The 114,109-nt window shown below is 71.5% G+C and carries 103 protein-coding genes (2 of these 103 only partly in view); 42 read left to right on the forward strand and 61 right to left on the reverse strand.

Annotated features, from left to right (window positions below):
- The 3 genes from ABEB12_RS17440 to ABEB12_RS17450 all read left to right on the forward strand — a co-directional run.
- Window positions 1-657: the 3' portion of a pentapeptide repeat-containing protein gene (locus ABEB12_RS17440; protein ID WP_221497567.1), read on the forward strand. The gene continues 360 nt to the left of window position 1, outside the view; only the last 657 of its 1,017 coding nucleotides appear in the window; its start codon lies beyond the left edge, outside the window; its stop codon occupies window positions 655-657.
- Window positions 658-767: 110 nt separating this feature from the next.
- On the forward strand, window positions 768-2,096 hold the full coding sequence (locus tag ABEB12_RS17445; RefSeq protein WP_221497566.1) for an MFS transporter: 1,329 nt from the start codon (window positions 768-770) through the stop codon (window positions 2,094-2,096).
- Window positions 2,097-2,156: 60 nt separating this feature from the next.
- On the forward strand, window positions 2,157-3,779 hold the full coding sequence (locus ABEB12_RS17450; protein WP_185059373.1) for an AMP-binding protein: 1,623 nt from the start codon (window positions 2,157-2,159) through the stop codon (window positions 3,777-3,779).
- Window positions 3,780-4,257: 478 nt separating this feature from the next.
- Here the strand turns inward: ABEB12_RS17450 and ABEB12_RS17455 are convergent, their stop codons facing one another.
- From ABEB12_RS17455 to glgP, 3 genes are all read right to left on the reverse strand, one after another.
- Complete coding sequence (locus ABEB12_RS17455) at window positions 4,258-5,502, reverse strand: FUSC family protein (protein WP_345702902.1); 1,245 nt, start codon at window positions 5,500-5,502, stop codon at window positions 4,258-4,260.
- 81 nt (window positions 5,503-5,583) lie between these two features.
- A complete protein-coding gene (locus tag ABEB12_RS17460; RefSeq protein WP_185059372.1) occupies window positions 5,584-6,357 on the reverse strand; it encodes an SAM-dependent methyltransferase in 774 nt (257 codons plus the stop codon).
- An 89-nt stretch (window positions 6,358-6,446) separates the two neighbouring features.
- Window positions 6,447-8,996 (reverse strand): alpha-glucan family phosphorylase, encoded by a 2,550-nt coding sequence (glgP, locus tag ABEB12_RS17465; RefSeq protein WP_185059371.1) that lies wholly within the window; start codon window positions 8,994-8,996, stop codon window positions 6,447-6,449.
- Window positions 8,997-9,156: 160 nt separating this feature from the next.
- Between glgP and ABEB12_RS17470 the strand changes: the two genes are divergently transcribed.
- Together ABEB12_RS17470 and ABEB12_RS17475 are read left to right on the forward strand one after the other, a co-directional pair.
- The gene (locus ABEB12_RS17470) at window positions 9,157-11,139 is read left to right on the forward strand and encodes a maltotransferase domain-containing protein (RefSeq protein WP_185059370.1); all 1,983 of its coding nucleotides are present in this window, start codon (window positions 9,157-9,159) and stop codon (window positions 11,137-11,139) included.
- 776 nt (window positions 11,140-11,915) lie between these two features.
- Window positions 11,916-12,962, forward strand: coding sequence for a right-handed parallel beta-helix repeat-containing protein (locus ABEB12_RS17475; RefSeq protein WP_185059369.1), 1,047 nt, complete (start codon window positions 11,916-11,918; stop codon window positions 12,960-12,962).
- A 22-nt stretch (window positions 12,963-12,984) separates the two neighbouring features.
- Here ABEB12_RS17475 and ABEB12_RS17480 read toward each other — a convergent pair whose 3' ends face one another.
- The 3 genes from ABEB12_RS17480 to ABEB12_RS17490 all read right to left on the reverse strand — a co-directional run bounded on the left by ABEB12_RS17480 (window position 12,985) and on the right by ABEB12_RS17490 (window position 16,123).
- Window positions 12,985-13,557 carry a TetR family transcriptional regulator gene (locus ABEB12_RS17480; RefSeq protein ID WP_185059368.1) on the reverse strand — a complete coding sequence of 191 codons (573 nt, stop codon included), beginning with the start codon at window positions 13,555-13,557 and terminating at the stop codon, window positions 12,985-12,987.
- Window positions 13,558-13,634: 77 nt separating this feature from the next.
- On the reverse strand, window positions 13,635-13,988 hold the full coding sequence (locus tag ABEB12_RS17485; protein ID WP_185059367.1) for an SPW repeat domain-containing protein: 354 nt from the start codon (window positions 13,986-13,988) through the stop codon (window positions 13,635-13,637).
- A 101-nt stretch (window positions 13,989-14,089) separates the two neighbouring features.
- Entirely contained in the window at window positions 14,090-16,123 is a 2,034-nt protein-coding gene (locus ABEB12_RS17490; protein WP_185059366.1) for an ATP-binding domain-containing protein, read from the reverse strand.
- A gap of 150 nt (window positions 16,124-16,273) precedes the next feature.
- On the opposite strand from ABEB12_RS17490, the gene treS reads away from it, so the two are divergent.
- From treS to ABEB12_RS17520, 6 genes are all read left to right on the forward strand, one after another.
- Window positions 16,274-18,025, forward strand: coding sequence for a maltose alpha-D-glucosyltransferase (treS, locus tag ABEB12_RS17495; protein ID WP_185059365.1), 1,752 nt, complete (start codon window positions 16,274-16,276; stop codon window positions 18,023-18,025).
- The gene (locus tag ABEB12_RS17500) at window positions 18,022-19,392 is read left to right on the forward strand and encodes a maltokinase N-terminal cap-like domain-containing protein (protein WP_345702903.1); all 1,371 of its coding nucleotides are present in this window, start codon (window positions 18,022-18,024) and stop codon (window positions 19,390-19,392) included. Before treS ends, ABEB12_RS17500 begins: the two co-directional genes overlap by 4 nt.
- On the forward strand, window positions 19,389-20,291 hold the full coding sequence (gene bla, locus ABEB12_RS17505; RefSeq protein WP_185059364.1) for a class A beta-lactamase: 903 nt from the start codon (window positions 19,389-19,391) through the stop codon (window positions 20,289-20,291). Before ABEB12_RS17500 ends, bla begins: the two co-directional genes overlap by 4 nt.
- 191 nt (window positions 20,292-20,482) lie before the next feature.
- On the forward strand, window positions 20,483-20,722 hold the full coding sequence (locus ABEB12_RS17510) for a hypothetical protein (RefSeq protein WP_185059363.1): 240 nt from the start codon (window positions 20,483-20,485) through the stop codon (window positions 20,720-20,722).
- Window positions 20,719-21,096, forward strand: coding sequence for a PIN domain-containing protein (locus ABEB12_RS17515; RefSeq protein ID WP_185059362.1), 378 nt, complete (start codon window positions 20,719-20,721; stop codon window positions 21,094-21,096). Before ABEB12_RS17510 ends, ABEB12_RS17515 begins: the two co-directional genes overlap by 4 nt.
- 118 nt (window positions 21,097-21,214) lie before the next feature.
- Window positions 21,215-21,406, forward strand: a complete 192-nt coding sequence (locus ABEB12_RS17520) for a hypothetical protein (RefSeq protein ID WP_185059361.1) — start codon at window positions 21,215-21,217, stop codon at window positions 21,404-21,406.
- 6 nt (window positions 21,407-21,412) lie between these two features.
- Here ABEB12_RS17520 and ABEB12_RS17525 read toward each other — a convergent pair whose 3' ends face one another.
- The 3 genes from ABEB12_RS17525 to ABEB12_RS17535 form a co-directional block, all read right to left on the reverse strand.
- Complete coding sequence (locus ABEB12_RS17525) at window positions 21,413-22,261, reverse strand: SWIM zinc finger family protein (protein WP_185059360.1); 849 nt, start codon at window positions 22,259-22,261, stop codon at window positions 21,413-21,415.
- On the reverse strand, window positions 22,254-25,361 hold the full coding sequence (locus ABEB12_RS17530) for an SNF2-related protein (RefSeq protein ID WP_185059359.1): 3,108 nt from the start codon (window positions 25,359-25,361) through the stop codon (window positions 22,254-22,256). The genes ABEB12_RS17525 and ABEB12_RS17530 overlap by 8 nt, the downstream gene beginning before the upstream one ends.
- Before the next feature lie 524 nt (window positions 25,362-25,885).
- Window positions 25,886-26,122, reverse strand: coding sequence for a hypothetical protein (locus ABEB12_RS17535; RefSeq protein WP_185059358.1), 237 nt, complete (start codon window positions 26,120-26,122; stop codon window positions 25,886-25,888).
- 153 nt (window positions 26,123-26,275) lie between these two features.
- Between ABEB12_RS17535 and glgB the strand changes: the two genes are divergently transcribed.
- Window positions 26,276-28,555, forward strand: coding sequence for a 1,4-alpha-glucan branching protein GlgB (gene glgB / locus ABEB12_RS17540; RefSeq protein ID WP_185059357.1), 2,280 nt, complete (start codon window positions 26,276-26,278; stop codon window positions 28,553-28,555).
- Here glgB and ABEB12_RS17545 read toward each other — a convergent pair whose 3' ends face one another.
- Window positions 28,556-29,419: an alpha/beta fold hydrolase gene (locus ABEB12_RS17545; RefSeq protein WP_185059356.1), complete on the reverse strand. Its 864-nt coding sequence runs from the start codon at window positions 29,417-29,419 to the stop codon at window positions 28,556-28,558.
- 81 nt (window positions 29,420-29,500) lie between these two features.
- Between ABEB12_RS17545 and ABEB12_RS17550 the strand changes: the two genes are divergently transcribed.
- Entirely contained in the window at window positions 29,501-30,145 is a 645-nt protein-coding gene (locus ABEB12_RS17550; protein WP_185059355.1) for a winged helix-turn-helix transcriptional regulator, read from the forward strand.
- 18 nt (window positions 30,146-30,163) lie between these two features.
- Here ABEB12_RS17550 and ABEB12_RS17555 read toward each other — a convergent pair whose 3' ends face one another.
- Both ABEB12_RS17555 and ABEB12_RS17560 read right to left on the reverse strand, forming a co-directional pair.
- Window positions 30,164-31,432: a glycosyltransferase 87 family protein gene (locus ABEB12_RS17555; protein WP_185059354.1), complete on the reverse strand. Its 1,269-nt coding sequence runs from the start codon at window positions 31,430-31,432 to the stop codon at window positions 30,164-30,166.
- Window positions 31,381-32,577, reverse strand: a complete 1,197-nt coding sequence (locus ABEB12_RS17560) for a glycosyltransferase 87 family protein (RefSeq protein WP_185059353.1) — start codon at window positions 32,575-32,577, stop codon at window positions 31,381-31,383. Before ABEB12_RS17560 ends, ABEB12_RS17555 begins: the two co-directional genes overlap by 52 nt.
- 69 nt (window positions 32,578-32,646) lie before the next feature.
- Here ABEB12_RS17560 and ABEB12_RS17565 point away from each other — a divergent pair, with 69 nt between their 5' ends.
- Complete coding sequence (locus ABEB12_RS17565; RefSeq protein WP_185059352.1) at window positions 32,647-34,059, forward strand: neutral zinc metallopeptidase; 1,413 nt, start codon at window positions 32,647-32,649, stop codon at window positions 34,057-34,059.
- Window positions 34,060-34,163: 104 nt separating this feature from the next.
- On the opposite strand, the gene ABEB12_RS17570 is transcribed toward ABEB12_RS17565, so the two are convergent.
- The 4 genes from ABEB12_RS17570 to ABEB12_RS17585 form a co-directional block, all read right to left on the reverse strand.
- Window positions 34,164-35,096 carry a tetratricopeptide repeat protein gene (locus ABEB12_RS17570; RefSeq protein WP_185059351.1) on the reverse strand — a complete coding sequence of 311 codons (933 nt, stop codon included), beginning with the start codon at window positions 35,094-35,096 and terminating at the stop codon, window positions 34,164-34,166.
- Between the two features lie 167 nt (window positions 35,097-35,263).
- On the reverse strand, window positions 35,264-36,514 hold the full coding sequence (locus ABEB12_RS17575; protein WP_185059350.1) for a DUF4190 domain-containing protein: 1,251 nt from the start codon (window positions 36,512-36,514) through the stop codon (window positions 35,264-35,266).
- Between the two features lie 322 nt (window positions 36,515-36,836).
- Entirely contained in the window at window positions 36,837-37,745 is a 909-nt protein-coding gene (locus ABEB12_RS17580; protein ID WP_185059349.1) for an SCO6745 family protein, read from the reverse strand.
- A gap of 25 nt (window positions 37,746-37,770) precedes the next feature.
- Window positions 37,771-39,483, reverse strand: a complete 1,713-nt coding sequence (locus tag ABEB12_RS17585; RefSeq protein WP_185059348.1) for a methylmalonyl-CoA mutase family protein — start codon at window positions 39,481-39,483, stop codon at window positions 37,771-37,773.
- Between the two features lie 289 nt (window positions 39,484-39,772).
- Between ABEB12_RS17585 and ABEB12_RS17590 the strand changes: the two genes are divergently transcribed.
- On the forward strand, window positions 39,773-40,069 hold the full coding sequence (locus tag ABEB12_RS17590) for a hypothetical protein (protein ID WP_185059347.1): 297 nt from the start codon (window positions 39,773-39,775) through the stop codon (window positions 40,067-40,069).
- Window positions 40,070-40,127: 58 nt separating this feature from the next.
- On the opposite strand, the gene ABEB12_RS17595 is transcribed toward ABEB12_RS17590, so the two are convergent.
- Complete coding sequence (locus ABEB12_RS17595; protein ID WP_185059346.1) at window positions 40,128-40,427, reverse strand: thiamine-binding protein; 300 nt, start codon at window positions 40,425-40,427, stop codon at window positions 40,128-40,130.
- Between the two features lie 90 nt (window positions 40,428-40,517).
- Between ABEB12_RS17595 and ABEB12_RS17600 the strand changes: the two genes are divergently transcribed.
- Window positions 40,518-41,018: a MarR family transcriptional regulator gene (locus ABEB12_RS17600; protein WP_185061151.1), complete on the forward strand. Its 501-nt coding sequence runs from the start codon at window positions 40,518-40,520 to the stop codon at window positions 41,016-41,018.
- 310 nt (window positions 41,019-41,328) lie between these two features.
- Here the strand turns inward: ABEB12_RS17600 and meaB are convergent, their stop codons facing one another.
- Window positions 41,329-42,300, reverse strand: coding sequence for a methylmalonyl Co-A mutase-associated GTPase MeaB (gene meaB, locus ABEB12_RS17605; protein ID WP_185059345.1), 972 nt, complete (start codon window positions 42,298-42,300; stop codon window positions 41,329-41,331).
- A gap of 3 nt (window positions 42,301-42,303) precedes the next feature.
- Window positions 42,304-43,494 carry an acetyl-CoA C-acyltransferase gene (locus tag ABEB12_RS17610; RefSeq protein WP_185059344.1) on the reverse strand — a complete coding sequence of 397 codons (1,191 nt, stop codon included), beginning with the start codon at window positions 43,492-43,494 and terminating at the stop codon, window positions 42,304-42,306.
- 122 nt (window positions 43,495-43,616) lie between these two features.
- Between ABEB12_RS17610 and mce the strand changes: the two genes are divergently transcribed.
- From mce to ABEB12_RS17625, 3 genes are all read left to right on the forward strand, one after another.
- On the forward strand, window positions 43,617-44,060 hold the full coding sequence (mce, locus tag ABEB12_RS17615) for a methylmalonyl-CoA epimerase (RefSeq protein ID WP_185059343.1): 444 nt from the start codon (window positions 43,617-43,619) through the stop codon (window positions 44,058-44,060).
- 127 nt (window positions 44,061-44,187) lie between these two features.
- Window positions 44,188-45,519, forward strand: coding sequence for a crotonyl-CoA carboxylase/reductase (ccrA, locus tag ABEB12_RS17620; protein ID WP_185059342.1), 1,332 nt, complete (start codon window positions 44,188-44,190; stop codon window positions 45,517-45,519).
- 82 nt (window positions 45,520-45,601) lie between these two features.
- On the forward strand, window positions 45,602-46,918 hold the full coding sequence (locus ABEB12_RS17625; protein ID WP_185059341.1) for a DivIVA domain-containing protein: 1,317 nt from the start codon (window positions 45,602-45,604) through the stop codon (window positions 46,916-46,918).
- Window positions 46,919-47,356: 438 nt separating this feature from the next.
- Here ABEB12_RS17625 and ABEB12_RS17630 read toward each other — a convergent pair whose 3' ends face one another.
- The 3 genes from ABEB12_RS17630 to nucS all read right to left on the reverse strand — a co-directional run bounded on the left by ABEB12_RS17630 (window position 47,357) and on the right by nucS (window position 51,675).
- Window positions 47,357-49,141, reverse strand: coding sequence for a 3-hydroxybutyryl-CoA dehydrogenase (locus tag ABEB12_RS17630; RefSeq protein WP_185059340.1), 1,785 nt, complete (start codon window positions 49,139-49,141; stop codon window positions 47,357-47,359).
- Window positions 49,142-49,198: 57 nt separating this feature from the next.
- Complete coding sequence (locus ABEB12_RS17635) at window positions 49,199-50,692, reverse strand: aldehyde dehydrogenase family protein (RefSeq protein ID WP_185059339.1); 1,494 nt, start codon at window positions 50,690-50,692, stop codon at window positions 49,199-49,201.
- A 323-nt stretch (window positions 50,693-51,015) separates the two neighbouring features.
- Entirely contained in the window at window positions 51,016-51,675 is a 660-nt protein-coding gene (gene nucS / locus ABEB12_RS17640; protein ID WP_345702905.1) for an endonuclease NucS, read from the reverse strand.
- A 26-nt stretch (window positions 51,676-51,701) separates the two neighbouring features.
- On the opposite strand from nucS, the gene ABEB12_RS17645 reads away from it, so the two are divergent.
- The 8 genes from ABEB12_RS17645 to ABEB12_RS17680 all read left to right on the forward strand — a co-directional run bounded on the left by ABEB12_RS17645 (window position 51,702) and on the right by ABEB12_RS17680 (window position 57,406).
- Window positions 51,702-52,229: an NUDIX hydrolase gene (locus ABEB12_RS17645; RefSeq protein ID WP_345702906.1), complete on the forward strand. Its 528-nt coding sequence runs from the start codon at window positions 51,702-51,704 to the stop codon at window positions 52,227-52,229.
- A 52-nt stretch (window positions 52,230-52,281) separates the two neighbouring features.
- Window positions 52,282-53,436 (forward strand): acyl-CoA dehydrogenase family protein, encoded by a 1,155-nt coding sequence (locus ABEB12_RS17650; protein ID WP_185059337.1) that lies wholly within the window; start codon window positions 52,282-52,284, stop codon window positions 53,434-53,436.
- A gap of 54 nt (window positions 53,437-53,490) precedes the next feature.
- Window positions 53,491-54,318 carry an alpha/beta fold hydrolase gene (locus ABEB12_RS17655; RefSeq protein ID WP_185059336.1) on the forward strand — a complete coding sequence of 276 codons (828 nt, stop codon included), beginning with the start codon at window positions 53,491-53,493 and terminating at the stop codon, window positions 54,316-54,318.
- Window positions 54,318-54,899, forward strand: coding sequence for a TetR family transcriptional regulator (locus ABEB12_RS17660; RefSeq protein WP_185059335.1), 582 nt, complete (start codon window positions 54,318-54,320; stop codon window positions 54,897-54,899). The genes ABEB12_RS17655 and ABEB12_RS17660 overlap by 1 nt, the downstream gene beginning before the upstream one ends.
- Window positions 54,900-55,006: 107 nt before the next feature.
- The gene (locus ABEB12_RS17665) at window positions 55,007-55,780 is read left to right on the forward strand and encodes an enoyl-CoA hydratase-related protein (protein WP_185059334.1); all 774 of its coding nucleotides are present in this window, start codon (window positions 55,007-55,009) and stop codon (window positions 55,778-55,780) included.
- A 36-nt stretch (window positions 55,781-55,816) separates the two neighbouring features.
- Complete coding sequence (locus tag ABEB12_RS17670; RefSeq protein ID WP_185059333.1) at window positions 55,817-56,074, forward strand: CopG family transcriptional regulator; 258 nt, start codon at window positions 55,817-55,819, stop codon at window positions 56,072-56,074.
- A gap of 1 nt (window position 56,075) precedes the next feature.
- A complete protein-coding gene (locus tag ABEB12_RS17675) occupies window positions 56,076-56,507 on the forward strand; it encodes a TA system VapC family ribonuclease toxin (protein WP_185059332.1) in 432 nt (143 codons plus the stop codon).
- A gap of 38 nt (window positions 56,508-56,545) precedes the next feature.
- Entirely contained in the window at window positions 56,546-57,406 is an 861-nt protein-coding gene (locus ABEB12_RS17680; protein WP_185059331.1) for a transporter substrate-binding domain-containing protein, read from the forward strand.
- On the opposite strand, the gene ehuA is transcribed toward ABEB12_RS17680, so the two are convergent.
- From ehuA to ehuB, 4 genes are read right to left on the reverse strand one after another with little or no spacing between them, the layout of a single operon-like run.
- Window positions 57,390-58,154: an ectoine/hydroxyectoine ABC transporter ATP-binding protein EhuA gene (gene ehuA, locus ABEB12_RS17685; RefSeq protein WP_185059330.1), complete on the reverse strand. Its 765-nt coding sequence runs from the start codon at window positions 58,152-58,154 to the stop codon at window positions 57,390-57,392. The two genes, ABEB12_RS17680 and ehuA, sit on opposite strands and share 17 nt — an antisense overlap.
- A 4-nt stretch (window positions 58,155-58,158) precedes the next feature.
- Complete coding sequence (ehuD, locus tag ABEB12_RS17690) at window positions 58,159-58,815, reverse strand: ectoine/hydroxyectoine ABC transporter permease subunit EhuD (RefSeq protein ID WP_425572254.1); 657 nt, start codon at window positions 58,813-58,815, stop codon at window positions 58,159-58,161.
- Window positions 58,815-59,516 carry an ectoine/hydroxyectoine ABC transporter permease subunit EhuC gene (gene ehuC / locus ABEB12_RS17695; RefSeq protein WP_185061148.1) on the reverse strand — a complete coding sequence of 234 codons (702 nt, stop codon included), beginning with the start codon at window positions 59,514-59,516 and terminating at the stop codon, window positions 58,815-58,817. Before ehuC ends, ehuD begins: the two co-directional genes overlap by 1 nt.
- Before the next feature lie 2 nt (window positions 59,517-59,518).
- Complete coding sequence (ehuB, locus tag ABEB12_RS17700; RefSeq protein ID WP_185059329.1) at window positions 59,519-60,367, reverse strand: ectoine/hydroxyectoine ABC transporter substrate-binding protein EhuB; 849 nt, start codon at window positions 60,365-60,367, stop codon at window positions 59,519-59,521.
- Window positions 60,368-60,533: 166 nt separating this feature from the next.
- Here ehuB and ABEB12_RS17705 point away from each other — a divergent pair, with 166 nt between their 5' ends.
- Window positions 60,534-61,226 carry a methyl-accepting chemotaxis protein gene (locus ABEB12_RS17705; protein ID WP_185059328.1) on the forward strand — a complete coding sequence of 231 codons (693 nt, stop codon included), beginning with the start codon at window positions 60,534-60,536 and terminating at the stop codon, window positions 61,224-61,226.
- A gap of 528 nt (window positions 61,227-61,754) precedes the next feature.
- Here the strand turns inward: ABEB12_RS17705 and ABEB12_RS17710 are convergent.
- The 5 genes from ABEB12_RS17710 to ABEB12_RS17730 all read right to left on the reverse strand — a co-directional run bounded on the left by ABEB12_RS17710 (window position 61,755) and on the right by ABEB12_RS17730 (window position 68,589).
- Entirely contained in the window at window positions 61,755-63,752 is a 1,998-nt protein-coding gene (locus ABEB12_RS17710) for a methylmalonyl-CoA mutase family protein (protein ID WP_185059327.1), read from the reverse strand.
- A gap of 98 nt (window positions 63,753-63,850) precedes the next feature.
- On the reverse strand, window positions 63,851-65,665 hold the full coding sequence (locus tag ABEB12_RS17715) for an ATP-binding cassette domain-containing protein (protein ID WP_185059326.1): 1,815 nt from the start codon (window positions 65,663-65,665) through the stop codon (window positions 63,851-63,853).
- Between the two features lie 214 nt (window positions 65,666-65,879).
- Window positions 65,880-66,665, reverse strand: coding sequence for a DUF1206 domain-containing protein (locus tag ABEB12_RS17720; protein WP_185059325.1), 786 nt, complete (start codon window positions 66,663-66,665; stop codon window positions 65,880-65,882).
- A gap of 35 nt (window positions 66,666-66,700) precedes the next feature.
- The gene (gene murA / locus ABEB12_RS17725) at window positions 66,701-67,969 is read right to left on the reverse strand and encodes a UDP-N-acetylglucosamine 1-carboxyvinyltransferase (protein ID WP_185059324.1); all 1,269 of its coding nucleotides are present in this window, start codon (window positions 67,967-67,969) and stop codon (window positions 66,701-66,703) included.
- 11 nt (window positions 67,970-67,980) lie between these two features.
- On the reverse strand, window positions 67,981-68,589 hold the full coding sequence (locus tag ABEB12_RS17730) for a TetR family transcriptional regulator (protein WP_185059323.1): 609 nt from the start codon (window positions 68,587-68,589) through the stop codon (window positions 67,981-67,983).
- Window positions 68,590-68,695: 106 nt separating this feature from the next.
- Here ABEB12_RS17730 and ABEB12_RS17735 point away from each other — a divergent pair, with 106 nt between their 5' ends.
- Window positions 68,696-69,436, forward strand: a complete 741-nt coding sequence (locus tag ABEB12_RS17735; RefSeq protein WP_185059322.1) for an SDR family oxidoreductase — start codon at window positions 68,696-68,698, stop codon at window positions 69,434-69,436.
- A 99-nt stretch (window positions 69,437-69,535) separates the two neighbouring features.
- On the opposite strand, the gene ABEB12_RS17740 is transcribed toward ABEB12_RS17735, so the two are convergent.
- Both ABEB12_RS17740 and ABEB12_RS17745 read right to left on the reverse strand, forming a co-directional pair.
- The gene (locus ABEB12_RS17740) at window positions 69,536-70,396 is read right to left on the reverse strand and encodes a DUF559 domain-containing protein (RefSeq protein WP_185059321.1); all 861 of its coding nucleotides are present in this window, start codon (window positions 70,394-70,396) and stop codon (window positions 69,536-69,538) included.
- 156 nt (window positions 70,397-70,552) lie between these two features.
- The gene (locus ABEB12_RS17745; RefSeq protein WP_345702907.1) at window positions 70,553-71,224 is read right to left on the reverse strand and encodes a flavin reductase family protein; all 672 of its coding nucleotides are present in this window, start codon (window positions 71,222-71,224) and stop codon (window positions 70,553-70,555) included.
- Window positions 71,225-71,293: 69 nt separating this feature from the next.
- Between ABEB12_RS17745 and ABEB12_RS17750 the strand changes: the two genes are divergently transcribed.
- Together ABEB12_RS17750 and ABEB12_RS17755 are read left to right on the forward strand one after the other, a co-directional pair.
- Window positions 71,294-71,878 (forward strand): cob(I)yrinic acid a,c-diamide adenosyltransferase, encoded by a 585-nt coding sequence (locus ABEB12_RS17750; RefSeq protein ID WP_185059319.1) that lies wholly within the window; start codon window positions 71,294-71,296, stop codon window positions 71,876-71,878.
- Window positions 71,854-73,395: a GDSL-type esterase/lipase family protein gene (locus ABEB12_RS17755; RefSeq protein WP_221497564.1), complete on the forward strand. Its 1,542-nt coding sequence runs from the start codon at window positions 71,854-71,856 to the stop codon at window positions 73,393-73,395. The genes ABEB12_RS17750 and ABEB12_RS17755 overlap by 25 nt, the downstream gene beginning before the upstream one ends.
- Here the strand turns inward: ABEB12_RS17755 and ABEB12_RS17760 are convergent.
- The 18 genes from ABEB12_RS17760 to ABEB12_RS17845 all read right to left on the reverse strand — a co-directional run bounded on the left by ABEB12_RS17760 (window position 73,392) and on the right by ABEB12_RS17845 (window position 89,692).
- Entirely contained in the window at window positions 73,392-73,838 is a 447-nt protein-coding gene (locus ABEB12_RS17760) for a DUF2550 family protein (protein WP_185059318.1), read from the reverse strand. The genes ABEB12_RS17755 and ABEB12_RS17760 overlap by 4 nt on opposite strands.
- Window positions 73,839-73,865: 27 nt before the next feature.
- Window positions 73,866-74,249 (reverse strand): F0F1 ATP synthase subunit epsilon, encoded by a 384-nt coding sequence (locus ABEB12_RS17765; protein WP_185059317.1) that lies wholly within the window; start codon window positions 74,247-74,249, stop codon window positions 73,866-73,868.
- Window positions 74,250-74,416: 167 nt separating this feature from the next.
- Window positions 74,417-75,859 (reverse strand): F0F1 ATP synthase subunit beta, encoded by a 1,443-nt coding sequence (gene atpD / locus ABEB12_RS17770; protein ID WP_185059316.1) that lies wholly within the window; start codon window positions 75,857-75,859, stop codon window positions 74,417-74,419.
- 2 nt (window positions 75,860-75,861) lie between these two features.
- Window positions 75,862-76,824 carry a F0F1 ATP synthase subunit gamma gene (locus ABEB12_RS17775; protein WP_185059315.1) on the reverse strand — a complete coding sequence of 321 codons (963 nt, stop codon included), beginning with the start codon at window positions 76,822-76,824 and terminating at the stop codon, window positions 75,862-75,864.
- 12 nt (window positions 76,825-76,836) lie between these two features.
- Complete coding sequence (gene atpA, locus ABEB12_RS17780; RefSeq protein ID WP_185059314.1) at window positions 76,837-78,486, reverse strand: F0F1 ATP synthase subunit alpha; 1,650 nt, start codon at window positions 78,484-78,486, stop codon at window positions 76,837-76,839.
- A 62-nt stretch (window positions 78,487-78,548) separates the two neighbouring features.
- Window positions 78,549-79,379 (reverse strand): F0F1 ATP synthase subunit delta, encoded by an 831-nt coding sequence (locus tag ABEB12_RS17785; protein ID WP_185059313.1) that lies wholly within the window; start codon window positions 79,377-79,379, stop codon window positions 78,549-78,551.
- Window positions 79,379-79,969 (reverse strand): F0F1 ATP synthase subunit B, encoded by a 591-nt coding sequence (locus ABEB12_RS17790; RefSeq protein WP_185059312.1) that lies wholly within the window; start codon window positions 79,967-79,969, stop codon window positions 79,379-79,381. The genes ABEB12_RS17785 and ABEB12_RS17790 overlap by 1 nt, the downstream gene beginning before the upstream one ends.
- Window positions 79,970-79,974: 5 nt before the next feature.
- The gene (gene atpE, locus ABEB12_RS17795; RefSeq protein ID WP_185059311.1) at window positions 79,975-80,259 is read right to left on the reverse strand and encodes an ATP synthase F0 subunit C; all 285 of its coding nucleotides are present in this window, start codon (window positions 80,257-80,259) and stop codon (window positions 79,975-79,977) included.
- 54 nt (window positions 80,260-80,313) lie between these two features.
- Window positions 80,314-81,072, reverse strand: coding sequence for a F0F1 ATP synthase subunit A (atpB, locus tag ABEB12_RS17800; protein ID WP_185059310.1), 759 nt, complete (start codon window positions 81,070-81,072; stop codon window positions 80,314-80,316).
- Entirely contained in the window at window positions 81,069-81,479 is a 411-nt protein-coding gene (locus ABEB12_RS17805) for a hypothetical protein (protein ID WP_185059309.1), read from the reverse strand. The genes atpB and ABEB12_RS17805 overlap by 4 nt, the downstream gene beginning before the upstream one ends.
- A gap of 34 nt (window positions 81,480-81,513) precedes the next feature.
- Complete coding sequence (locus ABEB12_RS17810; RefSeq protein ID WP_221497563.1) at window positions 81,514-81,714, reverse strand: AtpZ/AtpI family protein; 201 nt, start codon at window positions 81,712-81,714, stop codon at window positions 81,514-81,516.
- Between the two features lie 948 nt (window positions 81,715-82,662).
- Window positions 82,663-83,868, reverse strand: a complete 1,206-nt coding sequence (locus tag ABEB12_RS17815; RefSeq protein WP_185059308.1) for an MraY family glycosyltransferase — start codon at window positions 83,866-83,868, stop codon at window positions 82,663-82,665.
- Between the two features lie 4 nt (window positions 83,869-83,872).
- The gene (locus ABEB12_RS17820; protein ID WP_185059307.1) at window positions 83,873-85,153 is read right to left on the reverse strand and encodes a serine hydroxymethyltransferase; all 1,281 of its coding nucleotides are present in this window, start codon (window positions 85,151-85,153) and stop codon (window positions 83,873-83,875) included.
- A gap of 243 nt (window positions 85,154-85,396) precedes the next feature.
- Window positions 85,397-85,636, reverse strand: coding sequence for an AbrB/MazE/SpoVT family DNA-binding domain-containing protein (locus tag ABEB12_RS17825; RefSeq protein WP_185059306.1), 240 nt, complete (start codon window positions 85,634-85,636; stop codon window positions 85,397-85,399).
- Window positions 85,637-85,797: 161 nt separating this feature from the next.
- On the reverse strand, window positions 85,798-86,445 hold the full coding sequence (locus ABEB12_RS17830; protein WP_185059305.1) for an L-threonylcarbamoyladenylate synthase: 648 nt from the start codon (window positions 86,443-86,445) through the stop codon (window positions 85,798-85,800).
- Between the two features lie 97 nt (window positions 86,446-86,542).
- A complete protein-coding gene (gene prmC, locus ABEB12_RS17835; protein WP_185059304.1) occupies window positions 86,543-87,385 on the reverse strand; it encodes a peptide chain release factor N(5)-glutamine methyltransferase in 843 nt (280 codons plus the stop codon).
- A 39-nt stretch (window positions 87,386-87,424) separates the two neighbouring features.
- Entirely contained in the window at window positions 87,425-88,582 is a 1,158-nt protein-coding gene (locus ABEB12_RS17840; RefSeq protein WP_185059303.1) for a peptidoglycan bridge formation glycyltransferase FemA/FemB family protein, read from the reverse strand.
- Between the two features lie 9 nt (window positions 88,583-88,591).
- Window positions 88,592-89,692 (reverse strand): isocitrate/isopropylmalate family dehydrogenase, encoded by a 1,101-nt coding sequence (locus ABEB12_RS17845; RefSeq protein WP_185059302.1) that lies wholly within the window; start codon window positions 89,690-89,692, stop codon window positions 88,592-88,594.
- A 138-nt stretch (window positions 89,693-89,830) separates the two neighbouring features.
- Here ABEB12_RS17845 and murJ point away from each other — a divergent pair, with 138 nt between their 5' ends.
- Window positions 89,831-91,546, forward strand: a complete 1,716-nt coding sequence (murJ, locus tag ABEB12_RS17850; RefSeq protein ID WP_185059301.1) for a lipid II flippase MurJ — start codon at window positions 89,831-89,833, stop codon at window positions 91,544-91,546.
- A 31-nt stretch (window positions 91,547-91,577) separates the two neighbouring features.
- On the opposite strand, the gene ABEB12_RS17855 is transcribed toward murJ, so the two are convergent.
- Genes ABEB12_RS17855 through ABEB12_RS17865 form a run of 3 tightly spaced genes read right to left on the reverse strand, consistent with a single transcriptional unit; the run spans window position 91,578 to window position 94,672 of the window.
- Window positions 91,578-92,759: an ATP-grasp domain-containing protein gene (locus tag ABEB12_RS17855; protein ID WP_185059300.1), complete on the reverse strand. Its 1,182-nt coding sequence runs from the start codon at window positions 92,757-92,759 to the stop codon at window positions 91,578-91,580.
- Window positions 92,756-93,514 carry an RraA family protein gene (locus tag ABEB12_RS17860; RefSeq protein WP_185059299.1) on the reverse strand — a complete coding sequence of 253 codons (759 nt, stop codon included), beginning with the start codon at window positions 93,512-93,514 and terminating at the stop codon, window positions 92,756-92,758. Before ABEB12_RS17860 ends, ABEB12_RS17855 begins: the two co-directional genes overlap by 4 nt.
- Before the next feature lie 45 nt (window positions 93,515-93,559).
- Window positions 93,560-94,672 carry an Ldh family oxidoreductase gene (locus tag ABEB12_RS17865; protein WP_185059298.1) on the reverse strand — a complete coding sequence of 371 codons (1,113 nt, stop codon included), beginning with the start codon at window positions 94,670-94,672 and terminating at the stop codon, window positions 93,560-93,562.
- 103 nt (window positions 94,673-94,775) lie between these two features.
- Between ABEB12_RS17865 and ABEB12_RS17870 the strand changes: the two genes are divergently transcribed.
- From ABEB12_RS17870 to ABEB12_RS17880, 3 genes are read left to right on the forward strand one after another with little or no spacing between them, the layout of a single operon-like run.
- On the forward strand, window positions 94,776-95,687 hold the full coding sequence (locus tag ABEB12_RS17870; RefSeq protein ID WP_185059297.1) for a cupin-like domain-containing protein: 912 nt from the start codon (window positions 94,776-94,778) through the stop codon (window positions 95,685-95,687).
- A gap of 39 nt (window positions 95,688-95,726) precedes the next feature.
- Window positions 95,727-96,665 (forward strand): DcrB/PsbP domain-containing protein, encoded by a 939-nt coding sequence (locus ABEB12_RS17875; RefSeq protein WP_185059296.1) that lies wholly within the window; start codon window positions 95,727-95,729, stop codon window positions 96,663-96,665.
- Window positions 96,666-96,702: 37 nt separating this feature from the next.
- Complete coding sequence (locus tag ABEB12_RS17880; protein WP_185059295.1) at window positions 96,703-97,164, forward strand: SRPBCC family protein; 462 nt, start codon at window positions 96,703-96,705, stop codon at window positions 97,162-97,164.
- A 98-nt stretch (window positions 97,165-97,262) separates the two neighbouring features.
- Here ABEB12_RS17880 and ABEB12_RS17885 read toward each other — a convergent pair whose 3' ends face one another.
- On the reverse strand, window positions 97,263-97,802 hold the full coding sequence (locus ABEB12_RS17885) for a molybdopterin-binding protein (protein WP_185059294.1): 540 nt from the start codon (window positions 97,800-97,802) through the stop codon (window positions 97,263-97,265).
- A gap of 228 nt (window positions 97,803-98,030) precedes the next feature.
- Here ABEB12_RS17885 and ABEB12_RS17890 point away from each other — a divergent pair, with 228 nt between their 5' ends.
- Together ABEB12_RS17890 and ABEB12_RS17895 are read left to right on the forward strand one after the other, a co-directional pair.
- Window positions 98,031-98,606 carry an rRNA adenine N-6-methyltransferase family protein gene (locus tag ABEB12_RS17890; protein WP_185059293.1) on the forward strand — a complete coding sequence of 192 codons (576 nt, stop codon included), beginning with the start codon at window positions 98,031-98,033 and terminating at the stop codon, window positions 98,604-98,606.
- Between the two features lie 18 nt (window positions 98,607-98,624).
- Window positions 98,625-99,482 carry an SIP domain-containing protein gene (locus ABEB12_RS17895; RefSeq protein WP_185059292.1) on the forward strand — a complete coding sequence of 286 codons (858 nt, stop codon included), beginning with the start codon at window positions 98,625-98,627 and terminating at the stop codon, window positions 99,480-99,482.
- Here ABEB12_RS17895 and ABEB12_RS17900 read toward each other — a convergent pair.
- The 4 genes from ABEB12_RS17900 to ABEB12_RS17915 all read right to left on the reverse strand — a co-directional run bounded on the left by ABEB12_RS17900 (window position 99,472) and on the right by ABEB12_RS17915 (window position 104,788).
- Window positions 99,472-100,575, reverse strand: coding sequence for an alcohol dehydrogenase catalytic domain-containing protein (locus ABEB12_RS17900; RefSeq protein WP_185059291.1), 1,104 nt, complete (start codon window positions 100,573-100,575; stop codon window positions 99,472-99,474). The two genes, ABEB12_RS17895 and ABEB12_RS17900, sit on opposite strands and share 11 nt — an antisense overlap.
- A gap of 77 nt (window positions 100,576-100,652) precedes the next feature.
- Window positions 100,653-101,468: a crotonase/enoyl-CoA hydratase family protein gene (locus ABEB12_RS17905; protein ID WP_185059290.1), complete on the reverse strand. Its 816-nt coding sequence runs from the start codon at window positions 101,466-101,468 to the stop codon at window positions 100,653-100,655.
- Between the two features lie 21 nt (window positions 101,469-101,489).
- Window positions 101,490-102,386 carry a zinc-binding dehydrogenase gene (locus ABEB12_RS17910; protein ID WP_185059289.1) on the reverse strand — a complete coding sequence of 299 codons (897 nt, stop codon included), beginning with the start codon at window positions 102,384-102,386 and terminating at the stop codon, window positions 101,490-101,492.
- Window positions 102,387-103,144: 758 nt separating this feature from the next.
- The gene (locus ABEB12_RS17915; RefSeq protein ID WP_185059288.1) at window positions 103,145-104,788 is read right to left on the reverse strand and encodes an FAD-dependent oxidoreductase; all 1,644 of its coding nucleotides are present in this window, start codon (window positions 104,786-104,788) and stop codon (window positions 103,145-103,147) included.
- A gap of 85 nt (window positions 104,789-104,873) precedes the next feature.
- Here ABEB12_RS17915 and ABEB12_RS17920 point away from each other — a divergent pair, with 85 nt between their 5' ends.
- The 4 genes from ABEB12_RS17920 (at window position 104,874) to ABEB12_RS17935 (ending at window position 110,811) form a co-directional block, all read left to right on the forward strand.
- A complete protein-coding gene (locus ABEB12_RS17920) occupies window positions 104,874-105,398 on the forward strand; it encodes a DUF309 domain-containing protein (RefSeq protein ID WP_185059287.1) in 525 nt (174 codons plus the stop codon).
- 27 nt (window positions 105,399-105,425) lie between these two features.
- Window positions 105,426-105,764 carry an MmcQ/YjbR family DNA-binding protein gene (locus ABEB12_RS17925; RefSeq protein ID WP_185059286.1) on the forward strand — a complete coding sequence of 113 codons (339 nt, stop codon included), beginning with the start codon at window positions 105,426-105,428 and terminating at the stop codon, window positions 105,762-105,764.
- A gap of 951 nt (window positions 105,765-106,715) precedes the next feature.
- On the forward strand, window positions 106,716-109,748 hold the full coding sequence (locus tag ABEB12_RS17930; protein ID WP_185059285.1) for a BTAD domain-containing putative transcriptional regulator: 3,033 nt from the start codon (window positions 106,716-106,718) through the stop codon (window positions 109,746-109,748).
- Window positions 109,749-110,331: 583 nt separating this feature from the next.
- Entirely contained in the window at window positions 110,332-110,811 is a 480-nt protein-coding gene (locus ABEB12_RS17935; RefSeq protein ID WP_185059284.1) for a hypothetical protein, read from the forward strand.
- A gap of 48 nt (window positions 110,812-110,859) precedes the next feature.
- Here the strand turns inward: ABEB12_RS17935 and ABEB12_RS17940 are convergent, their stop codons facing one another.
- On the reverse strand, window positions 110,860-111,540 hold the full coding sequence (locus tag ABEB12_RS17940; RefSeq protein ID WP_185059283.1) for an FCD domain-containing protein: 681 nt from the start codon (window positions 111,538-111,540) through the stop codon (window positions 110,860-110,862).
- An 11-nt stretch (window positions 111,541-111,551) separates the two neighbouring features.
- Entirely contained in the window at window positions 111,552-112,850 is a 1,299-nt protein-coding gene (locus tag ABEB12_RS17945) for an enolase C-terminal domain-like protein (RefSeq protein ID WP_185059282.1), read from the reverse strand.
- A gap of 114 nt (window positions 112,851-112,964) precedes the next feature.
- Here ABEB12_RS17945 and ABEB12_RS17950 point away from each other — a divergent pair, with 114 nt between their 5' ends.
- Window positions 112,965-114,109, forward strand: partial view of an MFS transporter gene (locus ABEB12_RS17950; RefSeq protein ID WP_185059281.1) — the 5' portion only. Its footprint extends 121 nt past the window's final position; only the first 1,145 of its 1,266 coding nucleotides appear in the window; the start codon lies at window positions 112,965-112,967; its stop codon lies off the right edge, out of view.

The raw sequence follows: 114,109 nt of genomic DNA on the forward strand, positions 1-114,109 counted from the left end.
ACCGTGCTCGACGTGCTGTGCGCCTACCTGCGGCAGCCGTTCGGCCACCCCAGCTTCGCGGTGCTGCCGGCCGATCCGCACCAGGCGGAGCTCGCTCCGGAGGCGCCGTCTCCGGAGCTGGACATCGCTCGCGTAGACGGGCGGCGCGAGGTGCGCCGCACCGCGCAGAGGCTGATCACCGACCTGCTGCCGTCGGCGTCCGATCCCGATGCACCGAACTACGACCTGGACCTCAGCGGCGCGCGCCTGGAGTACCTCAACCTGATCGACCGACGGGTCGGCCGGCTCACCGCCCGGCGCGCGCGGCTGTACGGCATCACCCGCATGTCCGGCGCGCGGTTCACCGATCCGGTGCTGTTCTCCTGGGCCCATTTCCACGGGCGTACGGAGCTGCGCGGTACCCGGTTCGACAGCGGGATCTCGCTGCGGCACGTGGAGATCGCCGACGCCTGGGAGACCGCCGACACGACCACGCGGGTGTTCGCGGATCTGCGGGACGCCGCACCCGTGCCCGTTTCGGGGGCGCCGTACCGGACGATCACGGTAACCCCCGGCACCACGGTCAAGCTCGGCGAACCCGCCACCTGGACGGTCCGGGTCGAGGGGGCGCCCGAGCCGGTGACCGACCGGCCCCGGCACGCCGCCGACTTCCACTGAGCGGCGTCCGACACCACTTAGGTTAAGGGTGCACTAGTTGAGCTTCCTCTCAGGGTGTGATGCGGGTTACTTTGTGCCTTAATTTTTGCACCGGCCCCTGGGAGGGACCCGTGAGTAGCCCCAGCCTGGACGAACGCTCCATCCGAAAGGTCGCCTCGCTCAGCCTGGTTGGCGCCAGCGTCGAGTGGTTCGACTTCTTCCTCTACGGCACCGCCGCCGCCCTGGTGTTCCCCAAGCTGTTCTTCCCCAACGCCGACCCCGCGACCGGCGTGCTGCTCTCCTTCGCCACGTTCGGCGTCGGTTTCGTGGCCCGGCCGGTCGGCGGGATCATCTGGGGCCACTTCGGCGACCGGGCCGGCCGCAAGAAGGCCTTCCTGGCCGCGCTGCTCACCATGGCGGCGGCCAGCGTGCTGATCGGCCTGTTGCCCAGCTACGCCGCGATCGGCGTCGCCGCGCCGATCATCCTCACCGTGCTGCGGTTCGTGCAGGGTCTCGCGGTCGGCGGCCAGTGGGGCGGCGCGGTGCTGCTGGCCACCGAGTTCGCGCCCAAGCACAAGCGCGGGCTGTACGGGAGCTTCGCGCAGATCGGTGTCCCGATCGGTGTGCTGCTGGGCAACGTGGCGTTCTTCTTCGTCAGCCAGGCGGTGAGCCCACAGGCGTTCCTGGACTGGGGGTGGCGCATCCCGTTCATCGGCAGCGTGCTGCTGGTCCTGGTCGCCCTGTACGCGCACCGCAAGCTCGAGGAGACGCCCGCCTTCACCACGCTGCAGAAGCTCGCGGCCGAGGGCGAGACCACGGTCAGCCGGTCGCCGGTGGTCGAGGTGCTGCGCTCGTCGTGGCAGCGGGTGCTGCTGGCCGGCGGGGCGTTCACCGTGATCAACACCGTGTTCTACCTGTACATCACGTTCAGCCAGCACTACGGCAAGAACATCCTCAAGATGGACCAGGGCGACGTGCTGCTGGCCATTGCGATCGCCTCGCTGGTGCAGATCCCGGCACTGGCCGGCTTCGCCGCACTGTCCGACCGGATCGGCCGGCGCAAGATCTACCTCACCGGCGCTGTCCTCACCGGCCTCTGGGGCTTCCCGCTGTTCTGGCTGCTGGACACCGGCACCGTGTGGGGCATGACCATCGGGCTGACCGTGGGCCTGACCGTCATGTCCATCATGTACGGCCCGCTGGCCGCGTTCTTCGCCGAGCTGTTCAACGCCCGGATGCGCTACAGCGGCGCCTCGCTGGGTTACCAGCTCGGCGCACTGTTCGGCGGGGCGATCTCGTCGCTGCTGGCCACGTGGCTGCTGCAGACCTACGGCAGCACCACGCCGATCTCGCTCTACATCATCCTGGTGTCGGCGATCGCCGTGGTCTGCACGTACCTGCTCACCGAGACCTACCAACACGACCTGGACGACGCCGAGGAGTCCGTCGCCACCACCTGACCACGATCGGGCAGCAAATCCGGACACCCGCCCCCGGGGTGCGGCATGCTCGGGGGCGTGATGTCTGACGTGGCTGGCACGGTACGCAAGGCGGCGGAGCTGACCTGGAGCCTGGCCCTGCTCGCCCGGTCCGGGGTGCTGGCGCCGATGCGCCCGGACCGCGCGTTCGGGGTGGCGGGCGGTTACCTGCGCTGGGGGCTGTCCATGGCCACCGGGTACGCGGCCGGCGCGGCCCGGCACCCGGACCGGCCGGCGGTGATCGACGACCGGGGCGCGCTGAGCTACGCCGAGGTCCACCGGCGCACCGACCGGCTGGCCCGGGCGCTGGCCGACCGGGGCATCGGGCAGCGCAGCTCGGTCGCGGTGCTGTGCCGCAACCACCGGGGTCCGGTGGAGGTGGCGGCGGCCGCCGCCAAGCTGGGCGCCGACGTGATCCTGCTGAACACCTCGCTGTCCGCGCACACCATCGGCGAGGTGCTGCGCGAGCAGCGCTGCCAGATGCTGGTGGCCGACCAGGAGTTCGGCGGCGCGGAGACGCCGGAGCGCTGCCGGGTGGTCACCGCGTGGGTGGACGACCCGGAGAAGCTGGAAGCCGAGACGCTGGACGAGCTGATCGAGGAGGACGGCGCGGCCACGCTGCCGCTGCATCCGGCGCCCGGCCGGCTGATCGTGCTCACCTCCGGCACCACCGGCACGCCCAAGGGCGCCGAGCGGCCGAGGCCGAAGAGCTGGGCCCCGGCCGGCGCGATCCTGTCCCGGATCCCGCTGCGGGCCGGCGAGCCGATGTTCATCGCGCCGCCGCTGTTCCACACCTGGGGGTTCGCCGCGCTCCAACTGGCCATGCTGCTCGGCGCGCCCGCCGTGCTGCGCCGCCGGTTCGACCCGGCGGAGACGCTGCGCTCCATCGCCGAGCACCGGTGCGGAACCCTGATCGCGGTGCCGGTGATGCTGGCCCGGGTGCTGGAGCTGCCGGAGGCCGAGCTGGCCCGGTACGACGCCCGGCCCCGGGTGGTCGCGGTGAGCGGCTCCGCGCTGCCGGGCGAGCTGGCCACCCGGTTCATGGACCGGTTCGGTGAGGTGCTCTACAACCTGTACGGCTCCACCGAGGTCTCCTGGGTGAGCATCGCCGACCCTGAGGACATGCGCGCGGACCCGCACACCTCCGGCCGCGCGCCGTGGGGCACCCGGCTGGAGATCCTGGACGACGACGGGCGGCCGGTGGCGCCGGGCGAGATCGGCCGGGTGTTCGTCGGCAACGACATGATGTTCGCCGGGTACACCAGGGCCGGCGCCGAGGTGGAGACCCGGGACGGCCTGATGTCCACCGGCGACCTGGGCCGGATCGACGAGGACGGCCGCCTCGCGCTGGCCGGCCGGGCCGACTCGATGATCGTCTCCGGCGGGGAGAACGTGTACCCGGGTCCGGTGGAGGACCTGCTCGCCGCCCAGGACGAGGTCCGCGAGGTGGCGGTGATCGGCGTGGACGACACCGATTTCGGCCAGCGGCTGGCCGCCTACGTGGTACTTGCCGAGGGCGCCGAGTTGGACGCGGACCGGGTGCGCGCGCTGGTCCGCGACCGCCTGTCCCGCTTCTCCGTCCCCCGCGACGTCGTCTTCCTGGACGAGCTGCCCCGCAACCCCACCGGCAAGGTGATCCCCCGCGAGCTGCCCAAACCCGACTAACCGCAATGACGTTCAGATAAACGGTCGTCTTCACGCCCGCCGGTTCGGTGGGGGGTCGGGTTCGAAAGATCGGCCTGGACGGCCCGGGCTGGTCGGTCTGCCGCGGCTCGAGTCCCGCCTGGCGCCTTTCGCCCGCGGCCCGTGCCAATGGCGAGCGACCGGTGTGTGGCGGCCGCCGTCACACAGCGTTTCCAACCATCGAGCCCGCGCGAACGAATCCGCCGCGGCACCGCGTCGAGTGCGACACCAGTCTGGTTGGACCTCGACCAAACCAGAATGGTGTCGACTTCGATGAACCGGGCGGACCGAACCCGGCCAATACCGGTCACGCTCCGTAGCAAGGCCGGCGGCCGGGAGCGGAAAACTCGGCAGGGCAGCCACCCGGCCGCCGTCCAGGCCGTCCTTCGAATCCGACCCGCACCGAACCGGCGGCCGGCCGGCTGGCCGGCTGGCCGGCTGGCCGAAGACCCGAACCGGGTTAGCGGCGGACGCGGAAGCGGCGGATCACCGCGCGCGGGCTGGGGATCAGCGGCTCCGGGCGCCAGGGGCTCTGGGGCGGGCGGACGGCGGCGCGCACCTCGACCCGCAGGCGGTCCACGGCGGCCAGCAGCGCGCCGTGTTGCTCCCAGGCGGCGGCGTCCACGGTCGGGTCGACCACGAGCAGCTCGGCCAGGCGGTCGCGGTGCGCGTCCAGCCGGGTGAACTGCTCGGCCACCAGGGTCCGGGACTCCGCCACCCTCGGGGCGTCCGAGGTGGCGATCGGGTCCACCGTGTCCATCGCCTCGGCGAACGCGTCCAGCACGTCGGCCAGCGCGTGCCGGACCTCCTCCCGGTAGGCCGAGCCGGACTCCTCCTCCGGCACGAAGTAGGTGCGGTCCAGGATGGCCCGGCACAGGTTGCGCAGCGACACGTAGCAGATCTCCAGGCCGGTCAGCGCGGTGCGCAGCCGGGGCTGCGCATCCCGGGCCAGCTTGCCGCGCGGGTTCAGCCGGGCGCTCTCCTCGGTGCGCGCCAACTGCGTGTCGGCCCGGTCCACCTCCTTGCCCAGCTTGCGGGCCTGGGTGAGATAGCGGTCGGCCTGCTCGCGTGACCAGTCACCGCGCAGCGCACCGGACAGCCGCCGGGAGAACCCGGACAGCTTGCCGACCAGCTCGCCGATCGCGTCGTCGGCCGGCTGGATGTAGAGCGGCGGCGCGATCAGCAGGTTGACCGCGATGCCGATCACCGCGCCGATCAGGGTCTCCACCACCCGGCCGGTGGCGGCGAGCTCCGCGCCCGCGCCGCCGGGGAGCACCCCGGTGCCGGCCGCGGCCAGCACCAGCATCGCGCTGATCGGCACCTCCAGCAGGTGCGGCCCGAGCCGCAGCAGCCGCCCGGCCACCAGGGACAGCCCGACGACCAGGCCGAGGCTCCACCAGGTGAGCCCGGTCAGGCTGGCCACACTGACCGCGACCAGCACTCCGGTGATCACGCTGGCGATCCGGTCCAGGCCGTGGGTGAACGTGCCGTACAGGGTCAGCTGCACCACCAGCAGGGCGGTCAGCGGGGCCAGGATCGGCTGGTCGGTGGTGTGCAGCAGGTCGGCGACGACGAACGAGAGCACCGCCGCACCGGTGGTCTTGGCGGTGCGCAGGCCGGGGGTGCGGCCACGCCGGAAGCACCCGCGCCAGCTGACGCGGAGGGAGTCGGGAAGCAGTTCGGTGAATCGGTCGAGATAACGCACCGTGAGGTGTCGACACCCACCCTCGGAACGTTGCGGAAAACGGCCCCGAACGTGGCCGGGATAACGTTCTCCCGCCGGTCGCTACGGCTTGCGGGCTACGCCTCCGTAGGCGGTGAGCGCGGGGGGCGCGCCCTCGTCGGGGCGCCAGGCGGGGAAGGGGACCACGCCGGGCGGGACCAGTTCGAGCCCCGTGAAGCATTCGGTGATCTGGTCGACGGTGCGCAGGTGGTACGGCACGGTGCCGGTGGCCGCGAAGACCCGCTCGGCCCGGCGTATCTCCGGTCCGGTGTCCGCCGTGTCCCCCAGCACCAGGTAGCTGCCGGAGGTCACCGGCGACATCACCTTGGCCAGGATCGAGCGGATCTCCGCGAGCGAGGCCACGTGGCCGAGCACCTCGAGGAAGATCACCGCGACCGGTCGCTCCAGGTCCAGCACCCCGGCCACGTCGTCCATCAGCACGCCGGGCCGGCGCAGGTCGCCCTCCAGGTAGTGGACCCCTTGGGTCTGCCCGTCGGCCAGCCAGGCGCGGGCGTAGGTGGCGACCAGCGGGTCGTTGTCCACGTACACCACCTGGGCGTCCGGGGCGACCGCGTGCGCCACCTCGTGCGTGTTGAGCACGGTGGGCAGCCCGGCGCCGATGTCCAGGAACTGCCGGACGCCGACCTCGCCGGCCAGGTACCGGACCGCGCGCGCCAGCAGCCCCCGGGTCTCCTTGGCCACCCGCACGATGTCCGGGTACACGGCAGCCACCGCGTCACCGGCCGTCCGGTCGGCGGCGTGGTTGTCCCGACCACCCAGCCAGTAGTCCCACACCCTGGCCGAATGCGCCACCGAAAAGTCGATCACCGCACCCATCCCAGCCTCCCCCACACCCGTAGGAGTAGCTGATATCACATTCGAACGGGTGGACGCCAGTCGTGGCGCGCTGGCTGGGCCAGTGCCCGCTAGCCAGCGACGACGATCTTGGCCAGTTCGGCGGACGAGCTGAGCAGCTCGTGCCGGGGCAGCACCCGCACGGTGTAACCGATCAGTCCGGCGTGCGGCAGCGGCACCACCGCCTCGAACCGGTCGCCGTCGTGGTCGACCCCACCGACGTGGGCCATCGGCGCGGTGACCGGAGCGTCCAGCTCGTCGGTGGTGCCGTCCACCCGGCCGACCACGGCCTGCACGGTCACGTCGTCCGGCTTCAACCCGGCCAGCTCCACCGAGGCGCGCACGGTCATCGGCGCGCCGACCACCGGGCTGTCCGGCACCCCGGACGCGTCCACCCCGCCGATCCGCACCCGGGGCCAGGAGGCGTTCAGCCGCTGCCGGTACTCGGCCAGCCGGCGCGAACCGGCGTAGTCGGCCAGCTCCACCTCGGCGGCCGCCCGGGCCGCCGGCAGGTACCAGTCCCGCACGTACTCGGTGACCATCCGGGTGGCCTGCACCCTGGGGCGCAGCGTGTCCAGCGTGTGCCGCACCAGCTCCACCCACTCGCTCGGCACCCCGGCGCCGTCCCGGGTGTAGAACGCCGGCGTGACCTGGGTGGCCAGCAGCTCGTACAGCGCGTTGGCCTCCAGGTCGTCGCGCCGCGCCGGGTCGGCGACGCCGTCGGCGGTGGGGATCGCCCAGCCGTTGCGGCCGTCGTACAGCTCGTCCCACCAGCCGTCCCGCACCGACAGGTTCAGCCCGCCGTTCAGCGCCGACTTCATGCCGGACGTGCCGCAGGCCTCCAGCGGGCGCAGCGGGTTGTTCAGCCACACGTCGCAGCCCCAGTACAGGTAGCGGGCCATGGACATGTCGTAGTCGGGCAGGAAGGCGATCCGGTGCCGCACCTCGGGGTCGTCGGCGAACCGCACGATCTGCTGGATCAGCGCCTTGCCGCCGTCGTCGGCCGGGTGCGACTTGCCGGCCACCACCAGCTGCACCGGCCGTTCCGGGTCCAGCAGCAGCGCGCGCAGCCGGGCCGGGTCGCGCAGCATCAGGGTGAGCCGCTTGTAGGTGGGCACCCGGCGGGCGAACCCGATGGTCAGCACCTCCGGGTCGAACACCGAGTCGGTCCAGCCCAGCTCGGGCGCCGACGCGCCGCGCTCCAGCCAGGCCGCGCGCACCCGGCGGCGGACCTCGGCGACCAGCTGCCCGCGCAGCCGGCCGCGCAGCGCCCACAGCTCGCCGTCGGTCAGCCCGTCCAGCCGGCCGTCGCCGTCGCCGGGCTCCGGCTCGCCGAGCAGCTCGGTGACCTCGCGGGCGGCCCAGGTGCGGCCGTGCACGCCGTTGGTCACCGAGCCGATCGGCACCTCGTCGGTGTCGAACCCGCCCCACAGCGTGCCGAACATCTCCCGGGACACCTCGCCGTGCAGCTTGGACACCCCGTTGGCCCGCTGGGCCAGCCGCAGCCCCATGTGGGCCATGTTGAACATGCCGGGGTTCTCCTCGGCGCCCAGCGCGAGCACCCGGTCCAGCGGCACGCCGGGCAGCAGGTCCTCGCCGAAGTAGTAGCGGACCAGGTCCAGCGGGAACCGGTCGATGCCGGCGGGCACCGGGGTGTGGGTGGTGAACACCGTGCCGGCGCGCACCGTGGCCACCGCCTCGTCGAAGTTCAGCCCCCGGCCGGCGATCAGCTCGCGGATGCGTTCCAGGCCGAGGAAGCCGGCGTGCCCCTCGTTGGTGTGGAACACGGCGGGCTCGGGGTGCCCGATGGCCGCGCAGTACGCGCGCACCGCCCGCACGCCGCCCACGCCGACCAGGATCTCCTGCCGGATCCGGTGGTCCTGGTCGCCGCCGTACAGGCGGTCGGTGATGCCCCGCAGGTCGGGCTCGTTCTGCTCGATGTCCGAGTCCAGCAGCAGCAGGGTGACCCGGCCGACCACCGCCTGCCAGACCCGGGCGTACAGCGTGCGCCCGGCCGGCATGCCCACTGTGACCAGCACCGGGGTGCCGTCCGGCTGGGCGAGCAGGCGCAGCGGCAGGCCCTGCGGGTCCAGCGCCGGGTAGTGCTCCAGCTGCCAGCCGTCCAGGGACAGCGACTGGCGGAAGTAGCCGGACCGGTAGAGCAGGCCGACCCCGATCAGCGGCACGCCGAGGTCGGACGCGGCCTTGAGGTGGTCACCGGCGAGCACGCCGAGGCCGCCCGAGTAGTTCGGCAGCACCTCGCTGATGCCGAACTCCATGGAGAAGTAGCCGATGGCCGCCGGCAGACCCGGGTCGGCCTCCCGCTGCCGCTGGTACCAGCGCGGCTTGCTGAGGTAGTCCCGCAGGTTGTCCGCCTCCGCGCGCACCCGCGCGACCAGCTCCGCGTCCTCGGCCAGCTCCAGCAGGCGCTGGCTGGACACCGCGCCGAGGAGCTTGACCGGGTCGCCCTTCACCTGTTCCCATGCCTGTGGGTCGAGTGAGGCGAAAAGGTCCTGCGTCGGCGGATGCCAGGACCACCGCAGGTTCGCGGCCAGTTCCTGCAGCGGCGCGAGCGGCTCGGGTAGCTGGGCACGGACGGTGAACCGGCGGAGAGCTCTCACCCGACGCAGCGTACGTGAATCGATTGCGGAATCGTTACAGCCTCTACGTCACACCTTGCATGAACGGCTGGTGACGGCCCGCATGTCGGATACATGACCCGGCGGCCCGCTGGGTACCTTTTAGGTGAACTGAATCGAACCAAGCAGGAAGTGGGGCGCCGTGACCGGACGGCTCGGAATCGACGAGGTCACGCCGGAGGTCGGCGGGCGGCATCCGAGCAAGGCGGTCGTCGGGGAGAGCATTCCGATCGGCGCGACCGTGTGGCGCGAGGGCCACGACGCGGTCGCCGCGAACGTGGTCTGGAAGAAACTGGGCGCGGGCGGGCCCGCCGCGCTCGTGCGGATGACCCCCACCGGCACCGGCACCGACGGCTGGGCGGCCAGCGTGGTGGCCGACGAGCCCGGCCTGTGGACCTTCCGGGTGGACGCCTGGAGCGACCCGTGGGCCACCTGGCGCCGCGCGACGCACGCCAAGGTGAACGCCGGGCAAGGCGTCGAGGAGCTGGCCAACGACCTGGAGAACGGCGCCCGCCTGATCGAGCGGGTGGGCCGGCGGCCGGCCGAACGGGCGCACCGCGACCTGCTGTTCGGCGCGGCGGCGGCGCTGCGCGACACGGCGGCCGAACTGCCCGCCCGCCTGGCGCTGGCCTGGTCCGAGCCGGTGGACACGATCATGACGGAGCGGCCGGTGCGCGAGCTGCTCACCCGGGGCCGGGTGCACCAGGTCTGGGTGGACCGCCGGCGCGCGCTGTTCGGGTCCTGGTACGAGATCTTCCCCCGGTCCACCGGCGGGCGGGACGAGACCGGGCAGGCGGTGCACGGCACCTTCGTGACCGCCGCCAAGGACCTGGAACGCATCGCCGGGATGGGCTTCGACGTGGTCTACCTGCCGCCCATCCACCCGATCGGCGAGGTCAACCGCAAGGGCCCGAACACCGCCGAGTTCCCCGGCGGGAACCCGGACGCCGAGCCCGGCGTGGTCGGCTCGCCGTGGGCGATCGGCTCGGCCGAGGGCGGGCACGACGCCATCCACCCCGACCTGGGCACCCTGGAGGAGTTCGACGAGTTCGTCGAGCAGGCCCGCGCACTGGGGCTGGAGGTGGCGCTGGACCTGGCCCTGCAGGCCGCCCCGGACCACCCCTGGGTGACGTCGCACCCGGAGTGGTTCACCACCCGGCCGGACGGCACGATCGCCTACGCGGAGAACCCACCCAAGCGCTACCAGGACATCTACCCGATCAACTTCGACAACGACCCGGAAGGCCTGTACGCCGAGGTGTACCGGGTCTGCGTGCACTGGATCGAGCACGGCGTGCGGATCTTCCGGGTGGACAATCCGCACACCAAGCCGCCCAACTTCTGGCACTGGCTGATCTGGAAGATCAAGTCCGAGTACCCGGACGTGCTCTTCCTGGCCGAGGCGTTCACCCGGCCGGCCCGGCTGTACGGGCTGGCCCGGCTCGGCTTCACCCAGTCCTACACGTACTTCACCTGGCGCACCGGCAAGCAGGAACTGGTCGACTTCGCCGCCGAGCACGCCGCGCGCGCCGACGAGTGCCGCCCCAACCTGTTCGTGAACACCCCGGACATCCTGCACGCGTCACTGCAGCACGGCGGCCGGGGCATGTTCGCGCTGCGCGCCGCGCTGGCCGCCACGCTGGCCCCGACCTGGGGGGTCTACTCCGGGTACGAGCTGTTCGAGCACGAGGCGGTGCGGCCGGGCAGCGAGGAGTACCTGGACTCGGAGAAGTACCAGCTGCGCCCGCGCGACTTCGACGCCGCGGTGGCCGCCGGCAACTCCCTGGCCCCGTGGATAACCCGGCTGAACGAGATCCGCAACGCCCACCCGGCGCTGCAGCAACTGCGCGAGCTGCACTTCCACTACGTGGACAACGACGCGCTGATCGCCTACTCCAAGACCGACCCGGTGAGTGGCGACACGGTGATCTGCGTGGTCAGCCTGGACCCCGCTCAGGCGCAACAGGGCACCGTCTGGCTGGACCTGCCCGCGCTCGGCCTGGAGTGGGGCGCCCACTTCGGCGTGCACGACGAGGTCACCAGGGAGGGTTACACCTGGTCGCAGGCCAACTTCGTGCGCCTCGAACCCTGGCGCACGGTCTGCCACATCCTGTCCCTGCGCTGACACCATCTCCCGCGAGCCGACGTTTTCAGCCTCGAAAAGAGGCTGTGGCCGAGTCCCCCGGCACGAGGGCGAACAGACGGGAAAGCAGATGCCGGCGGTTTCGGGTGCTGCCCGTTGCGTCGGGCCGGCAGGGCGAGGCCTCCCGCGAAACCACGGTGACAGTTGAGGTGGCGCCGTGGGGGGTGATCGTCGTTTGCGGCGGTTGAACAGCGAAAATCGCGGCTGAACCGCCACAGATGACGATCACCCAACGACTGCCTCCCCGGGCCAGGCCCGGACGTCCACACAGCCTCACGAAATCGACGCCAGCCTGGTTCGATCATGGTCCAGACCAGACCGGCGTCGATGTCGATGCGCACGTGCGCACCGGGCCTCCACCGCACAACCCACCGACTTCACGGCGCGTGACCGAGCACGGCGGGACTGCCCGAGACCGGGCGGACGGCACCCGACCGCGGCAGACCAACCCGAACCGCGCCGTCCAAGCCATCGGCAGACCCAGCCAGAACCGAACCGCCGACGAAATTGATCTCGCGCCCAAGTCGCCGCCGGTGCGCACCGGCAAACTCGGCCAAGTCCACTCGGCCGAGTGGTGATTGTCGACATTCGACACCGAGCTGTCCATCGAGCGCGACCCACCCCCGACCCGCCGCTCGGACAGGTGATTGATCACGGGGAAATCGATCACCAGCGGTGACCACGGTAAGTAGCCCCAGCACTACTGGCCGTTATTGAGTGGGCTAATCTCCGCGGCGATCTTGATCCGCGAGACGGGGATGCCCATGCTGAAGACGCTGTTCCGCCGCACCGCCGGCAAGGTGGCGCTGGCCGTCACCGCCGCGATCACGCTGACCGTGCTCGGCGTCGGCCTGGACGGCCGTTCGGACCAGGCGTTCGCCGACCTGCCGATCGACGTCGACCCGAACATCCCGATCATCATCCCGGAACTCGGCGACCTCCCCCTCGGCCCCACCCCGATCGGCGCCAAGGGCGCGCACCGCCCCGTCCCCAAGCAGCGCGGGTGCACCAGGAAGATCACGCCGGCCGAGGCCGACGCCGCGGTCAAGGCGGCCAAGTCCGGCGACAAGCTGTGCGTGGTCGGCGGCTCCACCACCCCGATCGACGTGGTGCGCCCCAGCGCCGGCCCCTCGCCGCTGATCACGCTGACCGGTGACGGCAGCCCGATCAAGGGCGTCTACATCGACGTGGACAACATCGTGGTGGAGAACTTCAACTCCATCGACGCCGAGGCCCCCGGCTTCGTCATCGAGGGCAAGAACATCACCATGCGCAACAACGTGATCGACAACCCCAAAGAGGGCGACAACGACGGCCTCCGCTTCTTCGGCAGCCACCTGCGCATCCTGAACAACACCATCAAGAACGCGCGCAACACCGACGACGCCCACGCCGACTGCATGCAGACCTACTCCGACGACAGCCCGCCCAGTGACCACGTCGTGATCGACAACAACCGCTGCGAGGGCATCGACAACCAGTGCCTGATCATCGAAGGCCCCAACGACGGCGAGGGTGACGGCGTCGGCCACACCGAGCACATCATCTTCAGCCGCAACTACTGCGAGGCCACCGGCGGGGAGATCGGCGCCTACCAGGCCGTCATGCTGGAGGACGTCCAGCACATGACCATCGCGCTCAACGACATCCGGGGCCCCATCCGCAAGGCGTTCGCCTTCGACATCGGCTCCACCCACGGCCGGGTCCTGGCCAACCGCATCGACCCCCGCATCCCCTGCAAGGTCGGCATGGACGAAACCTCCAAGCCCGGCTACATCGGCCCCCGCCCCACCTGCGCGCCCTAGGCCGCTACCTCGCCCTAGGCCGTTACCTCCGGAGGCCGGCGGCGAGCATGCCGGCCACCAGCGGCAGGTCGTGCTCGGCGCCGCCGAGGCGCGCGGTGTTGAGCGCGAGCACCATCGTCCCGGTCCAGGCCAGCGCGACGGCGTGCCTGGTGTCCGGGTCGGCCCCCGGGTCGGCCAGCTCGATCACCTCGGCGGCGAAGTCGACCAGCTCGTCGTGGAAGTTGTGCAGCGCCTTGGCCACCTCCGGATGGGTGTCCGCCTCCCGCCACAGAATGGTGCGCACGACCGCGGACTGGTGCTGCGCCCCACTCAGCCGGTCGGCCAAGGTGAGCAGCGAGGCGGCCACGTCGCCGGGCACCACCACCTCGGCGGCATCGTGCGGCATCGCCACCGGCATGCGTTCCCCGAACAGCGCGGTGAGCAGGTCGATCTTGCGGGCGAAGTAGTAGAACAGCAGGCCCTTGGGCACGCCCGCCTCGGCGGCCACCCGGGCGGTCGGGGTGGCGTCGAAGCCATGGCTGGCGAACAGCTGCTCGGCGGCGTCCAGGATCCGTTCCCTGGTGGCCTCGCTCGGCGCGAGCGTGCTGTCCGACATCGTTCCTCCGGCACCTACCTGGGCCCATGGCCGCGCCCGGAGACGCTACCGTCCCCGGGCGCTGTCGTCACCGGGCCTCAGTGACCCATTGCCGCGTGATGTGCCTTGTTGCTCTCCGGGAGCGCCCACAGCCCCAGGCCGGCGGCGAGCACGCCGACCACCCAGGACGTCCAGGACGCGCCGGTCAGCATCGAGTAGCCGAGCACCCACGGCGCGACGAACATCAGCACGCCGAGCGCGATGTGCACGTACTCCGAGCTGACCGCGCCGGGCTGGGCCAGCGACCACAGCGAGGCGAGCACCAGCAGCACGCCGAGCACGATGAGCGATGTCATAGCGGGATCGTTGGTGATGGTCCACAGCGGGCACAGCGCCGCATAGGCGCCAACCACCGCGACCGCCCAGTCCTGCCACCGAGTCCAAGCCTTCATTGCCGATGCCTCCCGCCCTGCCCGAGGACCAAACCTGACACCATCGACGGTAGGCTTGACTGACCGCCCGGTCAAGGTCGATCTCCCCAGCTCATGCCGGCCTACGGGTGCCAGGAGTCGTCCGAGGCGAGCACCGTCAACCGTTGGGTGGCGCGGGTCAGGGCCACGTAGAGCGCGCGCTTGCCGGTGGAGGACTCGGCGATCAGCTCCGCCGGCTCGACCAGGACCACGGCGTCGTACTCCAGGCCCTTCGCCTCCAGGCTGCCGGCCACCCGCAGCCGTTGTTCCGAGGCGTCGCCCTCGGCCAGCCGGGTGCCCAGCCAACCGGCGACCTCTTCCCGGCGGCCCATGGTGGTGATCACGCCGACGGTGCCTTCCACCGCCGCCAGCAGCTCGTCGGCCGCCTTTGCGCAGGTCGCCGGCAGGTCCGCCGCGGTTACGCTCAGGATCGAGGGCGGGAAGCCGGTGGAGCGCACCGGCTTGGGCAGCTCGGACGGCGGCACGTCGTCGCGCACCACCGAGGCGGCCAGCTCGAAGATCTCCGCCGAGTTGCGGTAGTTGGTGGTCAGCTGGAAGCGCCGGCGCTGCTTCACCCGGCCCAGCGCCGACTCGCGCGCCTTGGCCGCCTCGTCGGGCAGCGGCCAGGAACTCTGCGCCGGGTCGCCCACGATGGTCCAGCTGGCGTACTGCCCGCGCCGGCCCAGCATCCGCCACTGCATCGGGGACAGGTCCTGGGCCTCGTCCACGATCACGTGGCCGTAGAAGAACTCCCGGCCCCGGCGGCCCTGGCCGCGCTCGCCGGCCAGCACCCGCAGCTCGTCCAGCAGCGGCACGTCGGCCACCGACCAGGCCGGCTCCGGCTCGCCGTCGGCCGAGCGCCAGGACGCGGCCAGCCCGGCCACCTGGGCCGGCCGGTACCCGCGCCCGGCCACCGAGGCCAGCCGGTCCGGGTCCCCCAGCCAGGACAGCACGTCGGTCGGCCGCAGCTCCGGCCACCAGGCGTCCAGGAAGTCGTCGAACTCCGAGCGGTCGCCCAGCTCGGTGAGCAGCGCGTCCCGTTCCAACCCGAGATCGGAACCGGACCGCCACAGCGCGTCCAGCAGCGCGGTGGCCGCCTCCCGGCGCGCCCGGTTGGGCACCACCCGCATCCGGTGCACCGCCTGGCGCACCTCGGTCAGCCGGGTCCCGGAAAGCCGCAGCACCTGCCCCCGGTAGACCAGGCGCAGCTCGGTCGGCGCGCCCGGCGGGTCCAGCGCGAGCGCGGCCTTGAGCAGCCGCCGCATGCGCCCGGAGCCCTTCAGCTCGGCCAGCTCGGGCGGGTCCACCCGGCTCGCGGTCACCCCGTCCAGCACGCCGCCGAGCGCGCGCAGTTCCACGGTGTCCTCGCCCAGCGAGGGCAGCACCCGGGAGATGTAGTCCATGAACACCGGGGACGGCCCGATCACCAGGACGCCGCCGGAGAACCGCCGCCGGTCGGCGTACAGCAGGTAGGCCGCGCGGTGCAGCGCGACGGCGGTCTTGCCGGTGCCGGGGCCGCCGGTGATCTCGGTGATCCCGCCGGCCGGCGCGCGGACCGCCTCGTCCTGTTCGCGCTGGATGGTGGCCACGATGTCCCGCATGGCCGGGCCGCGCGCGCGGGAGAGGTCGGCCATGAGCGACCCCTCGCCGACCACCGGCATGCCCTCCGGGGCGGCGTCCGGCATCAACAGGTCATCGGTCAGGTCGGTGACCCGCTGGCCGAAGCTGCGGATGGTGCGCCGGCGCACCACGTCCATCGGGGACTCCGGGGTGGCCCGGTAGAACGCGGCGGCGGCGGGCGCCCGCCAGTCCACCACCAGGGACTCGAAGTTGGGGTCGCGCACGCCGAGCCGGCCCACGTACTGCGCCTGCCCGGACACGTTGTCCAGCCGTCCGAAGACCAGGCCCTCGTGCTCGGTCTCCAGCTCGCGCAGCATCCGGCTGGCCTGGAAAACCATCACGTCCCGCTCGAACAACGCCCCGGGGTGCCGCTCCTGCCCTCGGCGGTACCCGGCGGACCTCAGGTCGCGGGCCTCCGCGCGCAGCTCGGCGAGCCGCTCGTACACCCTGTCCACGTGCCGCTGCTCGGCCGCGATCTCGTCTCGCCTAGTCGACATCACGTCTCCCCAACTGACCGAAGAGGACACTCTACGTCGCCACCCCGACAGCAAACGCTCACCCGGCCCCGCTTTGACCCGACACGGCAAGACGGGTACCACTGCACGTGTCCGCGAGCCACCGCACACCGCGAGGATTGCCGCTCAACCATGTCTGCCCAGACCCAGCACTCCGAGCACGAACTGACCGAACCGAGCGCCGACGACTTCCGGCACGCCAGGGACGTGCCGCTGGAACCGGACTGGTTCAAACGCGCGGTGTTCTACGAGGTACTGGTCCGGGCGTTCGCCGACTCCAGCCGGGACGGCACCGGTGACCTGCGCGGGCTCACCGAGAAGCTGGACTACATCGAATGGCTCGGCGTGGACTGCCTGTGGCTGCCGCCGTTCTACGACTCGCCGCTGCGCGACGGCGGCTACGACATCCGGGACTTCCGGGCGGTGCTGCCCGAGTTCGGCACCGTGGAGGACTTCGTCCACTTCCTGGACCAGGCGCACAAGCGGGGCATCCGGGTGATCACCGACCTGGTCATGAACCACACGTCGGACCAGCACCCCTGGTTCGAGGAGTCCCGGCGGAACCCGGACGGTCCCTACGGTGACTTCTACGTATGGGCCGACGACGACTCCGGCTACCCGGAGGCGCGGATCATCTTCGTCGACACCGAGACGTCCAACTGGACCTACGACCCGGTGCGCGGCCAGTTCTACTGGCACCGCTTCTTCTCCCACCAGCCGGACCTGAACTACGACAACCCGGCCGTGCAGGAAGCCATGCTGGACGTGCTGCGCTTCTGGCTGGGCCTGGGCATCGACGGGTTCCGCCTGGACGCGGTGCCCTACCTGTACGAGCGGGAGGGCACCAACTGCGAGAACCTGCAGGAGAGCCACGCCTTCCTGAAGCGCTGCCGCAAGGTGATGGAGGACGAGTTCCCCGGCCGGGTGATGCTGGCCGAGGCCAACCAGTGGCCGTCCGACGTGGTCGAGTACTTCGGCGACGCGGAGATCGGCGGCGACGAGTGCCAGATGGCCTTCCACTTCCCGCTGATGCCGCGCATCTTCATGGCGGTGCGCCGGGAGAACCGGTTCCCCATCTCGGAGATCCTGGCCCAGACGCCGGCCATCCCGAGCGGCTGCCAGTGGGGCATCTTCCTGCGCAACCACGACGAGCTGACCCTCGAGATGGTCACCGACGAAGAGCGCGACTACATGTACACGGAGTACGCCAAGGACCCCCGGATGAAGGCCAACATCGGCATCCGGCGGCGCCTGGCCCCGCTGCTGGACAACGACCGCAACCAGCTGGAGCTGTTCACCGCGCTGCTGCTGTCGCTGCCCGGATCGCCGGTGCTCTACTACGGCGACGAGATCGGCATGGGGGACAACATCTGGCTGGGCGACCGGGACGCGGTGCGCAGCCCGATGCAGTGGACGCCGGACCGCAACGCCGGCTTCTCCGCCTGCGACCCGGCCCGGCTGTACCTGCCGGTGATCATGGACCCGCTGTACGGGTACCAGACGGTGAACGTCGAGGCGCAGATCAACTCCACCACCTCGCTGCTGCACTGGAACCGGCGGATGATCGAGGTGCGCAAGCGGCACGCCGCCTTCGGCATCGGCGAGTTCCACGAGCTGGGCGGGTCGAACCCGGCGATCCTGTCCTACGTGCGGTCCATGCCGGGCGCTGTGCACGGGGACGGCGACACCGTACTGTGCGTGAACAACATGAGCCGTTTCCCGCAACCGGTCGAGCTGGACCTGTCCCCGTGGCGCGGCTGCGCGCTGCACGAGCTCACCGGCGGGGTGCCGTTCCCGGCCATCGGCGACCTGCCCTACCTGCTCACCCTGCCCGGTCACGGGTTCTACTGGTTCTCCATCCAAGCCGGGGAGGAGACTAGGTGACCAGCGCGGAGACCCTTCGCCAACTGGCCGAATGGCTGCCCGAGCGGCGGTGGTTCGCCGCGAAGGGCCGGCCGATCGGCCGGGTCTCCGTGGTCCAGTCGGCGCGGCTGCGCACCGGCGAGCCGAGTGCCGAGCTGCTGGTACTGGCCGTCGAGTTCGCCGACGCCGGTCCGCCCGAGCGCTACCAGCTGCTGCTCGGCCACCGCGCCGAGCTGCCCGTCGAGCTGGAGCACGTGGCGATCGGGCCGGACGGCCACTACGACGGACTGTGGGATCCGGAGCTGTCCGCCGAGCTGCTGGGCGCGCTGGCCGGCGGCGAGCGGCGGGACTGGTTGCGCTTCGTGCCGGAACCCGGCGCGGAGATCCCCACCGGGCTGCCCGGGCGGGTGCTCGGCGTCGAGCAGAGCAACAGCTCGGTGGCCTTCGGGGACGCGCTGCTGCTCAAGCTGTTCCGCCGGCTGGCCCCCGGGGTGAACCCGGACCTGGAGCTGCACCGCGCGCTGCGCTCGGTGGGCAGCGGGGAGGTGGCCGAGCTGCTCGGCGCGCTGGAGGGCTCGCTGGCCGGCGAGCCGGCGGTATTCGGCATCGCGCAGGCGTTCGCGGCCAACTCGGCGGACGGCTGGGCCATGGCCCTGATCAGCATCCGGGACCTGTTCGCCGAGGGCGACCTGCGCGCCGACGAGGTGGGCGGGGACTTCTCCGGCGAGGCGTTCCGGCTGGGCCAGACGGTTGCGGTGATGCACGGCGAGCTGACCCGCGCGCTGGGCACCACCGAGCTGGACCCGGTGGACGCGGCGCGGGGGATGGCGCGGCGGCTGGCGCTGTCCGTGCCGGCGGTGCCCGAGCTGGCCGAGCTGGCGGAACCGCTGCGCGCCGCGTTCGACGCGGTGGCCGAGCTGCCCGGTCCGCTGCCCGCGCAGCGGGTGCACGGGGACCTGCACCTGGGCCAGACCCTGCGCACCCCCACCGGCTGGCTGCTGATCGACTTCGAGGGCGAGCCGGCCCGTCCGCTGGAGGACCGCCGCCGCCCGGACAGCGCGCTGCGGGACGTGGCCGGCATGCTGCGCTCGTTCGACTACGCGGCCTACCACCAGCTGGCCGACTGGTTCGAGGTGGAGTCCGGTGAGTCGGACAACCAGCTGGTGTGGCGGGCCGAGGAGTGGGCCACCCGCAACCGGGACGCGTTCCTCGACGGGTACGCCGACAAGGCCGAACTGAACCCCCGCGACCACCCGGTGCTCCTGCACGCGCTGGAGCTGGACAAGGCGGTCTACGAAGTCGTCTACGAGACCCGGCACCGCCCGACCTGGGTGGGCGTGCCGCTGCGCTCGCTGCGCCGGTTGCTCAGCGCGGAGGAACACCGGTGAACCGCCGGGTCGACCGCCGCACCGCGCTGCTCCTGCTCGGCGGCGGGCCGTTGCTGCTCGCCGGCTGCGGCTACGCCGACCCGGACGACTCGGCGGTCGGGCCACCGGCGTCCCGCCCCGGGCTGGCCGCGCTGGAGGCCCGGTTCCCGGGCCGGCTCGGCGTGTACGCGCTGGACACCGGCTCCGGCGAGACCATGGAGTACCGCAGCGACGAGCGGTTCCCCATCTGCTCCACGTTCAAGGCACTGGCGGCGGGCGCGGTGCTGCGGCTGGGCCAGTCCAGGGCGGGGCTGCTGGACCAGGTGATCCGGTGGCCGGCCAGCGAGGTGGTCTCCGCGTCGCCGGTGACCGAGAAACACGTGGCGGACGGCATGACGGTGGCCGCGCTGTGCCAGGCGGCGGTCACGATGAGCGACAACACGGCCGGCAACCAGCTGCTCAAGCTGATCGGCGGACCCGGCGGGCTGACCGAGTTCGCCCGCTCGCTGGGCGACCGGGTCACCCGGCTGGACCGCTGGGAGCCGGAGCTGAACGTGGTGGCGCCCGGCGAGGAGCGCGACACCACCACCCCGGCCGCGATGGCCGCGAACATCCGGGCCCTGGTACTCGGCGACGCGCTGGACTCGACCGGCCGCGACCTGTTGACCGGTTGGCTGGTGGGCAACCAGACCGGCGGCGCGCGCATCCGCGCCGGGCTCCCGGGCCAGTGGCGGGTCGGCGACAAGACCGGCGGCGGCGCCGCCGGCGAGGCCAGCGACGTGGCCGTGGCCTGGCCACCCGAGCACGAGCCGCTGGTCATCGCGGTCTACACCGTGCCGGCCGACGGCAAGCCGAACAACCCGGTCCTGGCCGCCGCCGCGACCGAGGTGGCCCGCACCCTGGTCCCCCCGGCCGGATAGCGCGACGTACTCCGGGCGTTCGGATAAGCAAAGGACGCTGGGCCGTTCATGGTCAAGTAGCGACGGGAGACGGCCTACCGGCGGGTAACGTCGCTCGCCGCTACCTGACCATGAAGCCCCGCCCGTGAGTCGCCGGATTGTTCCGCTCGATTTCGTCCACCGGGCCGGAGCGAGACGGTATGATTCTTGGTATGACCGCCTCGGCCAAAGAGAAGATCGCCGTCACGCTGGACCCGGAGGTGTTGCGGGGCGTGCGGTCGGCCGTCGCGGCCGGGTCGGCGCGCAGCGTGTCCTCCTTCGTCGAGCAGGCGTTGTGGAACCATCTGGCCGCGACCGCCGAGTTCGACGCGTTGGTGGACGACATGCTGGACCGGACCGGCGGCCCGCCGACCGAGGAAGAGCGCGCCACCGCGCTGCGCCTGCTCGGGTGAGTGGGGTCGTCTTCGACACCGGCGCGCTGATCGCCTTCGAGCGCGGTGACCGGGCGGTCGCGGTACTGCTGCGGGAGGCCCGCCGCGAAGGGGCCACCGTCACCGTGCCCGCCGGATGCGTTGCGCAGGCGTGGCGGAACCCTCGCCGGCAGGCCCGGATCGGCCTGCTGCTGAAGCAGCCGAACGTGCGAATTCAGCCCCTCGACGCGGACGACGCGCGGCGGATCGGGCTGCTGCTCGCCGCCACCGGCACCTCGGATGTGGTCGACGCGCATGTGGCGCTGTGCGCCCACCGCCTGGGCCAGGCCGTCCTCACCAGCGATCCGGACGACCTGCGCCGCCTGTCCGCGAAGCTGGCCGTCCGGGCGGTGTGAGCGACTCCTCGCGCCGGCGAGCCACATTTCTCAGGTTGGCCCTTTCGATCCCGGCCGGTGCGGGCGGAGGATTGTAAGGGGTGATCCGGCCGTGAAACTGACACAGCGAATTCGCGCGATGCGCGAGAGTTGGGACGCATACGCCGAGCTCAGCGAGCGCAGGGCGCTGCTGCGCCGGCCCTGGGAAGAGGACATCCTGCACTGGTCGTACACGCAGGGTGCCTGGGTGCTGCACGGCCGGACGCTGCCCCCGGACCAACGGCGGCGCTACGGCGTGACCCGCTCCGGCTGGTGCGCGGGCAGCGGCTGAGCCGGCCTACCCCTCGGCCAGTGAGCGGTAGACCGGGCGGAGCAGCTCGGGCAGGGTGCGTCCGCGCACGGTCAGCTCCAGCGGCGGGAGCTGGTCCAACAGCGCGGTCACCGGCACGGCCGGGGCGGCGAACACCGGCGGGGCGCCGGCCGGCGCGTAGTAGCGGTCCAGGCATTCGGTGAGCGGGGGCGGGCCGGGTTCCGCCGGCGGCAGGTCGGCCGACGCACCCGCGTCCGGCTGGGCCTCGGGGGCGGGCGCGCGGCGTTCCCTGATGTGTTCCAGCAGGGTGTCCCGGTCCCGGCCGCGCAGCGCCAGGATGCCGAACGGGTCGTCGTCGAAGGACTCGGCCAGCAGGTAGATCACCGCGGCCAGGTGCTTGCACGGCACCGCCTGGTCCGGGCAGGTGCAGTCCATCGCCAGGTCCGCCGCGCTGGCCGGGAAGAGGGTCAGCCCGACCGAGGTGAACACCTCCTCGATGTCCGGCGGCATCTCGCCGGCGAGCAGCTTGGCGGCGTACCAGGCGCTGTCGGCCATCGCCTGCTCCACCCGGCCCCACTCCGGCTTGCCGAAGGTGGGCACGCCGATCCGCACGTCGTACGGCTTGGGCCGGCTGCCCTGCACCCGCCCGGTCACCGAGCCGGCGGACAGCTCGAGGGAGATCACCTGGCCGGCGCGGGCATAAGTGCGGCCCCGACTGAGACGGCCGCCGACGCCGAGCGACTCGAGCACCTCGATGAACCGCCCGGACCACCAGGACTGCCCGATCGCGCCCCGCGTGCTGCGCGCCTTGAGGCCGCCCTCCACCCGCAGCGGCCGGGTCGGCCCCCGCTCCCGCCACCACGGCCCCTCAGTCATCCGAGGCCACCTCCGTGTCCAGCGCGAACAGCTCGCGCAGCTCGGTGGTGGACAGCTCGGTCAGCCAGCTCTCGCCGTCGCTGATCACCAGGTCGGTGAGCTCCTTCTTCCGGGCGATCATCTGGTCGATGCGTTCCTCGAGCGTGCCGGCGCAGACGAACTTGCGCACCTGCACGTTGCGCTTCTGCCCGATGCGGAACGCGCGGTCGGTGGCCTGGTTCTCCACCGCCGGGTTCCACCAGCGGTCCAGGTGCAGCACGTGGTTGGCGGCGGTCAGGGTGAGCCCGGTGCCGCCGGCCTTCAGCGACAGCAGGAAGATCGACGGTCCGCCGTCCGCCTGGAAACGGGCCACCATCTCGTCCCGCTGCTTCTTCGGCGTGCCGCCGTGCAGGTAGAGCACCTCGGTGTCGAACCGGGCGGACAGGTGCGGCACCAGCATCTCGCCGAACTCGGTGAACTGGGTGAAGCACAGGGCCTTGTCGCCCTCGGCGAGGATCTCCGCCAGCACCTCCTCCAGCCGGATGATCTTGCCGGAGCGGCGGCCGATGGGTGAGCCGTCGTGCAGCAGTTGGGCCGGGTGGTTGCACACCTGCTTGAGCTTGGTCATCGCGGCCAGCACGTTGCCCCGGCGCTGGATGCCGTCCGCGCCCTCGATCTTCTCCAGCATGTCGTCGACCACGGTCCGGTACAGCGAGGCCTGCTCGGCGGTCAACCGGTAGTCCTGCACGATCTCGATCTTCTCGGGCAGGTCGTCGATGATGTCCCGGTCGGTCTTCAACCGGCGCAGCAGGTAGGGCCGGGTGACCATGCGCAGCCGTTCCACCGCCTGTTCGTCGCCGTGCCGCTCCACCGGGATGGCGTAGCGGTGGCGGAAACGCTCGCTGGTGCCCAGCACGCCGGGGTTGAGGAAGTCCATCACCGACCACAGCTCGGACAGCCGGTTCTCCATCGGCGTGCCGGTGAGCGCGATCCGGTGGTCCGCGCTCAGCCGGCGCACCGCACGGGCCGCCTGGGACAGGCTGTTCTTGATCACCTGCGCCTCGTCCAGCACCACCCGGTGCCAGTCGACGTCGGCCAGCGCCTCGATGTCCCGGGTGCCGGTGCCGTAGGTGGTGACCACCAGGTCGGCCCCCGCCACCGCGTCCACCAGGTCCTGGCCCCGGGCCCTGGCGCCGCCGTGGTGCGGGTAGATCCGGAGCGCCGGGGTGAACTTGCCCGCCTCCCGCTGCCAGTTGCCCACCAGCGACATCGGGCAGAGCAGCAGGGTCGGCTTCCGCGTGCCGGCCGCGCGTTCGCGGGCCTCCAGGGCGAGCAGCTGCACGGTCTTGCCCAGGCCCATGTCGTCACCCAGGCAGGCGCCCAGCCCCAGGGAGGCCAGGAAGCTCAGCCAGGACAGCCCGCGCCGCTGGTAGGGCCGCAGGGTGGCGCCGAACCCGGGTGGTGGGTCCACCGGCGCCAGGGTCCGCTCGGCCGCGCCGGAGAGCAGGTCGCCGAGCCAGCCGTCGATCTGGGCGGAGACGATGGGCAGCGGGGTCTCTTCCTGGTGGGCGCCGGTGGCCAGGTCCAGCAGCTCGCGCGCGGTGGCCGCGCCGGTCGGCGCGGAGCGCAGGAACTCCAGGCCCCGGCGCAACCGGTCCGGGTCCACCGCCACCCACTTGCCGCGCAGCCGCACCAGCGGTGCCTTGGCGTTCACCAGCTCGGCGATCTCGTCCTCGGTGAGCACCTCGCCGCCCACCGCCAGCCGCCAGTCGAACCGGCCCAGCGAGTCCCGGGACAGCCCGCCGGCGGTGACCACCCCGTCCACCGGCGTGCTGGTGGCCGAAACGGACAGGCCCAGCCGCGCCTGCGAACCCCACCAGGACGGCAGCAGCACCCCGAACCCGGCCTGGTCCAGCCGGCCGGCCGCGTCGGCGAGGAACCGGTAGGCCCCCTCGGTGTCCAGCTCCAGCGCGACCGGGCGGGCGGCCCGCAACGCCTCGGCCAGATCCGGGTAGACGGCGCTCGCCCGGGCCAGCTCGGCCAGCAGCACCTCCTGCGGCTCCTCGATCCACCGGTGCAGCGCGTTCGGCTCCCGCCAGATCTGCTCGGCCGGCACCAGCAGGCTGGGGTCGATCACCGAGCGGAGCAGGAACTCCAGCCGCCACACGGTGTCCGGCAGGTCCGGGTCGGGATCGGCCGGGTCGTCCGCCGGCACGGTCTCGGTCAGCCGGAAGGTGGCCCGGGCCGGGCCGGTCGGCTCCGCGCCCACCCCGTCCCAGGGCTCCAGCCGCCGGGCCAGCGCGGCCAGCTCGGCCGGTTCCGCCGGGTCGAACGTGCCGTCCCCGGTGAGCAGCGCGGCCAGCCACTCCTCGGCCAGGGGTTCGCGGGTGGCCCGGCGGCGGCCGGTTCGGGGCGAGTGCCCGGTTCGGCGTGTGACACCGCCGGCGACCGAGGGCGCGCCGGCGTGGCCGATGCGGTCCCGCACGACCGAGTCGGCGAGCGTGGTGAGGGCGTCCTCGAGCAGCTCGGCCGGGTCCTGCCCGGCCGAGCCGGTGAGCGTGGCCAGCCCGTGCGGCCCGGTCTGCTCGGCGCGCACCACCGGGGGCATCGCGGCCAGCAGGGCGTGCCGCGCCGCCGCGTCCGGCCCGGTCAGCACCGGCCGCCAGGCCGCGCGCGGGCGGTCGTCGTGTGTGCGCAGGGAGGGCACCACCCGGCCGCGGGCGGCCAGGTCGGCGGCGAACTCGGCCAGCAGCCGCAGGAAGTCCACCGATGCGCCGTACCGGACCTCGTCCACCGGATCGACCAGCTCGGCCGGGTCCACCCGGACCACCGGCACCGACCAGGCGAGCAGCTCCGACTCGGCCCTCAGTCGCTTGCGGGCGGGCGCCGCCCTGGTCAGCTCCGGGGAGTCCAGCGGGGCCGCCCGGTGCGAGGGCAGCAGCAGGGTGGCCAGGCCCGGCTTGCCGGGGTGGATGGCGGCCAGCTGGTCGGCGGGCAGGGCGAACGGGTGCGGCCGGGCCGAGCGCCGCGCACCGCTGGGACTGCGCGCCGGCCGGTCACCGTCCTCCGCCCACAGCAGCAACCCGCGCCCGCGCGACCACAACCCGTGGACCGCCAGCACTCCCGTCCTCCCTCGTCCGCCTGAAAGGCAGGCTACCCACCAGGTCCGACACCCCAGCCGCCCCCGGCCGCCGCACGCGGTACCGCCAGCGATGCTCCGATCCACCGCAACCCGACGGTTCATGGTCACGTCGCGATGAGAGCCCTTACCCGCTGGTAGAAGGTCTCTGGTCGCGACGTGACCATGAACCCGCGCCCCAGCACCAGACCCACTCCACTCGTAGCTGGGCCCCGGTTCCGCGCCTCCGTTCCGCGCCTTGTTACGGACCGTGGTCGACTGCGGGGGCTGCTGGTAGGCGGCTTCACCCAGCGCAACCTCAGTCCGGTGAACTTCATGATCGAACCGGACTGAACTTGCCCTCGATGCGCGCCAGGAAGCTCGGACCCGCTCGCGGGCCGCACCGACCACAACAGTGCGTAGCGACGAGGGTGACCGCTACCTAGAAACAACGCAACGGGCCGGCACCGAGCCACGGCAGGCCACCCAGCCGCACCGTCCGAGCCCCTTTGAACCGCCGTCGAGGCCTACTCGGTGTTGACCCGGCTGCCCGACCCGTTTCGAACCGAACCGACACTGGCCGCCGAATTCCTGCGCTGGACCTTCCCGGCCCCCGGCTCGTCCTCGAGTCCGACGCAGCCGACGATCTTCCTAGCCGCCTCGCCGGACTGGGCATAGCCGGTGGCGCCACCTACGACGCGCTCATCGCGCTGACCGCCCGGCACGCCGGCGCGGAGCTGGTCACCCTGGACAAGCGCGCCCACGACACATACCGGCGCCGCGGCACCGCCACGCGCCTGATCGGCCCCGCGCTTACGCGGCCACGCGAGGAGGCCTGACCCGAGTATGTGGGCGTGTCGTGGTTACGCCCGCCTCGTGTTGGGTAGGCCTCCGTCGTGAGGGAGCCACGTTCGCGCATGGGCGCTACCAGGGTCTGCATCGATCCGGTGGGGCCAATAGGCTATAGCGCCGTGCCAGCCGAACTGACCAACCCGGCCACCCTGCCCGTCAACCCGCCGACCGCCGAGGACGTCTCGCGCCTGTTCGGCGGCAGTCATCACGACCCGCACTCGGTGCTGGGCAGCCACCCGGTGAACGGCGGAGACGGCGGCACCGTGGTCCGGGTGCTGCGCCCGAACGCGGACGCCGTCGAGGTCACGTTCACCGGTGAGACCGAGGCGTACCCGCTGCACAAGGTGCACGACGGGGGTCTTTTCTCCGCGCTGCTGCCGCACCGGCCGGCCGACTACCGCATCGACGTGCGCTACGGCGAGTACGTGGAGCACACCGACGACCCGTACCGCTGGCTGCCCACCCTCGGCGAGGTGGACCTGCACCTGATCGGCGAGGGCCGGCACGAGCGGCTGTGGGAGGCGCTCGGCGCCCACCCGAAGGCGTACGACACCCCGGGCGGCAAGGTCGAGGGCACCAGCTTCGCGGTCTGGGCACCGACCGCGCGCGGCGTGCGGGTGTGCGGCGACTTCGACGGTTGGAACGGCGTCGGCCAGCCGATGCGTTCGCTGGGCAGTTCGGGCGTGTGGGAGGTGTTCGTGCCCGGCGTGCGCCGGGGTGCCCGGTACAAGTTCCGCATCCTGGGCGCGGACGGGCACTGGCGGGAGAAGGCCGACCCGATGGCCTTCGCCGCCGAGACCCCGCCGGCCACCGCGTCCGTGGTCACCAGCTCGGACTACGAGTGGGGCGACGCCGAGTGGGTGCGCCGGCGCAATGACTCCAGCCCGGTCAACGAGCCGATGAGCGTCTACGAGTTGCACCTGGGCTCGTGGCGCGCCGGGCTGACCTACCGGGAGGCGGCGGCCGAGCTGGTCGAGTACCTGGACAAGACCGGGTTCACCCATGTCGAGCTGCTGCCGGTGGCCGAGCACCCGTTCGGCGGCTCCTGGGGTTACCAGGTCAGCTCCTACTACGCGCCGACCGCCCGCTTCGGCCCCCCGGACGACTTCCGCCACTTCGTGGACACCCTGCACCAGGCCGGCTACGGGGTGATCGTGGACTGGGTGCCGGCCCACTTCCCCAAGGACGAGTGGGCGCTGGCCCGGTTCGACGGCACGGCGCTGTACGAGCACCCGGACCCCCGGCGCGGTGAGCAGCTGGACTGGGGCACCTACGTGTTCGACTTCGGCCGCAAGGAGGTGCGCAACTTCCTGGTCGCCAACGCCCTGTACTGGCTGGAGGAGTTCCACGTCGACGGCCTGCGGGTGGACGCGGTGGCGTCGATGCTCTACCTGGACTACTCCCGCGAGGACGGCCAGTGGGAGCCGAACGTCCACGGCGGCCGGGAGAACCTGGAGGCGGTGTCGTTCCTGCAGGAGATGAACGCCACCGTGTACAAGGCGCACCCCGGCGTGGTCACCATCGCCGAGGAGTCCACCTCCTGGCCGGGGGTGACCCGGCCGACCCATCTCGGCGGCCTCGGCTTCGGCTTCAAGTGGAACATGGGCTGGATGCACGACACCCTGCACTACGTCGGCAAGGACCCGGTCTACCGCGGCTACCACCACAACGAGATGACGTTCTCCATGGTGTACGCCTACACGGAGAACTTCGTGCTCCCGCTCTCCCACGACGAGGTGGTGCACGGCAAGGGCTCGCTGTGGGAGCGGATGCCCGGCGACGAGTGGAACAAGGCGGCCAACCTGCGCGCGCTGCTCGGCTACATGTGGGCGCACCCGGGCAAGCAGCTGCTGTTCATGGGCGGTGAGCTGGGCCAGCGCCGGGAGTGGTCGGAGTCCCGCTCGCTGGACTGGGGCCACACCGACCACCCGCTGCACGCCGGCATCCAGCGCCTGGTCGGCGACCTGAACCGGCACTACCGCGCGCAGCCCGCGCTGTACAGCCTGGACAGCTCGCCGGAGGGGTTCTCCTGGATCGACGCCAACGACGCCGCCGGGAACGTGTTCTCCTTCCTGCGCACCGGCGGCGACGGCTCGGTGCTGGCCTGCGTGGCCAACTTCGCCGGCCACCCGCACGAGAACTACCGGGTGGGCCTGCCGTTCGCCGGCCGGTGGCGCGAGCTGGTGAACACCGACGCGGAGAACTACGGCGGCTCCGGGGTGGGCAACCTCGGCTCAGTGGTTGCCGAGGCCACCGAATGGCACGGCCGGCCGGCCTCGGCGGTGCTGCGGGTGCCGCCCGCCGGGGTGCTCTGGCTGCTCGGCGAGCGCGACCCCGATAGCTGATCAGTCCCGCGCGGTGTGGTCGGTGATCGCGGGGATGACGGTGTCCCAGACCTCGGGCGGGGGCATCTGGTGGCCGACGCCGGGCAGCGGAACCAGCTTGGCGTCCGGGATCTCGCGGGCCAGCGCCTCGGCGTGGCCGTAGGGGAACAGCGGGTCGGCGGTGCCGTGCATGACCAGCGTGGGCGCGGCGATCTCGCCCAGGCGGGGCCGGACCGGCTCGGCACCGCCGACCATCCAGTGGTTGGTCGCGGCGGCCGGATCCGGGGAGCGGTCGAAGGCGCGGCCGGCGATGAGGCGGATGCGCGACTCGTCCACCGGGAGGGTGCCGGCGAAGCCGCGTTCACCCTCGATGAAGTAGGCGATCACCGATTCGCGATCGGTCCAGTCCGGGCCGGGAGCGGGTTCCTGGAACCGCTCGGCCAGCGCGGGGCTCATCGGGGGTAGGTCGGAACCACCGGGGGAGGTGGAGATCAGGGTCAGAGTGGCGACCCGGTCCGGGTGCAGCACCGCGAGGGTCTGGGCGAGCATGCCGCCGCCGGACATGCCGACGACGTGCGCGGCGCCCAGCCCGAAGGCGTCGAGCAGCCCGAGCGCGTCGGCCAGCTGATCCTCCCCGGTGTACGGGGGCTCGCCGACCGGGAACGTGGTCGACCGGCCGGTGTCGCGGCTGTCGTAGCGCAGGACGTGGCGTCCGGCCGACGCGAGCCGGCCGCAGAACTCGTCCTCCCACCAGTCCATGGACGCCTCCGCCCCGCCGATGAGCAGGATCGCCGGGCCGCCCGGGGTGCCGAAGGCCTGTGCGCACAGTTCGATCCCGTTCACCGGGACGATCCGCTCGTCGGCGGGCTGCACGTGCTCGGTCATCACGAACCTCCGGGTGGTGTTTCGCCGAACCATACTCTCGAAGCCATAGTTTGCACTACTATTTTCAAAGTGGAGACCGGGATGCGGACGTATGGGCAGGCCTGCCCGATCGCGCACTCGCTGGACATGATCGGCGAGCGGTGGGCGTTGCTGGTGGTGCGGGAACTGCGCCTGGGTCCCCGGCGCTACGTCGACCTGCAGGCCGCGCTGCCCGGCATCGGCCCCAGCGTTCTGGCGCAGCGGCTGCGCGAGCTGGTGCGCGTGGGTGTGCTGCGCCGGCGGACGCTGCCGCCGCCCTCGGCCTCGAAGGTGTACGAGCTGACCGAGTGGGGCGCCGAGCTGGAGCCGGTGTTCGCCGCGTTGCGGACCTGGGGGATGCGCTCGCCGGTGGTACCGCGCCGGGGCGATGTCGGCGCGGACACCGTGCTGCTCGGGCTGCGCGCGTACTTCCGGGCGGGGTCCGGCCTCGCGTGGTCGGCCACCTACCGGATCCGGCTGGAGCACGACGTCTACCACGTCCGGGTGGTGGGCGGCGAGCTGACCGAGGTGCGGCGGGGCGAGCACCCCACCGACCCGGACGCCGTGCTGGACACCGACCACCGGACCCTCGGGGCGGTGCTGACCCACGAGCGCTCGCTGGCCTCCGCCCTGGACAGCGGCGCGCTCACCGTCACCGGTGATCTGGCGGCGGTCCGGCGGCTGGTCGACGCGGCCGGCACGCCGTGAACCGACCGCCGCGGCGGCTCACACGCCGGCGTAGGCCTCCCGCCGGGCGTCGCGGCTCGGCTCGGGCGCCCGGTCGGTGAGGCAGAAGGCCAGTAGCGCGGCCCAGAACGCGGTCAGGACGAGGCAGTACAGCGAGCGGCCGGCCACCGCCTCCGGGGTGTGCGGCGCGGCCTGCCAGAGGTTCCCCCAGGCCACCGGGATCACCTGGACCACCAGCAGCGGCACCGCCGTCCGCCAGCGACCGGCACGCAGCAGGATCAGTGCGCCCGGCCAGAGCATGATCACGTAGTTCAGCCAGGCGATCGGCGCGGCCAGCAGGCAGCCGGCCGCCACCGCGAAGATCACCGCGTCGGCGCCGGTGACCTCGCCCGGCGTCCGCCGGTCGGGGGTGCCGAAACCGCCGACCCGGTGTGCCGAAAGCACCGACTCGCGCTGACGAAACCGCCGACTCGCGGGCCGGCCGGCCAGCCACAACGTGGCGGCCACGATTACCACCGTCGCGACCCAGCCCAGGAAACCGGGGGCGTGGAGGCGGGCCAGGAGGCCGGGGAGGGACGCGTTGGCGTCGAACTCGGGGGCCGGGGTGCCGGTGGCCAGGCGCAACCAGGTCAGCGCGCTGGACGGGCCGGCGACCAGCACGCCCAGGATGCTGGCGCCGCCGGCCGCGCCGATGCCGGACCACAGGGCGCGCCAGTTCCTGGTCACCAGGGGGATCAGCACCAGCGGCGCCAGCGACGGCTTGATCGCCACCACGATGCCGAGCAGGACCGCCGAAAGCAGCGGCCGGCCCCGGCGGCCGGCCAGCCAGGCGGCGGTCAGGCCGGCCAGCAGGAGCCCGTAGATCTGGCCCAGCAGCAGCGTGCCGTGCAGCGGCGAGCTGGCCCACAGGGTGAGCACGCCGAACGCGGCCGCCGCCGGACCCAGCCGCAGCTCGCGGGCGACCAGGAGCACCGAGACGGTCACCAGCAGCACGGTCAGCGCGGAGAACGCCCAATAGCTGGGCAGCGCCGGGACCAGCCCGAACGGGGCGAGCAGCAGGGTGAGGAACGGCGGGTTCAGGTTGGGCAGCACCGAACCGGTGTGGTACGTGTCGGCACCGTGCAGCAGCGCCACGGTGGAGCGCCAGAACGTCTCGAAGTCGACGTGTCCCTTGGGATCGGGGTTGGCCACCCCGCCGACCAGCACTCCCGGGTAGAGCACGAACAGCCACGCGGTCACGCCGAGGAACAGCGCGGTCAGCGCGACGGCACCGGCTGTGGCGAGCGGTCGGGAGACGGGCTGGGACACCCCTCGACGGTATCCGGCGCGGCGGCGCCCAGCTCAGCCGCCCCGGCCCGGCCGTTCGCCAGCACCGTCCAGTAGACCAGCAGCATGCCGCAGTACAGCGACATGCCCAGCCGGTTCGGCACCGAGTCCCCGCCGTCGAGCAGGCTCGACCACTCGATCCCGATCATGGGCAGCGCCTGCACCGGCAGCGCCGCCGACCAGCGGCCGTGTACCAGCAACAACGGCACCGACGGCGCCAGCAGCACCAGGTAGTTGTTCCACGCGATCGGGGCCAGCAGCAGCGAGGCGGCGGTGACCGCCCACAGGGCGTACTCCGGCCGCCGGCGCACCCGGACCAGGGTGACCGCCAGCAGCCCGCTCGCCACCAGGTACCCCGGCCAGGCCGGCCAGCCGAACCGGACGGCCAACCCGGCCAGCGAGTCGTTGTCCAGGAACGGGTCCGCGCCCTTGGCCGCGAGCAGGCGCAACCACTCCCAGGTGGCCGTCCAGCCGCCCGCCACCAGGCCGGCCAGCGTGGCCGCCGCGCCGGCCGCCAGCGAGGCACCCAGGGCCTCCCAGCGCCGGCGCAGCAGCGGCCACGCCAGCAACGGCAGCAGCGAGGGCTTGATCGCCACCAACAGGCCCAGCGCCACCCCCGACCAACCGTGCCGGCCCCGCCGCTCGGCCAGCCACGCGGCGGTGAGCAGCGCGGTGAGCAGCCCGTAGATCTGGCCGAGGGCCAGCGTGCCGTGCAGCGGCGCGGACACCAGCAGCGCGGCCACGGCGAGCATCGCCACCCCGGCGCGGGCGCCGACCTCCTCGGCCACCGCGACCACGCTGCCCACCACCAGCGCCAGCGTCAGCAGCACCATCGCCCGGTAGGCGGACAACACGTCGACCGAGGCCAGCGGGGTGAACAGCACGGACAGCAGCGGCGGGTTCAGGTTGGGCAGCCGGGCGCCGGTGTCGTACAGGTCGGTGCCCTCGCGCAGCGCGACGGCGGACCGCCAGAAGGTGTCGAAGTCCACGTGCCAGTGCATGTCCGGGGTGGCCATCCGTACCAGGTTGCCGCTGCCGAACCGCACGAACAGCCAGCCCGCCAGGAGCACCGCGACGCCGGCGAGCGCCACCCCGAGCACGTCGGGCAGGCGGCGGAGCGGGGTCACCCGGAGACGGTAACCAACCGCGTGGCCCGCCGAGTGGCGGCGACCGGCATGTCAAGCAGAATATCGATCGTGGGCGCGACCCTCGGTGATCGTCGTCGCGCGACGGTGACCGCACTGGCCGTCGCGGCGATGACACTCGTCGCCGTTTCGCTCACCGGTTGTAGCTTTCTGAGCGGCGGGTCGTCCGATGGCGGGCCGGACATCACCGAACTGACCCAACCCGACACCTCACCCCCGCCGGTTACCCCGATCAGGGGTGGCACGGGAACGCCGTCCGACCGGCTGGCCGCCGACGTGGTGCACGACGTGGAGGCCTACTGGCACCTCCGGTTCCCGCCGGAGTTCGGCCGCAGATGGATCCCGCTGCACGCCTTCCACGCGGTCGACCCGGCGAAGCCCAACCTGCCGCCGGAGTGCACCAGGCGGCCGATCGACATGAACAAGCAGGCCCTCTACTGCCCGGCGATGGACGTGATCATCTGGGACCGGCTGGGCCTGGTGCCCGAGCTGCGGGCCAAGTACGGCAACGGCGGGGTGCTGCTCGCGCTGGCCCACGAGGTCGGGCACGCGGTGCAGGAACGGATCGGCATCGACGTGGGCACCCAGATCCGCGAGCGCTCCCGCTACCCACCGATCCTGCTGGAGGCGATGGCCGACTGTTTCGCCGGCGTGGTGGTCCGCGCCTCGGTGAACGGCGAGCTGGCGCACGTGCGGATCGAGGAGAAGGACCTGGACCGGGCGCTCTCGGCACTGCTCTCCTTCCGCGACCCGGTCGGTTTCGAGCTGGGTCCGAACGCGCACGGCGACGCCTTTGACCGCGCCTCGGCGTTCCTGGACGGCTACCAGAACGGCGCGTCCCGGTGTGCCGCGATGACCGCGCAGAACCAGCTCTTCACGCAGCGCGGCTTCACCACGGTGCAGGAGCTGCTGCAGTCCGGGAACCTGCCGCTGGACGAGCTGCTGGCCAGCATGGTGCCGGACACCCAGGCCTGGTTCACCGCGCTGGTCAGCTCGCGGGGCCGGCGCTGGGCGGCCCCGCCGTTGCGGCCGGACTCCGGGTGTTCGAGCTCGTCCGCCGCCCGGCAGGGTCCGGTTCGGTTCTGCCCGGACTCCGGCACGCTCAGCGCCTCACCGGCGACCCTGGGCTCGGTGCACAGCCGGGGCGACTACGCCACCGGCACCCTGGTGGCCAGCCGGTACGCGCTGGCCGCACTGGCCGCCCTCGGCAAGCCGGTGCGCGGCCCGGACGCCGGCCGGGCCGCCGTCTGCCTGGCCGGCGCCTACACCCGCTCCCTGCTGGACCGCAACACCTCCGGCTTCGGCCTCTCCCCCGGCGACGTCGACGAAGCGGTCGACGAACTCCTGAACCAGGACTACGCCGCCCGCGACGCCACCGGCACGCCCCCAGCCGACCAAGGCTTCCAACGCGTAGGCGCCTTCCGCGAAGGCACCCTAGGCGGCGCCGCCAAATGCGGCATCTAACCCCCCATATCGCTGGTCCCGCCACCCCATATCGCGGGTTCCCCCATGCCATATCGCGGGTTTCACCGCGTCATATCGCGGGTTTCACCGCGTCATGTCGCGGCTCAGAACAGCGCGCGGGCCAGCGCCCGGCGGGCGGCCATCACCCTGGTGTCATCCGCCGGGAACAACTCGAACAGGCCGATCAGGTGCTCTCGCACCCGGTCCCGATCCTCGCCGTCGGCCCGGCTCACCGCCCCGACCAGCCGGTTGAACGCCTCCTGCACCCGGTCGGCGGCCAACTCCGCGTCGGCGGCGGCCAGCTGCGCGTCCAGGTCGTCGGGATTGGCGTCCGCCCGGACGACCGCACCGGGGTCCGCCTGCTCCGCCCGGGCCAGGAACCGCACCTGGGAAAGCGCCGCCTTGGCCTGCTCGTTGGCCGGCTCAGCGTCCAGAATGCGCTGGTAGGCCGCCTCCGCCTGGCCGTAGTCGCCCCGCTCCAGGGCGTCCTCGGCCTCGATGAACCGGGGGTCCTCCGGTGGTTCCTCGACCCCACCGGCCGCCGCCTCGGCCTCGGCGATGCCGGGCATCCGGTCGCGCAGCTGATCGATGATCGCCTTGAGCCACTCACGAACCTGCGGCTCGGGCAGCGCGCTGTTGAACGCCTGCACCGGCTGACCGCCGGCGATCGCGATCACCATCGGGATGGACTGCACGCCGAACGCCTGGGCGATCCTCGGGTTGGCGTCAATATCGATCTTGGCCAGGATCCAGGTGCCCCGGCCCTCCTCGGCCAGGCGCTCGAGCACCGGCGAGAGCTGCTTGCAGGGCTGGCACCAGTCGGCCCACAGGTCCACCACCACCGGCACCTGCAGCGACCGCTCCAGCACCTCGGCCTGGAAGGTCTGCTCGGTCACGTCGACGACCCAGGCGCCGGCGCTGGAGTCGGGGCCGCCGGCCGGGGCGGCCGCGCCGCCCGCCGGGCCGTTCTGCCGGCCGTCGGTGCGCGACGCCTCGGCGCGCGCCCGCAGCGCGGAAAGATCAACCGCGCCGGCCATCGCGGAGCTCAGGGCCGCCCTCTGTCGTGGATCAGGTCGAGACACGTCACCATCCTGGCACGCCGCGCGAGGCGTTTCGAATCCGCCGGGTGACCCAGCGGGTCCGGGCGCCCCAGATATCCCGCACGCGCCTAACCGGGCGCGCGCTCGGGCCAGCGCCTACGGCGCTAGCTTTGCAGCATGGCGAAGCCGAATACGGCCGCGAGGCCGATGATGGCGAGCAGGAACAGCGCGATTCCGATCCAGCCGAGCACGATCCCGGCCGTGGCGTAGCCAGCACCGCCCTCGCCGCGAGCGCGGATCTGGCTCTTGGCGACGTAGCCGAACACCAGCGCGAGGATGCTGGCCAACCACGGGATCCCCATCAGCACCAGCGGGAACGCCGCAATGCCGAGTACCAGGGACGCCACCGCCATGCCGTTGGTCGGCGGTTCGGCCGGCGGATAGCCCGGTCCCGGCGGGTAGCCCGGATACGCGGGCAGGTCGGCGTACCCCGGCGTGCCCCGCCCTCCCGTCCCCGGCGGGCCAAACTGGCCCGGCGCACCCGGCGGGCCGAACTGGCCCGGCTCGCCCGACGCACCCGGCGGGCCGAACCCGGCGGGCGGAATCCCCGGCGGCCCGAACTGCCCTGGCGCACCCGGCGGACCGGACTGCCCGGCGCCACCCGGCGGACCGGACTGCCCCGGCGCACCCTGGCCCCACTCCCCCGGCTGGCCGAACTGCCCCGCACCCTGCCCGTACTCTCCGGGCGGCCCGAACTGCCCCGGCGAGCCCTGCCCGAACTGCCCGGGCGGCCCGAACTGGCCCGGCGCTTCCTGCCCGAACTGCCCGGGCGAACCGAACTGGCCCGCCGCACCCGGCCCGCGCTCCCCAGATGGACCGAACGGTCCCGGCGGGCCGGGATGTCCGGGCCCGCCCGACGACCCGAACTGGCCGGACGCCGGCGGGCCGTACTGTCCCGGAACCCCCGGCGGGCCGAACGGCCCTGAGGCATTCCCGGGAGCGCCGGACCGATCCGGACCGGATGCGCCCAGCGCCGACGCCCCCGGAGCACCGGCCTGGCCCGGCGCGCCCGGCGGCGCCGCATCCGCATCACCCGACGACGGTTCGGCGGAGCTTTCGGACTCGGTCAGGCTCACACCCCGGGGCGGGTCACCGAGCCCGCGCGGAGTACGCGCCGAGCCTTCATCGCCCGGCGCGGCCGGTGACTCGCCCGACGCGGCCGGTGACTCGCCCGACGTTGCGGGGGTCTCGTCCGGGCCGGTGTCCGGTCGCTTCTGCTCTGCCGCGTCGGCGCCGGCCGCCGGGGATTCCCCGTCCCGGGCCGGCGCCGGTTCGGAGGCGGCCGAGGCGTCGGCGGTATCGCCCGGCGCCGTGGGGTCCGCCCACCTGTCTTCCTGTCGCCCCGGCTCTGTCATGTGCCCCCCGTCCGCGTCGCACCGCCATTGTGCACGGCAGCGGCCTCGCGCGGCCGCCATCGCCACGCGGCCGCGCGGAGCTCTACGGCCACTCCGGTGATCACCGTATCCAGGACAGTCCCACCAGGTTCCGCGAGCATGATCGCCACCAGTGGCGCTCCAGCGTCGATTTTCGACGCTCAACCACCACAAACGACGATCACCCGCTCGATACCGCCACGCGGGCGCCATGACCGGCGACCGCGCCCCGACCTGCCCGATCGGTCGGCCAACGGGCCGCGGCCGAGGCTGGACAAGGCGATCACCCGAGATGACCGGCCGGTCAGGGCAGCGGTTTGAGTCCCATGGGGTTGTTCGACATGAACGCGCCGCCGTCGATGATCGCGGACACCAGCGGCCGGGTGAGCGAAACCAGGCGCTCGCAGGACTCCGGGCCGAGCTCCGCCCAGGACGGGACGGCGGCGAGGTCGGTGCGCTCCTCCACCCAGGCGCGCAGCTCCGCACCGTCCGCCGTCAGCGCGCCGGCCGGGTCGAGCAGCCCGCGCCGGACCAGACGCGAGCGGGCGTCCGCCCACTCCTCGACCGACCAGCCCCGGAACTCCCGCAGCTCGTCGGCCACCGCCCGGCCGTCGGCGGCGAACGTCACCAGCGCCTCGCACGGGTCCAGCCTGGCGCACACCAACGCGGCGACGTGCGCGTCGCCGCGCGACTCGCGCAGCAGCGTCTGCGCGTGCCAGAGCACCAGGTGTGGCTCCGAGGGCCAGGGCAGCGCCGCGTTCGCCGCGGCCAGAACCCGGCCGTCCAGCGGGGCGGCCATCGCCGCCCGCCGCGCCAGCTCGGCCGCCTCGGCCAGCTCCGCCGAGCCCACCGCGTCGCCGAGCACCCGGCGCAGCGCCTCGTCCACGCTCCGCCGGCGGGCCTCCACCAGCGCGGACGGGGTCGCGGCCTGCCAGGCGGCCGGGATGGCCCGGCCGACCCGGTTCGGGTGGAAGTTGTAGAACACCGCGCCGACCAGCCCGGCCGGCGCCGCCCCGAGCGGCGCGGCGCGCAGCCCGAAGTAGCTCATCCAGCCGCCCTTGAGCCCCAGCCGGTCGGTCGCCCGCCGGGACTCGGGGACGAAGTAGGTCACCGCGTGGTACGGCTCCAGCGCCTGCCACATCCGCCGCGCTACGCCGCCGGCGAAAGCCGGCGACTCGGGGCGGGCGCCCAGTTCGGCGTCCGCCGGTGACACAGCGGACGGCTCCAGGACAGGCTGCTCAGAACCGGGCCGGCTCACGGTATTCCCCCCACTCCTCCTTCAGCACACCGCAGATCTCCCCCAGCGTGGCCTCCGCACGGGCCGCGTGCAACATGGGCTCGACCAGGTTGCCGCTGCCCCGGGCCACCGCGACCATCTCGGACAACCGGCGCCGCACCTCGGCCTCGTCGCGCCCGCGCTTGCGCTGCCCCAGCGCCTCCCGCTGGTCCAGCTCGACCTGGTGGGAGATGCGCAGGATCTCCAGCTCCTCGTCGTCGTCCGAGGTGTGCACGTTGACGCCGACCTGCTTCTTCTCGCCCTTCTCCAGGGCCTGCTGGTAGATGAACGCCGAGTCGGCGCTCTCCCCGGTGAACCAGCCGTCCTCGATGCCGCGCAGGATGCCGGAGGTCATCTCGCCGATCGGGTGGTTGCCCGAGGGCACGGCCTGGCGGGCCATGTCCTTGATCCGGTCGAAGATGTGCTCCGCCTCGGCCTCGATCTTGTCGGTGAGCGCCTCCACGTACCAGGAGCCACCCAGCGGGTCGACCACGTTGGTCACCCCGGTCTCCTCGGCCAGCACGTGCTGGGTGCGCAGCGCGATCTTGGCGGCCCGGTCGCTGGGCAGCGCGAGCACCTCGTCCAGCGCGTTGGTGTGCAGCGACTGGGTGCCGCCGAGGATCGCGGCCAGCGCCTCGATCGCGGTGCGCACCACGTTGTTGTCCGGCTGCTGCGCGGTGAGCGACACCCCGGCGGTCTGGGTGTGGAAGCGCAGCTGCTGCGCCTTGGCCGACTTGGCCCCGTACACGTCCCGCAGCCAGCGCGCCCAGATGCGCCGGGCGGCGCGGAACTTGGCGATCTCCTCGAAGAAGTCGATGTGCGCGTCGAAGAAGAAGCTCAGGCCGGGCGCGAACTTCTCGATGTCCAGGCCCCGGGAGAGGCCCAGCTCCACGTAGCCGAAACCGTCGGCCAGGGTGAACGCCAGCTCCTGCGCGGCGGTCGTGCCGGCCTCCCGGATGTGGTAGCCGGACACCGACAGCGGCTTGTAGCGCGGGATCTGGTGGACGCAGTACTCCATCAGGTCACCGATCAGCCGGATGTGCGGCTCGGGCTCGAACAGCCACTCCTTCTGCGCGATGTACTCCTTGTAGATGTCGGTCTGCAGGGTGCCGTCCAGCTTGGACAGGTCGGCGCCCTGCCGCTCGGCGGCGACCAGATACATCACGAACACCGGCACCGCCGGCCCGGAGATGGTCATCGAGGTGGTGACCTGCTCCAGCGGGATGTCCCGGAACAGCACGTCCATGTCGGCGGCCGAGTCGATGGCCACGCCGCAGTGCCCGACCTCGCCCAGGCTGCGCGGGTCGTCCGAGTCGCGCCCCATCAGGGTGGGCATGTCGAAGGCCACGGACAGCCCGCCGCCCCCGCCGGCCAGGATGTCCCGGAACCGCTTGTTGGTCTGCTCGGCGTTGCCGAACCCGGCGAACTGGCGCACCGTCCAGTTCCGCCCCCGGTACCCGGACGCGTGCAACCCCCGGGTGAACGGGAACTCGCCCGGCCAGCCGATCCGCTCGAAGTCCTGGACCGTCTCGCCCTCGCGCGGGCCGTAGACCGGCTCCACCTCGACCCCCGACAGGGTGGTGAAGTCGGCGTCGCGGATCTTGCCGGTGCGCTCGGCCTCCGCGTAGCGCTCCCGCCAGCGCAGTTCTCCGGCCTTGGGGCTGGTGTCGGTCACGGCGGTACCTCCGGCCTCGTTACTGATGGCACAGCGAGCTTACTAGGAAGGATAATAGTCGGACGTCCTAGCTTTTTCAGTAGAGGGTGGGGCCGGTCACTCACCGCAGTATCTGAGAATTGACCGCACGTAAGAATCACGCGACTGGCGGAGCACCAACGCCCACCTGGCATCGTTGGTCACGGTTGGGGTGTACTTCGCCCTACGGCCGTCGAAAATCGGTTCGGGGACGCCGATGGTCGACCGCTCCCTGACCGTCAGTGACATGATTTTCTGGAGAGGAACTCGAATGACCTCGGACAACCCGGTCGCCGAGCAGCTGGTGGCCGACGCCCGCAAGAACGCCGACAAGCCGGCCAACGGCCCGATCGGCATCGCGGCGCTGGTGCTGGGCCTGGTGGCCCTGGCCGGTTCCGGCCTGGTCCCGGTGCTGGGCTGGGTTCTCGGTGCGGTGGCGATCGTGGTGGCCGTGCTCGGCCTCCGCCGCCCCGACTCCGCCAACAACGCCAAGATCGGCCTGGGCGCGGCCGTGCTCGCCCTGGCCGCCGCGACCTTCTTCTTCCTGAGGGCCACCGGCAAGATCTGAGCGGGTTACCCGGGTGAGCCGCCGGCCAGCGCGATCGAGGCCGGCGGCTCACCCGTGTTCAGCCCTCCAGCGCCTGGTTGATCCGCTCCACCTTTGCGCTGAGCTGACCGGTGTGACCAGGCCTGATGTCCGCCTTGAGCACCAGGCTGACCCTCGGCGCGCGGGCCTGCACCGCCGCGACGGCCCGCTTCACCACTTCCATCCCCTCGTCCCAGGTCTCCGCCTCGATGGTGGTGAACATGGACGTGGTCTCGTGCGGCAGCCCGGACTCCCGGACCACCCGGACCGCCTCCGCGACGATCTCGCCAACGCTGTCTGATCCGCCGCCGGACGGCGCCACGCTGAACGCAATGAGCATTCCCCCAGCGTGCCGCACGACGCGCGGCGGCGCTGTTCGCCACAGAATCGATGTTGCCCGCAACGCACGCTGATAGCGTCGGAGTCCATGATGCCGCGCGACCCACTCCCGTTCGACCCGATCGAGCGCGCCGCGTCGCTGTGGCAGAAGCGGATCGGGCCTTCCGGCGCGATGGCCGCGACGACCAGCATCATGCGGGTGCAGCAGATCCTGCTCTCCGCCGTGGACGGCGCGCTGCGCCCGCACGGCCTCACCTTCGCCCGCTACGAGGCGCTGATCCTGCTCAGCTTCGCCCGCCAGGGCAACCTGCCGATGCGGGTGATGGGCGAGCGGCTGCAGCTGCACCCGACCAGCGTGACCAACATCGTCGACCGGCTGGAGGCCGACGGCCTGGTCCGGCGCATTCCCCACCCGAGCGACCGCCGGGCCACCCTGGTCGAGATGACGGAGGACGGCGAGGCGCGACGCGAGGCCGCCACCAAGTCGGTGACCGAGATCGAGTTCGGCCTGGTCGGCCTCACCGCGCGGCAGGCCGACCAGCTCACCGACCTGCTGGAACGGGTCCGCCGCGCCGCCGGCGACTTCGCCTGACCGGGTGAGTGGCGGTTCAAAGACCGGCTTGGACGGCCGCCGGTGGGTTGGTCTGCCGCGGCGCGGGCGCTGGCGTTCGGTTCGAGGCGCATATTGTTGCTTGACCGCCTGAAACCGCGATCACCCCCTTGGTGCCGCGCGGGGTGTCCTGATGATCACCGATTTCATGGTCATCAGGACACCATGGTCGCCTGGGGACCCCCCAAACGACCACCATGTCCTGATGATCACGGATTGCCTGCCGGCACCCAAGCCGCGGCAGACCACCCAACCGGGGCCGTCCAAGCCGCTCCTTGAACCGGCACCGAACTCAACCCGACGCGAGTGACTCGACCAGGTCGTCGGCCGCCCCGTAGGGGTCCAGCTCCCCGGCGACCACCTTCTTGGCCAGTTCCGGCAGGGTGCCTCCGCCACGGATGTCGCCGATCCGGGCGCGCAGCTGGGCCAGCGCGATCGCCTCGATCTCCGTCTCGGCGCGGGCCTGACGCCTGCGGTCCCGCTCGCCGGTGCGGTCCATCCACTCGCGGTGCCGGTCCAGCTCGTCCAGCACGTCGGAGATGCCCTGGCCCTTCGCCGCGATCGTCTTCACGATCGGGGGCTTCCAGACCGAGTCGTCGCGCTCCCGGCGCGGGCCCAGCGACAGCATGTAGCGCAAATCCCGCACGGTCTGGTCGGCGCCGTCCCGGTCGGCCTTGTTCACCACGAACACGTCCGCGATCTCCAGGATGCCGGCCTTGGCCGCCTGGATGCCGTCGCCCATGCCCGGCGCAAGCAGTACCACGGTGGTGTCGGCCATGGAGACCACCTCGATCTCCGACTGGCCCACCCCGACCGTCTCCACCAGCACGATGTCGCAGCCGGCCGCGTCCAGCACGCGCAGCGCCTGCGGCGTGGCGCCGGCCAGGCCGCCGAGGTGCCCCCGGGTGGCCATGGACCGGATGAACACGCCGCCGTCCACCGCGTGCTCCTGCATGCGCACCCGGTCGCCGAGCAGCGCGCCGCCGGAGAACGGTGAGGACGGGTCGACGGCCAGCACCCCCACCCGGCTGCCGCGCGCCCGCAGCGCGCCGACCAGCGCGGACGTACTGGTGGACTTGCCGACCCCCGGCGATCCGGTCAGCCCGACCACCTGGGCCCGGCCGGTGAACGGGGCGAGCGCGGCGGCCACCTCGCGCAGCCGGGGACTGTCGTCCTCGACCATGGAGATGAGCCGGGCCACCGAGCGCGGATCACCTTCCCGCGCCCGGGCGACCAGGTCGGCTACGGCCAGCTGACGAGCCATGTCTCAGTTCTGAGCCGGGACCCGGAGCACCAGCGCGTCGCCCTGGCCACCACCGCCGCACAGCGCGGCCGCGCCGACGCCACCGCCCCGGCGGCGCAGCTCCAGCGCCAGGTGCAGGGCGATCCGTGCGCCGGACATGCCGATCGGGTGGCCCAGCGCGATCGCGCCGCCGTTCACGTTCACCTTGTCGGCGTCCACGCCCAGCTTGCGGGTGGAGACCAGGCCGACGGCGGCGAACGCCTCGTTGATCTCGATCAGGTCCAGGTCGGCCGGCGCGACGCCCTCCTTGGCGCAGGCGGCCACGATGGCGTTGGCCGGCTGCTCGTGCAGGCTGGCGTCCGGGCCGGCCACCACGCCGTGCGCGCCGATCTCGGCCAGCCAGGCCAGGCCCAGCTCCTCGGCTTTAGCCTTGCTCATCACCACGACGGCGGCCGCTCCGTCGGAGATCTGCGAAGCCGAGCCGGCGGTGATGGTGCCGTCGGCGGAGAACGCCGGGCGCAGCCTGGCCAGGCTGTCGGCCGTGGTGTCCCCGCGCACGCCCTCGTCGGTGTCCACGATCTTCGGGTCGCCCTTGCGCTGCGGCACGCTGACCGGCGCGATCTCCTCGGCGAAGATCCCGCCGGCGGCGGCCTTGGCGGCCAGCTGGTGGGAGCGGGCGGCGAACTCGTCCTGGTCGGCCCGGCTCAGCTCGTAGCGGGAGTTGAACTTCTCCGTGGAGGCGCCCATCGCGCACTGGTCGAACGCGCAGAACAGCCCGTCGTGCGCCATGTGGTCCAGCGCGGTGACCTCGCCGAACTTGTAGCCCTCGCGGGACTTGGCCAGCAGGTGCGGCGCCTGGGTCATGGACTCCTGGCCACCGGCCACCACGATGTCGAACTCGCCGGCCCGGATCAGCTGGTCGGCCAGCGCGATCGCGTCGATGCCGGACAGGCAGACCTTGTTGATGGTCAGCGACGGCACGTCCATCGGGATGCCGCCGGCCACCGCGGCCTGCCGGGCGGGGATCTGGCCGGCCCCGGCGGTGAGCACCTGACCCATGATCACGTACTGCACCTGGTCGCCGGTGATGCCGGCGCGCTCCAGCGCCGCCTTGATCGCCACGCCGCCGAGTTGGGCGCCGGAGAAGTCCTTGAGCGAGCCGAGCATCCGGCCCATCGGGGTGCGGGCACCGGCGACGATCACGGACTGGGACACGAGGGCCTCCAACGACTACGGCGACGTTCAGGGCGATTGGTTTCCCAGACGATACCCGGGCCGACCGTCACATGCCTGGGTGAACGCGAGCACACTCGACCAGGGTCAGTTAGGTTTCCCAAATGGACACCTTGCACGGGGCAGTCACCACCATCGACCACGTCGGCATCGCCGTACCGGACCTGGACGCCGCCATCCAGTGGTACGCGGACGCGTTCGGACTGGTCGCCACGCACGTCGAGGTGAACGAGGAACAGGGCGTCCGCGAGGCCATGCTCAGCGCCCCCGGGGACGCCGGCGGCCCGGCCGTGCAGTTGCTCGCGCCACTGGACGAGAACTCCACGATCGCCAAGTTCATCGGCCGCAACGGCCCCGGCATGCAGCAGATGGCGTACCGGGTGGCGGACATCGAGGCGACCAGTGCGCGGCTGCGGGAGAAGGGAATCCGGCTGCTCTACGAGGCGCCGAAGCGGGGCACCGCCAACTCCCGGGTGAACTTCGTGCACCCGAAGGACGCGGGCGGGGTGCTGGTCGAGCTGGTGCAGCCTTCGGCCGAGCACCACTGACCGAGCACCACTGAAGGGCGACATAGCTCACACGGCCCTGTCGTAACTCACTACCCGCCGGTAGCGTTTGATATCCCAAGCAGGGCGGCTGGGTTGATGGCCGCCGCGACCGACCGGGAGGCACGGCGTGCAGGAGTTCCGCGACGCAATCCTTGCTGACCAGCTCGACGCGATCGCCGGGCTGCCAGTTCCCGACCACTACCGAGGCATCACCGTCCGGGCGGACGAGGTGGACATGTTCGCCGGGATGCCCAGCCGGGAGAAGGATCCGCGCAAGAGCCTGCACCTGGACGAGGTGGCCACCCCGGAGCTCGGCCCCGGTGAGGCTTTGGTCGCGGTCATGGCCAGCGCGATCAACTACAACACCGTGTGGACTTCGATCTTCGAGCCGATGTCCACCTTCGGCTTCCTGAAGCGCTACGGGCGGCTGTCCGAGCTGGCCAAGCGGCACGACCTGCCCTACCACGTGGTCGGCTCCGACCTGGCCGGCGTCGTGGTGCGCACCGGCCCCGGCGTGCACGCGTGGAAGCCGGGCGACGAGGTCGTCGCGCACTGCCTTTCCGTCGAGCTGGAGAGCCCGGACGGGCACGGCGACACGATGATGGACCCCGAGCAGCGGATCTGGGGCTTCGAGACCAACTTCGGCGGCCTGGCCGAGCTGGGCCTGGTCAAGGCCAACCAGCTGATGCCCAAGCCGAAGCACCTCTCCTGGGAGGAGGCGGCCAGCCCCGGGCTGGTCAACTCCACCGCCTACCGCCAGCTGGTCTCCCGCAACGGGGCCGACATGAAGCAGGGCGACACGGTGCTGGTCTGGGGCGCCTCCGGCGGCCTCGGCTCGTACGCCACCCAGTTCGCGCTGAACGGCGGCGCCACCCCGGTGTGCGTGGTCTCGTCCCCGGAGAAGGCGGAGATCTGCCGCAAGATGGGCGCGGAGCTGGTGATCGACCGGGCCGCCGAGGGCTACAAGTTCTGGAAGGACGAGCACAACCAGGACCCCAAGGAGTGGAAGCGCTTCGGCGCCCGAATCCGCGAGCTGACCGGTGGTGACGACCCGGACATCGTGTTCGAGCACCCGGGCCGCGAGACCTTCGGCGCCAGCATCTACGTGGCGCGCAAGGGTGGCACGATCGTCACCTGCGCCTCCACCAGCGGCTACGAGCACGTGTACGACAACCGCTACCTCTGGATGAACCTGAAGCGGATCGTCGGCTCGCACTTCGCCAACTACCGCGAGGCCTGGGAGGCCAACCGGCTGATCGCCAAGGGCCAGATCCACCCGACGCTGTCGCGGGTGTACCCGCTGGCGGAGACCGGGCAGGCCGCGTACGACGTCCACCAGAACACCCACCAGGGCAAGGTCGGCGTGCTCTGCCTGTCCCCGGAGGAGGGGCTGGGCGTGCGCAACACCGAGCTTCGTGAGCGCCACCTGAGCGAGATCAACAGATTTCGCGGCGTGTAGTCGACGACGCGCCGTAAAGCCATCCAGGTGGGTGATTATCCCGGCCACGACGGTGTGACGCAGGGCTAGTACGGTAGGCGCCATGTCAGCTGGCACTGATCATCTGCCCGAGGGGCCCGGATCGGCTTTCCCGACCAAGCGTCGGGGCTACGACCCTCAACAGGTCGATGATTACCTCCGGGATCTCTTCGCCCACCTGCGCATGTTGACCGCCGACCGCGACGCGGCGGTGGAGCAGAACGGCCAACTCACCCGACAGGTGAATGTGGCCTGGGCGGAGACGGACCGGTTAAAGGTGCAGCTGCGCCGGATGTCCACCGCGCCGGACAGCGTGGAGGGCATGAGCGAGCGGGTGCAGACCATGCTCCGGCTGGCCCAGGAGGAGGTCGAGGAGCGGCGCAAGCAGTCCGAGACCGAGTCCGCCGACATCGTGGCCCGCGCCCACGCCGAGGCCGGCGACCTGCCCAAGCGCCTGGAAGCGGGGCGCAAGCAGTTGGAGCAGGACCGCGAGCGCCTGAAGGCCGAGCGGGAGCGGGTGCTCACCGAGGCGCGGGACGAGGCGAAGCGGGTGACCACCGAGGCCGCCGCCGAGGCCAAGCGGGTGACCACCGAGGCGGCCGAGGAGGCCGACCGGCTGCGCAACACCTCCACCGCCGAGGTCGAGCGGCTGCGCCGGGACACCGAGCAGGAGCGGCGCCGGCTGGACGAGCAGAGCGCCAGCAAGCGCGCCCAGGTGGAGGAGGACTTCGAGATCGCGATGACGACCCGGCGCACCGAGGCCGTGTCCGCCATCGAACGGTCCCGCACGGAGGCCCAGGCCGAGGTGAACCGGGTGCGCACCGAGGCCCGGGAGAACGCCAAGAAGATGGTCGAGGAGGCCCGGGCCAACGCGGACCGGATGACCACCGAGGCGCAGGCCAGCGCCGAGCGGGTGACCACCGAGGCCCGCACGGCGGCGGAGCGGCTGACCACCGAGACCAACGCCAACGCCAAGCGGACGACCAGCGAGGCCAATGCCCTCGCCGAGCACGTCACCACCGAGGCGCGCACCAACGCGGAGCGGATGACCAGCGAGGCCAGGGCCAAGGCCGACCAGCTCACCTCCGAGGCCGAGCGCAGCTCGAAGGCCATGCTGGAGGCCGCCGAAGGCCGGGTCGCCCAGCTGGAGTCGGTGCGCGACCGGCTCACCGCCCAGCTCAGCGAGGTGCGCGGCCTGCTGGACCAGACGCTGCCCGCACTGGACAAGGCCGATCGGTCGGAGAAGGTCACTTCGGACGGCTCGGCCGAGCCCGAGCAGGACGAGGCGGACACGCCGTCCATCCCCCGGCCCATTCCCCGCCCCAGCTCGGAGCCGAGGGCCGTCCGGGACAAGCGCCCCTCACCCACGCCCGCACGCTGATCGGGACCGCCGGCCGTCACCCGGCCGGCGGTCCACCGGTTGAGCGGCCGTTCTCGGCTGCCGGTCGGCGCGGTGCCGGTTCTAGGGATGGCTTTGGACGGCCGCGGCTGGGCGGTCTTCCGTGGCTCGGGTGCCGCCTGTGGGCTTTCATGATCAGCAGGCACTCAGCGTCGTTGTGAGGCCTCAGGCCAGCCCAGGTTGCCTGAGGATCACCGATTACATGGTCAACATGACATCGTGGTTGCTTCCCGGCGGCTGGAGCAACCACCGTGTCATGCTGACCATGAAAACCTCTCCCACTGGCCACGCCAGCCACACCCGCTTGACGAACTACCCAAACGCGCCGGGCCGCACCCGAGCCACGGAAGACCGCCCAGCCGCGGCCGTCCAAGCGATCCCTAAACCGGCACCGCACGAAACCGCCGGGCCGAGGGACGTTCAGCGAGCCGAGTAGTCGCGGAACCCCTGCCCGGTTTTCCGGCCCAGGCGGCCGGCGGTGACCAGGTGCTCCAGCAAGGGCGCGGGGGCGTAACCGGCCATGCGGAACTCCTGGTAGAGGGTCTGCTCGATGGCCAGGGAGACGTCCAGGCCGACCACGTCGAGCAGCTCGAAGGGGCCCATCGGCAGCGCGCAACCGGTCTTCATGGCGGCGTCGATGTCGTCGGCGCTGGCGTAGTGCGCCTCCAGCATCTTCACCGCGTCGTTCAGGTACGGAAACAGCAGCGCGTTCACGATGAAGCCGGCGCGGTCGCCGCAGAACACCGCGTGCTTGCGCAGCCGGGTGCACAGCTCGCGCGCGGTGGCCACCACGTCGGGCGCGGTGGCGATGGTACTGACCACCTCGACCAGCTTCATCACCTGAGCGGGGTTGAAGAAGTGCAGGCCGACCACGTCGCCGGCCCGCGCGGTCGCCGCCGCGCAGTCGATCACCGGCAGGGAGGACGTGGTGGTGGCCAGGATCGCGCCCGGCTTGCACACCTCGTCCAGCGTCTCGAACACGGCGCGCTTGATGTCGATCTCCTCGGCCACCGCCTCGATGACCAGGTCACAGTCGGCCATGTCCTCCAGGTTGACCGTGGCCCGGATCCGGGCGATCGCCGCCTCCCGGTCCTCCTCGGACAGCCGGCCGCGCACCACCGCCTTGTCCAGCGAGCGCTTCACCGCGCCGACCGCCGCCTCGATCTTGCCCTCGGACCGGCCGCGCACCACCACGTCCAGGCCGGCCTTGGCCAGCACCTCCACGATGCCGGTGGCCATGGTGCCGGTGCCGACCACGCCGACCAGCTGCACCGGGCGCCCGGACACCGCGTCCGCCGCGCCATCGGCCGGGGAGTGCGCGTCGGCCACGACCTTGGGCGAGTCCGGGCCGTCGTAGCTGTAGAAGCCGCGCCCGCTCTTCCGGCCGAGCAGCCCGGCGGTGATCATCTGCTTGAACACCGGGGTGGGCGCGTGCATGAGGTTCTTGGACTGGTTGTACATCGTCATCAAGATCTCGTACGCGGTGTCCAGCCCGATCAGGTCGAGCAGCGCCAGCGGCCCCATCGGGTAGCCGCAGCCGAACCGCATGGCCGCGTCGATATCCTCCCGGCTGGCGTAGCGTTCCTCGAACATCCGCGCCGCGTGGTTCAGGTAGCCGAACAACAGGGCGTTGGCGATGAACCCGGCCCGGTCGCCGATCACCACCGGCACCTTCCCGATCCGCCCGGCGAACGCGACCATGTCGTCCACCACGTCCTGCTCGGTGACCACGGTGCGCACCAGCTCGACCAGCTGCTGCACCGGCGCCGGGTTGAAGAAGTGCATGCCGACCACCCGGGCCGGGCGGCCGGTGCGCACCGACAGCTCGGTGAGCGACAGCGAGGAGGTGTTCGAGGCCAGCACCACGTCCGGCCGGACGATCTTGTCAACGGCGGCGAAGATCTCCGCCTTGAGGTCCAGGCGCTCCGGCACCGCCTCGATGACCAGGTCCACCTCGGAGAGGTCGTTCAGGTCGGTGGTCATCGAGATGCGCTCGAGCAGCGCGCCGGCGTCCTGCTCGGTGAGCTTGCCCCGCTCGGTGGCCCGGGCGGTGGAATGCTCCAGGTGGGTCCGCGCGCGGGCGATCGCGGCGTCGTCCAGCTCCACGCCCACCACCCGCAGGCCGTTGCGCGCGAACACCTCGGCAATGCCGGCACCCATGGTGCCCAGGCCGACCACTCCGACGACCTCGAACTCACGCGCCACGCCGCTACCTCCTCGGTACTTGCACCTCGGGATCGGGTTACTCGGCGGTAAGTATAGTTAGCGCCCGTACCTTGCGCGAACCAGCGCCAACATTCGGTCCATCGCCCGGGCACCCCGGTTGAATGTGGTCACCGCGATCGGCGGGGCGAACCGCTGCCGGGTGACCGACTGCGCGCGGGCAAACTCGCGCAGCCCGTCGTCGCCGTGGATGCGCCCGAAGCCCGAGTCGCCCACCCCGCCGAACGGCAGCGCGGGCACCGCCGCGAAGCTGATCACCCCGTTCACCGCGACCATCCCGCAGCGCAGCCGGGCGGCGATCTGCTCGCCGCGCTTGGCCGAGAACACCGAGGCGCCCAACCCGTACGCGGTGGCGTTGGCCTTGCCGATGGCGTCCTCGATGTCGGGCACCCGGTTCACCGCGAGCAGCGGGCCGAAGGTCTCCCTGGTGATCGCGTCGGCGTCCTCGGGCACGTCGGTGAGCACCACCGGCTCGACGTACGGCGGGCGGATCGAGGCCTCGCCGCCGACCAGCACCCGGGCGCCCCGGTCCACCGCGTCGGCCAGCTGCCCGGCCACCACGTCCACCTGCGACGGCATGGTCATCGGGCCGAAGTCGGCGGTCGGTTCACCCCCGGGGCGCAGCGCCTTGGCCTGCTCCACAACCATCTGGATGAACTCGTCGGCCACGGGCTCGACCACGTACACCCGCTCGACGCCGACGCAGGTCTGGCCGGCGTTGGACATGGCGCCCCAGACGGTGGCCTCGGCGGCGGCTTCCAGGTCGGCGTCCTCGTCCACGATCAGCGGGTCCTTGCCGCCGCACTCGATGAGCACCGGGGTCAGCGTCTCCGCGCAGGTCGCCATCACCCGCCGGCCGGTCGCCGTGGAGCCGGTGAACGCCAGCTTGCCCACCCCGGAACGACACAGCGCCGCACCGGTGTCCCCGAACCCGGTCACCACCTGCAGCACCGGATGCTCCACGACCTCGGCCAGCGTGTCGGCCAGCAGGTGGCCGATCCCGGGGGTCAGCTCCGACGGCTTGAAGACGACCGCGTTGCCGGCGGCCAGCGCGTAGGCGATCGACCCCATCGGGGTGAACACCGGGTAGTTCCACGGCCCGATCACCCCGACCACGCCGAACGGCGGGTAGGCCAGCGTGGCGCTCTGGTTGCTCATCAGCAGCCCGGCGCCCACCTTCCGCCGGCCCAGCACCCGCCGCGCGTTGCGCGCCGCCCAGGCCAGGTGGTCCACCGCGAGCACCAGCTCCAGGCGGGCGTCGTCGCGCGGCTTGCCGGTCTCGGCCGAAACCGCGTCGGCCAGCTCGTCCAGCCTCGCCACCAGCAGCTTCCGCCATGCGCCGAGCAGCTTGCGCCGGCCGGCGAACCCGAGTCCGGCCCACCAGTGCCCCGCCTCACGCGCCCGGGCCACCGCCTCGTTCACCTCGGCGGCGCCGTGCACCGGGTAGCTGCCGACCACCTCGCCGGTGCGAGGATCGACGGAGTCGAACGTCTCGGCCACGCCGGTGGCCGCCGCGTCCTCGGTCTGCGTCATTGTCTGACCTCCCCGGCAACAACTGTCCCCGCCGCGCGGTCGAGCCTACGTGCTACCCGGCGGCGATTTCGCCGAAGCGTGACACGCGCGGCACTTTCCGCCTCCGGTTGCGCCCGGTGAGTCGACACACTGTCGACAGGCGGCAGACGTCGTCGCCAGGCGGCACCCCCAACCTGATTCAGTGGGTTCAGCACGCTGGTTCAGTCACTTCTGGCGCGTCGGGCGGGCAGAAGTGACTGAATCACACTGCTGAAGTGACTGAATCACACTGCTGAACCCACTGAATCACCGTGCTGAACCCACTGAATCAGGTGCGGGCGGGGTTAGAAGAGGCGGAGGTCGTTGCGTTCGGCGCCGCGTAGGGCGTCGTAGTCGACGGTGACGCAGCGGATGCCGCGGTCGGTGGCGAGGGTGCGGGCCTGGGGCTTGATCTGTTGGGCGGCGAACACGCCGACCACCGGGGACAGCAGCGGGTCGCGGCCCAGCAGCTCCAGGTAGCGGGTCAGCTGCTCCACGCCGTCGATCTCGCCGCGCCGTTTCACCTCCACCGCGACCGTGCCGCCCTCGGCGCTGCGGCAGAGCAGGTCCACCGGGCCGATCGCGGTCGGGTACTCGCGCCTGATCAGCGTCAACCCCTCGCCGAGGGTGTCCGGGCGCTCGGCCAGCAGCTCCTGCAGGTGCGCCTCCACGCCGTCCTTGACCAGCCCGGGATCCACGCCCAGCTCGTGCGACGAGTCGTGCAGGATCTCCTCGATGGTGATCACCAGCGACTCGTCGGCCTTGTTGCGCACGGTCCACACCCCTGGCTCTTCCTCCAGCCAGCAGGGCGGGCTCATCCAGTTGAGCGGTTTGTAGGCACGGTCGTCGGCGTGCACGCTGACCGAACCGTCGGCCTTCACCAGCAGCAGCCGGGGGGCCATCGGAAGGTGCGCGGTGAGTCGGCCGACGTAGTCCACCTGGCAGCGGGCAATGACGAGTCGCACGCGAGGCACGCTATACCTTCGGCGGTGTGGAGCGACTGAGCACACGGCAGGTGTACGCCAACCCGTGGATGGTGGTCCGCGAGGACCAGATCCGCCGCACCGACGGCACCGACGGGATCTTCGGGGTCATCGACAAACCGGACTACGCGTTGATCGTGCCGCTGGACGGGGACCGGCTGCACCTGGTGGAACAGTTCCGCTACCCGCTGGGGCTGCGCCGGTGGGAGTTTCCCCAGGGCACCGCGCCGGACCGGGCGGACTCCGACCCGCTGGAGCTGGCCCGCCGGGAACTGCGCGAGGAGACCGGCCTGCGCGCCGGCCGGATGGCCGAGCTGGGCCTGCTGGACGTGGCACCCGGCATGTCCTCGCAGCGGGGCCGGGTCTTCCTGGCCACCGAGCTGACCGAGGGTGCGCCGGAGCGGGAGCACAGCGAGCAGGACATGCGCACCGCCTGGTTCGACCGGGCCGAGGTGCACGACATGGTGAACCGAGGGGAGATCACCGACGCGCAGAGCATCGCCGCGCTCGGGCTTTTGCTACTCAACGGGCTGTGACAGCTACCGCCGGGTAGCATAAGCGCGTTATGTCGACCGGGAGGTAATTCGGATGGACTTCACCGAGACCGACGAACAGCGGATGCTGCGCTCCTCGGTCGCCACCATGGCCGCCAAGTACGGCCAGGACTACATCCAGCGCAAGGCCAAGGCCGGCGAGAAGACCACCGAGCTGTGGAAGGAGGCCGGCGAGTCCGGCTTTCTCGGCGTGGGCATCCCCGAGGAGTACGGCGGCGGCGGTGGCGGAATGGTCGAGCTGGCCATCGTCACCGAGGAACTGGCCGCCGCCGGCTGCCCGCTGCTGCTGATCGTGGTCTCCCCGGCCATCGCCGGTTCGGTGATCGCCACCTCGGGCACCCAGGAGCAGCGCGAGCGGTGGCTGCCGGGGATCGCGGACGGCTCGGTCAAGCTGTCCTTCGCGATCACCGAGCCGGACGCCGGCTCCAACTCCCACAACATCACCACTTCGGCCCGGCCGGACCCGGAGGGCGGCTGGCGGCTGTCCGGTACCAAGTACTACATCTCCGGGGTCGACGAGACCGACGCGACGCTCGTGGTGTCCCGCATGCACGACTCCAAGGGCACGCTGCGGCCGGCCATGTTCCTGGTGCCCACCGACTCGCCCGGGCTGACCTACCAGCCGATCGAGATGGCGTTCACCGCGCCGGAACGCCAGTTCACCATGTTCTTCGACGACGTGCACCTGCCGCCGGACGCGTTGATCGGCGGCGAGGAGGCCGGGCTGGCCGCACTGTTCGCCGGGCTCAACCCGGAGCGGATCACGGTCAGCGCGTTCGCCAACGGGATGGCCCGGTGCGCGCTGGACAAGGCGGTGGCCTACGCCCGCGACCGCTCGGTCTGGCGCGCGCCGATCGGCAGCCACCAGGCCATCGCGCACCCGCTGGCCAAGGCGCACATCGAGGTGGAGCTGGCCCGGCTGGCCACCATGCGCGCCGCCTGGCTGTACGACCAGGGCGACCCGGCCGCCGGCGAGACGGCCAACGTGGCCAAGTACGCCTCCGCCGAGGCGTCGATCACCGCGGTGGACGCCGCCGTGCAGACGCACGGCGGGAACGGCCTGGCCGTGGAGTACGGCATCGGCACGCTGATCGGCCCCGCTCGGCTCACCCGGATCGCCCCGGTCAGCCGGGAAATGATCCTGAACTTCGTCGCCCAACACACCCTGGGTCTGCCGAAGTCGTACTGAGACGACCCTGATGGACGAATGACCGACCGGTCGGTCATTCGATAGCGTGCGGTCATGACGGATGCGTTCGGGGTGCCGACGGAGTTGGGTGCGGTGGCGGTCCGGGTGCGGGGTAAGGGGCCGCTGCTGGTGGCGCTGCACGCCAACCCGGGCGACGGGCGGGACTTCGACGCGGTCGCCGGCCCGCTGGCCGAGGCGCACACCCTCGCGGTGCTGGACTGGCCCGGCTACGGGGACTCCCCGGCAACCGATCCGGACGCGGTCACCGCGCCCGCGCTGGCCGGCGTGCTGGACACGGTGCTCCCCGCGATCCTGAAACACACCGGGCACCCCGACGCGGTGCTCATCGGCAACAGCGTCGGCGGATACGCCGCGCTGCGCCAGGCGCTGGAGCACCCGGAACGGGTGCGCGGGCTGGTCCTGATCGCGCCCGGCGGGTTGAGCCGGATGACGGCGCTGACCCGCGCGGCCTGCCGGTTCATGGCGCACCCCGGGGTGGCCGCCCGACTGGCCGGGCCGCTGGCCAGCGGATACACCTGGCGGCGCACCCCTACCGCCCGGGCGGCGCTGCGCCGGGCGTACGCGGTGCGCAACGACCCGGTGCGGCTGCGCGTGTACCGGGCGATCTGGCGCTCCTTCGCCGACCCGGCGCACAACCTGCGCGGGCGGGTCGGCGCGCTGCGCGTGCCGGTGCTGCTCACCTGGGGCTGGGGCGACCCGGTGCTGCCCCGGTTGACGGACGGCCGCCGCGCCGCCCGGATCATCCCGGGCGCCACGCTGCGCACCTTCGTGTCCGGGCACGAACCGCACGCCGAGGTCCCCGGGCAGTGGCTGGCCGCCGTCCAGGAGTTCCTCCGCCCGCTTTCCCCGGTGGCCCGCTGATGGCCCGCCCGGCCGAGCCCGGCCGTACCGCCCTGCTGCAGGCCGGCGAACACGTCCTGGCCGACGACGGGCTGCCCGCCCTGTCGGTGAACAACGTGGTAGCCAGGGCCGGGATGGCCAAGGGCTCGTTCTACCAGCACTGGCCGGCCCGCGCGGACTTCCTGCGCGACCTGCACACCCGGTTCCACGACGGCCTGGCCGAACAGGTCACCCGGGTCGGCGCCGAGCACCCACCCGGTGCGGAGCGGCTGCGCGCCATGCTGGCCGCCTTCCTGGACGGCTGCCTGCGCCAGCGGGCCAGCAAGGCGCTACTGGTGGAGGCGCGCACCGAGGCCGGCCTGCACGACCTGGTGCAGGCGCGCAACGCGGCATTCGCCGAGCTGATCGACGACGACCTGCGCGCCCTGGCCTGGCCGGCCCCCCGTGCCGTGGCCATCCTGCTGATCGCGGCGGCGGCCGAGGTCGCGCTGCACGAGCTACACGCCGGGTGCCCACTGCCCGAGCTGCGCGCGGCGACCCTCGCGCTGGCCACCCGGGACGCTTCGGTGCCCAGTGCAGAAGTGACTGAATCACGGTGCTGAAGTGACTGAACCACCGTGCAGAAGTGACTGAATCACCGTGCTGAACCCACTGAATCAGGCTCGGGTGAGCGCTTTCCCCGCGCGTTCCCGGCGGTTACCGTCGAGACATGGCGGACTACGAACACCTCTTGGTCAAGCAGGACGGCGACACCATCCGGATCACCATGAACCGGCCGGAGCGGCGCAACTCACTGGCCGAACCGGTGCTGGCCGAGCTGACCGACGCGTTCGAGTCCGCCGGCCGCACCGACGCCACCGGGATCGTGCTGGCCGGCGAGGGCAAGGTGTTCTCCGCCGGCCACGACTTCGCCGACGTGGCCAGCCGGGATCTCGGCGGGGTGCGCTCGCTGCTGCGGCTGTGTACCAAGCTGATGAAGACCATGCAGTCGGTGCCGCAGGTGGTGATCGCCAGAGTGCACGCGCTGGCCACCGCCGCCGGTTGCCAGATGGTGGCGTCCTGCGACCTCGCGGTGGCCGCCGAGTCGGCCGGGTTCGCGCTGCCCGGCGGCAAGGGCGGCTGGTTCTGCCACACCCCCGCCGTCCCGGTGGCCCGCAACATCGGCCGCAAGCGGCTGATGGAGATGGCGCTCACCGGTGACGTGGTGGACGCCCGCACCGCGCTGGACTGGGGCCTGGTCAACCACGTGGTACCGGACGACCAGTTGGACGCGGCGGTGGACCACCTGCTGGTGCGCGCCACCCGGGGCAGCCGCTTCGCCAAGGGCGTCGGCAAGCAGACGATCTACGCGCAGCTGGACCGCCCCGAGGCCGACGCCTACGCGATCGCGCTCGAGGTGATGGCCGCGATGTCGCAGTCCGCCAGCGCCCGCGAGGGCATGGCCGCCTTCCTGGAGAAGCGCCCCCCGGTCTGGCCGAACTAGCAACGGTGATGCGCGTGATGCGCTAGTCTATGCATCATGCGCACCACGGTGTCGATTTCGGACGAACTGCTCGCGGCCGCGAAACGGCTGGCGCAGCAGCGCGGCCAGACCCTCGGCGAGGTCATCGACAACGCGCTGCGGCGCGAACTGAACGTTCCCGCACAGCGCGCGGAACGTCCTCCCGTTCCGGTTTTCCGTGGTGGCACCGGCCCGAAGCCTGGTCTGGACCTGGCCTCGAACCGTGCACTGCACGAGGCGCTCGACGAAGGCCTCGACCTCGACTCCCGGCGCTGACGTGTACCTGCTGGACGTCAACGTGGTGCTGGCCGCACATCGGGAGGACCACCCGCACCACCAAACCGTCCGCCCGTGGTTGGACGACCTGCTTGCCGGTGAGGAGCCGTTCACGGTGCCTGTCACGGTTTGGGCCAGCTTCCTGCGTCTGGCCACGAACCGCCGCATCTTCGAGATACCCACCCCGCTGGCCGATGCTTTCGCCTTCATCGACGCGATCAACGGGCAGCCGCACCTTCTGCCGATCGCGCCGGGCCATCGTCACCTCGTCCTGCTGCGCGAGCTCTGCGCCGAGGCCGCCGCGGTGGGCGATCTGGTGCCCGATGCGGTTCTTGCCGCGCTCGCCGCCGAGCACCACTGTGATATCGCCACCCTGGACCGGGACTTCGCCCGATTCCCCTCGGTGAAGCATCTGCTGCTGGTCGCACGTTAGGGGCGGCCCGAAGAGGGGCGAGCGACTAGAGTGATCGGGTGTTGTCCCGGCGTCACCTGTTCACCCTGACCACGGTCGGGGTCGGGACGGCATTGGCCGGCTGCGGGCCGGACGACCGGCCGGCGCTGGCCCGGCTGAGCGAGGACGGCGCGGCCCGGGTGGGCATCTCCGGGGAGGAGCCGTTCAGCTTCCTGGACACCTCGGGCCGGCTCACCGGGGAGTCCCCGGAGGTGGCGCGCGCGGTGCTCGGCGGGCTCGGCGTGCGCACCCTGGAAGCGGTGCAGCGGCCGTTCGGGCAGCTCATCGACGGGTTGGAGCAGGGCCTTTACGACGTGGTGGCGGCGGCGATGCAGATCACCCCGGCGCGTTGCGCGCGGGTGGCGTTCTCCCGGCCGGACGTGCTCACCCCGACCGCGTTCCTGGTGCGCCAGGGCAACCCGCTGCGGCTGCGGGGCTTTCCCGACGTGGCAAGGGCGGGAGTACCGATCGCGGTGCTGGACGGCGGCGTGGAGACCGAAGCCGCGCGCGCGGCGGGCATCCGGCCGGACCTGATCAGGGCCATCGACTCCCCCGGCGAGCTGTTCCAGACGGTGGCCGAGGGGCGGGCGCCGGTCGGCACGCTCACCGACGTCTCGTTGCGGGCCATGCTGCGCAAGCACCCCCGTTCCGGCCTGGAGGTGACCCTGGCGACGGCCCGGCGGGACGCCCAGCCGGCCGCCGCGTTCGCGTTCCGGCCGGCCGACACCGAGCTGCGGGACGCGTTCGACGCCGGGCTGGGCGGGCTGCACGACTCCGGGGAGTGGCTGCGCATCACCACGCCGTTCGGCGTCACCCAGGCCAACCTGCCCCCGCGCGACCTCACCACCGAACAGCTCTGCCGAGCTAGCTCCGACCGATAACGGCGTGCAGGAAATCCCTGGTACGCGACTCGCGCGGCTCGGTGAACAGCGCCTCCGGCGGCGCGTCCTCGATCACCCTCCCCGAGTCGAACATCAGCACCCGGTGGGAGAAGTCGCGGGCGAAACCCATCTCGTGGGTCACGCAGAGGAAGGTGATGTCGGTGTCCTCGCCGATCTGCTTGAGCAGGTTCAGCACGCCGGCCACCAGCTCGGGGTCCAGCGCCGAGGTCACCTCGTCCAGCAGCAGCACGTCCGGCCGCATGGCCAGCGCGCGGGCGATGGCCACCCGCTGCTGCTGCCCGCCGGACAGCTCGGTGGGATGAGCGTCGATCTTCTCCGACAGCCCGACCAGGTCGAGCAGCTCGGCGGCGCGGGCGTTCGCCTCGTCCCGGGGAAGCCCCAGCACCCGGGTCGGCGCCTCGATCAGGTTGCCCCGCACCGTCATGTTGGGGAACAGGTTGAACTGCTGGAACACCATGCCGATCCGCTTGCGCACCTCCCGGCAGTGCTTGTCGTCGGCCGGCACCAGGCTCCCGCCGCGCTCCATGTGGGACAGGCACTCCCCGCCCACCATGATCTTTCCGGCATTCACCTTCTCCAGCGTCATCAGCAGCCGCAGGATCGTGGTCTTGCCCGAGCCGCTGGGCCCGATCAGGCAGACGTGCTCCCCCGGCTGGACGGAGAAGTCCAGGTCGCGCAACACCACGTTGTCCCCGAAGCGCTTCTCCACGCCCTCGAAGACGATCATCGGTTCAGACGGTGACACGGTGCCGCTCCAGGCGTCGGACCAGCATGGAAGCCGGATAGCTGAGGGCCAGGAAGAGCAGCCCGGCAATGGTGAGCGGTTCGGTGTAGCGGAACGACTCCGAACCGAGCTCCTTGGCCCGGTTCACCACCTCGACCACGGTGATGGCCAGCAGCAATGGCACCTCCTTGAACATGGAGATCACGTAGTTGCCCAGCGCCGGCAGCACCCGGGGAATGGCCTGCGGCAGGATCACCCCGGTCCAGGTCCGGGTGCGGGAGAGGCTGAGTGCCACGGCGGCCTCCCACTGCCCGCGCGGCACCGCGTCGATGCCCGCCCGGTACACCTCCGAGGCGTAGGTGGCGTAGTGCACGCCCAGCCCGATCACCCCGACGGCCAGCGCGGACAGCGTCACGCCGAACCGGGGCAGCGCGAAGTACAGGAAGAACACCTGCACCAGCAGCGGGGTGGACCGGACGAACTCCACGAACCCCCACACCAGCTGGTCCAGCACGGGTATCCGCGCGCGCCGCAGCACCGCGATCACCAGGCCCAGCACCAGCGCCACCACCGAGGCGAGCAGCGTGATCTTGATCGTCTCGCCCAGTGCCCGCACCAGGTCGGGCAGCACGGCGAACGCATAGCCCCAGTCCCAGACCGGCATCAGTGCGCCCCCGCTTTGGCTCTGCGCACAGATACGCTACTTCGGCCCAGCCGGCGCGCGGCGATCCGCTCCAGCGGCCGCATCACTCCGGTGATCAGCAACGCCAGCACCAGGTAGATCAGCAACATCACGGTGAAGATCAGCACCAGGTCCTGGCCGAAGTTGGGCACCAGCACCTTGGTGCCCTTGTCCGTCACCTCGGCCACCGTGATGAACGACAGGATCGCGGTCGACTTGAGCAGCTGGATGAACAGGTTGTTCAACGGCGGCAGCATCTCCACCACCGCCTGCGGCAGGATCACCCTGGTCATCCGCTGCGCCGGGGTGAGGCTGAGCGCGATCGCGCCCTCCACCTGCGCCCTCGGCACCGAACGCACCGCGCCCCGGACGATCTCCGCGCCGTATGCCCCGTGGTTCAGCCCGAGCACCAGCACGCCGGCGGCCAGCGGGAGCAGCTGCAGCCCGGTGAGCACGGGCAGCACGAAGAAGATCCAGAACAGCTGGACCACCTCCGAGGTGCCCCGGAACCCCTCCACGTAGACCCGGCTCACCCCGCGCATCCAGCGCCGGCCGGACAGCATGGCCAGCCCGGCGGCGAAGGAGAGCACGATGGTCAGCGCGATGCCGCCGACGGTGGCCGTGACGGTGGCCGGCAACCCTTCGGCGAGCACCGCGAGGATCCTCGGCAGGTTGTCGAACATGGTCACCCGGCGCAGAGGCGGGCCGTGGTGACGTCCGGTTTGGGGATGTTCTCCGCGGTGAACCCGAACGGCTCCACGATCCGCACCCACTCGCCGCTCTCGTGCAGCCGCTTCAACTCCGCGTTGAACTGGTTGACCCTCTGGTCGCCCTTGCGGAAGACGAAAGCGCCGGCCGCGATCTGTTCCTCGCCGTTGATCACCGGGAAGAAGCCCGGGGTGACCTCGACCGCCGCGCCCGGGTTCTTCTTCACCACGTCCTGCAGCGAGAACGTGGTCAGCGCGCCGGCGTCCGCCCGGCCGGCGGTAACCGCCTGCAACAGCGTGTTCTGCGTGTCGAAGGACTGCAGCTGGCCCTCCGGGACGCCGCTCTTGACCGCGTCCTCCTTCTCCACCGCGCCGGAGAGCACGGCCAGCCGGGCGCCGGTGGCCTTCACCTCGGCGTAGGTCTTCAGGCCCTTCGGGTTGCCCTTCGGCACCAGCAGCGCGGACTGCGCGGTGTAGTCCGGGTCGGAGAACTGGGCGGCGGCGCAGCGGTCCGGCCGGATGAACATGCCGGCGGTGACCACCTCGAACCGGTTGGAGATCAGCCCGGGGATGAGCGCGCTGAAGTCGACCGTCTCCGCCTGGATGTCCTCGATGCCCATCGCCTTGAACACCGCCCTGGCCACCTCGACCGACTCGCCGGTGACCTTGCCGCTCGGGTCGGTGAACCCGTACGGCGCCTCGTTGGCGATGCCGACCTTGAAGCCGCCGCTCGCGCACGCGGCCAGCAACGACGGCCCGGCGACCGCCAGTGCGCCGGCCGTGGCGCCCCGTCGTAAGAAGTCCCGTCTGGTCCAAGATCCGCCCATTGGCGTCGCCCCTCGAATCAGGAAGATCGGTGGAGACTGAAAGTAGGCGTCACCGGTTCGGGTGACAACTTGGGGCGGCGATCGTTATCCCGTCTTCACCCGCCGACCTCTTCCCCCGAGTAGGCGCCATCCAACGGGGCGGGCGGCGATCCGCCATGATGGCCCCATGGCGCTACGCGTTGCTGGCATGGTTCTGCCCGGTCCGACCGAGGCGATCGGCGGCGCCTTCGAGACCCTGCGCGCGGTTTTCGGGTGGAGCGAGCAGACCATCCGGCTGATCGGCGAGCTGCCCGACCGGGCGGTGACGCTGCTGGACCGCGTCGAGCAGCTGATCGCGCGCATCGAGGAGCTCACCGAACGGGCCGACGTGCTGGTCAAGCGGGTGGACACGATCGCCGCCTCCACCGAGGACACGGTGCGCACGGCCAACGCGGTGGCCGACGGCGCGGCGGGCGTGGTCGAGTGGTCCAGCCAGATAGCGGACGGCGCGGGCGCGATCGTGGCGCAGGCCGAGCAGACCAGCAAGGGTGCCACCGAGCTGCTCGCCACCTACCAGCCGCTGGCCGAGCGCGCCGCGCCGCTGGCCCGCCGGTTCGTGGACGAGCTCTCCGAGCAGGAGGTGCACGCGGCGATCCGGATGATCGACCAGCTGCCCCAGCTGGCCGAGCACCTGGAGACCGACGTCATGCCCATCCTGGCCACCCTGGACAAGGTCGGCCCGGACATTCACGAGCTGCTCGACGTGGTCAAGGACCTGCGCCAGGCGATCAACGGCATCCCCGGCCTGGGCTACTTCCGCCGCCGCGCCGGAGCAGCCGCGCCGCCCGCCCCACCAGCCCCACCGGAGCCACCGGAGTAAGGCCCTGGCGCGCGTTCCATGATCACCAGGGCATGACGGCCGTTTCGGCCGCCCCGGAACGGCCCTGATGTCCTGATGATCATGGTTCCGGTGCACGGAATGCCGGGTTGGGCCCGCGGTGGAGCAGCGTTCGCACGTCCCGGTTGGTGCCGGGGCGGTTCTGAAGACGGCTTGGACGGCGCGGCTCGGCGGTCTTCCGCGGCTTGACCGTGGCCTGTTGCGTTTGCGCGGGGGCCGGTCGTCTCCACTACGGAAAGTAACCGTCCCGCGTCGGCCCGGCTGGTCACCGGGCGCCTCCCTCCGACGAGATCCACCTCAGCGGGGTGGCAAGCATGATCAAACCCCGCTCAGGTGGATGTCGTGCGAGCAAGGGCCGCTCGGCCGACCGAAGCTGGCTACGCACCGTGATCCGTCCAGCGAAACGGGACGCCACTCCCAAACGCAACGGGCGGCACCCAACCGATCGGACCCCCCAACCGCGCCGTCCCAGCCGTCTTTAAACCCGCCCCGCACCCGAACCGCAGCTTCTTAAGGAGCCAACCCGTTCCGTTCCCGAATAAGCGTGACAATCCGGGACATGATCTCCGTCAGCGCATAGTCCTTGGGCGTGAACACGGCGGCGACGCCGCGCTCGCGCAGGATCGGCTCGTCCTCCGGCGGGATGATCCCGCCGACGATCACCGGCACGTCGTCCGCACCGGCCGCGCGCAGGCCCTCCACCACCGCCGGCACCACCTCCAGGTGCGACCCGGAGAGCACCGACAGCCCGACCACATGCACGCCCTCCTGCACGGCGGCCGCCACGATCTGCGACGGGGTCAGCCGGATGCCCTGGTAGATCACCTCGAACCCGGCATCGCGCGCCCGCACCGCGACCTGTTCGGCGCCGTTGGAGTGCCCGTCCAGGCCCGGCTTGCCGACCAGCATGCGCAGGCGGGTGCCCATCTCCTCGCCGGTGGCGCGCACACGCTCGCGGACCTCGGCCAGCTCCTCGGCCGCCTCCCCGCCGCCGGTCGCCACCGAGACCCCGGTCGGCGCCCGGTACTCGCCGAACACCGCGCGCAGCACCCCCGCCCACTCGCCGGTGGTCACCCCGGCACGGGCGCAGGCCAGCGTGGCTTCCATCAGGTTGGCGTCGGTCTTCGCCGCGTCCCGCAGGCCGTCCAGTGCGTGCTGCACGGCGGCGTTGTCCCGCGACGAACGCCAGCGCTCGATCGACTCGATCGCCGCCCGCTCCACCGCCGGGTCCACCGTCTCGATCGCCTTGGCCCCCTCCGCCTGCAACGGGCTGGGCTCGGTGGTGTCGAACTTGTTCAGCCCGACCACGGTCAGGTCGCCCGACTCGATCTGCCGGCGCCGCTCGGCCAGCGAGGAAACCAGCTGGCCCTTCATGTAGCCGGACTCCACGGCGGCCACCGAGCCGCCCATGTCCAGCACCCGCTGGATCTCCTCGCGCGCCCCGGTGACCAGCTCGTCCACCTTGGCCTCGATCACCGTGGAGCCGGCGAACAGGTCCTCGTACTCCAGCAGGTCGGTCTCGTAGGCCAGCACCTGCTGCATGCGCAGCGCCCACTGCTGGTCCCACGGCCGGGGCAGGCCGAGGGCCTCGTTCCACGCGGGCAGCTGCAGCGACCGGGCGCGGGCGTCCCGGGACAGCGTGACCGCGAGCATCTCCAGCACGATGCGCTGCACGTTGTTCTCCGGCTGCGCCTCGGTCAGCCCCAGCGAGTTGACCTGCACGCCGTACCGGAAGCGCCGCTGCTTGGGGTCCTCGATGCCGTAGCGGTCGCGGGTGATCTCCTCCCACAGCGCCACGAAGGCGCGCATCTTGCACATCTCCTCGACGAACCGCAGCCCGGCGTTGACGAAGAACGAGATGCGCGCGACCACGTTGCCGAACGCCGCCGGCGGCACCTGGCCGGAGTCGCGCACCGTATCCAGCACGGCGATCGCGGTGGCCAGCGAGTAGGCGATCTCCTGCACCGGCGTGGCGCCGGCCTCCTGCAGGTGGTACGGGCAGATGTTGATCGGGTTCCACCGGGGCACGTTGGTCACCGTCCAGGTGACCAGGTCGGTGGCCAGCCGCAGGCTGGGCTCCGGCGGGAACGCGTAGGTGCCCCGCGACAGGTACTCCTTGACGATGTCGTTCTGCGTCGTCCCGGCGAGCTGCTTGCGGTCCGCGCCCTGTTCCTCGGCCACCGCGACGTACAGCGCGAGCAGCCACATGGCCGGCGCGTTGATCGTCATCGAGGTGTTCGCATCGGCCAGCGGGATGCCCTCGAACAGCTGGCGCATGTCCCCGATGTGGCTGATCGGCACGCCGACCTTGCCCACCTCGCCCTTGGCCAGCTCGTCGTCCGGGTCGTAGCCGGTCTGGGTGGGCAGGTCGAACGCGACGGAAAGCCCGGTCTGCCCCTTCGCCAGGTTGCGCCGGTACAGCGCGTTGGACGCGGCGGCGGACGAGTGACCGGCGTAGGTCCGCATCACCCACGGGCGGTCGGTCTCTCGGTCGCTCGGGTACGGCACGACTACCTCCGCTCGACGGTGAACGGGGTAATCGTACTGCCGGGTAGCTAACTTTACCGAGTACGCCTGCTCACAATCCCAAGCACCAATCGACTGAATCACCCTGCCGAAGGCACTGAATCGGCGGGGTTGTCGGACAGGAAGCCACCCGATTGACGGGCCCAGAAGGTTGCGTAGATGCCGGCCGGGTTCGCCAGGAGATCCTGGTGGGAGCCGGTTTCCACGATCCGGCCCCGGTCCAGCACGATGATCCGGTCCATTCGCTGGATGGTGGACAGGCGGTGGGCGATGACGATCGTGGTACGGCCCTCCATCAGCGTCCACAGCGCGTCCTGGATCAGCGCCTCACTCTCGCTGTCCAGGGCCGAGGTGGCCTCGTCCAGCAGCAGGATCGGGGCGTCCTTGAGCATTGCCCTGGCGATCGCGATGCGCTGCCGCTGCCCGCCGGACAGCTTCACCCCGCGCTCCCCGACCAGCGTGCCGAACTCGTCCGGCAGCGTCTCCACGAACTCGGACACGTTGGCCCGCGCGGCGGCCAGCCGGATCTGCTCCTCGGTCGCATCCAGCCGGCCGTAGGCGATGTTCTCCCTGATCGACCGGTGGAACAGCAGCGGCTCCTGCGGCACGTAGGCGATGTGCGCGCGCAGGTCGGCCTGGGTGATCGTGGCGATGTCCTGCCCGTCGACCAGGATGCGTCCGCCGTTCACGTCGGAGAACCGCAGCAACAGCCGGGTGAAGCTGGTCTTGCCCGCCCCGGAGTGGCCGACCAGGCCGACCTTCTCCCCCGGCGGGATGCGCAGGTTCAGCCCGTCGAACAGCGTCTCCGTCGAGCCGGCGTGCCGGAACACGACGCGGTCGAAGGCGACCTCGCCGGCGCCGATGCTCACCGGGACGGGCCGTTCCGGGTCGCTCACCACCGACTCCAGACCCAGGATCCTGATCATGTCGCTGGCGTCGCCGAAGGCCCGGTTGTAGGTGCGCAGGCTGCTGTTGCTGAAGGTGAACAGCTGGTGCACCACCGAGGCGGTGTAGTTCACGATCAGGAAGATCACGCCGACGTCGGCGCCCCAGGACACCGCGCCGTACACCGCGACCACCAGGGCCAGCACGGAGATCGTGCTGGTCAGGCCGCCGAAGTAGGCCATCTGCCGCATGTGCGCACGGGACAGCCGCAGCAGCTCGCCGTGCGTGCGGTCGGTGGCCTCGGCGAACCGGGCACTCTCGTGCCCCTCGCGGGCGAAGCTCTTGATCGCCATCACGTTGGTGATGGCGTCGGCCAGATTCCCGGTCTGCGCGCTCTCGGCGGCGGCGAACACCCCGCCGATCCGGCGCACCGGCCGGGACGCGTACACCGCGATCACCATGTAGATCAGCGAGAACACCGCCAGCAGCAGCGCGAACAGCGGCGCCTTGCCGGCCATCACCAGCACGATCCCGCCGAGCACACAGACCAGCGGGAGCATCTGGAACAGGGTGGTGTCGGCGATCCGGATGTAGCTGCTCAGCAGCTTGGTGGTCTGCGAGACCAGCGCGCCGCCGAACCGGTTGGCGTGGAAGTCGGCCGACTGGTGGATGAGGTGCCGGAAGCAGCCACGGGCCAGGTCGCGCTCCACGTCGGCCTCCAGCCGCCAGACGAAGTAGTCCACGATCCGCCAGGTCACCATGCCGCCGAGGAACATCACCACCAGGTAGGCGATCAGGCTGCCGGAGAAGCTGGCCCACACCTCACCGGACTGGAAGTCGCCCCGGCTGAGCCGGTTGAGCACGTCGGAGACGATCAACGGAGGCAGCAGCGTGTTCACCGCCACGGTCAGCGGCACCGATAACAGGCAGCCGATGACCTGCCTCGGATAGCGCCATGCCGCGCGCCAGTAGAAACCGAGCACGATCCCGATCGGGAGCGTTCGCGACATTGATATATCACCCCTTTCGCATGGGTGTGCCAAGGGCTCTGAGTGCGGGATTCGGCGACCCAGGCTACGGATGGATCAAACCCGCCGCCACCGAGTTACCGTGCCCGCCGAGGGATGATCGCCGTTCGTGGCGGTCTAGCGTCGATTTTCGACCCTGAAGCGCCAGAAACAGCGATCATGGCCGGCGAGCCCGCCGACGGGTCCGAAGCCAGTTTCAGACTTCGTGATACCGGGCGTCGAACAGGCAGAACACCCCGAATGACGCCAGCCCGAACGCCACGCCGAGCAGCGCGACCGCGCCGAACGGCTGCGCCGCGATCGTCTTCAGCGCCACGTCCAGCCCCTCGGCGCGCGCCGGCTGGTAGGTCACCGCGGCCAGCACCACCAGCCCGCCGATGATCGTCATGGCCAGCCCCTTGGATACCGCGCCCACCTGGCCGGTGCGCCGGGCCAGCGCGCGGGCGATCGGCCCGGCCTCATGCAGCCGCATGTCCTCGGTGAACCGCATCCGCGCGCCCTGCACCACCATCACCACCCCGGTGACCAGCACGCCGACCCCGACCGCCGCGACCAGCCACTGCCCGGCGGGCAGCCGCAGCACGGCGGCGGTGACGCCCTGGCCACCGGTGCCGGCGGAGGAACCGGTCGCGGCGCGCAGGGTCAGCACGGCCAACCCGGTGTACACCGCCACCTGGCCGACCGCGAACAGCCGCTTGTCCAGGTGCCGGCCGGGACCCGGGAAGCCGCCCGTCGCCTCGCGCAGCCGCCAGAACACCACGGCGGCGAACCCGACGACCACCAACCACAGCAGCGGCCGGCCGCCCGGTTCGGCGGCCACCGCCTGCAGCGCGCCGGCCTGGTCGGCCCGCTCACCCCCACCCAGCGCCACCCTCGTGGCCAGCCACGCCACCAACAGGTGCAGCACCCCGTTGGCCGCGATGCCCAGCCGGGCCGCGACCCGGGCCGCCCTACCGGCGGCCCGCTCGGCCGGCCCGTTCATCGCGGTCGTTCAGCGGCCCGGTTCGGCGGCCCGACTCAGCGGTCCGGCTCGGCGGTCACCCTGGACACCTCGGCACCCAGCGCGCGCAGGTTCTCCACGAACCGGGGGTAGCCCCGGTCGATGTGCTCGACGTCCCAGACCTCGCTGACCCCTTCGGCGCACAGGCCGGCCAGCACCAGGCCGGCGCCGGCCCGGATGTCCGAGGCCCACACCGGCGCCGAGGACAGCCGGGGCACCCCGCGCACCACCGCGTGGTGGCCGTCGGTGCGGGCGTCCGCGCCCAGCCGGACCATCTCGTCGACGAACCGGAACCGCGCCTCGAACACGTTCTCCGTGATCATCGACGTGCCGTCCGCGACCGCCGACAGCGCGATCGCCATCGGCTGCAGGTCGGTGGCGAAACCCGGATAGGGCAGGGTCACGAAGTCCACCGCGCGCGGCCGCTCGTTCATCGCCACGGTGAACGAGTCCAGTCCGGTGGTAATGTCCGCCCCGGCGGTGCGCAGCTTGTCCAGCACCAGGTCCAGGTGGTGCGGGTTCACCCCGCGTACGGTGATCTCGCCCTGGCTCATCGCGGCGGCGAACGCCCAGGTCGCGCCGACGATCCGGTCCCCGATCACCCGGTGCTCGGTGGGGGCGAGGCTGGTCACGCCGTGGACCGTCAGGGTGGAACTGCCGGTGCCCTCGATCTTGGCGCCCATCTGCGCGAGCATGGTGCACAGGTCCACGATCTCCGGCTCGCGCGCGGCGTTGTCGATCACCGTTGTGCCGTCCGCGAGCACCGCCGCCATCAGGATGTTCTCCGTGGCGCCCACGCTGGGGAAGTCCAGCCAGATCTGCGCGCCGCGCAGGTTCTCCGCGTGCGCCACCACCTTGCCGTGGCTGATCTCGGTGTGCGCGCCCAGTTTGCGCAGCCCGCTGGCGTGCATGTCCAGCGGGCGGGACCCGATCGCGTCGCCGCCGGGCAGCGGGACCACGGCCCGCCGGCAGCGGGCCACCAGCGGCCCGAGCACGCAGACCGAGGCGCGCAGCTTGGACACCGACCGGTAGTCCGCCGTCTCGCGCGGGTCCGGCGGCGTGGTGATCCGCGCCGTGTCGCCCTCGATCACCACGGTGCAGCCCAGGCTGCGCAGCACGTCCGCCATCAGCGGAACGTCCAGGATTTCCGGGCAGTTGGTCAGCGTAGTGGTTCCCTCGGCCAGCAGCGCGGCCGCCATCAGCTTCAACACGCTGTTCTTGGCCCCGACGACGTCGACCTCGCCGGACAGCCGCGCGCCGCCGGTCACCGAGAAGTGCTCTGCCACGGGGCGCAACGCTATCGGCTGCCGGTCAGCCGGTCCCAGCCGGCCATGGCCGCGTCCGCCACGTCGAGCAGCTCCTCCGTCGTCGCGCCGTCCCTGGCCTGCAGGGACATCCCGTACCAGACCGTGCTCAGGTAGTTGGCCAGCCGGTCCAGGTCGGTCTCCGGGTCGAGGTCGCCGTCGGCCACCCCCTTGGCCAGCCGGTCGCGCAGCTGCCCCGCGCTCTGCCGGCGGCACTCGGCCAGGTAGTCCCGGATGCCCTCGGTCTTCGGCGTGTACGTGGTCGCCGCGAGCACGATCATGCAGCCGCGCGGGTGGCTCTGGTCGGTGTACTCGGCGGCGCCGAGCCGGAGCATGGCGGCCACCGCGTCCCGCGCGGTGCCGCCGCCCGCCAGCGAGCGGCCGATCAGGTCGCCCCCCTCCGCGCCGTACAGCTCGACCGCCTCCCGGAACAGCGCCTCCTTGCACTGGAAGGCGGCGTACAGGCTGGGCGCGTTGATGCCCATCGCGGCGGTGAGCTGGTGGATCGAGCTGCCCTCGTAGCCGTGCTCCCAGAACACCTCCATCGCCCGGCGCAGCGCCCCGGTCCGGTCGAAGGCGCGCGGCCGGCCCCGTGTCGCCATCGCCACACCCCTTTCTGTATCGAACCCTAAAAATACCCCTTGACGCCGGCCTTCGCCTGGACGCATGCTTTTCCTAGCAATCGCTACAGAATTGGAGAAGATCGACATGGCAGAGCTCACCGGACGGGTCGCGCTGGTCACCGGCGGCAGCCGGGGCATCGGCGCGGCCATCGCCACCCGGCTGGCCGAGGACGGGGCGGACGTGGCGTTCACCTTCCACTCGGCGAAGGCCCAGGCCGACGCCGTGGCCGAGCGCATCCAGGGCCTCGGCCGGCGCGTGGTCGCCATCCAGGCCGACAGCGCCGACCCGGCCGCCGTGACCGAAGCGGTGGAACGCGCCGCCCGCGAGCTGGGCCGGCTGGACGTGCTGGTGAACAACGCCGGGATCTTCCCGCACGGCCCGATCGAGGAGGTCAGCGCCGAGGACCGGGACCGGGCGATCGCGGTGCACGTGACCGCCTCGTTCGTCGCTTCGCAAGCCGCCAGCCGGCACTTCGGCTCCGGCGGCCGCATCATCAACATCGGCAGCAACCTGGCCCAGCGGGTGCCGTTCGGCGGGATCGCGCTGTACGCCATGACCAAGTCCGCCCTGGACGGGCTGACCAAGGCGCTGGCCCGCGAGCTCGGCCCGCGCGCCATCACGGTGAACACCGTCCACCCCGGCTCCACCGAGTCGGACATGAACCCGCCGGACGGCCCGACGGCAGACACCCAGCGATCCCTGTCCGCGCTCGGCCACTACGGCGTCCCGGCCGACATCGCGGCCACCGTCTCCCACCTGGCCGGCGACTCCGGCCGCATCATCACCGGTGCTTCCATCCTCGTCGACGGCGGCACCAACGCCTGACCCCCTCGCCCCCGCAGCCGCCGGTCACCCGGTTACGAAGATCGACATCAACCTCATGCACCTCCGCGTGCGCCACAAGGTGCATGAGGTTGATGTCGATCAAGTGGCGCGGGCGCGGAGCGCTCCCTGGATGTTGCGGATGGTGCGCTCGAGGTCGGAGGTGACGTCGGTATGGGTCAGACGCAGGGTCAGCCACCCGTAGCGGGCCAACATGGCGTCCCGGCGAATGTCCCGCTCGCGTTGCCGGCGGTCGAAGTGCCGCGCGCCGTCGTACTCGATGGCCAGCTTGGCGTCCGGGTAGGCCAGGTCGATCCGTGCCACCTCGTGCCAGTGACGATCCAGGATCTGATACTGCACCTCCGGCTCCGGCAGCCCGGCGCGGACCAGCGCCAGGCGCAGCCGGGTCTCCATCGGCGACTCCGACCTCGGTCTGGAGAGCGCCACAACCTCGTCCAGCCGCTGGCACCCGGGCGTGCCGGATTGCTTCGCCCGCCGGGTCAGCAGCTGGGCGGGATCGAAGCGGCCTACGCGGGCCAGCGCATCGACCCCCACCACCGCTTCGACCAGTGACAAGCGGCGGGACAGGTCCCACGCGGTCCGCTCAGGTGTGGTCACCCGGCAACCGTGCACCTCGGTCAGATCGTCTTCAGGGGTGCGCTGATAACCGATCCGCAGCCCCGTTACCGGCCGCATGAACCTGGGCACCAGCACCTCGGCCGGCGCGTTCCAGGGCGCACAGTCCACGCCCAGCAGAAGCGCCGCCGAGTACCCGGCGAGCACTCCGTCGCGGTCGGCCACCAGCCGGTATGCGGCCAGTGACCGGTTCCGCAGATCCAGCTCGAGCCCGTAAGGAACGTAGACGTCTGGGTAGATCCGCCGGAAGGCCGGCCCCTGCAACCGCCGCCAGGTCACCAACCTGGCCGCCACCGCCACGCTTCCCCGAAACGGACCCTCCAGCATTTGCTCAGCGTGCCGACCGGCCTGCGTCCGGGGACCAAAATCGCAAAATCCGCAACCGATCTGGACGGATTGCGACGGCCGACGCCCTAACCTTGAGATCGACATCAACCCTATGTACCTGGCGTGAAGCCCAGGGGTGCATGAGGTTGATGTCGATCACCGGACGGGAGCGTGGCGGGCGCGTTCGGTGTCGGGGGTGAGGTAGGAGTGCTCCGGGATGCGGCCCAGGGTGGAGTGGTGCAGCTTGGCCGGGCGCAGGCCGTAGAACTCCTGGAAGCTCATGATCAGCGGGCGCCACTTGTCCGGGTCGACGCGGTCGGGCTGGCCGTCCAGCAGGATCGCCGGGTCCAGGTGCACCCTCTGGATGCGCACCGAGAAGGTGATCAGCCGGCCGCGCAGCAGATCGTCGTCACCGGCCAGGCTGCCCTCGGCGGTGACCACGGCTTCCATCTGCACCGGGCATTCCAGTACCCGGGGCGGCCGCACGGTCTCCGAACGCACCGGGGTCAGCCCGGCGGCCTCGAACTTCCTCGGCTCGTACCGGTAACCCCTGGACAGCTTGTGCTCGGGCACCGGGTCGGACCCGGTGATCCGGGCCAGCCGGTTCACCGCGCCGACCGCGTCGTCGGCCGGCAGGTTCAGCACGCACTCCCTGGTGCGGCGCAGGTTCGCGGTGTTCTTCGAGGTCCCGTCGATGCCCAGCATGGCCCGCCAGCCCAGCCAGAACACCGAGGAGATCGGCGCCAGGTTGGCGCTGCCGTCCTCGTTCGTCGTGCTGACCAGGACCACCGGCGTGCCGAAGTACAGGATGGCCGGTTCGCTCGCCACGTGTGGAATCCGCATGTCCTTGGGAACACCACCCCGCGAATGAGGTTGCGCCAACCTAAGCTGCAAAGCATGGCCGTGCACCTGACGAAGATCTACACCAAGACCGGGGATGCCGGGACGACCGGGCTGGGCGACTTCTCCCGGGTGGCCAAGACCGACGTGCGGCTGGCCGCCTACGCCGACGTGGACGAGTGCAACGCGGCGATCGGCGTGGTGCTGGCCGCCGGCTGGCCCGGCGCCAACCCGCCGGAGGACATCACTCGCACCCTGCGCCGGGTGCAGAACGACCTGTTCGACGTGGGCGCGGACCTGTGCACGCCGATCACCCCCGATCCGAAGTATCCGCCGCTGCGCGTCACCGAGGACTACGTCGAGCGCCTGGAGCAGGACTGCGACGAGTTCAACGCCCGGCTGCCCAAGCTGGACTCGTTCATCCTGCCCGGCGGAACCCCGGCGGCGGCCTTCCTGCACGTGGCCCGGACCGTGGCGCGGCGGGCCGAGCGCACCACCTGGGCGCTCCTGGAAGCCGACGCCAAGCACACCAACCCGCTCACCGCGAAGTACCTGAACCGGCTGTCCGACCTGCTGTTCATCCTGTGCCGGGTGGCCAACCCCGACGGTGACGTGCTGTGGAAGCCGGGCGGCGGCGCCTAAGGGGCCTCCGCCGCTCGCTGGGGCGGCTGGCCCGGGAGGCCCGTTCCTGGCCGACGGTCCTGGTGCTGGTGGTCTGTCTGCTCGGCGGGATACCGGCGGTCGCCGCACTCACCCCGGACCAGCGGCTGCGGATCGTCGGCCAGGAGGTGTCGGTCGGCGCCCGGACCCCGGACCTGTCGCTGTCCGGCCCGGCGCAGTTGGTGCAGGTCGGCAACACCCGGCTGGACCTGCCCCGGCTGACCGTCTACGGGCCGCTGCGCCCGAGGGTGTCGCTCGGCCCGGTACAACGAACGGCGGCGGCCAAGGCGCTGGAACCCGGTGCCGGCCAACAGACCCGATCGACCGCGCTGGACACGCTGACCGAGGGATTCGTCCGCTGGTATCTGTGGGGAACGGCGGGAATCCTGCTGTTCGCGCTGGCAGTGAGCGCACTGGTCGGCTGCCTGCGCATGCTGGCCGTGCTGCGCCGGGAGGGGCGCCACCACTCGATCAGCCCGGCCGCGCTGTGGCGGCGATTATCCGGGGCGATCGGCCGGATGACCGGGCTTGCACTGGTTGCCTCGCTGATCGCCTGGGGCGCGGGCGGCGCCCTCGCCTACGCCGGCACCACCAGGGGCCTGGCCACCATCGACACGCTTTCCGACCTGACCGGGGCCACCCAACTCAGCCCGTCCCCGGAAGGTCCCGAGGTAAGCGGTTACGAGGGCGTGGTCATCGGCGACTCGCGGGTGGCCCGGATCGGCGGCCCGCCGAACACTCAGCCGGACCGGTCCCCGCCCGACCAGCAGGGCGCGTGGGCGGGCGAAGAGAGAGCCTGCCAGCGCAGCGCCGACTCGCTGGCCGCCGAGCTGATGACCCTGCAACCGGGCAAGGTGCTCAACCTGGCCTGCTCGGGCGCCAGTGTCACCCAGGGCCTGCGCGGCTCCCAGCAGGTCGGCCAGCTGCAGGTGCCGCCCCAGGTCGGCCGGCTGAAACGGGTCACCGGGATGGACTTCGTGGTCGTGGCGATCGGGCCGAACGACCTGAACTGGGCCGACCTGCTCCGCTACTGCTACGGCGTGAGCACCTGCAACGACCGGCTGACCAGTGGCGAGTTCGACTACCGGCTGGCCGCGTTCGACGCGGACTACGCCGCACTGCTGCGGGACCTGAACGAGCTGCCGGACCGCCCGAAGATCCTGATCATGACGTCCTACGAGCCGTTCGCCGGGAACGCCGACCCGGCCTGCCAGGACCTGCGCGGCCCGCCGAACACCCCCGGCCTGGACCGGGCGAAGATCGAGCTGCTGGCCGACCGCAACGCCAAGCTGAACGAGATCCTGCGCACCGGTGCCGCCCGCTACGGGTTCACCGTGGTCCAGCCGGACCTGACCGCCCTGTGCGGCACCCACTCCGACGGCCTGGGCCCGGACCTACAGGGCCTGACCGACCCGCACCCCTTCCACCCAACCGCGGTTGGCTCGCTCCGCATCGCCGCCGCCGTCGCCCGGTACCTGCCGGTGACGGGTCCCCGCTAGGACGCTTGGGGGTAGTCGCCCAGGTTGCCGGGTGGGCGGGCCTCCAGCCAGGAGAGGAAGCCGGTGAGCACGCCCGGGGTCATGGCCAGTTCCACGGTGCGCTGACCGTCCCGGCAGCGCAGGACGGTGGAGTCGGGCGGGACCACGTACTCCTCGGTGGAGCCCGGCCGGCGCCGGTCGATGATTTCCAGGTCGCGCCGGCTGAGCGTCACGTTGGCCCGCCGGCCGAGGCTGATGATCCGGAACCAGACGAAGTCGTCGTTCACGTAGTGCGCGACGCCCAGGTTCCAGTTCCGGGTGGACTTGGGCGCCGAGGCGCGCACCCGGCGGAGCGAGACGTCCACCCCGCCGGAACGCACCAGGCTCAGCCGGCGCATGGCCAGCCAGCCGATCACCACGCAACCGAGCAGCAGGGCGAGCCCGACGATCTGCGCAATCCCCATCGTCGCCCCGCCGCTCGGTTACCCGGTTCAGTCGGCCGAGGCGGCGGCTTTCAGCCGCGTCTCGGCGCGGGCCTGCGCGGCTACGCCTTCCTCGGTCGAGGCGTCCGCGCGGTCGACCGCGGCTCGCGCCCGTTCGACGTCGATCTCCTCGGCCAGCTCGGCGTTCTCCGCGAGCACCGTCACGCCCTCCGGCGTGATGGAGAGGAAACCGCCGTGCACGGCCGCCGTGATCGAGGTGCCCTCCGGCGTGTCGATCCGCACCACGCCGGCCTGTTCCAGCTGGGCCAGGGTCGGCTCGTGGCCGGGCAGCACACCGATCTCACCTTCGGTGGTCCGGGCGAACACGAAGATCGCCTCCCCGGACCAGAGCCGGCGCTCGACGGCCACCAGCTCCACACTCATCTGCACCAATGCCTCACTCCGTTCGGCCTGTGAGTGGCGAGTGTCGCTACGCCTTCGGCGCCGCGAAGCGGTAGCGATATTTGGCACTCACGGAAGTACTCGCGCCTTCGGCGCCCGTGAGTGCCAAATATCGCTATAGCGACACTCGCCACTCACAGGCAGGCCGCAGGCCTGCATCAGGACTGCAGCTTCTTGCGGTTCTTCTCCAGGTCGTCCAACCCGCCGCAGAGGAAGAACGCCTGCTCGGGAACCTCGTCGAACTCACCCTTGGCGATCTTGTCGAACGCCTCGATGGTCTCCTTCAGCGCCACCGTGGAGCCGGGCTGGCTGGTGAACTGCTCGGCGACCAGCAGGTTCTGGGACAGGAACCGCTCGATCCGGCGGGCCCGGCCGACCAGCTGCTTGTCCTCTTCGGACAGCTCGTCGATACCCAGGATGGCGATGATGTCCTGCAGGTCGTTGTACTTCTGCAGGATCCGCTTGACCTCGTTGGCGACGCGGAAGTGCTCGTCGCCGATGTACTGCGGGTCCAGGATCCGCGAGGTGGAGGTCAGCGGGTCCACCGCCGGGTAGATGCCCTTCTGCGAGATCGGCCGGGAGAGCTCCGTCGTCGCGTCCAGGTGGGCGAACGTGGTGGCCGGCGCCGGGTCGGTGTAGTCGTCGGCGGGCACGTAGATCGCCTGCATCGAGGTGATGGACCGGCCCCGGGTGGAGGTGATCCGCTCCTGCAGCTCGCCCATCTCGTCGGCCAGGGTCGGCTGGTAACCCACGGCGGACGGCATGCGGCCGAGCAGCGTGGACACCTCGGAGCCGGCCTGGGTGAACCGGAAGATGTTGTCGATGAACAGCAGCACGTCCTGGTTCTGCTCATCGCGGAAGTACTCCGCCATGGTCAGCGCGGACAGGCCGACCCGCATACGGGTGCCGGGCGGCTCGTCCATCTGGCCGAAGACCAGCGCGGTGTCCTTGATGACGCCGGACTCGGTCATTTCGGTGAACAGGTCGTTCCCCTCGCGGGTGCGCTCACCGACGCCGGCGAACACCGAGGTGCCACCGAAGTTCTTGGCGACACGGGTGATCATCTCCTGGATGAGCACCGTCTTGCCCACGCCGGCACCGCCGAACAGGCCGATCTTCCCACCCTGCACGTACGGGGTGAGCAGGTCGATGACCTTGATGCCGGTCTCCAGCATCTCGGTCTTGCCCTCGAGCTGGTCGAACGAAGGAGCCTTGCGGTGGATGCCCCAGCGCTCGCCCTTGATCTCCAGGTCCGGCTTGTCCAGGCAGTCGCCCAGCGCGTTGAACACGTGGCCCTTGACCTGGTCGCCGACCGGCACCGAGATGGGCCGGCCGGAGTTGATCACCGGCGCGCTGCGCACCAGGCCGTCGGTGGGCTGCATGGAGATGGCCCGGACCAGGTTGTCGCCGAGGTGCTGGGCGACCTCCAGGGTCAGCTTCCGGGTCTGGCCACCCAAGGTGACCTCCACGCCCAGAGCCGTGTACAGCGCCGGGACCGCGTTGCGCGGGAACTCCACGTCAACCACGGGGCCGGTGACCCGGACCACCCGGCCGTTCTCGGTGGTGGTGCCTTCGGAAGCGGTTTCAGCGGTGACAGTCATCGTTAGTTCTCACTTCCTGCGGACACGAGAGCATCGGCGCCACCGACGATCTCGCTGATCTCCTGGGTGATCTGGGCCTGGCGGGCCTGGTTGGCCTCCAGGGTCAGGCTCTTGATGAGGTCGTTGGCGTTGTCCGTGGCCGCCTTCATGGCGCGCTGCCGGGCCGCCGACTCCGAGGCCGCCGACTCCAGCAGCGCGGCGTACAGCCGCGAGCTGACGTACTTCGGCAGCAGCACGTCGAACAGCGTGTCCGCGTCCGGCTCGAACGCGTACTCCCGGTGCGAGGCCGAACCGGCGGCCGCCGCCGAGCCGGCCGTGTCCTCTTCGGAGTCCGCGTACTCGATCTCCATCGGGGCCATCCGCCGGGCCATCGGTGTCTGGGTCACCATGTTCTTGAACTCGGTGTACACCAGGTGCAGCTCATCGACGCCCTGGACGCCGTCCGGCCCGGGCGGGTTGTCCCCGTCGTCGCCGCCGGCCATGAACGAGGCCACCAGCGCGTCGGCGGCCTCCTTGGCGTTGAGGTAGGTCGGCTGCTCGGAGAAGCCGGTCCAGGACGCCTCGACCGGGCGCTTGCGGAACCTGAAGTAGCTCACGCCCTTGCGGCCGATGACGTAGCGGACGACCTCCTTGCCCTCCTCTTGCAGCCGAGCCTCCAGCTCCCGGGTGGTCTTCAGCACGTTGGCGTTGTAGCCACCGCACTGCCCCCGGTCACTGGTGACCACCAGCACCGCCGCGCGGCGCGGGTTGGGCCGGGCCACCAACAACGGGTGGTCCAGGGCCGAGTTGCTGGCCAGCTCGGTCAGCACCTTGGTCATCTCTTCGGCGTAGGGCTTGGAGGCCTCCACCCGGGACCGCGCCTTCACGATGCGCGAGGTGGCGATGAGCTCCATCGCCCGGGTGATCTTCTTGATCGACTGCGTGGAGCGGATGCGCCGCCGCAGTACCCGAATCTGTGCCGCCATCTAGTCGCCTACTCAGCTCTTGGCCGGGGCCGGCTTGTTCACCTTGACCGACTCGGCGGAGGTCTCCGACTCGTCGATGGCGTCCGCCGGCTCTTCCCTGGGCACCACGCCGGAGCCGTCGAAGGCGGTGAACTGCTTCTTGAACGCGTTCACCGCGTTCACCAGCTGCTCGGTGTTCTCGTCGGAGAGCTTGCCGGTGTCCCGGATCTCGGCCAGGATGCCCTCGCCGTTGCGGCGCAGGTTGTCCAGGAACTCCGACTCGAACCGGCCGATGTCCGGCACCGGCACGGTGTCCAGGTGGCCCTGGGTGCCGAGGAAGATCGACACCACCTGCTCCTCGACCGGGAACGGCGAGTACTGGCCCTGCTTGAGCAGCTCGACCAGGCGAGCGCCCCGGCCCAGCGCGGCCGCCGAGGCGGCGTCCAGGTCGGAGCCGAAGGCGGCGAACGCCTCCAGCTCGCGGTACTGCGACAGGTCCAGCCGCAGCGAGCCGGAGACCGTCTTCATGGCCTTGACCTGCGCGGCGCCACCCACGCGGGAGACCGAGATGCCGACGTTGATGGCCGGCCGGACGCCCTGGTTGAACAGGTCGGACTCCAGGAAGACCTGGCCGTCGGTGATGGAGATGACGTTGGTCGGGATGTACGCCGAGACGTCGTTGGCCTTGGTCTCGATGATCGGCAGGCCGGTCATCGAGCCGGCGCCCAGCTCGTCCGACAGCTTCGCGCAGCGCTCCAGCAGGCGGGAGTGCAGGTAGAACACGTCGCCCGGGTAGGCCTCGCGGCCCGGCGGGCGGCGGAGCAGCAGCGAGATCGCCCGGTAGGCCTCGGCCTGCTTGGAAAGGTCGTCAAAGATGATCAGGACGTGCTTGCCCTGGTACATCCAGTGCTGGCCGATGGCCGAGCCGGTGTACGGGGCCAGCCACTTGAAGCCGGCCGGGTCGGAGGCCGGGGCGGCGACGATGGTGGTGTACTCCAGCGCGCCCGCGTCCTCCAGCGCCTGGCGCACGCCGGCGATGGTGGAGCCCTTCTGCCCGATGGCCACGTAGATGCAGCGCACCTGCTGCTCCGGGTCACCGGTGGCCCAGGCGTTCTTCTGGTTGATGATCGTGTCCACGCAGACCGCCGTCTTGCCGGTCTTGCGGTCGCCGATCACCAGCTGCCGCTGGCCCCGGCCGATCGGGGTCATCGCGTCGATGGCCTTGATGCCGGTCTGCAGCGGCTGGTTCACCGACTGCCGCTCGACCACCGAGGCGGCCTGCAGCTCCAGCACCCGGTCGGTCTCCTTGGTGATCTCGCCGAGGCCGTCGATCGGGGCCCCCAGCGGGTCGACCACACGACCCAGGAAGCCGTCGCCGACCGGCACGGACAGCACCTCGCCGGTCCGCTTGACCTGCTGGCCCTCCTCGATGCCGCTGTACGGGCCGAGGATGACGGCGCCGATCTCGCGCACGTCCAGGTTCAGCGCCACGCCCAACACGCCGCCGTCGAACTCGAGCAGCTCGTTGGTCATCGCGGAGGGGAGGCCTTCAACGTGGGCGATGCCGTCACCGGTGTCGGCGACGGTGCCCACCTCTTCGCGCGAGGTCTCGGTCTCCAGGGACGAGACGTAGCTCGCGATCGCGCTCCGGATCTCGTCCGAGGAGATCGTCAGCTCTGTCATGGTTCTCTACGTTCCTTCTCTGCGAAAGTCGTGCTACGTCTCGTCGAGTGGAGTGGAGTGGCCTACTTGGGCAGCGCGCGCTTGGCCGCGCTCAGCCGGGTGGCCACGCTGCCGTCGATGACCTCGCCGCCGACCCTGACCACCAGCCCGCCCAGCAGCGTGGCGTCCTGCTCGATCTGCAGCGACATCTGCCGGCCGTACAGCCGGCTCAGCGAGTCGGTCAGGCGCTGTTCCTGCGCCGGGGTGAGCGCCACCGGGGTGGCCACGTGCGCCACGTAGCGGTCCCGTCGGGCGGCGGCCAGCTCGGCCAGCTCCTCGGCGGTCGCCTCCAGCGCCCGCCCGCGCGGGTTGCGCACCGCCTGCTCGAGCAGGGTCAGCGTGACCGGGGTGGCCTTGCCGTCCAACAGCTGGCTCAGCAGGGAGACCCGGCGGTCCGCGTCGGCGGCCTGGTCGCCCAGCAGCGTGGACAGCTCCGACTCCCGGTTCAGCACCCGGCCGAACCGGAACAGCTCGTCCTCCACCCGCTCCAGCGTGCCGTCCTTCTCGGCCACCCCGAGGGTCGCCCGCCGGGCCAGCTCCTCCACCGCCCCGACCAGGTCCACCGGCCGCGACCAGCGACCGGAGACCAGGTCGGAAAGGGTGTCCAGGGCCGGCCGGTCGAGCTTCCCGGCGAAGAGCTGGTCGGCCAGCGCCGTCCGGCTGCCCGCCGGGACCGACGAGTCGGCCAGGTGGCGGCGCAGCTGGATCTCCGCCTGCAACAGCCGGGCCACCGCGAACAGCTGCTCACCGAGCGTGCTCAGCTCGGTGGCCGAGGCCGCGTCCACCCGCGTGTCCAGCCGGGCCTGCGCCTCGGCCAGCGACTCGCGGCTGGCCGCCTGCAGCTGTCCCGCCATCAGCCGGCTCCGCCGGTGCCGGTCGGCGTGCCGGTCCGCACGGCCGCCTTGCCGCCGCTGGCCGGCATGTCGTCCAGCTTGCCCAGGAAGGCGTCCACGGTGGACCGCTTGCGGTCGTCGTCGGCCAGCTCGTGGCCGACCAGCTGCTCGGCGAGCTGCGTGGCCAGGCCGCCCAGCTCTCCGCGCAGCTCGCGTACCACCTGCGCGCGCTGCGTGGCCAGCTGCTCCTCGCCGCGCTGCTGGATCCGCGCCACCTCGGCGTTGGCCTGCTCGCGCAGCTCCTCGCGGATCCGGTCGCCGTCCGCCCGGGCGGCTTCACGGATCTTGGCTGCCTCGTTGCGGGCCTCGGCCAGCGCCTGCTCGTAGCGGTCGGTGGCCGCCTTGAGCTGTTTTTTCGCGTCCTCTGCGTCTTCTACCTGTTTCTGCACCATGTCCTGCCGCTCCTGCAGCGACTTGGTGAGCGGCGGAACGACGTATTTCCACAGCACGAACAGAATGAGCAGGAACGCGATGAGCTCGGCGATGAGCGTGCCGTTCGGCGCGAGGAAGTTGTCCGCGGCCAATACCGTGGTTTGTGGCACGGTGTTCATACCGATCACTGCGCGCCGAGCACGAAGACGAAGAGCGCCATGAAGGCCAGGTTGATGAAGTACATGCCCTCGACCAGGCCGATGATCAGGAACATGATGGTGTTCAGCCGGCCCCGGGCCTCCGGCTGACGGGCCACACCCTGGATGGTCGCGGCGCCGGCCAGACCATCGCCGACCGCGGCGCCGATGGCACCGCCGGCCAGGGCCAGACCACCGCCGATGAACGCGCCGGCCAACTTCAGTTCGCCTGCCGCCGCACCCTGGGCGAGCAGTTCGTTGGTCAGACTCATGACTCTCCTCGTTTTCCTTGTGACACGTCTTGCGTTATAGGGAGCATTACCGCGCTAGTGCGCGTGTGCCTCGTCCTCTTCGCCCGCTGCCTCGGCGAAGTAGATGATGGTGAGCAGGGTGAAGATCAGCGCCTGCAGGGCGCCGATGAACATGTCGAACAGCTTCCACGCGGCGTTCGGCAGCCACATCGCGTACGGCGGGATCAGACCGATCACCATGACCATCAGGCCACCGGCGAAGATGTTGCCCCACAGCCGCAGGGCCAGGGAGACCGGACGGCCGAAGTACTGGGTGATCGCCTCGATCGGTGCCAGGAAGGCGTACGGCTTGGCCATGTGGCCGAAGTAGTGCTTCACGCCGTTGCGCTTGATGTTGAACACGTGCACCCAGATGATCACGAACAACGCCATCGGGTAGACCAGGTTCACGTCCGCGGTGGGCGGCGGCAGGTAGTGCTCGGTGGGCAGCGCGGCCAGCCAGTTGCAGATCAGGATGAACGCGAACGTGGTCACGCACAGCTGCACGACGCCCCTCGGCGCGCGCAGGCCCATCTGCTCCTTGACCTGCCCCTGCACCCATTCGACGAGCATCTCGAAGATCAGCTGCAGCTTGCTGGGCCGGCCCGAGGTGGCCTTGCGCGCCATGTAGAGCCCGAGCCCGCAGATGATCGCCCCGGCGATCAGCGTCGCGGCCACCGTGTCCACGTGGATGGTCATCCCGAAGACTTCCGCGGTGGTGTGGTGCCCGGGCTGGATGCCCCCCTCGCCTTCGGCGGCGAGTACCAGCTGGCCGTCGGCCAGATTTTGAATCATGACTGTCGGATCTCCTTGACCAGCGGCAGCATGGCGCTCACGATCGTGAGCAGTTGAAAAACGGCGAGGCCCGCGAAGACCGCGAGACCGGTCGGGCGGAGCAACACGGCGCAGCCTAGTGCGATGACCGTGATCACACCGAGGCGGCCGAGCACGCTGATGGCGAACCGGCCCTTGCTGAACTCACCCCGATCCGAGTAGCGGGCCACGGAAACCTGCGCGGCGCGCGCGTTGGCGGCGCCGAGGGCCAGCCCCAGCAGCCCGAGCAGCCCGGCGACCGGCTGGCCCAGCGCGATGGCGACGCCCAGCCCGATCACACCGGCCACGGCGGCCCACAGCAGAGTGCGGCGCAGCGTCTTCCGGTTCACCATGGGCACCGGCGACCCCGCTGTCGCTCCGAGGATCACTCACGCTCCTGTCGCTTCGTTGCCGACATCTTCACTACATGAATTTTTTGAACTGTCCGTAGACGTAGAAGCAGGCCGCGACTATGCCCAGCAGCAGGCCCACCAGCGCAAATGCCGGGAAGGTCCCGGCCGCGTGGTCGACCAGCCAACCCAGACCGAACCCGACGACCAGACACCCGGCGATGGATGTGCCCATCCCGAGCAGGTCGCCCAGCTCCGGACCCTGGCTGCTCACCGCGCCCTCCGGTCGTCGGCGTCAGCGGATCGGATCGGCCGACTGTTCACAACCGCTTCATCCCCACATCGTGTGGCTGACCTGAATACTGCTGGTCCCCGAAACCACGGTCTGTGCCACACTGACGAGCGGAGCCCCCACCATCTGGCGGGGATAGGGCGACGCTACCACAGCGCCGCCCGGCTACCACTTGCCCCCTGACCAGCGCATAGGGCTTGATAGCGCGAAGATCGCGGCGGCGACAAGCTAGCACTTACTCTCCAACCCTTTATCCATCGGTTCGCGGGGCTAGCACGGTACCCCTGATGGATTCTCAGGAAAGCCACTCCTTATGAGTACCCCCGATCGTGCGCGTGAATACCCGGCGCAGCCACCATCAGGCCAAACCCTTTCTTTACCGGTTCGACCGCGGCCGTCCCAGCGGGGATCGAAGATCATTCCCAGTGGCCCGCGAAGATCAACAACTCGCGCCCGGACACGACCGATGGCTGCCCGCCGCCAGGCGCCCGAAACGTCGGAAGCCCAACAAAATTGGGACGGACACCACAGCCCCAGCCAGCGCGGCGACACCGCCCCACTCCGACGCCGCACAAGTAACTGTGACGCCGCATACGGTGCGACACCCGCCACTCGCCGGCTACATGGTCAACAGGACATGGCGGCCTCTTCCGGCCACCCGGCACGACCACGATGCTCTGATGATCATGGAATCCGGCGGGTCACCGAGGATGATCGCCGTTCGTGGCGCTACAGCGTCGATTTTCGACGCTAATCCGCCACAGACGGCGATCACCCCGCCGACACCCACCAGAGTTAGGGATACAGAAGGCAACCGAGCGGGCGGCACCCATATCGCGGCAGACCGCCCCGGCCGAGCCGTCCAAGCCATCTCTCGAACCGGCCCGCTCTCCAACGCCACCCGCCAGCAGCAGGCCGCCGCGAGCCGGTTCAGGACGTAGAAGCGGGGGCGTGCGCCGGTGGCCGGCGCGGAGCGGGGCGGAGCCGAGGGATAGCGGTGGCCAGCACGGCCAGCAGCACGCCGAAGCCGATCCCCCAGAGCACCAGGGTGGTGTTCTCGCTCACCGCCAGCGCCACACCGCCGAAGGCCAGGACGGCGGACCACAAGTAGATCAACAGCACCGCGCGGCGCTGCGAGTGGCCGATCTCCAGCAGCCGGTGGTGCAGGTGCATCTTGTCCGGGCTGAACGGGCTCAGCCCCGCCCTGGTGCGCCGCACCACCGCCATCAACAGGTCCAGCAGCGGCACGAACACCACGGCGGCGACCACGGTGAGCGGCGCGGTGAGGCCGATCAGGTCACCGGTCTTGGCGCTGTTGATCCGGCCGGACGCGGTGATGGTGGCCGCCGCCATCATCACCCCGATCAGCATCGACCCGGAGTCGCCCATGAAGATCCGGGCCGGGTTGAAGTTGTGCGGCAGGAAGCCGAAGCAGGCCCCGGCGAGCATGGCGGTGATCAGCGCCGGGGTGTAGTAGTTCGGGTCGTTGCCGGCCTTGTACAACAGCCCGAAGGCGAACAGGCAGGTGGCGCCGGCGGCGATCATCCCGACCCCGGCGGCCAGCCCGTCCAGCCCGTCCACGAAGTTCATCGCGTTCACCAGGGCCACGGTGAGCACGGCGGTGATCACGACCGCCTGCCCCTGGCTGAACACCAGCGGCGAGCCGGCGCTGTTCTCCCCGCCGCCCCAGGGCAGCCAGAGCACCGACCACTGCACACCCTGCAGCGCCATGACCCCTGCGGCGGTGGTCTGCCCGGCGGCCTTGGTCAGCGCGTCCAGCTCGTAGCGGTCGTCCAGCGCGCCGACCAGCACCATCAGCGCGGCGGCCAGCAGCGCGCCGCGCACCTCCGAGGAGTAGTCGAAGGCCAGGCGCAGCGCCGGCAGCTGCGCGGCCACCGCCACCCCGCCGAGCACCCCGCCGAACATCGCCAACCCGCCCCAGCGCGGGGTCGGGGTGACGTGCACGTCCCGCCCGCGCGGCCAGGCCACCGCGCCGAAGCGCAGCGCGAGCAGCCGGACCAACCCGGTGAGCAGGAACGTCACCACCGCCGCCGTGAGCCCGACCAGCAGGAACTCCCGCAGCGGCAGGCCCGGCGTGCCGAGCGCGTTGAGATCAGTGACGTCCGCGAGGCGCACCGGGTTACCCGCGCGGATACGCCGGAGTTCGCGCGACCAGCGCGCTCACCTGTTCGGCCACGGTGGCCAGCTCGCGGTCGCCGGCCTCGGTACCGTGCTCCGCCTTGACCGCCCGGGCCACCAGCCGGCCCACCTCGGCCATCTCGGTTTCGCCCATGCCCTGGGTGGTGAGGCAGGGCGAGCCGATGCGGATGCCGGACGGCTTCAGCGGCGGCGCCGGGTCGTAGGGGATGGAGTTCTTGTTCAGCGTGATCCGGGCGGCGTCGCAGCGGGTCTCCGCCTCGGAACCGGTGACGCCGAGCGGGCGCAGGTCGAGCAGCGCCAGGTGGGTGTCCGTGCCGCCGGAGACGGCGCGCATGCCCTCCGCCTCCAGGCTCTTGGCCAGCGCGCCGGCGTTGGCCACCACCTGCGCGGCGTACGCCTGGTAGTCGGCGGTGGCGGCCTCCTTGTAGGCCACCGCCTTGGCCGCGACGCAGTGCATCAGCGGGCCTCCCTGGGCGAACGGGAACACCGCCTTGTCGATCGCCTTGGCGTGCTCCTCGCGGCACAGGATCATGCCGCCGCGCGGGCCGCGCAGCACCTTGTGCGTGGTCGCGGTGACCACGTCGGCGAACGGCACCGGGCTGGGGATCGCCTTGCCGGCGACCAGGCCGATGAAGTGTGCGGCGTCCACCATGAGGATGGCACCGACCTCGTCGGCGATCTCCCGGAACGCGGCGAAGTCGATCAGCCTGGGGTACGCGGTGGCGCCGGTGATGATGATCTTCGGGCGGTGCTCCCGGGCCAGGTCGCGGACCTCGTCGTAGTCGATCAGCTCGGTGTCCTGGCGGACCGTGTACGGCACCGCGTTGAACCACTTGCCGGAGAAGTTGACCTTCGAGCCGTGGGTGAGGTGGCCGCCCTGCTTGAGGTCCATCGCCAGCACCGTGTCACCGGGCTTGGCGAACGCGGCGTAGGCGGCGAAGTTGGCGGAGGCGCCGGAGTGCGGCTGGGTGTTGGCGTGCTCGGCGCCGAACAGCTCGCGGGCGCGGCCGTTGGCGATCTCCTCGGCGTCGTCCACCACCCGGCAGCCCCCGTAGTAGCGGCGTCCCGGGTAACCCTCGGCATACTTGTTGGACAGCGTCGACCCCAGCGCGGCGAGCACCGCCGGGCTGGTCAGGTTCTCGGACGCGATCAGTTGCAGTCCGCCGCGCAGCCGGTCCAGCTCGTCGAGGACGACCCCGGCGATCTCGGGATCCGTCTGCTGGAGTTCGTCGAAGTCAGGGCCCCAGAACGGTGTGCTCACGCCAACCAACGCTACCCGGGCCCTCCGGCCGCCCCGGGCTCACCCCTGCTCGTCGTCAGCCAGATCCGTCCATCAAACGCAAACGAACCCCAACCGCGCGATAGGTGGCCCGCCGCATACACCAACGGACATGGCCGGGAAGGCGGTGCACATCCGCGATTGCCCGTTGCGCTATCGCGTGGTGCTCACGCCAGTCGGAGAGCGCTGGGATGACAACACTGGTGTCAGCCGTGCAATTGGGCGTCATCGACGGAACTCGTCCATCAACTCTCGGACCTCGGCCGCGGTCAGCGTTGGCACGTCACCCACCGCCCGAAAGACCGGCCGATCGCCAGACTCGTCGAGCCACACCTCGCGGCCGATCGGCCGGAGCTCGACGTGATCGCCCACTTCCTCGAGCTCCAGCTCGGCGCCCGCTTCAAGTCCCAGACGCGACCGGACCTGCTTCGGATTAACCAACCGCCCGGCAGCGTCGATCCTCACCCTCACCAGGCCACGATCCCACGCATGGCGGACTCATGGCACGTAGATGCCATTCGGCTGGTTCGCTCGTTGCGGGCGGCGGATTCACCCTAGCCAGGCACAACAGGAGACGGTCGCCGTTGCACCGAATCTCGATCTCGTCGCCGGGTTGAGTTGATTACTCAGCCGGCGAGGGGGATTTCGCGGCCGAGGACCTCGGCCAGCTGGTCGCGGCCGATGGCGCCGACGCGCAGCACCCGGGGCTCGTCCGAGGTCAGGTCCAGGATGGTCGACGCCTCGCCCTCGGCCGGCCCACCGTCCAGGTACACCGAGACCGACTCGCCGAGCTGGTTGCGCGCCTCCGCCATGGTGGCCGCGGGCGGCAGGCCGGAGCGGTTGGCACTGGACACCGCCATCGGGCCGACCTCGCGCAGCAGCTCCAGCGCCACCGGGTGCAGCGGCATGCGCAGCATCACCGTGCCCCGGGTGTCCCCGAGGTCCCAGCTGAGCGACGGCGCGTGCGGCAGGACCAGGGAGAGCCCGCCGGGCCAGAACGCCTCGATCAGCTTCCGCGCTTCCGGCGGCACCGAGGAGACCAGCCCGTCGATGGTCGTCCAGGAACCCACCAGCACCGGGGCCGGCATGTTGGAGCCGCGCCCCTTGGCGTCCAGCAGCGCGCGCACCGCGGCGGCGTTGAACGCGTCCGCGCCGATGCCGTACACGGTGTCGGTGGGCAGCACCACCAGCTGCCCGGCGCGCACCGCGCCGGCCGCCGCCGCCAAGCCGTCGCGGCGCGCGTCCGGCTCGGCACAGTCATACGAGGTACTCACGGGGCTAGTGTCCCGCGGCGGAAATTCGTGCCGTAAGTCCGGTGATCCAGGCGGCGGCTGGCCGCGTTATCACAGCGCAGGTTTCTGGCGCGGGACGCTAGACCCTAGAACCGGTCACGAAACGGGCCCGGCCGGCCAGGTCGGAGTGCTCCACTACGGCGGTGAGCTCGGCGTATCCGGCCAGCAGCGCGGGCGCCGACGTGCCGTGCGTGTCGTCGTGCTCGACGCCGAGCGCGCCGCCGGGCCGCAGCAGCCGGACCGACAGCGCCACCAGCGGGCGGATCACCGCCAGCCCGTCCGGACCGGCGAACACCGCCGCCGGCGGGTCGTGGTCGGCCACCTCGGGCGGCACCGGCGTGCCGTCCGGCACGTACGGCGGATTGGCCAGCACCAGGTCCACCCGGCCGCGCAGTTCGGGCAGCAGCCCGGGGTCGGTCACGTCGCCTTCCACCAGGGTCACCGAAGCCGGCAGGTTGCGCCTGGCCCAGCGCAGCGCGGCAGGATCCCGTTCCACCGCGTACACCGCCGCGTCCGGCCGGCTGGCCGCCACGGCGGCGGCCAGCGCACCCGAGCCGGTGCACAGGTCGACGACCGTCGGCCGCGACCGCCCGGCCAGCGCCCGCAGGCCCCAGTCCAGCAGCAGCTCGGTCTCCAGCCGGGGCACGAAGACGCCCGGCCCCACGGCCACCTCGACCGGCCCCATCGGGGCGGTGCCAAGCAGGTACTGCAACGGCTCGCGGGTCACCCGGCGGGCCAGCAACGCCCGGAACTCCTCGAGTGCGGCGCATTCGGGCGGATCACCGTTCAGCCCGGCCAGCCGCGCCCTGGGCACCCGCAGCACGTGCGCGGCCAGCAGCTCGGCGTCCACCCTCGGGCTGGGTACCCCCGCGTCGGCCAGCCGCTGAGTGGCCCGGGCCAGCTCCACGGACCAGGGGGTCATCCCCTACCTCTTCCTTCGGTCGCTCGACGGCGACCGCACTCAGCGCTTGCGGCGCAGTCCCTGGCGCATGAACGTCCGCACCCACTCGACCACCGCGCGGCCCGCGCCGGCCGAACGCAGCCGGTCGTAGGTGATGCGCAACAGCGGGGAGGAGATCAGCTCCACGGCCGGAGGATACCGGTGCAGGCGACCCCCGAAACCGACCTTGAACCGGTCCGGCCCCTCCAGCGACTGCGAGCTGAAGCCCTCCGCCTCCACCAGGGCCGCACCGGCCGGCGACAGTCCGCCGAGATCGAACTCGGCGAAGCCGCTGGCCTTGGCCCAGCGCATCGCCTCCCAGTCCAGCGCGGACGTGACACTCAGCCGCACCGCCGGGCTGGACCGGTCCAGCCCGGTGAGCCGGCAGCGCAGCACCCCGCCGCACGCGGTGAACAGCTCGGCCGCGACCGGCGTGCCGTCCACTTCGCCGACGAAGATCTCCGCGTGCCCGGTGGACCCGAACTCCTCGTACAGGTTGCGCACATAGTCCTCGGACAGCTCGGAGAAGCCCTGGTGCGTGGCGGTGCGCCCGATCAGGTCGGACAGCAGCCGCACGTCGTCCAGGCCGCCCCGGCGGACGCTCACTCCGGAGCGCTCCCACTTGCCGGTCCAGCGGCGGATGCGCTTGCTCAGCGCGGCGCGCAACGCGTCCTCGTCCTGCGCCAGGTCGAGCCGGACGGTGTTGGCCGGCGCCACGCCGGCGGTGGACCGGCGGAAGCCGCGCGCGAGCAGCTGCGCGCTGAGGTCGTCGCCGTGCACCGGCTGCACGAACAGCGCGCACAACCTGCCCCTGGCCAACTTGTCCAGCGCCTCGACCAGGGCGGGTACCACCTGCTCGCGGGGTACGTTCTCGGCCACCAACGGCCCGTAGGAGACGTAACCGATCTCGCCGAGCAGCGGAATCCGGCGCAGCAACAGCTGAGCCCCGCCCGCCAGCTCGCCGTCCCGGTGCACCCGCAGGTACAACGCCCGGTAACCGACCTCCGCGCGCACCCTGGCCCAGCCGGAGAGCTGCGTGACATCGCTCCCGGCTATGCCGGACACCAGCTTGTCCCAGGCCAGCCGGGCGTCACCGTCCAGCCGGGTAGCCGTGGTGGTGACCACCACGGTACGTCGGTCAAGGCCGGTGCCCTTGCTGAGATCGGTCTCAGGCAACACGGTCCCAACTTAGCAATCGTCCTGGATGGCCCGTACGACCGCCATGGCGAACTCCTCGGTCCCGACCGAACCGAGCCCGGTGCGGCCCGGAGTCAGATCGTAGGTGCGGAAACACCCAGCCGTCAGCACCGCGCCGACGGCGTCCTCCACCCGGGTGGCGGCCTCGTCCTCCCCGAGGTGGCGCAGGGCGAGCACGCCCGAGAGGATCATGGCCACCGGGTTGGCCCGGTTGCGCCCGGCCTGGCGGGGTGCGCTGCCGTGCGCGGCCTCGAAGACAGACACCCCACCGACGTGGGTTCCGCCGAAGTTCACCCCCGGCACCATGCCGATTCCGCCGACCAGCGCGCCGCCCAGATCGGCCAGGATGTCGCCGTACTGGCACGGGGCGACCAGCATGTCCAACTCGCCCGGCCGTTCCACCAGGTGCGCCGCCATCGCATCGACCGCCATCGAGTCGAAGTCGAGCCCCGGTCGGCCGGCCACCACGTCCCGCCCGACCTCGACGAACAGACCATCGGTGCCGGGCAGCACGGTCGCCTTGTGCACCGCGGTCAGCCGGTGCCGCCCGAGCCGCTCCGCGTAGTCGGCGGCGAACTCGAAGGCGCGCCGGGCGCCGCCGGGCGAGGTGACCTTGAGCGCCACCGCGGCCTCGCCCGGAAGCACCCCGCCCCGCGCGCGCACGAAGTCCGCCAGCTCGCGGGCCGCCGGGCTGCCCGAGGGGTACTCGACGCCCGCGTAGACGTCCTCGGTGGCCTCCCGGACAATGATCAGGTCGACGTCGTCGTGCAGGCCGGGCGCGCCGGGGAGCCGCCTGATGTGCCGCGCGTTGGCGAACAGGTCCAGCTCGCGGCGGAGCGCGATGTTCACCGACGGAATGCTCCGGTCCGGCGGCGTGGTGATCGAACCCTTGAGCGCCACCCCGCACTCGGCGATGGCGTCCACGACGTGCGCGGGCAACGGTGCGCGGGCACCGGCGGCCAGGGCGAGCTGGCCCACCTCGTGGACCTCCCAGTCCAGCTCCGCACCGGATGCGTCGAGGACCTTCCGCGCCGCGGCGGTGACTTCAGGGCCGATGCCGTCGCCGGGCAGCAGGATGAGCCGGTGGCTCACCGGAACCCGGCGGGGATCGGCGGCACCCGGTGCCGCGGCGGATCGTCCACCAGCTCGGGCTCATGAACCACCCCGTGACCTTATCCAACTCCAGGGCGGACATCGCAGTTCAGCGGGCCACGTCTACCGTTTAGCGCCATGGACGACGACGGGCCCCGGGCATCCCCGCCGACCGAGTCCGCGGTTGCCGAGCCTCCGGTCAGCGCTTCGACGGTCGCCGCGGTCGGCAGCACCGCGGACGGCGACGAGGCTCGTCCCAGCACGGCGCGCGGGTCGATCACCGTCGCCGCGTGGACACTGATCAGCCGGATCACCGGGCTGCTGCGTGTGGTGGTCATCGGTGCGGTGCTGGGCCCGACGTTCTTCGCCAACGCGTTCCTTTCCGCGAACACGATCCCCGGGCTCGCCACCACCGCACTGGCCGGGCCGGTGTTGGCCCTGGTCCTGGTGCCGACCCTGGTCCGCTCGATGACCGAGCACGGCATGGCCGCGTCCGTCCGGCTGCTCAGCCGGATCAACGGCTACATGATGTTCTGGTCATCGGTCACGGCCGGCGCGCTCACCATTGCATCGCCCCTGGTGGCGCTGGCGGTGACCGCCGGGATTCCGGACGGGGACACCCGCTGGCGGGCCTGGCGGCTGACCATCGTGGTGCTGCTGTTCGTCGGACCACAGATCCTGTGCTTCGTGCTGGCGACCATCGGTGCCGCCGTGCAGCAGGCCAGGGGCCGGTTCGCGCTGTCCTCCGCCGCGCCGGCGCTGGAGAACGTCGGCCTGATCGCCACGATGGCGGTGGTGTGGGTGCTCTACGACTCGGGGCTGGACGTGCCGGACGTCCCGATCAGCATGGTGCTCGTGCTCTCCGTCGGCGCCACGCTGTCGGTCGCGCTGCACGCGGCGGCCCAGCTGTTCGGCGCCCATCGGGCCGGGCTGCCGATGCGGGTGCGCGGCGGCTGGCGGAGCGACCCGGAGGCGCGCGCCGCCACCTACCGGCTGCGGCGCTCGGTGATCGTGGCGGTGTTCCCCGTGCTGGCCATGTTCGCCATGGTGGCGGTCGCGGCGACGGTGCCCGGCGGGGTGTTCGTGTTCCAGACCGCCCTCGCGGTGTACTTCGTGATCGCCGCGCTCGGCTCGAAGGCGGTGACCTCCGCCGCGCTGCCGGGCCTGAGTGCCGCGGCGCGGGACGGCGACTCGGTTCGGTTCAGCGCGGCATGGCGGCAGGCGCTGAACTACTCGTTGATGGCCAGCCTGCCCGCGCTGTGCCTGCTGCTCGCGTTCGCCGAGCCGGTCGCCGCGACGCTGGCCAACGGCGAGCTGCACAACCCGACGGTCATCGGCTGGTTGACCGGCTGCCTGATGGTGCTCGCGGTCTCCCAGTGCGCCCAGGCCGTCTACGAGACGGCCCGGCAGACGCTGTTCGCCCGGTTGGACACCCGTGGCCCGCGACGGTCCAGCACCGCGTTGATGGTGGTCCGGATGGTGGTCGCGCTGAGCACACTGCTGCTCCCGGCGGACGGCTACCGGCTGGTCGGGCTGGCCTGCGCCGTGCTGGCGGCGGACGTTGCCGCCGCGGTCATCACGGTGTTCCTGGTGCGCAAGGACCTGGGATCGGAGCGGTTGTTCGACCTGCGCCGGCTCGCCGTGATCGGGGTCGCCGTGCTGGCCATGCTGCCGGCGACGGCGCTGGGTTCCTGGCTGGTACAGCATCTGGTCGACGACCGGTGGCCGCGGGTAGCGGTCAGCCTGGCGACGGGCGCGGCGGCGGTGGTGTGTTTCGGCCTGGTGTTCGCGCTGCTGAGCGGCCAGCTGCCGACCCTGCTCGCCCAGGTACGCGCGCGGCTGGGACCGCGTTGACCAGCGCGCCGTGCCCCCCGGCCGGGTCGCGCTAGCGGTAGTTGCCGGTCAGCACCTTGCGCACCCGGCCGGCGCCCCTGGCCACGGCCGGCAGCGGGTCGTCCCAGCGGAAGACCTGCAACATCTGCCGATGCGCGACGCTGCGCAACCAGGCCGGAACGGTGAGCTCCCCAGCGCGGCGGAGCGCGATCAACGCGCGCAGGTCGTCGACGGGGGCCCACATCCGCAGCCCCGATCGGTACTCGGTCGGCCATTGCACCGTCTCGCCGGTGAGCCGCCGGTAGACCAGCTGGGCCAGCTCGACCCCGGCCGCCGCGACCAGGGCGTCGGGCGCGACGAACCGGGCGTTGCACTCGATCAGCTTGAGCTGGCCGTCCCTGGTGTCCCGCTTGAACTCGACGTTGGCCAGGCCACGCAGCCCGGAGGCCTGCACGAACCGGCGTCCGAGCTCACGAACCTCGGGGTCGTTGGTGGTGGCGTGGTAGCAGGCGACCCCCCGCATCGGCGGGCACCGGCGGATCACCCGCTTGGTGAAGTCGAACATCGGCTCGCCGGACTCGTCGACGTAGGTGAAGTAGCTGCACAACAGCGAGTCCGGACCAGGGATGGTCTCCACCAGCATGCACTCGATCCCCGCCTCGCCGAGCTCGCGGTACTCGGTGACCAGTTCGTCCGGCGAGTTCGCGGTGCGGAACTTGCCCCTGAACCTCGCCTCGTACTCGTGCGAGAACACCGGCTTGGCCAGCAGCGGGTAGACGAACTCGTGGCGCCGCTCGATTACCTCGTCCAGGTCCTGGACCGTCCAGTAGAGCGGGGTCGGCACATCGGACTTGGTGGCGATCTCGTAGGTGGAGCGCTTGTTCAGCATGTCCATCTGCGCCACCGGGTCGGAGACGTCCAGCGTGAACCGCTCGGCCAGCGCCTCCCGGTTTCGCGCGACCACTCGCAGCGTCGCATCGCTGCACGCCAGCATGACCGCGCCGGCGAACCGGGCACCGGGCTCGCCGAGCAGCCATTCGGCCGTGCGCTCCTCGTTCTCCCGCCCGCCGGCCGGCGCCCCTGCCGGCCAGAAAACCTCCCGGAACGCCCGGGAGAAGCGGATCTCCGGGGTGGTCGCCAGCCCGTAGACCGGCACGCCGATCGCCGCCAGCCGCCGGCCCACCGAGAGCGTGTTCGTACCGCCTCCCACCAACAGCGCCGGACGACGAGTCACGGGGTCACCTCACAGTTCAGGTTGGTCAGGATCTGGTCGGCCCAACGGTTGTCGAACTCGCCCCGGTCGACCGCCGCGAGGTAACCGGCCGCGCCGGCCTTGAAACCGCGCAGCCTCACCAGCAACTCCCCGGCCGTCTCCTTGGGCACCACCACGAGGCCGGAGTCGTCGCCGACGATCACATCTCCGGGGTTCACCACGACGCCACCGCAGGCAATGGAGTAGTTGATCTCGCCGGGACCTCGGTGCAGCGGGCCGACCGAGGTGGCGCCCCTGGCCCAGACCGGGAAATCGAGCTCGCGCAGTCCGGCCACGTCCCGCACCACCCCGTCGATCACGAAGCCCGCGATGCCCCGGTGTTTCGCCTTCGCCGAGATGGTGTCGCCGAGCACGGCGTTGCTGAACGAGCCACCGGCGGCCACCACGACCACATCACCGGGCTCGGCGATGTCCAGCGACTTGTGCACCATCAGGTTGTCGCCGGGGAACACCCTCACCGTGGTGGCCGAACCGGCGAGCATGCGCCCGTGGCCGCTCAGCCGGGTGATCGCGGAGTCGACCGCGTACAGCCGGTTGAGCATGTCGGAGATCTCGGGTGTCTCGTACTCCGCGAACTCGGCGACCACGGCCCGGTCCAGCCGATCGGTGGTCTTGCGGATGCGGAACCCCACCCCGGGGTGCAACCGCGCCGAACGCGGGGGCTCGGACGGCCTGCCGCCAGGACCATTTCCGAGCGGGCCAGAACTGGTGCTCACAGCGGACCCTCCCTGAGATTTGACTCAGGAAGCCTAGCGGGCGCCCTATCCGCTCAGCCCATCACCGCCCTGGCCACCCGCCGGCCGGCTGGCCAACGCCCTGGCCCGGGCGGCGGTTTCCGGCATGCCGCTCTCCACGCAGGACTCGGCCAGCCGCTCCAACACCGCCGGGTCGATGGGGATGCCCGCCGCCCGGTTCCGCCGGGCACATTCCTCGCCCCGCTCGCCGTTGAACCGCACGCGGTCCGTGCCCTCCGCCGTGCGCAGCCCGTGCAGCCGGTCGACCAGGGCCTCGCCCCTGGCGATCGAGCCCTCCGCCGGACCCAGCCAGGCCGGATCCATGACGATGAAGATGTGGCCGACGTTCTGCGGACGGTCGAAATCCTGGTACATCGACCCGATCTCGTCGTCGAAGTCGGCCTGCGCGAGCATGCCGACCAGCAGCGTGATCGCCATGCTCAGCCCGGACCCCTTGGCCCCGCCGACCGGGAGCACGCTGCCGGACAGCGCCGCCCAGGCGTCCGTGGTCGGCTTCCCCTCGCCGTCGATGGCCAGGCCGGCGGCCAGCGAACCGCCGGAAGCCGCCAGCATCCTCACCCGTTCCCGGGAGACCACGCTGGTCGCCATGTCGAGCACGAAGCAGCCGTGCCGACCCAGCGGGATACCGAACGCCAGCGGGTTGGTGCCGAGGAACGGCTCGGCGGCGCCGTACGGCGCAACCGCCTTCGGGCCGTTGGACAGCACCAGCCCCGCCATGCCTCGCTCGGCGACCCGCCGGGCGTAGTACCCGGTCGCGCCGAGGTGGGTGGACCGCCCGACGCTCACCACTCCGACCCCGTGCTCGGCGGCCAGGGTCAGCGCCAGGTCGGTGCACCGCACGGCGGCGGCCGGCCCGAGCGCGAACCCGGCATCCATCCGGAGCATCGCGCCCGAGCCGCCCAACCGCTTCATGTCCTGGGTGCCACCGGCCAGCCCGTGCCGGACCCGGCGCAGGTAGGCGGGCACCCGGTAGACCCCGTGCGAGCTGTATCCACGCAGGTCCGCGTACACCAGCACGCTGGCGACGGCCTCGGCGTCCCGCATCGGGACACCGGCACCGGCGAAACAGTCCGCCACCAATCGTTCGAGCTCGTCCGGCCAGACCCGAGAATGCTCCACCGCCCGATTATGTCCGCGCGTCCGGTCACCGCGTATGCGGCCGGTTATCAGAGGTAACCGAAGCGAGGTAAGCCCTTCGCCCGGTTGGGGTAAGCTCGCCGCCGTGCAGCGCGTCATCTCCGAACTCGAATCCCGGCACCGCGAGTTGTGGGGCAAGCACACGGTCAAGCTCCAGCACGGCCTGGCCGAGCTGGACCTGTTCTCCGACGAGAACCTGGCCAAGCTGATCGAGTCGTATCCCGAGAACCGGCTGATCATGCACACCATGCTGGACGACGTGTCCACGTGGAAGTCGGTCGAGCGGGGCGGGGTTCCCGGCCTGCGCATCCTGGACGCGGTGCGCAAGGGCCGCGTCTGGATCAACATGACCGACGTCCAGGAGGCCGACCCCCGGTTCGCCGAGCTGCTGAACGACATCTACGACCAGTGGGCGCGCGAGGTGCCCGGGTTCAACGCGTTCAAGCGCAAGATCGGCCTGCTGATCTCCTCGCCGAACGCGCGGGTGTTCTACCACTGCGACCCGGCCGGCCAGGCGCTCTGGCAGGTGCGCGGGCGCAAGCGGATCTGGCTCTACCCGCCCACCGCGCCGTTCCTGAAGCCGGCCGAGCTGGAGAACGTGATCCGCAGCGTCACCGGCGAAGAGATCACCTACGAGTCCTGGTACGACGAGTACGCCGAGGTGTACGACCTCGAACCGGGCCAGATGCTGCACTGGGCGCTCAACGGCCCGCACCGGATCGACAACCACGACGAGGTGAACGTGTCGCTGACCAGCGAGCACTTCACCCCGGAGATCCGCCGCAGCTGGGCGATGAACTACGGCAACGGCGTGCTCCGCTCGCACGGCTGGAACCCGCGCTCGCGGGCCACCGAGGGCGCCGCGTTCTGGGCCAAGGTGGGCATCACCGCGGTGTGGCGCAAGACGTTCCAGGCGAAGCAGAGCTACCGGCGGGTGCCCGAGTTCGTACCCGATCCGGACGCGCCCAACGGGGTGCGACCCATCACCACGCACTGACACGACCACTTCCACCAACGGGGTACCAGGGGGGCACCTGTGCCGAGAATCAGCGAGCCGCTGACGCCCGAACAACGCGAGGCCTGGGGGCGGGCGACCGTCCAGCTGCGCCATCACCTGGCCGAGCTGGACCTGTTCGGTGACGACTCGTTGGCCAAGCTGATCGAGACGGCCGCGCCGCGGAGCCTGGCCATCCACACCGAGGGCGGCACCGGACCGGCCACCTGGCCCTCGGTGACCCGGGGCGACCTGCCGGGCGAGCGGGTGCTGGACGCCGTGCGCAACGGCAAGCTGTGGGTCAACCTGGTGGGCATCAGCGAGTGGGACGCCCGGTTCAGCGAGCTGGCCGACCAGATCTTCGGCGAGTTCTCCGCGCAGGTGCCCGGGCTGGAGGTGGTGAAGCGCAAGCTGGGCGTGCTGATCTCCTCGCCCGGGGCCACCGTGCACTACCACGTGGACATCCCCGGCCAGGCCATCTGGCAGGTGCGTGGGCGCAAGCGGTTCATCATCTACCCGGCCGCCGAACCCTTCCTGAAGGCCGAGGAGCTGGAACTGGCGGTGCGGTCGGCCAGCTACGGCGTGGCTTCCTTCGAGCCGTGGTTCGACGAGCACGGCGTGCCGCACGACCTGGCCCCCGGCGACGCGGTGGCATGGCCGCTGAACGGCCCGCACCGGATCGAGAACGCCGACGAGCTGTCCGTCTCGCTGACCAGCGAGCACTGGACCCCGGAGATCCGCCGTACGTACGCGATGAACTACGGCAACGGGCTGCTGCGGCACTACGGCTGGACCCCGCGCTCGCGCGGGCTGGAAGGGCCGGCGTTCTGGACCAAGGTCGCGCTCACCGCCGCCTACCGGAAGAGCGGCCTGCAGAACAAGAAGGGCTACCAGCGGATCGCCAAGTTCGCCGTCGACCCGGACGGCCCGAACGGGGTCCGCCCGCTGCCCGAGTCCGAGTGGGCGCCGCCCGGGGACTGAGCGCAACCGTTCCGGCCGCGCCGGGGTTCTTACCGGCGTGACTCATGCGTACTACAGCACCGTTCTGGACCACCCCGTCGAACGGGTGTGGGCGGAGATCCGGGACTTCGGCTCCTACGAGTGGGCCGGGGCCGGGTACGCCGCCACCCTGGAGGACGGCCGGCCAGGTGACGCGGTCGGCTGCGTCCGGCGCATCCCGGTGCCGGACGGCCCGCCGATGCGCCAGCGCCTGCTCGCCCATTCCGACCTCGACCGCGGCTACACCTACGAGGTCTGCGAGCCGTCGCCGCTGGGCGTGACCGACTACCGGGCCACGCTGCGGCTGGTGCCGATCACCGACGGGGACCGCTGCCTGGCCGAGTGGTCGGCCACCTTCGAGTGCCCGCCCGCCGACCGTGCGGACCGGGTGGCCCAGTTCCGGGACCGCGGATTCGCCGTCTGGCTGGGGTCGCTGCGCGCCGCACTGGGCGCCGGGGAAATCATGGTCGACAGGACATAGCGGCCGCTTCGGCTCCCTGAAACGGCCGCTATGCCCTGCTGATCATGGACCAAGGCTCCGCGGCCACCTCAAGAGCCCCACCCCTCACACCGGCTCGGCTACGGTCGCAGCACCCGCAGCTCGACCACGTCCGTGACGAACCGGCTCCCCTTGACATCCCCGGGCACCACCAGGCGGGGGCGGGCCAGCGCGCGGCCGTCCTCGGCGGTGGCCAGCAGGACCGCCCGCTCGCCCAGGCCGGGCGCCATCTCGCCGTAGGAGATCAACGCCCGGTAGCCGTCCGCACCGATCACCAGCACGCCGGTGGACAGCTCGTCGTGCTTCTGCCCGGCGACCAGCGCGAGGCCGGCCCGCTCCAGCACGGCGAACAGCCGGACGCCCTGCTCGATGTGCCGCTCCGGCCCCTTCCCGGTCTGGAACGAGACCGTCGCGGTCTCGCCCGGCAGGTCGGTAAGACCCTGCAGGCCCGGGTTCCGCACGGCACCGGTCACCCGGACCTGTCCCGGCGGCGGCGCCTGAGACGGGGGCGCCGGCGCCGGGCCGGCCGGCGACGAGGTGGCGGTCGTGCAGCCGGCGGCGATCACCAAGGCCACGCAGATCGGGAACAGGGTGTACGGGGAAAGCCGCGTTCGCGCCATGGTGGAAGCATAGGGTTCGCATCGGCGGAGTTTGCGTCGAAACTCGCGTGCGGCCGCCCGGGGCCGGCACTACCGTCTCCGGCCATGTGCGGGATCGCATCCATGAGGTTGCGGCGCCACTGAGCGCCGCGACTCACACCCTCATGTTCTGAGGCAATTCTTCGCGAGCTGAGTTCGCCGCGCTCCTACCGGGTCCTCGTTTCCCGCGTTCCCCCTGGAGCACCCGCGATGCCGCGCGCCCGTACCCGCCCCAATCCCTCCGGCGTACACCTGCTGACCGCACGCCGGCCGATCGACCAACTGGTCAGCGCCGCCACCCTCGCCCCGGACGACCTCGTGATCGACTTCGGTGCCGGGCCGGGCGTCATCACGGCGGCGCTGGCCGCCACCGGCGCCCGGGTTCTCGCCGTCGAGCGGGACGCCCGGTTCGCCCGCCGGCTGAGCCGCCGGTTCGACGGCCACAACGTGCGGGTGGTGCACGACGACCTGCGCCGCGTCCCGCTGCCGCGCCGCCCGTTCAGCGTGGTCGCCAGCATCCCGTTCGCGGTGAGCACCACCCTGCTGCGCCGCCTGCTCGGCGACCGGCGGGTGCCGCTGCGCGGCGCCGACCTGGTCGTGGAATGGGGTTTCGCCCGCCGGGTCACCACCGAGTGGCCGGGCCGCGCGGAGACCGCGCGCTGGGCGGCCCGGTACGACCTGGTGCTGCGCCGGCGCATCCCGGCCGCCAGCTTCACCCCGCCGCCCTCGGTGGACGCCGCGCACCTGAGCATCCGTCCCCGATTCAACTTGTCGAACTTAGGTTAGCCTTGGTTGACTGGCGACATGACTCGGCGAGGCAACTCCAACGGCACCGCGTACCCGTACTTCCTGACCCGGGTGGTGCGAACCAGGCGCATCACCCCGAACCTGGTCCGGATCACCGTGGGCGGCGACGGCCTGGCCGAGTACCCGTACAGCGCGCCGGACCAGTGGATGAAGCTGTTCTTCCCGCTGCCCGGCCAGGACGAGCCGATCGTGCCCGAGGTGGAGGGCGACGACGTGGCCGCCTGGTACCGCCGCTTCCAGGCCATGCCGGACGACATCCGGCCGAACATGCGCACCTTCACCGTGCGCGCGCACCGCCCGGGCGACGACGAGCTGGACATCGAGTTCGTGCTGCACGGCGACCAGGAGGGGCACGGTCCGGCCAGCCGCTGGGCCAGCCACGCGCGCCCGGGTGACCCGCTGGGCATGCTGGCCGGGCCGAGCGCGTTCGCCCCGCCGGCCGACGCACCGTGGCTGCTGCTCGCCGGCGACCACTCGGCCCTGCCGGCCATCGCCTCCTCGGTGGAGTCACTGGCCCCGGGCACCCGCGCACTGGCCTACGTGGAGCTGGACGACCCGGCCGACCAGCAGTCGCTGCCCGCGTCGCCGGACGTCCTGGTGCACTGGGTCTACCGGGACGCCGGCTCCGAGCGGGGCCAGGCCCTGGTGGAGGAGCTGCGCCGCACCGACCTCCCGGCCGGCACGCCGTACGTCTGGCTGGCCGGCGAGGCCGGCATGGTGCGCACGCTGCGCCGGCACCTCACCGGCGACCGGGGCATCGACAAGAAGGCGGTCACCTTCGTCGGCTACTGGCGGCGGGGCAAGACCGAGCTGGACGCCTACACCGAACAGGAACTGGCCGACGCTAGGTCGTGAGCACCACCTTGACCACCTCGCCGCGCTCCTGGGCCGCGATCGCGTCGTTGATCCGCTCCATGGGGAACTTGGTGATCATCTTGTCGAACGGGAAGCGGCCCTCGGCGTGCAGCCGGGTCATCCGGGGGATGAACTCGTCCGGCACCGCGTCGCCCTCGATGATCCCGTAGATCTTGATGCCGATGATCAGGGCCTGCATCAGGCTCAGGTTGATCGCGGCGGTGGGGTCGGTGGGCACCCCGACCAGGCCCAGCCCCGCGTGCGGGGCCATCGCGCCCAGCGATGCCTCGATCACCGCCGGGATGCCGGTGGTGTCGAAGACGTTGTCCACGCCGATCGGCAGGATCTCCCGCACCTGGTCGGGCAGCGGGCCGGCCGCCGGGTCCAGCGCGTGCGTGGCACCCAGCTCGAGGGCCAGCCGGCGGCGGCTCTCGTGCGGCTCCAGGACGATGATCGTCTCGCAGCCCTGCACCACGCCGCCGAGCACGCCGGCCAGGCCGACCGAGCCGGCACCCATCACCAGCAGCGCGGAGCCCGGCGCGGCGGCCAGCGTGTTTATCACCGCGCCGGCGCCGGTCTGGATGCCGCAGCCCAGCGGCCCGACCAGGTCCAGCGGCACATCGTCGGAAAGCTTCACCACGTTGCGCTCGTTGGCCAGCGCGTGCGAGGCGAACGAGGACTGGCCGAAGAACACCGAGTTCACCGGTTCACCGCCGGCGCCGGTGATCGGCGCGCTGCCGTCCGGCCGCACCCCGGCGTAGTTCAGCGGCATGAACTGGTGGCAGTAGGCGGGGGCGCCGCTGGTGCAGGTCGGGCACCGGCCGCAGCTGTTGTAGCTCAGCGCCACCTTGTCGCCGGGAACGACCTTGGTCACCCCTTCGCCGACCTCCACCACGGTGCCCGCGCCCTCGTGGCCGAGCACGGCCGGCATGGCGATCGGCACGATGCCCTCGCGGGCCGCCAGGTCGGTGTGGCAGAGCCCCACGGAGGCGATCTCCACCAGGATCTCCCCGGCCTTCGGGCCGTCGAGGCTCAGCTTCTCCACGGTGAAGTCGGCATGTGGCCGGTGGGCCACGGCGGCGGTGATCTCCACGACACTCCTTCTAGTTTCCGAGTTCTCGCATTTTGCCGGGAGTGGTCTGCCCCGGGCATCTCTCGAAGGAGCGATTCTTACTCGCCGTAGTTGCCGGGCCTTTTCTCGACGAATGCCTGCATCGCCTCGGCGAGGTCGGTGGTCTGCAGCGCCCAGGCGTTCCAGGTGGCGATCTGGTCCAGCCCGTCGGCGACGGTGTGGTCGCGCGCGTAGGTGATCGTCTGCTTGGTGTTGCGCAGGGCCAGCGGCGGCTTGGCGGCCAGCTCGCGGGCCACCTCGGCGACGCCCTTGTACATCTCTTCCCGGTTGCCGAAGCAGCGGTTGGCCAGGCGCAGCTCGGCCGCCTCGGTGCCGGAGACGCTCCGGCAGGTGTAGGCCAGCTCGCGGGTGACGCCCTCGCCGACGATCCGGGGCAGCCGCTGCAGCACACCGACGTCGGCGGCCAGCCCCATGTCCACCTCTTTCAGCACGAACTGGGCGTCCGCCGTGACGTACCGCAGATCGCAGGCCACGGCCAGGTCCAGCCCGGCGCCGATGCAGGAGCCGTGGATCGCGGCCAGCACCGGCTTGCGGCAGCGCTCCAGCCAGGTCAGCGTGTCCTGCAGGTCCAGGATGGCCCGGCGGCGCTCCTCCGCCGCGCGGCCCAGTTCCAGGTCGGGGCGCCCCAGCCCGTTGGCCAGCATGCCCAGGTCGATGCCCGCGCAGAAGTGCTTGCCCTCGCCACGCAGCACCACCACCCGGACCTCGGGCGCCGCGTCGGCCGCCCTGGCCGCCTCGCGCAGCTCCTGCCACATGTCCACGTTCATCGCGTTCGCCCGGTCCGGCCGGTTCAGCCGCAGGTCTGCGACGCCGTCTTCGACGGTCAGGGTCAGGGTCTTGAAGTCCGTGTGCACGGGTTGTTCATAACACGATTATCAGTCGTGATCCAGCACTGCCTTGCCGGTGACCTGGCGGCCGAGGAGGGCCTTGGCGGCTTCCTCGAACCGGCTCCACGAGCCTCGCCAGCCGATGTCGACCTTGAGGCGCCCGTCCTCGACCAGCTCCAGCAGCGCGGTCAGGTCCGGTCCGAAGTCGACGCCCGCCTGGAAGCTGGTCAGGCTCTTGGCCGGTCCGACGGTGGAGTAGGCCGGGAACTCGGCCGGCTCGCCCGAGGTCCACCCGATGCTCTGCACCACACCACCGGTCTTCACCAGGCCCCACGCCTGAACCAGCTGCCGGCCGCCGACGTTGTCCAACACCACGTCCACCGGCTCGAGGCCGTCGAGTGTGCTCACCACCTCGTGCGCTCCCAGCTCGGCCAGCCCGGCGCCCCGGTTCGCCGCCGCGATCACGTGCGCGCCGCCCAGCGCGGCCAGCTGCACCGCGTACCGGCCCACCCCGCCGGAGGCGCCGGTGATCAGCACCCGCCGGCCGAGCAGCGCACCGGACACGCGCAGCGCGCGCAACGCGGTCACCCCGGCGACCGGCAGCGCGGCGGCCACGGCCAGGTCCACCTTCTCCGGGACGACCGCCAGGTCGGCGGTGGCGACCGCCCGTTTCGCGGCCCAGGCGCCGTTGGCGTAGCTGAACGAGACCACCCGGTCACCGGCCTTCGGGCCGGACCCGTCCTCGGCGGCGGCCAGCACCACACCGGCGGCGTCCCAGCCCGGGACGGTGCCGGGCGCGCCGCCCGGGGCGCTGCTCAGGTCCCCGAAGTTGAGCGAGGAGTTGCGCACCTCGATCAGGGCCTCACCCGGCGCGGGGACCGGATCCGCCACCTCCCGCCAGGAAAGCCCGTAGGTGGAACCGGGAGTGACCGCGAGAGCGCGCATCGGAAACCTCTTTCCTGGCGTTTCGGAAACGCATCGGAGAACCCGAGAGCCAGGAGAAAAATTCCTCGGGCTCGCCGGCCGCTGCCCGTTCCGTTCCCGGCGCGGCCCGGGCCCGACCAACCCCGCCGAGCGAAGCCGTACCCGCAACTGTTCGTGGTCGACGTGCCGCGGCGGGTCGTACCCGGGGCGGCGAACAGGCCCAGCCGCGCCCGCCCAGGCGTCCTTGGACCGGCACCGCACCCGACATCAGCCTGAGGCACCTTCCAAGGGCGCAAGAGGTGCCTCAGGTTGATGTCGATCTTGGCGGCGGACCGGAACCGCCTTGATCGCCGATCGTGGCGGTCCGCCAGCCGCAATGCCGTTCAGTTAGTGGTTTGGGACTTGTCGTCAGCCCAGACGCGCCGGTTCGTCGCGGCTATTCGGTGTTCCGGGGGTCGATGAAGATCGACATCATCCTCACAGACGTTCTACTCGCGGGTAACGTCTCTATCGATGATGTTGATCTCCCGCCCATGAGCAGACCCCATCCCAGGATGCGCCGACCGACATACTCGCGTCGACCTCGACAAACCGAACCCGACCAACACCGGCCACGCTCCGCAACCCACACCGCGAGCCGGGCACGCAAAGGTCGCCACCGCACCGCCGTCCAGGCCATCTTTCGAACCCACCCCCCAACCGAAACCGCACGCCGACATTGACGACGGGCTCGGCGCCTTAGCTGAGCAGCATTGCCGCGAGCCGACCGCGGCCGGTCCTCAGTGCGCCAGGGAGCGCTGGTGGATCGCGGTGACCGTTTTCCGGGCGGAGAGGAACGCGCCGTGCTGCCAGGAGACGGTGTGCGAAAGCCAGTCGCCGGCGAAATACGTCCGGCCCGATCCTGAGGGCCGGCTCAGCGGGGCGTAGACCGGGGCGTCCGGGCCATCGGGAATGTTCTGCCAGCCGTTCTCGAGGTACGGCACGCGGTGCCAGGCGATGGAGAACGACCGCGCCAGCTCGGTGCGGTACTTCGGCCCGTGGATCTTTACGCCCTGGGCCAACGCGCGAGCCTCCCGGGCCGCGTGGTTCATCGCGCCGTAGGTCACCGCGTTGTCCCCGGTGTTGTAGTAGCCGACCAGGATGCCGCGCTCGCTGTGATAGCCGGTCGACGGGTACCAGATGCGCCGGATGTCCATGTCGGTCTCGGTGACCCCGCCGTAGATCCGGTCCTCGATCTCCCACCACCGGCGGCGGTACTCCAGGCCGATCTTGCCGGCCTCATTCATCTGGTAGGTGTTCAGCGCCTTCTGCACGTCCGGCCCGAGGTTGTGCGGCAGCCGAGCGAGAAGCTGCGGCGACCCGGTGAGGATGCAGTAGTCGGCGTCGATCTGGCGCTCCGGGCCGCCGTTGTCGCGGTACCGGACGCTGACCCGGTCCGGGCCGTCGGTGATCCCGGTGACCGGCGAGTTCAGCTTGATCTTCTGCGCGCCGATCGCCTTGGCCAGCGCCCTGGGGATGGCGTCCATCCCGCCGATCGGCTGCATCATCACGGTGGCGTGCTTGTAGTCCATCACGAACTCGAAGATGTCGCCGACCTCTTTGGTGATGATCTGGCTCAGCGGCGCCACCTTGGGCTCGGTGCGCACGCCGGGATCACCGGTGGCGCCCGGCCAGCGCGAGTAGCCCCGGGCGCTGCCGCCGTCGTAGACGAAGCTCCGCTCCGGATCACCCGGACGCTTGCGCCCGATGTTGCCGAACTGGCGGAGGAACTCGATCAGCTTTTCCCGGTCCTCCGGGGTCAGCCGCTTGTCCAGCGCGCCCTGGTCGGTGGCCTTGGCCAGCAGCTCGGAGAGGTACCCGTAGGCGTCCGCGACCACCGCACGGCGGCGCAACGGGTGCCCCGGCTGCATGCCGTCCTTCTCGTTGAAGACGTACGCGTCGTGGTTCACGTCGCTGAACACCTCGAGCGGGATGTTCAGCTCGCGGCAGTAGTCCATGGTGACCATCCACTGCGCGATGCGCCCCGGGCCGGTGTTCATGTACTGGCCCTCGGTGAAGCCCACCCGCTGCTTGACCCCGCCCAGCTCGGTCAGCTCGAAGCCGTTGCGCACGGTCAGGTTGCGGCCGCCGGCCCAGTGGTTCGCCTCCAGGACCGTGCAGTCGTAGCCGGCCTTGCCCAGCTCGTAGGCACAGGCCAGGCCGGCGACCCCGCCGCCGACGATGACCACCTTCGCCGCGGACCGCCCGCTCAGCCGGAAGTCGGCGTAGCTGAGCTGGCGAAACGGCGGCCACGGGGTGTCCGAGCTGACCGCCAGGTCCAATGCGCCCATGGCCGCGAGCATCGCGCCGGCGCCGCTCGTGCGGCCGACCGCACGGAGGAACCGCCGCCGGGTCAGGCCCGATCCGACGCCCGCCTCTGCCATGCCCGCTCCCATCCCAGCCGCCTGAACACCCGCATCCACGGTTAGATCGATCGAGGGAAACTTACGCGAGCGGAGGGACACCGGAATGGCCGGGCAGGGCAGGGACCGCGATGACCTGGGTAGAGCGCGGAACGCCCGGCCGCGCGACTCCTCCGGCCGGCCGATGGCCAAGGGTGCGCCCGGGGTGGACCGGGTGCCCGAAGACCTCGCGCTTCCCCCGGACGAGGCACTCCGGGAGGCGCAACGGCTGCTGGACGAAGGGCTGCCGTTCCACGCCCACGAGGTGCTGGAGGGCACCTGGAAGGCCACCGAGGGGCCGGAGCGTGCGCTCTGGCAGGGGCTCGCGCAGCTGGCCGTCGGGCTCACCCACGCCCAGCGCGGCAACCGCACCGGCGCGGTATCGCTGCTGGTCCGGGGCTCGGAGCGGATCGCGCCGTTCGCCGCCGAACCCCCGCACCGGATCGACGTGGCCGGGTTGGTCGCGCACGCCGAACGCCTGGCGTCCCTGATCCGGGACGACGGCCTGCGGGCGGTCACCGAAGCCGACCGCCGGCCGAGGCTGTTCCCCTTTGACCAAGACGGCGCCGGTCCGGCGCGGGAGGATCACTGAGGATTCGCTGAGGGGAGAGGTACGAGCATGCCGAGCTGGACCGAGGTGGTGGCCATGGCCGCCGAGCTGCCGGAGGTCACGGAGTCCACCTCCTACAACACGCCGGCGCTGAAGGTGGCGGGCAAGGGCTTCGCGCGGCTGCGCAGCGAGGCGGAGGGCGGCCTGGTGCTGATGTGCGGCCTGGACGAGAAGGAGGCCCTGCTCGCCGGCGGGGATCCGGCGTTCTACACCACCCCGCACTACGACGGCTACGGCGCGATCCTGGTCAACCTGGACAAGGTGGACCCCGGCCAGCTGCGCGAGCTGATCGAGGAGGCCTGGCGGCTGAAGGCGCCGGCCAAGCTGCGCAAGGCGCTGGACGGCTGAGCGCTCTCAGAGAGCGATGTGAAACCCCGGTCGGGTCGGGTGCCGAGATCGCACTCGCCTTGTGCGATCCGACTCTCACCTCGGGTAATCACCCGGTGCGCGCGGGACCGAGCTGGCGGGGGCGTGCGTATCGAGCGCTGGCCGAGTCGGCTCGCGTCAAGCGCGTCGTGGGAACCGCGTCAGGCGGCGCGCGCTCCACAGCGGCGCGCCTCGCTCGCCCGCCAAGCCGAGTTCATGATGCGGTAATCGGGGCGCAGGTTTCGCCGGGTCGGGTTCGAGAGGTCGCTTGGACGGCGCGGCTGGGGCGATCTGCCGCCGCTCGGGTGCGGCCCGTTGCGCCGGGTCCGGGCGCCGGCACTTCTCTCACTACGCACCGTGACGGCCCGGACGGCTTCCGAACAGGTCCGCGCCACCCTTGCTCGTCGAGCGCGCGCTGAGTCCGCTTTCGATCAACCCGAAGCCGGACTGAGCCAGCGCTCGACGAAGACGGAAGCTCCGACCGCTCACCGCCCGACCACAGACCGTAACCAGGCTGCGCGGGACGGGGGGCGCGTGAGACCGGGAGCGCGTGAGACCCGGGGGCGCGTGAGACCGGGAGCGCAAGGCGACCGGCGGCACCCGGGCGGCGGCAGATCGCCCAGCCGCGCCGTCCAAGCCATGCTTGGGCCGGCAACCACCCCAACAAGATCTACATCAACCTCACGCACCTTCTACCGGTCAGTAAGGGCCATGAAGTTGATGTTGATCTTCAACCACGGGGACGTGCACGACCGGGCCGGATGTTCCGCCGAAAACGCCAGTGATCAACTCGAGCCCAAGATCCGAGTTCCAAGATGCGCTCCCACGAAATTCGCTTGGCAACTATGTACGCACATCTGCGTAGGTTGAAATTCGTCCGGCATAGGTAGCGTGGCCGCCATGGGGGGTGCCACACCGTTGCTGTTTTGTCGCGTGCTCGGGCCGCTGCAGGTCGAGGTGGACGGCGAGCCGGCCAGCCTGGGCGGACCGGGCCAGCGCCGGCTGCTTTCCGCGCTGCTCGCGGCGGGTGGCCAGCCGATGCCGGACACCAGCCTGGCCGAGCTGGTGTGGGGTGCGGACGCCCCGCCGGTGATCAACGGGGCGCTGCAGGTCAGCGTGTCGCGGCTGCGCTCCGCGCTCGGGCCGAAGGCCCGGGACCGGCTGGCCCGGACCGCCCTGGGCTACCGGTTCGCGGTGGCGGCCGAGCAGACCGACGCCGGCCGGTTCACCCAGCTGGTGTCCGAGGGCGACCGGCTGCGCTCGGCGGGCGACCCGGCGGGCGCGGTGCGCGCCTACCGGGAGGCGCTGCCGCTGTGGCGCGGCGAGCCGTGGTCCGAGCTGGGCGCGTCGACCGCGACCGAAGGCCCCCGGGCCAAGCTGGCCGAGCTGCGCGAGGTGGCGGTCGAGGAGCTGCAGGCGGCCCGGTTGGCCACCGGTGACACCGCCGGGGCGGTGGCCGCGCTGACCGAGGCGGTGGCCGCGTCGCCGTACCGGGAGCGGCGCTGGGAGCTGCTCATCCTCGGCCTGTACCGGGCCGGCCGGCAGGGCCACGCGCTGGCCGAGCTGCGCCGGGTGCGCGAGCTGCTGGCCGACGAGCTGGGCGTCGATCCCGGGCCGGGACTGCGCGAGCTGGAACGGCGGCTGCTCAACCACGACCCCCGGCTGCTGATCGTCGAGTCGCCGGCCCCCTCGGCACCGGTCGCCCCGGAGGCGGCCGACCGGAGTCCGGTACTGGCCAGCCCCCCGGAGCCGGCCCGGGGCCACCGCCCCCTCACCCGCCCGCTGTCCTCCTTCATCGGCCGCCAGGCCGACCTGGACATCGTCGCCGAGGCACTGCGCGAACACCGGCTGGTCAGCCTCATCGGCCCGGCCGGCGTCGGCAAGACCCGCCTCGCCGTGGAGCACGCCCTCACCACCCCGCGCAGCATCCCGGTCTGGCTCTCCGACGTGCCCAACGCCGGCGCGCTCGTCCCCACCCTCGCCGAGGCGCTCGGCGTTCGCCAGAGCACCGAGGAACCGGCCCCGCCCCTGCACGACGCCCTGCGCGAGCAACCCACGCTGGTCGTGCTGGACAACTGCGAGCACCTCACCGGACCGGTCGCCGAGCTGGTCATCGGGCTGCTGCGCGACTGCCCCGAGCTCCGCATCCTGGCCACCAGCCGCGAGCCACTCGGCGTGGACGGCGAGTGCACCGTCCCGGTGGCGCCCCTCGACGTGGACGGACCGGCGGTGACCCTCCTGCTGGACCGGGTGCGCGCCGGCCGGCCCGGGTGGCGCCCCTCGGCCACCGAGCTCACCGACGCCCGCCGCATCTGCACCGCCCTCGACGGCCTGCCCCTGGCCATCGAGCTGGCCGCCGCCCGCGAACGCGCCCTCGGCCTGGCCGAGCTCGCCACCCACCTCAGCGAACGCGACGACGTCCTCGGCACCCCGCCGCGCGGCTCGCTCAGCCCCCACGCCACGCTGCACTCGGCCATCGCCTGGAGCGTCGGCCTGCTCACCCCGGCCGACCGTGCGCTCCTGCTGCGGCTGTGGCCGTTCGAGGGCGGCTTCGAATGGCCCGCCGCCGACGCCGTACAGCCCACCGGCACCATCGGCCAGCCCGTCCTCGCCACCCTGGCCTCCCTGGTCGACCGCTCGGTCGTGCAGGCCGACCTGGGCGCCACTCCCACCCGCTACCGACTGCTGTTCACCGTCCGCGGCTACTGCCGGCAGGCCGACCCCGACCCCGCCGCCAGCCGCGAGGCCCACGCCCGCTGGGTCCGCCGCTTCGTGCACGAACAGATCGCGCACATCACCGGCCCCAAGGCCAGCTCGGCCTACCGCGCGCTGGCCGCCGAGCTGCCGAACATCCGCGCCGGCATCCAGCACGACCTGGCCAACCGACCGGTGGACGCGCTGCGCACCGCGGCCGCGCTGGAGTGGGTGTGGGTCGCCGCCGGGGTGCCCGCCGAGGGGCTCGCCCTGATCCGCGACGCGATGGCCAAGGTGCCGGACGCGCCGCCCAGCGAGCGGGTGAAAGGCCTGCTCGCACAGTCCATCGTGACCTTCCACAGCAGCCAGGCGGAGTCGACGATCCGGTTCGCCGACGAGGCGCTGGCCCTGATCGGCACCGACCGGGACGGCCACCCGATGCTGGCCAAGGCCATGCTCTGCCGCGCGGCCGGCACGGTGTTGGCCGGCGAGCCGGAGGCCGCGCTGCGCGACGCGGGCCGGCTGGCCGTGCTGGCCGCCCGGGACGGCCAGCCGGACTGGTTGCGCGGCGTCGCCTGGATGGCGCTGGGCGCGGCCACCCTGCTCGGCGGTGACCGGGTCAAGGGCGAGCAGATGCTGCTGCGCGCGCGGCGCACCGCCGCGCGCTGCGGTCACCAGTGGACCGAGGGCACCGTGTCGCTCATGCTCGCCTGGAACCTGATCCGGCCCGACGACACCGAGCACGAGCGGTCGGTCCACTGGCCGCGCGGCATGCGCGCGCTGTGCGCCCTGCAGCACGCCCTGGAGGTGTTCACCGAGCTGCACAACGTCTCCGACGCGCTGGGCGTGCTGTACGCCGGCGCCTACGCACTGGCGCTGGCCGGCCGGCCGGCGGACGGCGTGCGGCTGCGCGCGGCGGTGGTGACGCACGCGGCCCGGCGCGGGGCCGGCTACCGGCGGTTCGTGCACCTCGCCGGGCCGGGTTTCGAACGGCACCTGGACGACGCCCTGTCACCGGACGAGCGGGCGGCGGCCGAGAAGGCGGGCGCCGAGGCCGACTGGGCGGAGATGCTCGAGCTCTTCCAGGCCGGCCTGCCCGAGGACACGAAGCCGCTCGCCCTCACGGCGGCTCAGACCGGGCCCGCGGCCGCCGCGATGTCCAGTGCCCTGCGGATGCGTTCGGCGCGCGCGGTGAGCCGGCCGTCCGGGGTCACCCCGGCGACGCCGGCGATGTCCTCCATCCGCCCGATGCCCCCGGCCGCGCCCCAGTAGCCCTCCTGGATCTCCCGCACCTGCACCCACACCCGGGTGGCCGCGGCGTCGCTGTACCCTGCGCCCTCCACCTCGAGCACGGCCTCGGTCACCACCCGGACCAGCCGCTCGCGGTTCACCAGCCGGAACGGCCCGGAGAGGGCGGGCGACCCGGCCGGAATGGTGAGCACCACCCGGTACACCGGCAGCTCCGGATGGCGGCCGCCGACCTGGATCCCACCGGCCGGCCGCTCGTCGAAGAAGCACCACGCGCTGGCCCGCACGTAGCGGTTGTCCGGCGAGCCCTCGGCGGCCAGCAGCGCGGCGGTGAGCCGTCCGGCCAGTTCGTCCCGCTGTGCCGGGGCGAGCGCGCTGACCGGAAGCGTGACGTCGATCATGGGCATGCCTCCATGGTCGCGCGACATTCGTACCGCCCGCTTGCCGCCGGATTGCCGGCCGGTTGAAAGCCACTCGCAAGGCCGTTCGGGCAAGGTGCAGCGCGTTGATCACCCCGCCGGCAAGCCGGCGGCAGGGGTCGGGCGCCCAGTCCGGCGCCCGACGGGAACACCGCCGGCCCCCCGCCGGCCAGAGGGGATGACACGTGATGACCAAGATCCACCCGCCTCGACTCGGCGTGCTCGGTGCACTGGTGGTCGCCGGCGGCCTCGCGCTGACCGGCTGCGCCGGGAACGCGGGCCAGGCGGCCACCGCCTCCTTCGGCTCGGCCGCCCAGGCTCAGGCCGCGCCGGCTCAGGCCGCCCCGGCTCAGGCCGCTCCGGCGGCGGTGGCCGAACCGGCCCAGCCGCCGAGCGACAACGCGGAGTACTGCCGGCGCACCGACCCGCTCGAGGTGCAGCTGCCCGAGGAGGACAACCGCCGGCTGGCGGCCAACGACCTGGCCCGGCAGGCGAAGATCTGGCAGGAGGTGCAGCCGTTCGCCCCGTGGGGCCTGCGGTCCGACCTGCAGCTGCTGGCCAAGGACTACGACGCCCTGTCCACCGGCGCGAAGACCTTCCCGGAGGCGCTCCCCGAGGTGCGGCCGGCGTTCGCCCGCGTGATGGAGCACCGCAAGGCGATCTGCTGACGCCGATCGCTCGTGAGTGGCAAGTAGCGCTATAGCGTCATTTGCCACTCACGGGTGGCTCAGCCGCTGTTCCAGCCAGTTCTGCACCTCGGCCACGTGGCGGCTGGCCGCCGTGTAGGTGGCCAGGCTGTCCCGCTGGCGCAGCGCGGTGACGATGCTGACGTGCTGCTGGTGCGTCCAGTCCGCGACGCCGTCGGCCACCACGGCCCGCCAGATCCGGGCGCGCGCGGTGCGCTGGGCGACCGTCGAGCACAGCTGGCAGAGCGTCGGGTTGCGGCTGGCCGTGGCGATCGCCTTGTGGAAGGCCAGGTCCTCCCGGACCAGCTCCTCCGGATCGGTCAGCGTGGCCATCGCCGCGATCCGCGCGTCCAGCTCGTCCAGTTCCTCGTCGGTGATCCGCACGGCGGCCAGCGCGGACGCCTCCGCCTCCAGCACCCGGCGGCACTCGAACAGCTCGGCCATGTGGACGTCCTGGCTCAGCTCCAGGAAGTCGCCCAACCGGCGCAGGATGGTGTCCGGGCGCAGGTCGGTGACGAAGGTGCCGGCGCCCCGGCGAACCTCCAGTACCCCGGCCATGGTCAGTGCGCGGACCGCCTCGCGCAGCGAAAGCCGGGACAGCCGCATGGTCGCGGCCAGTTCGGCCTCGGCGGGCAGCCGCTCGCCGGGTTGCAGCCGGCCGCTCTCGATCTCCCGCTTGAGCAGCTCGATCGCGGTCTCGACGACGCTCACGGTCGACTCGTTCATGACCGGGCCGACCACACCGGGCCGTCCGGGAAGCGGTACTCGGCCAGCGTCTCGGCCTTGATCCGCGCGCTGTAGCCGGGCGCGGTGGGCACCGTGTACCGCCCGCCGTCCATCCGCACCGGGTCCACGAAGTGCTCGTGCAGGTGGTCCACGTACTCCACCACCCGGTCGGTCATCGACCCGCTGACCGCGACGAAGTCGAACATGGACAGGTGCTGCACCAGCTCGCACAGGCCGACCCCGCCGGCGTGCGGGCACACCGGGACCCCGTGCGCGGCGGCCAGCAGCAGCACCGCGACCGCCTCGTTCACCCCGGCCAGCCGGCACGCGTCCAGCTGGCAGAAACCGATCGCGCCGGCCTGGAGCAGCTGTTTGAACACCACCGCGTTCTGGCAGTGCTCGCCGGTGGCCACCCGGGTCGGGCCGATCCGGCGGGCGATCGCGGCGTGGCCGAGCACGTCGTCCGGGCTGGTCGGCTCCTCGAACCACCAGATGCCGAAGTCTTCCAACGCGCTCGCCCAGCGGATCGCGTCCGCCACCCCCAGGGTCTGGTTGGCGTCGATCATCAGCTTGCGCTCCGGCCCGATGATCTCCCGGGCGATCCGGCAGCGCCGGACGTCGTCGTCCAGGTTGGCGCCCACCTTCAGCTTCACCGAGTCCCAGCCCTGCGCGACCGCTTCCTTACACAGCCGGGCCAGCTTGTCGTCCGAGTAGCCCAGCCAGCCGGCGCTGGTGGTGTAGGCCGGGTAGCCGTGCTCGCGCAGGAGCTCGGTGCGTGAAGCCCGGCCGGGCGCGCGGCGTTCCAGCAGCTCGACGGCCTGCTCCGGGGTGAGCGCGTCCCGCAGGTAGCGCCAGTCCACCAGGTCCACGATCTGTTGCGGGGACATGTCCGCGAGCAGCTGCCACAGCGGCTTGCCGGCGCGCTTGGCCACCAGGTCCCACACGGCGTTCACCACGGCGGCCGAGGCCAGGTGGATGACCCCCTTGTCCGGGCCCAGCCAGCGCCACTGGCTGTCCGAGTGCAGCCAGCGCCAGAACCCGCCGAGGTCGGCCTCGATGTCCTCGATGTCCCGGCCGACCAGCCGGTCGGCGATGGTCGCCACGGCGGCGGTGACCAGCTCGTTCCCCCGGCCGATGGTGAACGTGAAGCCGTGGCCCTCGGTGCCGTCGTCCGCCCTCAAGACCAGGTAGGCGGCCGAGTAGTCGGGCGCCTCGTTCATCGCGTCGGAGCCGTCCAGCCGCGCGGAGGTGGGGAACCGGACGTCCACGGCTTCCCGCTCGAGGATGCGAACCATGTCGAGCAACATATCTGATGTCTAGCGGTCAAGTCACTTGTCAGATTCGAAGTTTTCCGCCTAGCCTCGGGAAGACATCAGATATGAGGTGCCATGGTCGACATCTCGACAACCGTGATCTCATCGGAGCTGCGCCGCCGGGTGGCCCGGCGGTTGCTCCCGCCGCTGTTCATCATGTTCGTGCTGTCCTTCCTGGACCGCACCAACGTCAGCCTGGTGAAGGACCAGCTGCACGCCAGCGCCGGCATCTCGGCCGCCGTGTTCGGCCTCGGCGCCGGCGTGTTCTTCATCGGCTACGCGGTGTTCGGGGTGCCGTCCAACCTGGTGCTGCACCGGATCGGCGCGCGCCGCTGGCTGGCCGGGATGATGTTCGTCTGGGGCGTGCTCTCCGCTCTGATGGCGCTGACCAGCGACCCGACCAGCTTCTACCTGCTGCGGTTCGCGCTGGGCATCGCCGAGGCCGGCTTCTTCCCCGGGGTGATCCTGTACATCACCTACTGGTTCCCGTACCGGGAACGGGGCAAGGCCACCGGGGTGTTCCAGTCCGCCGTGGCCGTGGCCAGCATCGTGGGCAACCCGGTCGGCGGCTACCTGCTCGGGATGCACGGCCTGCTCGGCCTGGACGGCTGGCAGTGGATGTTCATCCTGGAGGGCGTGCCCACCGCCGTGTTCGCGCTGGCCGTGCCGTGGCTGCTCACCGACCGCCCGGAGCAGGCCCGCTGGCTGACCGCCGAGCAGCGGACCGAGCTGGCCACCGCCATCAAGGCCGACGAACCACCGGCCGACCGGCAACCCAGGCGCGGCATCGGCGCGGTGCTGCGCGACTCCCGGGTGCTGCGGCTGATCTACGTCTACTTCGCCATCCAGCTCGGCGTCTACGGGGTGACCTTCTGGCTGCCCGCGCTGGTGAAGCGGATCGGCGGGCTGACCGACGTGCAGGTCGGCCTGCTCGCCGCGCTGCCCTGGGTGTTCGCGCTGGCCGGGGTGCTGGTGCTGCCCTGGCTGTCCGACCGCACCGGCAACCGGCGCGGCCCGCTGCTGATCGCCCTGGCCTGCACGCTGCTCGGCCTGCTCGGCGGGGCCGCGCTGCCGCCGTGGCCGGGGCTGTTCGCGCTGTGCGTGGCCGCGTTCGGCTTCCTCGGCGCACAGCCGGTGTTCTGGACCGTGCCGCCGACCATCCTGGCCGGCGTGCAGGTGGCCGCGACCATTCCGCTGATCTCCGGCATCGGCAACCTGGGCGGGTTCGTCGGGCCGTCCAT

It is taken from the genome of Actinospineispora eucalypti, from assembly GCF_039543365.1.
Taxonomy (GTDB): Bacteria; Actinomycetota; Actinomycetes; order Mycobacteriales; family Pseudonocardiaceae; genus Pseudonocardia; species Pseudonocardia eucalypti.

Bases quoted from the DNA above. Each gene is read 5' to 3' on its own strand.
- ABEB12_RS17450 (WP_185059373.1), top strand. From the start codon at position 2,157: ATGTCTGACGTGGCTGGCACGGTACGCAAGGCGGCGGAGCTGACCTGG.
- ABEB12_RS17460 (WP_185059372.1), bottom strand. From the start codon at position 6,357: ATGGGTGCGGTGATCGACTTTTCGGTGGCGCATTCGGCCAGGGTGTGG.
- ABEB12_RS17475 (WP_185059369.1), top strand. From the start codon at position 11,916: ATGCCCATGCTGAAGACGCTGTTCCGCCGCACCGCCGGCAAGGTGGCG.
- ABEB12_RS17480 (WP_185059368.1), bottom strand. From the start codon at position 13,557: ATGTCGGACAGCACGCTCGCGCCGAGCGAGGCCACCAGGGAACGGATC.
- ABEB12_RS17485 (WP_185059367.1), bottom strand. From the start codon at position 13,988: ATGAAGGCTTGGACTCGGTGGCAGGACTGGGCGGTCGCGGTGGTTGGC.
- ABEB12_RS17490 (WP_185059366.1), bottom strand. From the start codon at position 16,123: ATGTCGACTAGGCGAGACGAGATCGCGGCCGAGCAGCGGCACGTGGAC.
- treS (WP_185059365.1), top strand. From the start codon at position 16,274: ATGTCTGCCCAGACCCAGCACTCCGAGCACGAACTGACCGAACCGAGC.
- ABEB12_RS17510 (WP_185059363.1), top strand. From the start codon at position 20,483: ATGACCGCCTCGGCCAAAGAGAAGATCGCCGTCACGCTGGACCCGGAG.
- ABEB12_RS17520 (WP_185059361.1), top strand. From the start codon at position 21,215: ATGCGCGAGAGTTGGGACGCATACGCCGAGCTCAGCGAGCGCAGGGCG.
- ABEB12_RS17525 (WP_185059360.1), bottom strand. From the start codon at position 22,261: ATGACTGAGGGGCCGTGGTGGCGGGAGCGGGGGCCGACCCGGCCGCTG.
- glgB (WP_185059357.1), top strand. From the start codon at position 26,276: ATGGGCGCTACCAGGGTCTGCATCGATCCGGTGGGGCCAATAGGCTAT.
- ABEB12_RS17545 (WP_185059356.1), bottom strand. From the start codon at position 29,419: ATGACCGAGCACGTGCAGCCCGCCGACGAGCGGATCGTCCCGGTGAAC.
- ABEB12_RS17550 (WP_185059355.1), top strand. From the start codon at position 29,501: ATGCGGACGTATGGGCAGGCCTGCCCGATCGCGCACTCGCTGGACATG.
- ABEB12_RS17570 (WP_185059351.1), bottom strand. From the start codon at position 35,096: ATGGCCGGCGCGGTTGATCTTTCCGCGCTGCGGGCGCGCGCCGAGGCG.
- ABEB12_RS17575 (WP_185059350.1), bottom strand. From the start codon at position 36,514: ATGACAGAGCCGGGGCGACAGGAAGACAGGTGGGCGGACCCCACGGCG.
- ABEB12_RS17590 (WP_185059347.1), top strand. From the start codon at position 39,773: ATGACCTCGGACAACCCGGTCGCCGAGCAGCTGGTGGCCGACGCCCGC.
- ABEB12_RS17595 (WP_185059346.1), bottom strand. From the start codon at position 40,427: ATGCTCATTGCGTTCAGCGTGGCGCCGTCCGGCGGCGGATCAGACAGC.
- ABEB12_RS17600 (WP_185061151.1), top strand. From the start codon at position 40,518: ATGCCGCGCGACCCACTCCCGTTCGACCCGATCGAGCGCGCCGCGTCG.
- meaB (WP_185059345.1), bottom strand. From the start codon at position 42,300: ATGGCTCGTCAGCTGGCCGTAGCCGACCTGGTCGCCCGGGCGCGGGAA.
- mce (WP_185059343.1), top strand. From the start codon at position 43,617: ATGGACACCTTGCACGGGGCAGTCACCACCATCGACCACGTCGGCATC.
- ABEB12_RS17625 (WP_185059341.1), top strand. From the start codon at position 45,602: ATGTCAGCTGGCACTGATCATCTGCCCGAGGGGCCCGGATCGGCTTTC.
- ABEB12_RS17635 (WP_185059339.1), bottom strand. From the start codon at position 50,692: ATGACGCAGACCGAGGACGCGGCGGCCACCGGCGTGGCCGAGACGTTC.
- ABEB12_RS17650 (WP_185059337.1), top strand. From the start codon at position 52,282: ATGGACTTCACCGAGACCGACGAACAGCGGATGCTGCGCTCCTCGGTC.
- ABEB12_RS17655 (WP_185059336.1), top strand. From the start codon at position 53,491: ATGACGGATGCGTTCGGGGTGCCGACGGAGTTGGGTGCGGTGGCGGTC.
- ABEB12_RS17660 (WP_185059335.1), top strand. From the start codon at position 54,318: ATGGCCCGCCCGGCCGAGCCCGGCCGTACCGCCCTGCTGCAGGCCGGC.
- ABEB12_RS17665 (WP_185059334.1), top strand. From the start codon at position 55,007: ATGGCGGACTACGAACACCTCTTGGTCAAGCAGGACGGCGACACCATC.
- ABEB12_RS17670 (WP_185059333.1), top strand. From the start codon at position 55,817: ATGCGCACCACGGTGTCGATTTCGGACGAACTGCTCGCGGCCGCGAAA.
- ehuA (WP_185059330.1), bottom strand. From the start codon at position 58,154: ATGATCGTCTTCGAGGGCGTGGAGAAGCGCTTCGGGGACAACGTGGTG.
- ehuD (WP_425572254.1), bottom strand. From the start codon at position 58,815: ATGCCGGTCTGGGACTGGGGCTATGCGTTCGCCGTGCTGCCCGACCTG.
- ehuC (WP_185061148.1), bottom strand. From the start codon at position 59,516: ATGTTCGACAACCTGCCGAGGATCCTCGCGGTGCTCGCCGAAGGGTTG.
- ehuB (WP_185059329.1), bottom strand. From the start codon at position 60,367: ATGGGCGGATCTTGGACCAGACGGGACTTCTTACGACGGGGCGCCACG.
- ABEB12_RS17705 (WP_185059328.1), top strand. From the start codon at position 60,534: ATGGCGCTACGCGTTGCTGGCATGGTTCTGCCCGGTCCGACCGAGGCG.
- ABEB12_RS17715 (WP_185059326.1), bottom strand. From the start codon at position 65,665: ATGTCGCGAACGCTCCCGATCGGGATCGTGCTCGGTTTCTACTGGCGC.
- ABEB12_RS17720 (WP_185059325.1), bottom strand. From the start codon at position 66,665: ATGAACGGGCCGGCCGAGCGGGCCGCCGGTAGGGCGGCCCGGGTCGCG.
- ABEB12_RS17730 (WP_185059323.1), bottom strand. From the start codon at position 68,589: ATGGCGACACGGGGCCGGCCGCGCGCCTTCGACCGGACCGGGGCGCTG.
- ABEB12_RS17735 (WP_185059322.1), top strand. From the start codon at position 68,696: ATGGCAGAGCTCACCGGACGGGTCGCGCTGGTCACCGGCGGCAGCCGG.
- ABEB12_RS17740 (WP_185059321.1), bottom strand. From the start codon at position 70,396: ATGCTGGAGGGTCCGTTTCGGGGAAGCGTGGCGGTGGCGGCCAGGTTG.
- ABEB12_RS17750 (WP_185059319.1), top strand. From the start codon at position 71,294: ATGGCCGTGCACCTGACGAAGATCTACACCAAGACCGGGGATGCCGGG.
- ABEB12_RS17760 (WP_185059318.1), bottom strand. From the start codon at position 73,838: ATGGGGATTGCGCAGATCGTCGGGCTCGCCCTGCTGCTCGGTTGCGTG.
- atpD (WP_185059316.1), bottom strand. From the start codon at position 75,859: ATGACTGTCACCGCTGAAACCGCTTCCGAAGGCACCACCACCGAGAAC.
- ABEB12_RS17775 (WP_185059315.1), bottom strand. From the start codon at position 76,824: ATGGCGGCACAGATTCGGGTACTGCGGCGGCGCATCCGCTCCACGCAG.
- atpA (WP_185059314.1), bottom strand. From the start codon at position 78,486: ATGACAGAGCTGACGATCTCCTCGGACGAGATCCGGAGCGCGATCGCG.
- ABEB12_RS17785 (WP_185059313.1), bottom strand. From the start codon at position 79,379: ATGGCGGGACAGCTGCAGGCGGCCAGCCGCGAGTCGCTGGCCGAGGCG.
- ABEB12_RS17790 (WP_185059312.1), bottom strand. From the start codon at position 79,969: ATGAACACCGTGCCACAAACCACGGTATTGGCCGCGGACAACTTCCTC.
- atpE (WP_185059311.1), bottom strand. From the start codon at position 80,259: ATGAGTCTGACCAACGAACTGCTCGCCCAGGGTGCGGCGGCAGGCGAA.
- atpB (WP_185059310.1), bottom strand. From the start codon at position 81,072: ATGATTCAAAATCTGGCCGACGGCCAGCTGGTACTCGCCGCCGAAGGC.
- prmC (WP_185059304.1), bottom strand. From the start codon at position 87,385: ATGACCCCCTGGTCCGTGGAGCTGGCCCGGGCCACTCAGCGGCTGGCC.
- murJ (WP_185059301.1), top strand. From the start codon at position 89,831: ATGGACGACGACGGGCCCCGGGCATCCCCGCCGACCGAGTCCGCGGTT.
- ABEB12_RS17885 (WP_185059294.1), bottom strand. From the start codon at position 97,802: ATGGCGCGAACGCGGCTTTCCCCGTACACCCTGTTCCCGATCTGCGTG.
- ABEB12_RS17890 (WP_185059293.1), top strand. From the start codon at position 98,031: ATGCCGCGCGCCCGTACCCGCCCCAATCCCTCCGGCGTACACCTGCTG.
- ABEB12_RS17895 (WP_185059292.1), top strand. From the start codon at position 98,625: ATGACTCGGCGAGGCAACTCCAACGGCACCGCGTACCCGTACTTCCTG.
- ABEB12_RS17910 (WP_185059289.1), bottom strand. From the start codon at position 102,386: ATGCGCGCTCTCGCGGTCACTCCCGGTTCCACCTACGGGCTTTCCTGG.
- ABEB12_RS17915 (WP_185059288.1), bottom strand. From the start codon at position 104,788: ATGGCAGAGGCGGGCGTCGGATCGGGCCTGACCCGGCGGCGGTTCCTC.
- ABEB12_RS17920 (WP_185059287.1), top strand. From the start codon at position 104,874: ATGGCCGGGCAGGGCAGGGACCGCGATGACCTGGGTAGAGCGCGGAAC.
- ABEB12_RS17925 (WP_185059286.1), top strand. From the start codon at position 105,426: ATGCCGAGCTGGACCGAGGTGGTGGCCATGGCCGCCGAGCTGCCGGAG.
- ABEB12_RS17935 (WP_185059284.1), top strand. From the start codon at position 110,332: ATGACCAAGATCCACCCGCCTCGACTCGGCGTGCTCGGTGCACTGGTG.
- ABEB12_RS17945 (WP_185059282.1), bottom strand. From the start codon at position 112,850: ATGGTTCGCATCCTCGAGCGGGAAGCCGTGGACGTCCGGTTCCCCACC.